At 25.3% G+C, this 115,343-nt stretch carries 102 protein-coding genes, 1 tRNA gene, 1 pseudogene and 1 riboswitch (1 of these 105 running past the window's edge); of the genes and pseudogenes, 5 read left to right on the forward strand and 99 right to left on the reverse strand.

Annotated elements, in window-relative coordinates; genetic code table 4:
• Positions 1–12: 12 nt before the first annotated feature.
• The 9 genes from typA to STURON_RS04910 all read right to left on the reverse strand — a co-directional run bounded on the left by typA (position 13) and on the right by STURON_RS04910 (position 9,241).
• A complete protein-coding gene (typA, locus tag STURON_RS04870) occupies positions 13–1,839 on the reverse strand; it encodes a translational GTPase TypA (protein ID WP_075048753.1) in 1,827 nt (608 codons plus the stop codon).
• A gap of 21 nt (positions 1,840–1,860) precedes the next feature.
• Positions 1,861–2,670, reverse strand: a complete 810-nt coding sequence (locus STURON_RS04875; RefSeq protein WP_075048754.1) for a hypothetical protein — start codon at positions 2,668–2,670, stop codon at positions 1,861–1,863.
• Positions 2,671–2,672: 2 nt separating this feature from the next.
• Entirely contained in the window at positions 2,673–3,374 is a 702-nt protein-coding gene (locus STURON_RS04880) for a hypothetical protein (RefSeq protein WP_075048755.1), read from the reverse strand.
• Between the two features lie 12 nt (positions 3,375–3,386).
• Positions 3,387–4,361: a DnaJ domain-containing protein gene (locus STURON_RS04885; protein WP_075048756.1), complete on the reverse strand. Its 975-nt coding sequence runs from the start codon at positions 4,359–4,361 to the stop codon at positions 3,387–3,389.
• 28 nt (positions 4,362–4,389) lie between these two features.
• A complete protein-coding gene (locus STURON_RS04890) occupies positions 4,390–5,079 on the reverse strand; it encodes a M48 family metallopeptidase (protein ID WP_082236203.1) in 690 nt (229 codons plus the stop codon).
• A complete protein-coding gene (locus STURON_RS04895; protein ID WP_075048757.1) occupies positions 5,033–5,911 on the reverse strand; it encodes a hypothetical protein in 879 nt (292 codons plus the stop codon). The genes STURON_RS04890 and STURON_RS04895 overlap by 47 nt, the downstream gene beginning before the upstream one ends.
• Before the next feature lie 68 nt (positions 5,912–5,979).
• Complete coding sequence (locus STURON_RS04900) at positions 5,980–6,843, reverse strand: hypothetical protein (protein ID WP_075048758.1); 864 nt, start codon at positions 6,841–6,843, stop codon at positions 5,980–5,982.
• 60 nt (positions 6,844–6,903) lie between these two features.
• On the reverse strand, positions 6,904–8,706 hold the full coding sequence (gene lepA, locus STURON_RS04905; protein WP_075048759.1) for a translation elongation factor 4: 1,803 nt from the start codon (positions 8,704–8,706) through the stop codon (positions 6,904–6,906).
• A 13-nt stretch (positions 8,707–8,719) separates the two neighbouring features.
• A complete protein-coding gene (locus tag STURON_RS04910; protein ID WP_082236204.1) occupies positions 8,720–9,241 on the reverse strand; it encodes a DUF402 domain-containing protein in 522 nt (173 codons plus the stop codon).
• A 113-nt stretch (positions 9,242–9,354) separates the two neighbouring features.
• On the opposite strand from STURON_RS04910, the gene STURON_RS04915 reads away from it, so the two are divergent.
• On the forward strand, positions 9,355–10,434 hold the full coding sequence (locus tag STURON_RS04915; RefSeq protein ID WP_075048761.1) for a Fic family protein: 1,080 nt from the start codon (positions 9,355–9,357) through the stop codon (positions 10,432–10,434).
• Here STURON_RS04915 and STURON_RS04920 read toward each other — a convergent pair whose 3' ends face one another.
• The 6 genes from STURON_RS04920 to tsaE all read right to left on the reverse strand — a co-directional run bounded on the left by STURON_RS04920 (position 10,435) and on the right by tsaE (position 14,485).
• On the reverse strand, positions 10,435–11,265 hold the full coding sequence (locus STURON_RS04920; RefSeq protein ID WP_075048927.1) for an SDR family NAD(P)-dependent oxidoreductase: 831 nt from the start codon (positions 11,263–11,265) through the stop codon (positions 10,435–10,437).
• Between the two features lies 1 nt (position 11,266).
• The gene (proS, locus tag STURON_RS04925) at positions 11,267–12,691 is read right to left on the reverse strand and encodes a proline--tRNA ligase (protein WP_075048762.1); all 1,425 of its coding nucleotides are present in this window, start codon (positions 12,689–12,691) and stop codon (positions 11,267–11,269) included.
• Positions 12,691–13,281 carry a hypothetical protein gene (locus STURON_RS04930; protein WP_075048763.1) on the reverse strand — a complete coding sequence of 197 codons (591 nt, stop codon included), beginning with the start codon at positions 13,279–13,281 and terminating at the stop codon, positions 12,691–12,693. The genes proS and STURON_RS04930 overlap by 1 nt, the downstream gene beginning before the upstream one ends.
• 77 nt (positions 13,282–13,358) lie before the next feature.
• Positions 13,359–13,449, reverse strand: a tRNA-Ser gene (locus tag STURON_RS04935).
• Between the two features lie 84 nt (positions 13,450–13,533).
• On the reverse strand, positions 13,534–14,100 hold the full coding sequence (gene tsaB, locus STURON_RS04940) for a tRNA (adenosine(37)-N6)-threonylcarbamoyltransferase complex dimerization subunit type 1 TsaB (RefSeq protein ID WP_075048764.1): 567 nt from the start codon (positions 14,098–14,100) through the stop codon (positions 13,534–13,536).
• A 1-nt stretch (position 14,101) separates the two neighbouring features.
• Entirely contained in the window at positions 14,102–14,485 is a 384-nt protein-coding gene (gene tsaE / locus STURON_RS04945; RefSeq protein WP_075048928.1) for a tRNA (adenosine(37)-N6)-threonylcarbamoyltransferase complex ATPase subunit type 1 TsaE, read from the reverse strand.
• A gap of 76 nt (positions 14,486–14,561) precedes the next feature.
• Between tsaE and STURON_RS04950 the strand changes: the two genes are divergently transcribed.
• Positions 14,562–15,536 (forward strand): NAD(P)/FAD-dependent oxidoreductase, encoded by a 975-nt coding sequence (locus STURON_RS04950; protein WP_075048765.1) that lies wholly within the window; start codon positions 14,562–14,564, stop codon positions 15,534–15,536.
• 60 nt (positions 15,537–15,596) lie between these two features.
• Here STURON_RS04950 and STURON_RS04955 read toward each other — a convergent pair whose 3' ends face one another.
• The 14 genes from STURON_RS04955 to STURON_RS05015 form a co-directional block, all read right to left on the reverse strand.
• Positions 15,597–16,088, reverse strand: a complete 492-nt coding sequence (locus tag STURON_RS04955; RefSeq protein WP_075048766.1) for a hypothetical protein — start codon at positions 16,086–16,088, stop codon at positions 15,597–15,599.
• 27 nt (positions 16,089–16,115) lie between these two features.
• Positions 16,116–16,184 carry a lipoprotein gene (locus tag STURON_RS06020; protein WP_158500528.1) on the reverse strand — a complete coding sequence of 23 codons (69 nt, stop codon included), beginning with the start codon at positions 16,182–16,184 and terminating at the stop codon, positions 16,116–16,118.
• A 1,397-nt stretch (positions 16,185–17,581) separates the two neighbouring features.
• The gene (locus STURON_RS04960; protein WP_075048767.1) at positions 17,582–18,481 is read right to left on the reverse strand and encodes a hypothetical protein; all 900 of its coding nucleotides are present in this window, start codon (positions 18,479–18,481) and stop codon (positions 17,582–17,584) included.
• 550 nt (positions 18,482–19,031) lie between these two features.
• The gene (locus STURON_RS04965) at positions 19,032–19,610 is read right to left on the reverse strand and encodes a hypothetical protein (RefSeq protein WP_075048768.1); all 579 of its coding nucleotides are present in this window, start codon (positions 19,608–19,610) and stop codon (positions 19,032–19,034) included.
• A gap of 225 nt (positions 19,611–19,835) precedes the next feature.
• A complete protein-coding gene (locus STURON_RS04970; RefSeq protein ID WP_075048769.1) occupies positions 19,836–20,306 on the reverse strand; it encodes a hypothetical protein in 471 nt (156 codons plus the stop codon).
• 224 nt (positions 20,307–20,530) lie between these two features.
• A complete protein-coding gene (locus STURON_RS04975) occupies positions 20,531–21,439 on the reverse strand; it encodes a hypothetical protein (protein ID WP_075048770.1) in 909 nt (302 codons plus the stop codon).
• Positions 21,440–22,891: 1,452 nt separating this feature from the next.
• Positions 22,892–23,590, reverse strand: a complete 699-nt coding sequence (locus tag STURON_RS04980) for a hypothetical protein (RefSeq protein ID WP_075048771.1) — start codon at positions 23,588–23,590, stop codon at positions 22,892–22,894.
• Between the two features lie 1,962 nt (positions 23,591–25,552).
• On the reverse strand, positions 25,553–26,455 hold the full coding sequence (locus tag STURON_RS04985; protein ID WP_075048772.1) for a lipoprotein: 903 nt from the start codon (positions 26,453–26,455) through the stop codon (positions 25,553–25,555).
• Positions 26,456–26,668: 213 nt separating this feature from the next.
• Positions 26,669–28,255, reverse strand: coding sequence for a 2,3-bisphosphoglycerate-independent phosphoglycerate mutase (gene gpmI, locus STURON_RS04990; RefSeq protein WP_075048773.1), 1,587 nt, complete (start codon positions 28,253–28,255; stop codon positions 26,669–26,671).
• 14 nt (positions 28,256–28,269) lie between these two features.
• Entirely contained in the window at positions 28,270–29,091 is an 822-nt protein-coding gene (locus STURON_RS04995; protein WP_075048774.1) for a Cof-type HAD-IIB family hydrolase, read from the reverse strand.
• Positions 29,092–29,100: 9 nt separating this feature from the next.
• Positions 29,101–29,841, reverse strand: coding sequence for a triose-phosphate isomerase (gene tpiA / locus STURON_RS05000; protein ID WP_075048775.1), 741 nt, complete (start codon positions 29,839–29,841; stop codon positions 29,101–29,103).
• Positions 29,842–29,996: 155 nt separating this feature from the next.
• Positions 29,997–30,719: a glucosamine-6-phosphate deaminase gene (nagB, locus tag STURON_RS05005; protein WP_075048776.1), complete on the reverse strand. Its 723-nt coding sequence runs from the start codon at positions 30,717–30,719 to the stop codon at positions 29,997–29,999.
• Positions 30,720–30,730: 11 nt separating this feature from the next.
• A complete protein-coding gene (locus tag STURON_RS05010) occupies positions 30,731–31,459 on the reverse strand; it encodes a hypothetical protein (RefSeq protein ID WP_075048777.1) in 729 nt (242 codons plus the stop codon).
• A gap of 29 nt (positions 31,460–31,488) precedes the next feature.
• A complete protein-coding gene (locus STURON_RS05015) occupies positions 31,489–33,051 on the reverse strand; it encodes a formate--tetrahydrofolate ligase (RefSeq protein ID WP_075048778.1) in 1,563 nt (520 codons plus the stop codon).
• Between the two features lie 39 nt (positions 33,052–33,090).
• On the opposite strand from STURON_RS05015, the gene STURON_RS05020 reads away from it, so the two are divergent.
• Positions 33,091–33,942 (forward strand): bifunctional 5,10-methylenetetrahydrofolate dehydrogenase/5,10-methenyltetrahydrofolate cyclohydrolase, encoded by an 852-nt coding sequence (locus tag STURON_RS05020; RefSeq protein WP_075048779.1) that lies wholly within the window; start codon positions 33,091–33,093, stop codon positions 33,940–33,942.
• On the opposite strand, the gene STURON_RS05025 is transcribed toward STURON_RS05020, so the two are convergent.
• The 59 genes and pseudogenes from STURON_RS05025 to pepF form a co-directional block, all read right to left on the reverse strand.
• Positions 33,943–34,587, reverse strand: coding sequence for a nitroreductase family protein (locus STURON_RS05025; protein WP_075048780.1), 645 nt, complete (start codon positions 34,585–34,587; stop codon positions 33,943–33,945).
• Positions 34,588–34,592: 5 nt separating this feature from the next.
• Positions 34,593–35,189, reverse strand: a complete 597-nt coding sequence (locus tag STURON_RS05030) for a 4Fe-4S single cluster domain-containing protein (RefSeq protein WP_236681159.1) — start codon at positions 35,187–35,189, stop codon at positions 34,593–34,595.
• The gene (locus STURON_RS05035; RefSeq protein ID WP_075048782.1) at positions 35,182–36,972 is read right to left on the reverse strand and encodes an AAA family ATPase; all 1,791 of its coding nucleotides are present in this window, start codon (positions 36,970–36,972) and stop codon (positions 35,182–35,184) included. Before STURON_RS05035 ends, STURON_RS05030 begins: the two co-directional genes overlap by 8 nt.
• Positions 36,973–36,980: 8 nt before the next feature.
• Positions 36,981–38,048: a hypothetical protein gene (locus tag STURON_RS05040; protein ID WP_158500526.1), complete on the reverse strand. Its 1,068-nt coding sequence runs from the start codon at positions 38,046–38,048 to the stop codon at positions 36,981–36,983.
• Positions 38,049–38,058: 10 nt separating this feature from the next.
• The gene (locus STURON_RS05045; RefSeq protein WP_075048784.1) at positions 38,059–40,311 is read right to left on the reverse strand and encodes a hypothetical protein; all 2,253 of its coding nucleotides are present in this window, start codon (positions 40,309–40,311) and stop codon (positions 38,059–38,061) included.
• 1 nt (position 40,312) lies between these two features.
• Positions 40,313–44,170, reverse strand: coding sequence for an AAA domain-containing protein (locus STURON_RS05050; protein ID WP_075048785.1), 3,858 nt, complete (start codon positions 44,168–44,170; stop codon positions 40,313–40,315).
• A gap of 89 nt (positions 44,171–44,259) precedes the next feature.
• A complete protein-coding gene (gene leuS, locus STURON_RS05055; RefSeq protein WP_075048786.1) occupies positions 44,260–46,674 on the reverse strand; it encodes a leucine--tRNA ligase in 2,415 nt (804 codons plus the stop codon).
• A gap of 699 nt (positions 46,675–47,373) precedes the next feature.
• The gene (locus STURON_RS05970) at positions 47,374–47,496 is read right to left on the reverse strand and encodes a hypothetical protein (protein ID WP_269078825.1); all 123 of its coding nucleotides are present in this window, start codon (positions 47,494–47,496) and stop codon (positions 47,374–47,376) included.
• A 797-nt stretch (positions 47,497–48,293) separates the two neighbouring features.
• Positions 48,294–50,897: a hypothetical protein gene (locus STURON_RS05060; RefSeq protein WP_075048787.1), complete on the reverse strand. Its 2,604-nt coding sequence runs from the start codon at positions 50,895–50,897 to the stop codon at positions 48,294–48,296.
• On the reverse strand, positions 50,881–52,503 hold the full coding sequence (locus STURON_RS05065) for an SIR2 family protein (protein ID WP_075048788.1): 1,623 nt from the start codon (positions 52,501–52,503) through the stop codon (positions 50,881–50,883). The genes STURON_RS05060 and STURON_RS05065 overlap by 17 nt, the downstream gene beginning before the upstream one ends.
• A 517-nt stretch (positions 52,504–53,020) precedes the next feature.
• A complete protein-coding gene (gene mgtA, locus STURON_RS05070) occupies positions 53,021–55,717 on the reverse strand; it encodes a magnesium-translocating P-type ATPase (RefSeq protein ID WP_075048789.1) in 2,697 nt (898 codons plus the stop codon).
• A gap of 245 nt (positions 55,718–55,962) precedes the next feature.
• Positions 55,963–57,666, reverse strand: coding sequence for a hypothetical protein (locus STURON_RS05075; protein ID WP_075048790.1), 1,704 nt, complete (start codon positions 57,664–57,666; stop codon positions 55,963–55,965).
• A 36-nt stretch (positions 57,667–57,702) separates the two neighbouring features.
• A complete protein-coding gene (purD, locus tag STURON_RS05080) occupies positions 57,703–58,971 on the reverse strand; it encodes a phosphoribosylamine--glycine ligase (protein ID WP_075048791.1) in 1,269 nt (422 codons plus the stop codon).
• Positions 58,971–60,512 (reverse strand): bifunctional phosphoribosylaminoimidazolecarboxamide formyltransferase/IMP cyclohydrolase, encoded by a 1,542-nt coding sequence (gene purH / locus STURON_RS05085; RefSeq protein WP_075048792.1) that lies wholly within the window; start codon positions 60,510–60,512, stop codon positions 58,971–58,973. The genes purD and purH overlap by 1 nt, the downstream gene beginning before the upstream one ends.
• On the reverse strand, positions 60,512–61,087 hold the full coding sequence (gene purN, locus STURON_RS05090) for a phosphoribosylglycinamide formyltransferase (protein ID WP_075048793.1): 576 nt from the start codon (positions 61,085–61,087) through the stop codon (positions 60,512–60,514). Before purN ends, purH begins: the two co-directional genes overlap by 1 nt.
• Positions 61,080–62,120, reverse strand: a complete 1,041-nt coding sequence (gene purM, locus STURON_RS05095) for a phosphoribosylformylglycinamidine cyclo-ligase (protein WP_075048794.1) — start codon at positions 62,118–62,120, stop codon at positions 61,080–61,082. The genes purN and purM overlap by 8 nt, the downstream gene beginning before the upstream one ends.
• 1 nt (position 62,121) lies before the next feature.
• Complete coding sequence (gene purF / locus STURON_RS05100) at positions 62,122–63,501, reverse strand: amidophosphoribosyltransferase (RefSeq protein ID WP_075048795.1); 1,380 nt, start codon at positions 63,499–63,501, stop codon at positions 62,122–62,124.
• Position 63,502: 1 nt separating this feature from the next.
• Positions 63,503–64,207, reverse strand: coding sequence for a phosphoribosylaminoimidazolesuccinocarboxamide synthase (gene purC / locus STURON_RS05105; RefSeq protein WP_082236209.1), 705 nt, complete (start codon positions 64,205–64,207; stop codon positions 63,503–63,505).
• A 1-nt stretch (position 64,208) separates the two neighbouring features.
• Positions 64,209–67,874: a phosphoribosylformylglycinamidine synthase gene (locus tag STURON_RS05110; protein WP_075048797.1), complete on the reverse strand. Its 3,666-nt coding sequence runs from the start codon at positions 67,872–67,874 to the stop codon at positions 64,209–64,211.
• Positions 67,867–68,949, reverse strand: a complete 1,083-nt coding sequence (locus STURON_RS05115; protein ID WP_075048798.1) for an ATP-grasp domain-containing protein — start codon at positions 68,947–68,949, stop codon at positions 67,867–67,869. The genes STURON_RS05110 and STURON_RS05115 overlap by 8 nt, the downstream gene beginning before the upstream one ends.
• Position 68,950: 1 nt before the next feature.
• The gene (gene purE / locus STURON_RS05120) at positions 68,951–69,430 is read right to left on the reverse strand and encodes a 5-(carboxyamino)imidazole ribonucleotide mutase (protein ID WP_075048929.1); all 480 of its coding nucleotides are present in this window, start codon (positions 69,428–69,430) and stop codon (positions 68,951–68,953) included.
• Between the two features lie 58 nt (positions 69,431–69,488).
• Positions 69,489–69,586: riboswitch (purine riboswitch) on the reverse strand.
• A 224-nt stretch (positions 69,587–69,810) separates the two neighbouring features.
• Complete coding sequence (gene truA / locus STURON_RS05125; RefSeq protein ID WP_075048799.1) at positions 69,811–70,557, reverse strand: tRNA pseudouridine(38-40) synthase TruA; 747 nt, start codon at positions 70,555–70,557, stop codon at positions 69,811–69,813.
• Position 70,558: 1 nt separating this feature from the next.
• The gene (locus tag STURON_RS05130; protein WP_075048800.1) at positions 70,559–71,455 is read right to left on the reverse strand and encodes an energy-coupling factor transporter transmembrane component T family protein; all 897 of its coding nucleotides are present in this window, start codon (positions 71,453–71,455) and stop codon (positions 70,559–70,561) included.
• Positions 71,456–71,458: 3 nt separating this feature from the next.
• Positions 71,459–72,364 (reverse strand): energy-coupling factor transporter ATPase, encoded by a 906-nt coding sequence (locus tag STURON_RS05135; RefSeq protein WP_075048930.1) that lies wholly within the window; start codon positions 72,362–72,364, stop codon positions 71,459–71,461.
• A 290-nt stretch (positions 72,365–72,654) separates the two neighbouring features.
• Positions 72,655–73,857 (reverse strand): energy-coupling factor transporter ATPase, encoded by a 1,203-nt coding sequence (locus STURON_RS05140; protein WP_082236211.1) that lies wholly within the window; start codon positions 73,855–73,857, stop codon positions 72,655–72,657.
• Positions 73,858–73,977: 120 nt separating this feature from the next.
• The gene (gene rplQ / locus STURON_RS05145) at positions 73,978–74,337 is read right to left on the reverse strand and encodes a 50S ribosomal protein L17 (protein WP_075048801.1); all 360 of its coding nucleotides are present in this window, start codon (positions 74,335–74,337) and stop codon (positions 73,978–73,980) included.
• 15 nt (positions 74,338–74,352) lie between these two features.
• On the reverse strand, positions 74,353–75,309 hold the full coding sequence (locus STURON_RS05150) for a DNA-directed RNA polymerase subunit alpha (protein WP_075048802.1): 957 nt from the start codon (positions 75,307–75,309) through the stop codon (positions 74,353–74,355).
• 3 nt (positions 75,310–75,312) lie between these two features.
• Positions 75,313–75,705, reverse strand: coding sequence for a 30S ribosomal protein S11 (rpsK, locus tag STURON_RS05155; RefSeq protein WP_075048803.1), 393 nt, complete (start codon positions 75,703–75,705; stop codon positions 75,313–75,315).
• A gap of 16 nt (positions 75,706–75,721) precedes the next feature.
• Positions 75,722–76,087, reverse strand: a complete 366-nt coding sequence (gene rpsM, locus STURON_RS05160; RefSeq protein WP_075048804.1) for a 30S ribosomal protein S13 — start codon at positions 76,085–76,087, stop codon at positions 75,722–75,724.
• Positions 76,088–76,122: 35 nt separating this feature from the next.
• Entirely contained in the window at positions 76,123–76,236 is a 114-nt protein-coding gene (gene rpmJ, locus STURON_RS05165) for a 50S ribosomal protein L36 (protein ID WP_075048805.1), read from the reverse strand.
• A gap of 39 nt (positions 76,237–76,275) precedes the next feature.
• A complete protein-coding gene (gene infA, locus STURON_RS05170; protein ID WP_075048806.1) occupies positions 76,276–76,503 on the reverse strand; it encodes a translation initiation factor IF-1 in 228 nt (75 codons plus the stop codon).
• Between the two features lie 15 nt (positions 76,504–76,518).
• Positions 76,519–77,274: a type I methionyl aminopeptidase gene (gene map / locus STURON_RS05175; protein WP_075048807.1), complete on the reverse strand. Its 756-nt coding sequence runs from the start codon at positions 77,272–77,274 to the stop codon at positions 76,519–76,521.
• Positions 77,275–77,910 carry an adenylate kinase gene (locus tag STURON_RS05180; RefSeq protein WP_075048808.1) on the reverse strand — a complete coding sequence of 212 codons (636 nt, stop codon included), beginning with the start codon at positions 77,908–77,910 and terminating at the stop codon, positions 77,275–77,277.
• Between the two features lie 17 nt (positions 77,911–77,927).
• Positions 77,928–79,370, reverse strand: coding sequence for a preprotein translocase subunit SecY (gene secY / locus STURON_RS05185; protein ID WP_082236212.1), 1,443 nt, complete (start codon positions 79,368–79,370; stop codon positions 77,928–77,930).
• Complete coding sequence (gene rplO / locus STURON_RS05190) at positions 79,371–79,808, reverse strand: 50S ribosomal protein L15 (protein WP_075048809.1); 438 nt, start codon at positions 79,806–79,808, stop codon at positions 79,371–79,373. It abuts the gene before it with no gap.
• Between the two features lie 16 nt (positions 79,809–79,824).
• Positions 79,825–80,487, reverse strand: coding sequence for a 30S ribosomal protein S5 (rpsE, locus tag STURON_RS05195; protein WP_075048810.1), 663 nt, complete (start codon positions 80,485–80,487; stop codon positions 79,825–79,827).
• 15 nt (positions 80,488–80,502) lie between these two features.
• Positions 80,503–80,853 carry a 50S ribosomal protein L18 gene (gene rplR / locus STURON_RS05200; RefSeq protein WP_075048811.1) on the reverse strand — a complete coding sequence of 117 codons (351 nt, stop codon included), beginning with the start codon at positions 80,851–80,853 and terminating at the stop codon, positions 80,503–80,505.
• A 22-nt stretch (positions 80,854–80,875) separates the two neighbouring features.
• Complete coding sequence (gene rplF, locus STURON_RS05205) at positions 80,876–81,418, reverse strand: 50S ribosomal protein L6 (RefSeq protein ID WP_075048812.1); 543 nt, start codon at positions 81,416–81,418, stop codon at positions 80,876–80,878.
• 15 nt (positions 81,419–81,433) lie between these two features.
• The gene (rpsH, locus tag STURON_RS05210) at positions 81,434–81,823 is read right to left on the reverse strand and encodes a 30S ribosomal protein S8 (RefSeq protein WP_075048813.1); all 390 of its coding nucleotides are present in this window, start codon (positions 81,821–81,823) and stop codon (positions 81,434–81,436) included.
• A 20-nt stretch (positions 81,824–81,843) separates the two neighbouring features.
• Positions 81,844–82,029, reverse strand: a complete 186-nt coding sequence (locus tag STURON_RS05215) for a type Z 30S ribosomal protein S14 (protein WP_075048814.1) — start codon at positions 82,027–82,029, stop codon at positions 81,844–81,846.
• A 15-nt stretch (positions 82,030–82,044) separates the two neighbouring features.
• Entirely contained in the window at positions 82,045–82,602 is a 558-nt protein-coding gene (gene rplE / locus STURON_RS05220; RefSeq protein ID WP_075048815.1) for a 50S ribosomal protein L5, read from the reverse strand.
• Between the two features lie 17 nt (positions 82,603–82,619).
• Positions 82,620–82,937, reverse strand: a complete 318-nt coding sequence (rplX, locus tag STURON_RS05225; RefSeq protein WP_075048816.1) for a 50S ribosomal protein L24 — start codon at positions 82,935–82,937, stop codon at positions 82,620–82,622.
• A gap of 11 nt (positions 82,938–82,948) precedes the next feature.
• The gene (gene rplN, locus STURON_RS05230; protein WP_075048817.1) at positions 82,949–83,317 is read right to left on the reverse strand and encodes a 50S ribosomal protein L14; all 369 of its coding nucleotides are present in this window, start codon (positions 83,315–83,317) and stop codon (positions 82,949–82,951) included.
• A 12-nt stretch (positions 83,318–83,329) separates the two neighbouring features.
• On the reverse strand, positions 83,330–83,587 hold the full coding sequence (gene rpsQ, locus STURON_RS05235) for a 30S ribosomal protein S17 (RefSeq protein ID WP_075048818.1): 258 nt from the start codon (positions 83,585–83,587) through the stop codon (positions 83,330–83,332).
• A gap of 512 nt (positions 83,588–84,099) precedes the next feature.
• A pseudogene (rpmC, locus tag STURON_RS06025) lies at positions 84,100–84,534 on the reverse strand (50S ribosomal protein L29); the annotation flags it as partial.
• The gene (gene rplP, locus STURON_RS05245) at positions 84,534–84,947 is read right to left on the reverse strand and encodes a 50S ribosomal protein L16 (RefSeq protein WP_075048820.1); all 414 of its coding nucleotides are present in this window, start codon (positions 84,945–84,947) and stop codon (positions 84,534–84,536) included. The pseudogene rpmC and the gene rplP, both read right to left, overlap by 1 nt.
• Before the next feature lie 6 nt (positions 84,948–84,953).
• Positions 84,954–85,664, reverse strand: a complete 711-nt coding sequence (rpsC, locus tag STURON_RS05250; protein ID WP_075048821.1) for a 30S ribosomal protein S3 — start codon at positions 85,662–85,664, stop codon at positions 84,954–84,956.
• 15 nt (positions 85,665–85,679) lie between these two features.
• Positions 85,680–86,015: a 50S ribosomal protein L22 gene (gene rplV / locus STURON_RS05255; RefSeq protein WP_075048822.1), complete on the reverse strand. Its 336-nt coding sequence runs from the start codon at positions 86,013–86,015 to the stop codon at positions 85,680–85,682.
• Between the two features lie 19 nt (positions 86,016–86,034).
• A complete protein-coding gene (gene rpsS, locus STURON_RS05260; RefSeq protein WP_075048823.1) occupies positions 86,035–86,304 on the reverse strand; it encodes a 30S ribosomal protein S19 in 270 nt (89 codons plus the stop codon).
• A gap of 13 nt (positions 86,305–86,317) precedes the next feature.
• Positions 86,318–87,160: a 50S ribosomal protein L2 gene (gene rplB, locus STURON_RS05265; RefSeq protein ID WP_075048824.1), complete on the reverse strand. Its 843-nt coding sequence runs from the start codon at positions 87,158–87,160 to the stop codon at positions 86,318–86,320.
• 47 nt (positions 87,161–87,207) lie between these two features.
• Entirely contained in the window at positions 87,208–87,492 is a 285-nt protein-coding gene (rplW, locus tag STURON_RS05270; protein ID WP_075048825.1) for a 50S ribosomal protein L23, read from the reverse strand.
• Positions 87,492–88,118 carry a 50S ribosomal protein L4 gene (gene rplD / locus STURON_RS05275; RefSeq protein WP_075048826.1) on the reverse strand — a complete coding sequence of 209 codons (627 nt, stop codon included), beginning with the start codon at positions 88,116–88,118 and terminating at the stop codon, positions 87,492–87,494. Before rplD ends, rplW begins: the two co-directional genes overlap by 1 nt.
• A gap of 17 nt (positions 88,119–88,135) precedes the next feature.
• Positions 88,136–88,828 carry a 50S ribosomal protein L3 gene (gene rplC / locus STURON_RS05280; RefSeq protein WP_075048827.1) on the reverse strand — a complete coding sequence of 231 codons (693 nt, stop codon included), beginning with the start codon at positions 88,826–88,828 and terminating at the stop codon, positions 88,136–88,138.
• A 45-nt stretch (positions 88,829–88,873) separates the two neighbouring features.
• A complete protein-coding gene (gene rpsJ / locus STURON_RS05285; protein ID WP_075048828.1) occupies positions 88,874–89,182 on the reverse strand; it encodes a 30S ribosomal protein S10 in 309 nt (102 codons plus the stop codon).
• Between the two features lie 158 nt (positions 89,183–89,340).
• On the reverse strand, positions 89,341–93,768 hold the full coding sequence (locus tag STURON_RS05290) for an ABC transporter permease (RefSeq protein ID WP_075048829.1): 4,428 nt from the start codon (positions 93,766–93,768) through the stop codon (positions 89,341–89,343).
• Positions 93,769–94,184: 416 nt separating this feature from the next.
• The gene (locus STURON_RS05300) at positions 94,185–94,925 is read right to left on the reverse strand and encodes a polysaccharide deacetylase family protein (RefSeq protein WP_082236213.1); all 741 of its coding nucleotides are present in this window, start codon (positions 94,923–94,925) and stop codon (positions 94,185–94,187) included.
• Positions 94,926–95,024: 99 nt separating this feature from the next.
• Positions 95,025–97,703 (reverse strand): alanine--tRNA ligase, encoded by a 2,679-nt coding sequence (gene alaS, locus STURON_RS05305; protein WP_075048831.1) that lies wholly within the window; start codon positions 97,701–97,703, stop codon positions 95,025–95,027.
• A 96-nt stretch (positions 97,704–97,799) separates the two neighbouring features.
• A complete protein-coding gene (locus STURON_RS05310) occupies positions 97,800–98,054 on the reverse strand; it encodes a hypothetical protein (RefSeq protein ID WP_075048832.1) in 255 nt (84 codons plus the stop codon).
• Positions 98,054–99,838 (reverse strand): oligoendopeptidase F, encoded by a 1,785-nt coding sequence (pepF, locus tag STURON_RS05315; RefSeq protein ID WP_075048833.1) that lies wholly within the window; start codon positions 99,836–99,838, stop codon positions 98,054–98,056. The genes STURON_RS05310 and pepF overlap by 1 nt, the downstream gene beginning before the upstream one ends.
• Positions 99,839–99,962: 124 nt before the next feature.
• Between pepF and STURON_RS05320 the strand changes: the two genes are divergently transcribed.
• A complete protein-coding gene (locus STURON_RS05320; RefSeq protein ID WP_075048834.1) occupies positions 99,963–100,520 on the forward strand; it encodes a hypothetical protein in 558 nt (185 codons plus the stop codon).
• 98 nt (positions 100,521–100,618) lie between these two features.
• Here STURON_RS05320 and STURON_RS05325 read toward each other — a convergent pair whose 3' ends face one another.
• The 8 genes from STURON_RS05325 to STURON_RS05360 form a co-directional block, all read right to left on the reverse strand.
• Positions 100,619–101,953, reverse strand: coding sequence for a M17 family metallopeptidase (locus STURON_RS05325; RefSeq protein WP_075048835.1), 1,335 nt, complete (start codon positions 101,951–101,953; stop codon positions 100,619–100,621).
• A 16-nt stretch (positions 101,954–101,969) separates the two neighbouring features.
• Positions 101,970–102,581 carry a GIY-YIG nuclease family protein gene (locus tag STURON_RS05330; protein ID WP_075048836.1) on the reverse strand — a complete coding sequence of 204 codons (612 nt, stop codon included), beginning with the start codon at positions 102,579–102,581 and terminating at the stop codon, positions 101,970–101,972.
• Positions 102,582–102,604: 23 nt separating this feature from the next.
• Positions 102,605–103,093 (reverse strand): hypothetical protein, encoded by a 489-nt coding sequence (locus STURON_RS05335; protein WP_075048837.1) that lies wholly within the window; start codon positions 103,091–103,093, stop codon positions 102,605–102,607.
• A gap of 97 nt (positions 103,094–103,190) precedes the next feature.
• Positions 103,191–104,378, reverse strand: a complete 1,188-nt coding sequence (gene tuf / locus STURON_RS05340) for an elongation factor Tu (protein WP_075048838.1) — start codon at positions 104,376–104,378, stop codon at positions 103,191–103,193.
• A gap of 96 nt (positions 104,379–104,474) precedes the next feature.
• Entirely contained in the window at positions 104,475–106,544 is a 2,070-nt protein-coding gene (fusA, locus tag STURON_RS05345; protein ID WP_075048839.1) for an elongation factor G, read from the reverse strand.
• 19 nt (positions 106,545–106,563) lie between these two features.
• Positions 106,564–107,031: a 30S ribosomal protein S7 gene (rpsG, locus tag STURON_RS05350; RefSeq protein WP_075048840.1), complete on the reverse strand. Its 468-nt coding sequence runs from the start codon at positions 107,029–107,031 to the stop codon at positions 106,564–106,566.
• A 19-nt stretch (positions 107,032–107,050) separates the two neighbouring features.
• Complete coding sequence (gene rpsL / locus STURON_RS05355; protein ID WP_075048841.1) at positions 107,051–107,470, reverse strand: 30S ribosomal protein S12; 420 nt, start codon at positions 107,468–107,470, stop codon at positions 107,051–107,053.
• A 116-nt stretch (positions 107,471–107,586) separates the two neighbouring features.
• A complete protein-coding gene (locus STURON_RS05360) occupies positions 107,587–108,348 on the reverse strand; it encodes a hypothetical protein (RefSeq protein ID WP_075048842.1) in 762 nt (253 codons plus the stop codon).
• 102 nt (positions 108,349–108,450) lie between these two features.
• Here STURON_RS05360 and STURON_RS05365 point away from each other — a divergent pair, with 102 nt between their 5' ends.
• A complete protein-coding gene (locus tag STURON_RS05365) occupies positions 108,451–109,578 on the forward strand; it encodes a hypothetical protein (protein ID WP_075048843.1) in 1,128 nt (375 codons plus the stop codon).
• A gap of 21 nt (positions 109,579–109,599) precedes the next feature.
• On the opposite strand, the gene STURON_RS05370 is transcribed toward STURON_RS05365, so the two are convergent.
• From STURON_RS05370 to STURON_RS05380, 3 genes are all read right to left on the reverse strand, one after another.
• A complete protein-coding gene (locus STURON_RS05370) occupies positions 109,600–109,785 on the reverse strand; it encodes a hypothetical protein (RefSeq protein ID WP_075048844.1) in 186 nt (61 codons plus the stop codon).
• 90 nt (positions 109,786–109,875) lie between these two features.
• On the reverse strand, positions 109,876–115,002 hold the full coding sequence (locus tag STURON_RS05375; protein ID WP_075048845.1) for a YybS family protein: 5,127 nt from the start codon (positions 115,000–115,002) through the stop codon (positions 109,876–109,878).
• A gap of 88 nt (positions 115,003–115,090) precedes the next feature.
• Positions 115,091–115,343, reverse strand: partial view of a hypothetical protein gene (locus STURON_RS05380; protein WP_075048846.1) — the end only. It continues 1,040 nt past the right edge of the window; 253 of the gene's 1,293 nt are visible here — the last part of the coding sequence; its start codon lies off the right edge, out of view; its stop codon occupies positions 115,091–115,093.

Raw genomic sequence — 115,343 nt, forward strand, 5'->3', positions numbered from 1 at the left:
AATTACTTATATTTAGTGAGGGTCGTTTCTATGTTGTTTTCTTTCATTTTCGCTTAATCATTTTTTTCTAATTCTAATATCAGTTGGAGTAACTTCAACAAGTTCGTCTCACTCAATAAACTCAATAGCTTCTTCTAATGTAAATTTTTTAGGTGGAGTTAATTTTACTGAATCATCACTACCACTAGCTCTTGTATTTGTAAGTTTTTTACCAGTAGTTGGGTTAACATTTAAATCATTAGCTCTTGAGTGTAAACCAACAATCATACCGTCATATACATCAACTTGAGGCCCTACAAATAAAATCCCTCTTTCTTCAAGATTATTAAGTGCATATGGTAATGTAACACCATTTGCCATTGAAACTAGAACACCATTTTGTCTACCATCAATTTTACCTTTATAATCTTCATAACCAATTATTGATTTAACAAACACTCCTTCTCCACGTGTATCATTTATAAATTCAGTTTTAAATCCAATTAATCCACGAGTTGGAACTTTATATACAACCTTATCTCTAACTCCATCAGAATGCATATCAAGCATTATACCTTTTCTAAGATTTAGCCTATTTATAACTGTTCCAGAATATTCAGTTGGAACATCAATTATAACTTTTTCTACAGGTTCTTGTTTATTACCTTTTTCGTCAACTTTAAAAATAACCTCAGGTCTTGAAATTCCAATTTCAAATCCTTCTCTTCTCATTGTTTCAATTAAAACTGATAAATGCAACTCTCCTCTTCCTAAAACTCTAAAACCATCGGCTGAAGAGTCACTTAATGGTTCTACTTTTAAACCAACATTAACTTCCAGTTCTTTATCAAGTCTTTCTTTTATATTTCTTGTTGTAAGAAATTTACCTACTTTACCAGCAAAAGGTGAAGTATTAACTAAAAAATTCATACTCATAGTTGGTTCTTCAATAATGATTGGTGGAAGTGGATTTATGTTTTCTGTATCACAAATTGTGTCCCCAATAGTTAAATCAGATATCCCTGAAACAACTACAATATCTCCTGCCTGAGCTTCTTTTACAGCAATTCTTTTAAGACCTTGGTATACAAATAAACCCGATATTTTTGCTTTAACAGTGTTTGAATTATTTTTTGACACTACTACTTGTTGATTTTCTTTTAAAGTACCTTTGAATAATCTACCAATACCTAGTCTACCAATAAATGAATCATATGCCAATGAAGAAACTTGTAATTGAGTTGGTTCATTAACTAATTCCAACGGATAGTTTCCAACTTGTTTTACAATTGTTTCAAACAGCGGTTCTAAGTTTGAACTTTTTTCTTCTAATGAATATTGTGCAATTCCTTCTCTAGCTATACCAAATAATGTTGGAAATTCTAGTTGATTATCGTTAGCATCTAATTCCATAAATAACTCAAGAACTTCGTCTACTACCTCTAATGCTCTTTGATCTTTTTTATCAATTTTATTGATTAATAATATAGGATTAATACCAAGTTCCAAAGCCTTTGATAAAACAAATCTTGTTTGAGGCATTGGGCCTTCTGATGAATCAACTAATAAAATAACTGTATCTACAGTTTTCATTATTCTTTCAACTTCACTTGAAAAATCTGCATGGCCTGGTGTATCAACAATATTTATTTTGTAATCTTTATATTCAATAGAACAATTTTTTGAATATATTGTAATACCACGTTCTCTTTCTTGATCATTACTATCCATAATTTGTTCTTTAACTTCTTCATTAGCTCTAAACACTCCCGCTTGACTTAAAAAAGCATCTACTAATGTTGACTTCCCTGCATCAACGTGGGCGATAACTGCAATATTGATAATTTTCTTATTCATAATTTCTCCTAAAATTCTAAAACTCTAATTTTTTAAGGCTCTATAAAATAAATCCTCGGGTAAATCAGAAACCAGTTTTGACTCTTTAAATCTCAATTCATCTTCAATTACTAGTGGTTTTTCAATCATTATAATTGTATTTGTTAATTTTTCTTCTTGTTGAATTATCAACTCTCTAAATAATAAACTAAAATAGAACTTAGTTGAATAATAAATAGCAAAATTATATAAAACTACCTCTTCTTTTGTTTCAAATTCACTTTTATCGTCTTCTGTTAATTCTAATATATCTAATAAATCACTAATTAAATCATTCAATTTATAAAACTCTTGAATTAAACAACTAAATCTTTCATTGTTTTTTATTTTTTCTAAGGAATCACCAATTTCTTTTATAACTAATATATATTTTGGTGAAACCATTAATTTATTAAACTCATCATCAAAATCTTTTAAAAATGAGAATGCAAACTCTTTAAATGCATAATCATACACTTCTAAATTATCAATTTTTTGTTTATTAGTTTCAATGAATAATGTTCTTGTTATATCATACATGTTTTGATAGTCAAAGAAACAATCACACATAGACATTAATCTTAACAAACAACTTAAACTATCTCTATTTACAATTTTATCTTTATCTACTTCTGTTTTATCAAAAGAATTTTCTATAAATTCTCTAAAAGAATCAAGGTCTTTTTTCCCAAATCACTCATATTCTACTTGTTTTAAATATTTGTTATCTTGACCAAACATAGAAAAAAGTACAATAATTTCTTTATTGATTATGTTGTAGGGTAAAAAGCTATAATAATCATAGTCTCTTAACACATTTAACTCCTTCAATTTAGATTTAAGTAATCTAAATAACATAAATTTATTGATAATAAAGCTCAAATATTTATAATCATATCCTCTTCAAATCCATCTTCATTAGACAATAATTCTTTAAAGTAGTTTGAACCATAATTATAAGTATCAAGAGAAGATTCTACCAGAGCTTTTATATCGTTTCAAAAATCTAATTTTACATACATTTCAAAAAAGTTATCTTCATTTAAATTTTGTTTTTTAAAAACTTTTTTTAGATTTTCAGAAAGTTTATCTTTTTTACTAAAGATTGCTTTTTCTTTTAAATAAACTAACTCTTTAATAATATCAATTTCTTCTCTATCAATCAAAGAAAAAACACAATTAATTAAATTTTTTTTCTTTAAACTATCTAAAGAGTGTAGTAAACTCTTAAAAACGTTAATTAATATTAAATAATCGTTAGAACCTTCGTTTAATTGCATTATTAATGAAGCAATATCAGCATTCATATAAATTTTTATTGCTTCTTCACTAAAAATTGTGTAATTTTCTTCTATGAATTCAAAAAAGTCTTTTCTGTTTTCTATATAAGATGATGATACCTTAACAATTTTTTTGCCAAAATTAGTTAATGATTTTATTATTTTTTTATTATTTTTAGAAAAATTATTCAGGACTTTATTGGCTGCTTCAATTAATTCATTTCAATCATTTTTAAACATTTTTATATCCTCTTAAGAAATAGCATATTTATCAAAATATTGTTCAATAATAGTTTTAAAAACATTAATTTTTTTCATTTCTACTGCTGCATATGGTTCTTGATTAACGTCTGGATGAAATTGTTTTGCAAACTTTCTATAAATTTTTTTAAATTCTTCAGGTTTAGAAAACTTAGTTAATCCAAAATAAGAAAACGCTTCATTTACTTCATCATGGAAAACAATTGTTTTTGTTTTTTCAAAAAAATCATCGAAGTTTTCATTATCGTCATCAAAAAAGTTAGAGCTAAATTTACTTGTACTAGAGCTTGTTCCATAGTTATTTTGAAACATATATGTTTCAATTACGATATCTACTGATTGATCTAGCATTTTTGATCAGTGATATGTATTTTCATCCCCTAAGTCTATTATTTCTTCTATTATTAAGTGGTTTTTATAGGCATCAAGTCTTCTATCATTAACAAGTCTAATAGATTTTTCAATGATTGCATCAATTGTGTCTAAAGCAGTTCTTTGCATTATTTCAAACATTTTTTTTAATGGTTCATCATCAATGTCTTTATTTGAAAATGTAAAGTTAAATACTTTTCAAAATTTTATTGTAGTGTAGTATGTAAACTTAGTTAAAGACATTATAATTACAGTTGCTGAATATGAGTCTAATCTTGTTGATAAATAATCATAAATAGAAGAAAAATAACTTACAGCTGGTAAAGAAACAAAATGTTCAGTTATATTATATCTACCAAACTTTCATTCATAAGAATTCATTGTTGTAGGTAACTTTTGAACTGATAATAACTCTTTAATTTTTTCATTATAAAATTCAATTTGTTCTAATAAATTGTCAATGTTTCAATAACTAGCATTCATCATTGATCTTTCTCAGGCTATTATACTTGATACACCATCAGAGTAGTCAAATACAGAGTTACTTTTATTAAATTCTTTTTTTAGTTTTTTAAATTCTTTTTTTCAACCCATAACATACTCCATTTAAAATTATTATACTTTATATTGACGAATCTTTTAATATTTCACTTATATTTTTATAATTTGGTAAGTAGTTTCTAACATGATTTCAAAAGCTTTTAGAGTGGTTTTTATGAACTAAGTGAGATAATTCATGAACAACCACATATTCAAGAGCTTGTATAGGATAATGTATTAATCTAATATTTAAGATAATTTTTGACTTATCTGGATAACATACTCCCCATTTATTTTTTATTTCTTTTATAGTTAAGTTCTTAAAGTCTAGGTTCATTATTTCTTTTCATCTATTAACAACCTTTATAAAATCATTTTGGTGAATTATAGCTAATTTTTTATACATTTTTTTTATTGTTTCTTGTTCTGTTTCATAAACTCTAAATGTATATTGTGGGTAATCAACAGTTGGTGTTGGAAGAAAATAGGCATGCTGTTCTTTTCCAAAAATTTTGACAAAACCGTTTTCAGATATATGAAATAAAGAACCTTGAGAGCTTATTATTTTAATAATTTTAGATATGTTTTTATAAATTAAACCTTCTATTTCTCAATCTTGTGCTTGAATTGGTGCAGAGATAATAATTTTTTTGTCAATAACTTTTAATCTAATATACTTTTGTGTTTTAAAAGTTAAATAATACTGTATTTCTTGGCCTTTGTAACTAAGTTTTTTTATTATGCTTAGATTTTTTTGCATTCTTTCGTTCATGTCTTTTTTTCTTTAACTCCATTATGTAATTTATTCTTAAATTTTCTTGATAATCTCTTTCTTCCTTATTCAGTCTTTTAAGTTCTTTACCAATTTCAGTACCTTCAACTTCTCCAAAATTCAGTTTTCCTTCTAAAACATGGTTATACATTGAATAATTATCTGGATTATTAATTCTTTCATCAAAGTAAAATATTTTATATCTTCTTGCTAAATCTGCTTCGAATATTGTAAATATTCCAAAACCAAAAATAATAACATATATGCTTTGTATAATAATCATTCAAAAACTAGTGTAACTGTAGTTATTTTTTAAAGCATTATAATATCAATCTACAACATTGTTCTCGTCGATTGAACTTGAACTTCCCACTTCTCCAAAACTACCAAAATAAGGAATAGTATAATTGATTATATAAATTATTGAGCCAAACAATATTGGTCAAAATAAAAGATTAAAAGCAAGTACTGCTCTTTGATTTCAAGAATTCTTAGAAATAAATGGAAATGCTAAACCTAAAATAAAACATATTATTAATATTAAAATTGCACAAGGTATAAAAACTCATCAAGCAATATTATTATATGATTGCTCATAAACATGTCCTTTTTGGTAAACAATTAATGATAAACAAAATAAAAACAAACTTCTAATTCCTTGATCATAAATTATTGCAAGTATAAACAAAGCCGGTGCTGCGAATGCAAAAACTAGCATTATTATCCTTGTTGTTGCTATGATGGTATTTAATATTATGTTGCTTGGACTATACTTTTTATACTTTAATTTTTCTAATACTTCCTTAGACTTTTTCATTTTTTGTTTTGCCATATCATCACCTAAATATAATTTTACATTAATAAAAAAGAAACTTCACTAAGTTATTTTTAGTAAAGTTTCTAATGTTTATTATCGTCATTTTCTACTCTTCTAGATATGTACTTAAAAGTACCTTTAGAAGTTTCTTTATCAGTGTTTCTAATGTTCCCATAACTGTCTAAATCACTAAAAGCTAATGGATCGTAAAAATCTATTGAAGATTCATCATCTTTGTGTTTCTCTTCTTTTTTTACTTCAATGGGAACTATTTTGTTTTCTACATTTTCATCATTTTTAAATATTTCATCAATTTTAATACCACTCAATTCACCAGTTTTTTCAATTTCTTTTATTGCATCCTCATATGGCTTACTTAAGCCATTTCTCATACTATTAATTTTGTTAACAATATCATTTGGATCAACTGATTCAATTGGGTTATAAACTGTATTTGTTGAATGGTCAAAGTTATCTTGCGGACTGTAATTTTGTAATGGTTGACTTGCAAAAGTCTGCTCACTTTTTGATAATGTAATATTAGAAGATATTTCTCCTAATGCAATATTAAATATATTTAAACATTGGGTAATTATTAGTAATGCTATTGTTGTATAAACTGAAAAGTTTCTAATTCATGTTAATGAATATGGGTCTCATATTGAATTAGCTGCAGTTAAAGCAATTGATACTACACCAATTATTACAGTTAATATTGAAAATACTTTTTTTGACTCTTTTTTTAATAAAATAGAGAGTAATGCGAATAACAAAAATAATCCTCCCATTACTGTATAAATGTATTTAAAATAACCTAATTTCATTGACGTATCAAAACTAAATTCTATATCTAATGTAGAATTCATTGTTAAAAAAGGTAATAAGAAAATCATAAATATACCAGTTGTAATAGATAATATAATGTTAAACACATTTAATTTTCTCATAATAATTCCCCTTTGTTTATATTATTTTACACTATTTTTAATTTATTTAAAAGTATTATATTAGTCATCAATCTTTAACACAGCAATGAAAGCTTCTTGGGGAACTTCAACTGAACCTATAGCTTTCATTCTTTTTTTACCTTCTTTTTGTTTTTCTAATAATTTTTTCTTACGTGATATATCTCCACCATAACATTTAGCAAGAACGTTTTTTCTCATTGCTTTAATAGTTTCACGTGCTATTACTTTGCTTCCAATTGCTGCTTGTATTGGAACTTCAAAATTCTGTCTTGGTATTATTTCTTTTAGTTTTTCAACTAAGTTTTTACCTCTATGGTATGCAAAATCTTTATGTACTATTGTTGATAAAGCGTCTACTAATTCTCCATTTAATAATACATCCATTTTAACTAGTTTAGATTGTTTATATCCAATTAAATCATAATCAAATGATGCATAACCTTTAGATATAGACTTAAGTTTATTAAAGAAATCAAAAACTATTTCATTTAAAGGCATCTCATAAATTAATGTTCTTCTATTATCATCAACATATTCAATATCTAAATAATTACCTCTTTTATCTTGGCATAATCCCATTAGATCTCCTAAATATTCGTCTGGAGTCATAATTGTAACTTTAACATATGGTTCTTCAATTATTTTTACTTTTTGAGGTTCTGGTAGTAAAGCTGGGTTATCAATTTCAATTATTTCATCATCAGTTTTAGTTATTTTATAAATAACAGAAGGAGCTGTTGCAATTAATGTTAAATCATATTCTCTTTCTAATCTTTCTTGTATAACATCCATATGGAGTAATCCCAAGAAACCACAACGAAATCCAAACCCTAAAGATTGTGAACTTTCTTGTTCATAAATTAAACTAGAGTCACTTAATGACACTTTTTCAAGAGCTTCTTTCAAGTCTTTATATTTAGCACTATCAACAGGATAAATACCACAATAAACCATTGGATTTAGTTTCTTATATCCAGGCAGTGGTTCAATGGCTGGGTTTTCCAATGAGGTAATAGTATCACCAACATGCACATCTTTAACAGTTTTAATTGATGCTGCAAGTCACCCTACTTCTCCAGCTTCTAAAAAGTCTTTTTTTACTTCATATGGATTTTTTATTACAAGTTCAGTTACTTCATATGTTGCATTTGACTGCATCATTTTAATAGATTGGCCTACTTTTACTTTTCCAGAAAATATTCTTATTGATACCATTACTCCACGGTACTTATCATAATATGAATCAAATATAAGTGCTCTTAAACTTTCTTCATCATTTGCTGTTTTTGGAGATGGTATATATTTAACAATCGCTTCTAAAACATCTTCAATATTCTTACCTGTTTTTGCACTAATTAATGGGGCTTCAGAACAATCAATTCCAATTACTTTTTCTATTTCCTCTTTAACTCTTTCAGGATCTGCTGCTGGTAAATCAATTTTATTAATAATCGGTATTATTTCTAGATTATTGTCAATTGCCAAATATACATTTGCTAATGTTTGTGCTTCGATTCCTTGACTTGCATCAACTACTAATAAAGCACCTTCACATGCAGCCAAACTTCTTGATACTTCATAAGTAAAATCTACATGGCCTGGTGTGTCAATTAAATGAAATATATATTCTTCATTGTCCTTAGCTTCATATTTTAATTGAACAGAGTTTAGTTTAATAGTTATACCTCGTTCTCTTTCAATATCCATAGAATCTAATAACTGCTCTTGCATATCTCTTTTTTGAACGCTGCCTGTCATTTCTAATATTCTATCAGCCAATGTTGATTTACCGTGATCAATATGGGCAATAATACTAAAGTTTCTAATTTTCTTTTTATCCATTTATTATTTCCTTTTATTTTTTACTATCTTCTCAGACTTTTTTAACATAGTCATGATTAAAAACTCCATCATTACTTTTAATAAGTTTTTTTAAATAATCAATACTCTCTCATACTTTCTCAACAATTTCTCTTGAATAACTTCAATTAATTCTATTTCTATTAAACTCTCTTAAATCTAATATTTTATAACTTAAATCATTAAAAACTTTTAAATCCAAATCATAATCAATATACTTAATAGTATTATCTTCTAATAAAAATGGTGAAGCAATATTACAATAATAATGTATAGCATCTTTTTTAAACATACATATAATATTAAATCATTGATTAGGATAAAAAAATCAAATTGCAGGTTCAGTTGTTTTTCACTTTCTACCATTAAATTCAGTTATCAAAACTTCTTCATTAATAACTATTAATGACTCATCATTTGATAACCTTGATATTCTAACATTCTCTCATGCTCTATATAAATTCCCATTGTGCTTATAAGCATGAACAGTTGACACTTTTTGCTTATTGGAATTCAAAATAATTACCTCGTTTTTCTTATCAACAATATTCTTACCATTTAATTATATAATACATTGCACACAACCATAATTTAAAATTAAAACTATAATGTTGTTGTATAATAATTTAAATGAAAGACTTAACGCTTTACAAAATAAGAGATATTGAATTTAACCCTGATGATTTTATAGAACAATCAAAAATTATTAAGGAAAAATTTGATATATATAATAAGCACATTGAGTTTTGCCCTTTTGATACTCATTTTTTAATTATGCAAATGTTAAAATACGAAGCAAGAAATTCAAATTTAATTGAAGGAATCTATACTAGTAATATCGATATTCTTGCAAGTGATGATCCAACAAGTAAAAAAATAACTAATTATTTAAGAAGTTTAAAGACTGCAATAAAAGACTTTCAAAAAGTAAATATTTTTACCAAAAAGAGTATTTTAGATATTCATAAAAATTTATTTGATAATATCATTTCAACAGATGCAATAAATGCTACCCCTGGTCAGTGAAGAATTAGAAATGCAAAAATTGCAAATCACACTCCACCTAATCCCCTTTATATTGATGAATATATTGATGATTATATAGAATGATTAAATGATGACTCAATTTGAGCTGATTTACCTTTGCAAGTAAAAGGACCAATAAAAGTCGCTATAGCTCATGCATACTTTGAAAAAATACATCCATTTTCTGATGGTAATGGAAGAGTTGGTAGAATCCTAATTAATTTAATTATAAATTCATTTGGTTTATCAAACAATTCTTGTTTCTTTTTATCAAAATCAATATTAGAAAATCAATTTGAATATTATGTGCAATTAGAAAAAATTGATAGCAACACAAATTATAAAGATTGAATAAAGTTTTTTTTAAATCTAATAATACAACAACTTGATATAAATATAGATGTTATAAAAAAATGTATAAATTTATTATTAGATTTTAAAAATGATTCATTATTAGAATCAAATTTAGAAAAGAGATTATTAAAAACTAAAATAATAAAATTTATTGCTAAATATCCTATATTCACTTATACAAAACTAGAAAAATCAATTTTAAATAATGAAGAAATAAGTATAGATTTAATTAAAACTTGTTTTGATGAATTGTCAAAAAAATTTAGTATCAAACAACTTAAAGGTACTTCATTTTTAGAATTTGTTGATTTTACAAATATTATTGTTTAATTAAATTAACTTACTTTTTTGAAATTTATAAACATTATTTAATATAGTTTTGTCCCCAAATATTTTAGTACATTTACGTAAAAGTTTATTTTTAGCACCTAATATAATATAATTTTTGTTTTTTGTTTTTAATGCTTTATAAAGACTTTTTCTTGAATATTTTTTTAAGTCCATTGTTTTAACTTTTATATCTTTTTTATTTTTTGAAACTTTTTTATCAATACTTGTTTTTCAAAACTCAGTTTTTAATGGCCCTGGACAAATTGTGACAACACGAACTTTTGATTTGTTTTTTTTAAGTTCAGTATTAACAGATTGTCCTAAACTTAATACGTATGCTTTTGTAGCATAGTATGTCGAATATAAAGGACCTCCTGGTGAAAAAGACGCCATGCTTGCAATATTTATTATTCTTCCATAATTATTAATGTTAAATATTTCGACAAACTTTTTAGTTAAAATATGTAAAGCTTTAATATTTAAATCAATCATGTTTAATTCTTTTTCTAAATTCACTTCACTAAATAATCCATATAAACCAAATCCAGCATTATTTATTATTGTAGAGATTTTATAATCTTTTATTTCGTGTAATAATTCAAAAACCTCTGATTCAACACTCAGATCATAACTAAATATTATTAAATTAGATTCTACAATATTATTATCTTTTTTAAATTTTTTTAGGCTTTCTGTAGAACGTGAAACACAAATTAATGGTATTCCTAATTGAGATAAAAAATTAACAAATTCAAATCCTAATCCTTTGCTTGCTCCTGTAATTAAAATGTAATCTTGTTTATTAATTCATTTTATTTTATTTATATTCATATTAATAAGACCTAGCAAAGTATGTATTCATTTTAGCGTTTGAATTACAATTAAAGCATTTTGTATTGGTTTGAACATTAAAGTCTTTTATACATCTTGAAACAGTAGATGTTTTTAGTTTAACTTCATCTTCACAACTAACCTCTCCACAAAAAGGAACCAATACAAATCCAGGAGTATTTTTAATTATAGAATCATACTCTTCAAGAGTAGTAGCTGAAAATAATTTAGTTTCTAAATTTTTAATAGCCCTATTTTTAAGTTGGATATCATAATCTTTAAAAAACTTATCAACTTCATTAACTAAATCAGTTAATTTTATTTTTATTTTATTGTTGCTTATTCTATCAGACAAAACAACATTACCGTCAGCAATATCTCTTGGTCCGACTTCTATACGTAATGGAATGCCTTGAATTTCTGATTCAGACATTTTATATCCAAAAGTTTTATCCGAAAAATCAATTTCTATTCTGTATTTATCATTAAGTTCATTAAATATACTTTCTGATTGTTGAATAATTGATTCAGAGTTGTTAACTGGTATTATTGAAATTTGTATTGGAGCTATTTTACTTGGAAGTATCATACCATTATCATCACCGTGAGTCATTATCAATGCACCAATTAATCTAGTAGATACACCTCAGCTCGATGAATATGCATATTCTTCTTTTTGTTCCTTATTTTGAAATTTAATGTTAAAGGCTTTTGCAAATTCATTATCAAAAAAATGACTTGTTCCACTTTGTAAAGCTTGACCATCATACATAATAGATTCTATTGTATATGTTTCTTTAGCTCCAGCAAACTTTTCATGATCTGTTTTCAAACCACTTAAAACTGGTACTAATAAAATATCTTCAACAAAAGATTTGTATACCTCTAATATATCAAGAGTCATATTTCGTGCTTCTTCACTTGATGAATGAAAAGTGTGACCTTCCTGCCATAAAAATTCACTACTTCTAAGGAATGGTCTAGTAGTTTTTTCTCATCTTAGAACATTTACTCATTGATTATATTTAATTGGTAAATCTCTGTAAGATTTGATTTCATTAGATAAAAAGTCTGCAATTAAAACTTCACTTGTTGGTCTAATGAAAAGTTTTTCTGATAACTCCTTATTTCCAACCATAGTAATAGTTGCAAGTTCAGGCGCAAAACCTTCAATATGTTTTTTTTCTTTCATGAATAGTGATTCTGGAATTAAAAGTGGGAAATAAACATTTTTAACTCCCTTATCTTTGAAGTTTTTGTCAAGTATTGATTGCATCATTTCTCATATTGCATATCCATTTGGTTTTAGTATCATTGTTCCTTTTACTTGACCATATTCCATAAGTTTTGCATTTTTTACAACATCCGTATATCATTTTGCAAAATCTGTATCTCTAGAAGTAATTTTTTCTAATTTTTGAGCCATTATTTTTTTTCCTTTTTATCTATATTGCCAGATTCACCATAAAATACATCAATATCAATATCATTTGCATCAACGAATGTTTGTATTCTTTTTAAGTTAGATTTATCTTTTATCATTATATATTCAATAGCTTCTACTGGTATTGTTTCATAAACATAAATTATTTTCTTAGTACTATCATACGCTCAATCATTTTTAGATAAATCTGCAAGTTTATAAGGATTAATTCCTATTACAGAGATTCTTTCAACATCAACATTAGAGTTAGTTGCTCATTTTCAAAAATGGGCTCTAGTTGATGTTTCAAATTCTAAACCAATAGATTCTTTATGTTCTAAATATGTTCAAACTATATACTCTTCATTATTGCCAACTATTTTTTCTTTAACTAATTGGATACCGTTTTCTAAAATAATTAAAAGATTATTTACATCTGTATAAAAGAATAAATTATCTATATTTTTGTTTTTAATTATTTGTAATATCTTTTTTTGTTCAGATTTAGAAGCAAAAATTTTTTTAAATAAACCTTTTTTTGGTTTACTTTCTGATAAATCCACTTTAGTTATTTTTTCTTTATTTTTAGCCATAATTACCACCTATTTATACAAAATATATTTTAACAAAAAAAAGCAAACTATAATAAGTTTGCCTAATATTTCTTAAATGGCGGATTGAGAGAGACTCGAACTCTCGCGCCGGTTGCCCGACCTAACACCTTAGCAGGGTGCCCTCTTCACCAACTTGAGTATCAATCCATACAAAGAGATTATAGCAAATATTAATTAGTTTTTTAAGACTTTTAAAAATATAAAGTATTTTATTATTTAGTAATAAATAGTCTAAATATAATGTTTTATATATAAAGGATTAACTTCATCTATTGAATTTGCTAATTTAAAAAAGGGTTTAAGGTTTATATAATTTTTAACATAATCAATATTTTCATAATCTTTTATTATGTCATAATCTTTAAATGATTTTTTAAATTCTTCTAGAACTTCACTTGTTAATAATTGATCTACTATTATATTTTTTGCTTTATCATAAACTCCAACGTAATATTTATTACCCTTTGCATCAATTATACTTAAGCTTTTTCCAAATCCAGCTTGAAATGCTAATGAAGATATCATATATACGTTTATGTTATTATTAAATGTTTTTATGGTTTTTGTAAATGTTACACCAAGTCTAACTCCAGTATAACTTCCTGGTCCTATAGTAATGTAGAAACTTTCAATTAAGCTAATATCTATTTTATTTTTTACTAAAAAACTATCAATAGTTTCAATTAATATGTCACTAATTCTATTTTGATTATCTAATACTAAATAATCTATAACATTATCATTATTTTCTAAAATTAATAATAGTTTATTATTTGTTGTATCAATAAATAAATTCATTTTAACCTTCTTCTATTATATACATTCTACTATCATTATCTATTATTAGTATATTGATTTTTATAACTTTAAAATATTCTTTAAAATCTATATTTAAGTTTTCTGGTCATTCCACTAAATTAAAACTATTTATCATTTCTTCTAAAAATGGTTCAGCATCATCGTTTGTAGTTAATCTATATGCATCTAAATGATTAATTTTAAACCCATTTAACTCATATTGATTCATAATTGTAAATGTTGGTGAAGTAACTAATTCTTTTACTCCTAACTCATATAAAAAGTTCTTTACGAATGTAGTTTTACCTGAACCCATTTCTCCACATAATAAAAAAACAATATTTTCTTTAAAATATTGTGTTAGGTCGTTAATAACACATTTCATATTATTTAAATTAGTAGTATATTTTTTTTCAAACATATATATATGATATAATGATTTTACTAAAATGTGAGGTAATATGGTTAAAGATTTATTAATTGTTGGTTGTGGTCCAACTGGTTTGTATGCGTGAAAAATAGCAAATAACTTTAACTTAACTGGTGATATTATTGACATTAATAATACTTATGGTGGTCAAGTTACTTTAATGTATCCTGATAAAGATATATATAATTTACCTGCTATTAAATCAATCAAAGGTAAAGATGCAGTAAAAGAAATGTATGATTCAATTGATCATACAATAGAATCTTTTAATGAACATTTTAATACATTTATCAAAGATATTATTGTATTAAATGATAATAATCAAAATATGTTTAAAGTTACATTTTCAAATGACCAAACTTTTACATATAAAACAATTTTATTTACTGATGGAATGGGAACATATACTCCAATAACTCTTTTAGAAAAAAACTATAAAAATATTTATTATAAAATTGAAAATTTAAATGATTTTAAAAACATTAATGTAGTTGTATTTGGTGGTGGTGATTCTGCAATTGATAATGCAAACATATTATCAGAAGTAGCTAACTCGGTTAAATTAATACATCGTAGAGATGAATTTAGAACTCTTCAAGGTGATATAAAAAACACAATCAATAAAAATATAGAAATTCTAACTCCTTTTATATTTGATGAAGTTATTAATGAAAATAACAATAATATAACTAAATTCAAAGTTAAAAATGTAAATGATGAAAAGATAAATAAAGAAATAGAAGTTGATAAACTAGTTGTTTACTTTGGTTCAAAAATTAAACATTTAGCTTATGATGGCTTAGAATTAATTAAAGGAAACTTGGACCGTATAATAGTAAATCAAAAAATGGAAGCATCCTTGCAAGGAATTTATGCAGCTGGTGATTGTTGTGATTATGATGGTAAAATCAGAAATCTAGTATCGTGTGTTTATGAAGCATTAACCGCAATTGTAAATATTGATAAAAAATTAAAAAATAAAAAGTTGCTTAATAAAGGATGATAAAAAAACAATTATGTTGAATTAAACATAATTGTTTTTTTTATATTTATATAATCTACTTTATTATGATAATTTAATTTCTTTAATATACTCATTTTTAACTACAGGTGTTTTAACATGTTTCTTTTCTTTATTATTAAAACTAAGATCAACAGATATAACTCTTAAATCAAAACTTGAACTATCTTTTGCACCTTTAACAGTAAAATAATAAGCAGTTATATTTAAAACATCACCTTCTTGTGAGTTTAGTTTTGGGTTTAAATCCTTTATTTCATTAAAGTACTTTCTTAATGAACCTAAATAATTTTCTGAATCATCATTACTTGGTTCAACTCATGAACTTGTTAATTTACCAACTTTAAATACTTCCTCCATATCAAACTTTTTTGTGTCTAAGTCATCGTAATCAACACTTATTTTATTTTCTGAAACTTCTAAAGGTTTTTCGTTTTTTAAACTTATATCACTATCATTTTTTAAAATTCGTGTTTTTTTTGCATCTGTTAAATAACCAACAACATCTGCATATGTTTTTCCATCAACTAGTGTCATATTCTTAACTTCTTCTTTATTGCCACATTAAATAACTAGTGACCCTGTTGATGCTAACAAACTTGTTGTTGCAAAAATGCTTAATAATTTTTTCATACATTCTCCTTATGTGTTTATAAACTTATAACATAATATTTATATACCAATACAAATATAACTTATATTAAAAAATAAATACTACTCCATGATTTAACTAAATTTTAATTTTTTAAATATAAAAGATATACGCAATTTGGCATCATAATGTGAAAATTTTTTTTAAAATTATTCTAATAAATTCTGTTAATAAAAGTTATTTTTAGTTTTTAATACTTAATTTAAAATAAATAAAATTTATTTATAATAATTATTATATCAAATAAAAGTATTGTCAAACATAACTATATAAATTATTTAATTAAATAGTGAATTATTTTGATTATACATAAGAAAATAAATGATTTGATTTGCTAAAATCTAAATAAGTTTTTTAAAATATTGTATTAGTTATGTATATCACCAAATTTAAATACATTAGATCTAAAAGGTTTTTCTTTTACTCATTTATCCAAACTTTTGATAACTGGATTATTTTTAAAGTTTATATTTAACATAAAGTTTATTAAATTCTTACTCTTATTAATATACATTTATTTTTTTAAAGATCTTTGGTAATATTTCCTTACTAATAAAAGCCAGTATTTTGATGAAGGTCTGCATAGTTTTATTTTTGCTATTAAATTTTTAAAAGTTTTATCAATTTTATTTATCAAATTGCAATTTTATTTAAAGAGTGGTTGATTTAAATTATTAGCAATTATCTTAAAATTTTCAACTGAGTTACATGAATTTATAGATTTATTAATATTTATTCCATTATCTTGTATCTTTATAATAAGATAGGATTTTAAAATGGCAGACTAGATTTAATATAGAATAAGTTTTTTTTATAAAAACTAAAATAATTAATATATTAGTTCCCAACCAGTATTTAGCATATAAAATAATAAACTTCTGAACACTAATATTTTAAATTTCTGTTGAAAATATTATTATCTTTTATTTTTGATCACTTTCGAAATTTTTTATATATTAATGTAGTGCAAGAATAAATAACCTTTATAATATTTATTTACCAGCTATTATTAAAACTTTTTTCATAGAAAATTATATTTTTTGAATTATTTTAGTAATAAAAGAATAACAAACTTATATTTATTTTATAAAATTTTTATTAATTGTGTATAGTTTCAATATTAAAATCTTTTATATACTTTCCCAAATTTTGCACTTTTTAAATCTTTCTTCTTAAAAATTTATTTTGTCATAATTATTTGTATTACAAAAAACCAGTATTTAAATACTGGCTTACTATGCTTGCTTTTAATGTTTTATTTACTATCTAATTTACAAAACATTCTAAATTTATTTAATTTATAAATCAACAAATACGTTATAAGTTTTTATATATGTATAATAAAATAACTTTTTTGAAGTTTATAAATATCTAGATTCTATTTATCATTTGGATAATTAAATCTAACTAAAACATCACCCATATATTTAGAGTTTAAATTATAAGTAGACTTTAAAATATGAATTGTTTTGTTATTACTATAATCATTATAAAGTTCCACATCATTTTCAGTTAAAAATACATCTGGATTTTTAATGTTTCATTGAACTAAAACTTTTGATAAAGTTTCTGGATTATTTTCCTCTGATTCTTCTCAAGTTGCATTTAAAGCACCTGCATATTCAACATTGCCTAGGTTTATTCTCATACAATTAATTTCTACATTCATTTCAGCATTTTTATATTTAACTAAAATATTTGAAATATAATTAAATTTCTCAGAGTCTTTATTTTTTGCCAAGTAACCGATGGCTTCATATCTTACTAAAAAAATATTATTATCATATTCCATTTTTTCAATAGAGTTTATTTTTATGGTCTTTTTGTCTCTTTCATCATTTATTTCACAATCAATAGAAGTTATGTCATCTCCATTCCCTACTTTTACTGCGAAAGAGCTTTTTTTTCCTACTTCTATTTCTTGTCTATGAACACTTTCTGTAAAGTATGGTTTTTTGACAGTGTAGTTATAGTTAAATGTTACAGTTCCATAGACTAAATTTGAATCATCAGAAGCCTCAATTGTAGCCTGAACTTTTGAAGGTTCTCCAACAAATTTTACATCTAATAATGAAAATAATGATTTATTAATATTTTCAAAATATTTTTTTATTATAGTTTTAATTGTTGGTAATTCTTCAACACCATAAATATCTCCAATATCGGTATATTCCAAGGTTGATAAATTTACTTTATTTGTACTATTGCAGGAAATAGCAAATCCAATAGTAGAACTTGATATTGGTAATGATAATAATGGTAATAAAAATTTTTTCATTTATCTCTCACATCCTATTCAAATATATATTCATTATAAACTTATTATAGTACTATTTTAAAAAAATAAAGTATTTATGAATATTTTAATTAAAGTAAAAGGTTGAAAGTATTTTTTAAATTGATTTTTAAATATATTTAGCGAATACATTAATTAATTTAAAGATTTTATTAAAAAAATATGCCTCTTATTTTTAGTTAACAGTTATTAATTTATGCATATAATATGAATTCATTTCTTAAATTCTGATTTATAATTGCAAAAGATAATAAATATTTCTTAAAACAGTTGAATATATGATACATAAATAAATATATTTTTGTCTTTTTTAAGAACTAAATTATTTTCAACTTATTTTTAGTAATTATTCTAAGCATCTCATGATTGTTGTACATTTTTTTATATATTTATTTTATTTAATTATTTATAAATTATTTTTGGCGTTTTTAAAATGATATCACCCCATTTATATTAAAATTAAACTTTTTCACTATATATGAAAAAAATGTTATTAAAGTAGAATAAACAACCTTAAAGAGACCTAAAAATTTTATATTATTTGGTTTCTTTTTTTGTTGTATATGTAAGTTTGTAAAGAGTTTCTTTTAATAATAAATTCATCAAATTTATTTAAAAATTCTTGGATACTAACAAAGGTATTTCCATATTCTGCAAAAAAACATTCCTTAAATCACCCATTTAATGCTTCTGTTGGAGCATTATGTTTAAAACCAGCTTCTGACATTGATAAAACAAAATTTGGGTAACATTCAATTATGTTTTTAACCATATTAGAAGTGTTTGCTGTACCTCTATCCATTTGGATAATTGAATAATCAACTTTATAATTACTTACTACATTAATAATATCCATAATTGTTTTACTTACTACTTGCGAATTCTCACTGAAATCAAAATTGTAAGCAATCATATCTCGATTGTATCAATTGTATGCAAATTCTCCTAATATTTTTGTTTTTTTCCCATTTATTATAAGATCTAAATAAGAACCATCTAAACCAATTTTATGAAAATTATATTGTGATTTAAAATCTTTTTTAATAAGGTCTGGGACAACATTGCCCCTTTGACTAGTATATTTTTTTGCAACTCTCTTAATTTTTGGCAATTTTACAAGATTATTATTTCTTAACTCGTTTACTATTTTATAACTAATGTTAACTGTATGATTGTCCGTAATTCAAGAACTTACATTGCGAGCGCCTGAAGCACCATTTAATTTAGTGAACTTATTAATTAATTCAATTGCACGTTTATTATACTTTCGCTTTAACTTAGTTGTTTTACCTCTTGATAAAATATCATGATATTTTATTTTTCACTTAGCATAATTTTAGTAATTCACAAAAAGTGCTTTACATTTATCCTTTAAACTTAGCTCAACTGAGTTATCATAAAAAATAATATTATAGGCATCATTTTTTCAAACCTTCTTACTTGTCTGTATCTTCATCTGTTCTTTCGATAAATTCATGCAAGAAGGCATGCGCTTTTCCAAAAATTCTATTTTAGCCCTATCTTTCAATCTTTCTTTTTTTAAGTTTTTAATCTCTTTTTCGAGTTTTTGATTTTCTTTTTTAAGTAATTTATTTTCTATATCTTTCTGCATATAAATATTAACCTCACAAGGCGAATAATCTAATTCGCTTTCTAATTCATTAATATTATATCTTTTTACTCATTGATATATCTGAGCAACGCCACTTTTTAAATTTAAATCTTCTTTTATTAACTTCGGTTTTTCACCACTTAAAAATTTTTTAATAGCTATTAATTTTATCTTTTTATCTATTATTTTTGGCATAAAAAACAACCTTTCTTTTGAATATATTAGTATTTAAAGTATCACTAATATGGTCTCTTTAAGGTTGTTTATTCTAATTTTTGTTAATGTTTAATGTTTTAATATTTATGATAAAAAATTGGTTTATGTTTGAGTATTATAGCTCTCTATAATCTATAATCATTGCTTTATGTATTTTTTTATTGAATTAAATTAAAAAGATGTTTTATTAATTATAGTTATACTTAACTACGTTTAATTGTGTAAGAACCAGTTAAAAATTTTGAACTTTCTAATGCAGATATTGTGATACTTTCTAATGAAAATTTAGCACCTTCAAAAGTTTCATATTCGAAGAATACATCGTAATCTTTTTTATATTTATAATAAATATTATTATTACTTATTTTATTATTAATAAATTTAATTATTTCAGTTTCATTTGTTGGAAACTTGCTAAAGTAATGTGCTAAGTCCTTATACTTTGGAAAATAATATCTTGTACCAATATCCTCTAATTTGGTACTAAATTTTGTTTTAATGCTTCCTTTTAAGTAAATTGGTTTGTCTTTTAAACTAACATCAAAAATAGTGTTAGCTATAACTCCACCATCTTCGATATTGTTTTCATCATATTTAATTGTAAGATCTGTTTCAAGAACATCTAAATAATTATTATATACGATTCTTATGGGTGCTAAAGAAAATGTTATTCCTTCTAAATAATATTCAATGTTACTTCCTGCATAAAAAAAATAATTATCTCCTAAATTTTGTGGTTTCAATTCATAATAATCAACATACATTTCATCACTTATTCCATAAAATGGTATATTATCTTTTATAATTTCGATTTTAAATGTAACTCCACCTTTAAGAAATCCATCTTTATTAACTAATGAATCAAAATTATCAATATATCAGTCTTCGTTAAATCTAGTTTTATAATCACTATAATTATGAAATGAATGATTTATTGAATCTTCTACATCTTTTCAACTATCTCCAGCAACTAAATAAATTGATTTGAAATTTATATCTGAAATGTCATAGGTATCATCTTTTTGATTTAAGTTATATCTACATCCATTCAAATATAAACAAGGATAAACTAAAATGTTAATAGAGTTTATTGTAATTAATAATTTTTTCATAAATACTCCTTTATATTTTAACTACTAAGATATTTATTAGTAATAAACTGTTAATAAACAAATTTATTAGTAGACCTTCGTTAGGCAGGTTTAGTAACATTATACAAACTTTTTTTTAATAAGCGAACAAATAAATTATTTTAAATATAATACACTTAAATAACATTATATTATTATACTAAATATAATCTTTATATTTATTAGTCTAATTTTTTAATTACTAACGTGTTTTGATTGTTTTCCTTTTAAACAACTAAAAATTTTTTAGCTTTCTTTTATTAACTGATGTGTCACCTTTTCTAATCATTAATACATAATATTTAATATTTTTACTAGATTATCTACTTTAAAAATTGAGTATTGTGTAATTTATTATGAATTAAATATAAAATAAACTTTTTAATTTTTTTAATACCTGTAAGTAAATTGAGTTTTATTCCTTTTCAAAAATAATAAAACTCACCTTTTTGGCTAATATCCGTTTGTAAATTGTAATTATATCCTTGACTAAGTCAAGGATATAAGATACAAAAAGTTATTATTATGAACTAACCTAATCAAGAAAATTAACCTTTTATTCTTAAGTTATGGTGTATATTTTTTAAATTACATTTCGGATATAAAACTTTATTTATAAAATAAAGTTTATTGGTTTTATGAATAATAATAAAAATTTTTTGTAATTTGTTACAAAACAATTGAGTGTATTAATAATATAAACATTTTTGTATTATTATATTTAAACCTTTTAAAAATTATTCATATATAAAGTTATTAGAGGCATCTATAAACGCATGATTAAATTTTTTTATTTAAACTTTTTAACGATTAATTATTTAACAAATAGTTTTTACTTTTAATTATTTGTATAAACAATTAATACTGTTTAAACAAAGTTGCGTTTTATATTTTGTATACAAATTCAGTAAATATTATTTTATCCTTTTATTAAATTAATTACTTATCGCTTTTGTTAAAACGTTAAATATTTAATATACTGAATGAAATTTTTAAAAAAATTTACTTTTTTTAAAAATAAGAATAATTAGAAAAGATAAATTTTAAGTAATGTTAATTTATATTTCCTCCTATACATATTTAAGCGTGTATAATTTATTTCAATAAATTTTAATTATAGAAATTTTTTTATCTCTTTGTTATTTAATAAACTTATTTTAAAAATACTTTAATATGAGTCTATTATAAATATCAACTTTTAAAAAAATTATTACACATCTAATTGTTTGTCCTTCTTCTTTCTTTAACTTAGTTTATTGAAGTATTTACTTTACATATTTCTTAACAAACTGAGTAATAATTAGAAATATATTTTAATTAACCATTTTTCTAATAGTTTCTGTACCATAAGTTCTTAATGCACATTTAAGTAAACATAAACAATTTATTTAAGAGACATTTATATTAAATCAAATTAATTATGTACCATTATAATTAATCAAAAACTTCATAAATAATATACCCAAAAATATTTGCGAACATATCAATAATATCAATTTCAGTAATAAGATTTATATTTTCGTATGTTATGCCATCATTTTTTATTGGTTGTGTAGCCAAAATAATACTATTTAACATAGTTATATTTTTTGAATTACTTGAATCTAAAAACTGAATTGCTTTTGACTTTTTTTCAATTTTCAAATTTAAAGGATGTTCAATAGCGTTTCTTAAAATCTTTAAACTTTCAAAAAAGTATAGTCGTTCTTTTGAGAATTCTCTTAATTTATCTATCTCTTTATAAAAGAAATAACTACTTCCGTTTTTATTAAAGTCATTAGATTTTAATACCTCAATTAAAGTGTTTGGATCTGTTTTAATACATTCTCTAAAAAATAAGCTTAGCTCTAATAAGATTGTTATATTTAAAGTCAATGAATAAAAAATTAGTGACTGATATTCTTCATAATTTGAAGAATCAACTTTATTAAAAATACTTTTAAAAACAATATAATGTCTTAAAATTTGATTTTCTGCAGAGTGAAACCTTTCAGCAATTAAAGAAAATTCTTCTTTATTTAATACATTTTCTGGCAAATTAGAAATAGTTTCCTTATTTTTATTAAAAAAATTATTTAACTTATTACGAAATTGATTAATTAAACTTTTTAGTTTTTCAAGCTGTATATCCAAATATTTAATGATTATTCACCCTTTTTTTTATAATATATTTATTTTGTAAGTTTATCAACTATTTTTGGTTTGTAAAATCAGTTTGATTCCTTCTACTAAATATTCTATTTTTAAAATAAAACTCTATTATACATAAACTTTGCAAAATATTTTTAACTTTGTTGAAGTTATAATTTATAGTAATAAAAATTTGTTTTACATCCTGTATGAACTATTTCATAAATAGAATAAAATTATATTTTGTAATCTCTTTATATAAAAAATATTTTATAATTTCATTATGACTATTTAATACATTATATATTATTTTGTATTAAATTTATAACATTAATATTCAAGTAATCATTCATTATGAAAATAAGTCTTGGAAATACTAATATTACTAAAATAAATAAATTGTTATTTAATAGATCAATTCTTTAAGATTTAAAATTAGTAATTTAAAACTATAATTATATTCTCTTTTTTATCTAATCTATCGTAATTTCTTTTCTTAAAAACTAAATTAGCGTAAACTCTATGTAACTTTTTCATTAATTAAAACCATTAATTTAGAGAATTATTTTTTATATTTTTAGACACTCAATTTTTTTAAATAGATGTCATAATGAAAATTTCTATAAGACTTCAAGAAATTCGTTTTAAGTTTTAAAACAATAAGATTATATTTTTCAAAATACTTTAATTTCAATAAACTATCAATTATAATCTTTTTAATTTATTTTATAATTTTGAATCTTAAAAGAACAGGTTTATTTTTATCAAATAATATTATAAATTTACTTATTATCACCACATGAACCATTAGATTATTGACCAAGATTTTTTTGAGCTTTATTAAACTTAACTGATAATGAACTAAATTATATTTAATCATTTTATTTCATATCGAACTATCTTTTTAATAAGGGTATAAATTCTACGTTTTTTGTTTATAGTTTTTTTGTCTGAAATTATTTTTTAAAATGATTGGATTGAAAGTTAATTACCCCCAATGACCTTTCAATATTCATTCTTATTTTTATTTAGACTTTACCCGTAATTTATTAAATAAATTGAATTTAAATATTAACTGAATTCTCTTGTTTCTACATTATTTTAAAACAGTTTATTATTTCTACAATAATAAACTTATTTAGTGACTAGTTTAAAAATCTCTTTTGGATAAATTTAAAACGTATTTTAATCATTAATGATAAATAATGAATATTTAAATATTTATTCAGTTTTTTGTTTTATAACTATAAAATAATAAACTATGTATTTTGTATAAAAATCTCAGTTTTTTATATAATTCGGAAGAACTTATAAGTTTAAGTTCTATTATTGTAACAATATTAAATTCCATTTTAAATATTTTTTATTACTTTATTAGGACTTATAAAAGAATAATATAAATCGATAGATATAATCTTTTGTTGTTTACGCTATTTTATATACAACCATTAATACTAATGCTATTCAAATAGGGAAATGCTATTCTGGTATCTTATTACTAAATAGTTGCAAGAGTTTTTTAAGCTAGTTTTTTAAGTTTTTTTCAAACTAATAAACTTATAATAAGTTTCTTAATCTTTTATTTATGGTTTTGAATTTTATGTATCTTTAGGTTCTATACAAATAAAGATTTAACTTATTTCTGAGAATATTCATAACTTTGACTTTTATCTGATGTCAATTACTTGTTAGATTTTTGAGTTTTATTAGTTGAATTTCTCTGATTATTAAATATTTGTTAATATGTTTTTTACTACATTGTTGTTTTTATTAAAAATAGAGTTAAAACATACTAATTTTTAATTTTTTTTTATTTTTAATGTAAAAAATCTACACCTAATTTCAGTGTAGATTTTTTTGTTTTTATATAAATAGTTATTAACTTTTAAATATTGAGTTAAATATTTAAAGAGTTTGTTTCATTTTAATTGGTTTTAATAATTTAATAATAATTTATAATTTTTATTAATCAAAACCTGATGCTGTTACAGTAAGTGTTAAATCTTCTGCATTTTTATAAGATATAGTTACAACAACACCTTGAGTAGTATTTTTTGATGCTGTTACAGTAAATGTATATGATGCTGCTCCATCATTTCCAGTTACTTCTCCAAGTACTATATCTGCTGATCCACTTTTAACTGTAATTTTTTGGTCAGAAGCTGGATTCGCAACTTTAACTGTAATTGTTTTACTAGATACACTTTTTGTTAGTTCCAATGTACTTTCTTGACCTTCATTAAATGATAAAGTTGGCTTTGCAGCTTCTTGTTTAGTAAATGTAACTGCTACTGTACCTACGTTATATTTAGTTGAATCTGATTTAGCTTTAATATTTGCACCTTCTGCTGTAATACCGTCTACTTCAACTTGTGTTTTGTCTAATTTGTTATTTTTAGCAACTGCTGCTGTCAAAATATCATCTGATAATGGTATTCCTTCACCTTTAAAATCTATTGCTCCTAATGCTTTTTCAGTAATAACTGTTGATAAATCAACTTTTGCTTCTGCTGCTTTAAAAGTCAATGTAAATGTAACATTTCCACTTACTAATTTACTTGATTCAACTGCAGTTACTTTAATTGAACCTGCTTTTTCTGCAGATTCTGCTGCTTTAAAATCACTAAAAGTAACATCTGTTTTTTCAACAACTGTAACACTTAATTTAGATTTAATTTTTGCTATAGCAGCAGTTTTTGCAGCTGCTTCATCATTTGCTGATGGTGCAAGAGTTAAATCAGTACCTTTAATATCTCCTAATGCTTTTACGCTTGATTCATCTGCTTTTTTATCTCCACAAGAAACAACTGTTGCTCCTGTTGTTGCTACAAGTCCTGTTGCAGCTAAGATTCCTAATAGTTTTTTCATATTTAAATTCCCTTCTGTGTTGGTTTTACCAACTAATAAAATTATAAACTTATTTATTATGTAATTCAATATTAAATACATTATTTTTTATATTTAATATAACTAGATAATTCTAAAAATACAAAAAGTTTTAAATTGAAAAACGCCAGCCAGAGCTAGCGCTATTATTTAAAAACTGTAGAATTTATTTTTCCCAGTTTATTATGAGTTTTTTTATCATTCAATTAATGAATTTTGAGTCATTTCTTTAGGTTTTTCAACTCCTAATATTTCACAAATAGTGGGTGCTACATCAGCTATTGCTGCATCTTTTTTTCTTAATTTTATTGATTTATCAGTTATTATAATTGGTACTGGTTGACTTGTGTGTTTTTTATTTGGTCCGCCTTCTTTGTCAATCATGATTTCTGCATTACCATGATCTGCAGTGATTATTAATGTGTAGTTATTAAGTTTAGCTGCATCATATAATCTTTTTAATTGTTCATCTAGTGTTTTTACACCTTTGATAGTTGCTTCTAAATCACCTGTATGACCAACCATATCACAATTAGCATAATTTAAAACAATTAAATCATATTTATTTTCCTTAATTCTTTCAACTAATTTATTAGTTATTTCTACAGCAGACATTTCTGGTTTTAAATCATAAGTTGCTACTTTTGGTGAAGGTATTAAATCAATGCTTGCATTTTTTAATTTTACTTCTTCAGGAGTAGCTAATCCATTTTTGAAGTAATCTTTTCCACCATCAAAAAAGAAAGTAACGTGAGCTATTTTTTCAGTTTCTGCGATTCTTAATTGTTGATAGCCTTTTGAACTTAATCATTCACCAAGTCCATTAATAACTTCAATTGGTTTAAATGCTACGTGTTTTGAACCGACACTTTCAGCATATTCCATCATTGATAAGAAGTATATTTTATCTCCTAAATATGTAAGATCTTTAAATGATGAATCACTTCAAGCCAAATAATCTTTATTAGTAAAAGTACTTGCCATTTGAATTGCTCTATCTGGTCTGAAATTAGTAAAAATTACAGCATCATTTTCTTTTACATAACCATCTGGACAACTACTATTATAAGCTGGTAAAATTCCTTCATCATCTTTTCCGGCTTCATATTGTTCATTTATATATGCATAAGGGTCTGTAAATGAAGCAGATAAACTTCTGTCTACTAGTGATTTATAACCCTCAGCAGTTCTTTCCATTCTTTTATCTCTGTCCATTGAATAATATCTACCTGATATTGAACCTACTTGACCAACTCCATATTTTTTAAATAAGCTATATAATTCATCTAAATAATTAATAGCCACTTTAGGTTTTGTATCTCTTCCATCAGTAAATAAATGAATATAAATCTCTTTTAAGCCAGCTTTTGCAGCTGCTTCAAATGCTGCAAACATGTGTTTCATATGTGAATGTACTCCACCATCTGAAAATAACCCCATAATATGTAAAGCACTATTATTTTTTTTAACAAATTCTATTGTATTTTGTATTTCTTGATTTTTTTCAAAATCATTATCTTTTATAGCCTTGTTAATCAATGATAAAGATTCATATTTTATTCTTCCTGCACCTAAATGAATATGACCAACTTCTGAGTTACCCATTTGTCCTTCTGGTAAACCTACTCATTCACCACTAGCATGAGCTTCTACTCATGGATAATCTTTCTTTAAACTTTCAACAAATTGCATATTAGCTTTAATAACTGCATTACCTGGATCGTTTGGTGCTAATCCTCAACCATCTAAAATAGCTAATACTACTGGTTTTTTTGTTATCATATTATATCCTCTTTCTAGTCTTCTTTTAAAATATAGTTGTTTAATTCAATACCAACAACACCGTCAGCATCTTTAAATTCTGATACAACTTTTGCATTGCTTTTAGCATTATCACATGCATTTTTTGGAGCAATACTTAATCCTGCATATTTTAACATTTCTACGTCATTTTCGCCATCGCCCATTGCTAAAATGTTTATTGGATCTACTTTGAACATATTTGATAGATACTCGACTGCAAGTTTCTTATTAACACCTTTTCGGGTAATTTCACCAGATAATGATTGTTTTGATCATGCAATTTCAAGACCAATATTAATAACTTCTTGTTTAAATTCTTCATTTGCATTAAATACAAGAATCTTATAACAATCAAACATTTCATAACTATCATCATAAATTGTTGCGGGTTTTTCAAAGAGTTTTGATTCGAATTCCAAGTCTTTTGATTCTTCGATTTTTTTTGTTACATAAGTTATGTCATCTTGAACTGTATATGCACATAAAATACATTCTTTAAACTCAGGTTTTTTTAATAAATTAAAAACTTTTGTAGCTTTTTCTTTTTCTAAAGGGAATGCTGCTATTTCTTTTTTGTTTAATAAGTCATATATAGTAGCACCGTTAAATCCAATACCAATTGAATGTAATTCAGAAAACTCAAATTTTTCAAGGTTATTAAACTTTGCTTTTATGGGTCTGCCTGTTGCAAAAACTACTCTAACCCCTTTTTTAATTACTTGCTTAATTGGTTCTATATTACTTTCTACAATGTTATCTAATGGTAAACATGTTGTACCATCAAGATCTAAAACAACCATCTTGTAATTACTCATTTTAGCTCCTTATTTCAATAATCCTAAAAATGATTCAACTTGTAATGAAGCTCCACCAACTAGTGCACCATCAATGTCATCTTGGTTTAAGATGTCTGAAATATTATCTGGTTTTACACTTCCACCATATTGAATTAAAATAGCTTGACTAACATTATCATTATAAATATCTTTTATTATACTTCTTATCTCTGAACAAACATTTTGTGCAATTTCAGGTGTAGCTACTTTTCCTGTTCCAATTGCTCATATTGGTTCATATGCTATAACTACTTTTTTAGCATCTTCTTCTGATATACCTTTGAAAGCTTTAACAATTTGATTTTTTACTCATTCAATAGTTTTTCCTGCTTCATAAGTTTCTAATGATTCACCACAACATAATATTGGTGTTAATCCAGATGCTAATAAAGCTTTATTTTTTTCATTTATCATTTCATCAGTTTCTTTAAATATATCTCTTCTTTCTGAGTGACCAATTACAACATAATCAACATTAATACTTTTTAACATTGGAATTGATATTTCACCTGTAAAAGCACCTTCTTTTTCAAAATAACAATTTTGTGCAGATATAACTAATTTTTTTGCTGCTTTTCTAGCATCACTTAACATAGTAAAAGGTACTGCTATCCCTGCCACAGTATCACTATTTAAATTTAATTTAGATTCTACTTCAGTAATAAATTCAACTGCTTCTTTGTTTGACTTAAACATTTTTCAGTTACCAATAATAATTTTTTTTCTCATATGATTCGCTCCTAACTGCTATACTTATTCATTTTATCACTATATATTTAAATAATATATAAAACATAAACTAGTTGGTTTATATATTATTAATAAAAAAACTACACTGATTAAAGTGTAGTTAACTTAATTTATTTTAATAAAAAATTGATTAATTATAATTTACTTGCTGCTTCTTCATCAATTATTATTGTTACATCATCATGTTTTTGTAGGATTGTACATGGCCATTCTGGTGAAACTTCACCATTAATTAAATGTTTAATTGCTTCTGCTTTTTGTGAACCAAATGCTAATAATACAATTTTTTTTGCATTCATAATTGATTTAAGACCCATTGAAATTGCTTTCTTAGGTACATCACTTATGTTATCAAAAAATCTTGAGTTAGCTTCAATGGTTTCTTTTGTTAAATCTACAATTGAAGTTATTGAATCAAAACTAGTGCCTGGTTCGTTAAAACCAATATGTCCATTAATTCCAATACCTAATAATTGTAAACCAATACCACCTTTAGAACTAATTAAATCATCATATTTTGATGCTTCATCTTGAGATTTAACTAATCCATCTGGAACAAATGTTTTATCTTTATCAATATTTATATGATCAAATAATTCTTCGTTCATAAAATATCTGTATGATTGTTCATGTTCAGGTGCTAATCCAATATATTCATCAAGATTAAATGTCATTACATTAGATCAATCTACGCTTTCTTCTTTTGTTTTATTAATTAAATACTTGTAGGTACTTATTGGTGTACTACCAGTTGCTAAGCCAAGTATAGGACTTGAATTTTCTTGAATGAAACTTAATAAAAGATCTCCTGCAATCTTTCCGCCTTCTTCTTGATTTTTTACTATAATTTTTTTCATAAAGCCTCCTTTTAATTAAACTTCTTATTCATTATATTATTAAAATCGAAGTAATCATACAAATTATCAATTTTTGTAATATCTAAATTTAAAGAAGGTATTAAACGTTGCAATATTACATATGTTAAAACTTTATTTTTACCTCTTATAAGATAATTTTCTTTTTTTGTAAATAATAATGTTCCATAGTATTTAATCTCTACTTTTTCAATATCATCATATAAAATAAATGATTGAATATTTTGTGAAGAATCAGTTAGATATATTTTAAAGTTTGAAAAGTAAAAATCAAACTCCCCTATAAATGAGAAGTTTCCATTAATAGAATTATCTTCATTTATTTTGTGTAATGTAATATTAGATTGTAGTAGCGATATTTTTTCTCTTTTATCTAATTCAAATTTAACTGGAAATTCTTTAATTGGTCTTCAAGAAGTAAAAATAAGTTCTTCAATATCACTAATGAACTTTTCTTCGTTTGCATTTAATTCTAGTGATAACTTTTTTATATTTCTTTTTAATGTACTAATAAACTTTTCAGATATTTTAAAATTTCTATTGATTCATCTTCATAAAACTCAATGTTTGAAATATAAAAAATCTTTTTTATCTTTTATCTTTTTTTCCACCATTTTTATATAAAACTTTGGTTTTCTAGATAAGTTGTATTCATCAAAATATTTTAATCAATTTGACCTTTTAAGATAAAAATTAACTTCAAAAGTAGATCTGAAAAACATATTGCTCCTTATTTAAATAAATTATAAAACTATTTTAAACCAACTACAACATTATTTATTAGGTCTATTTCTTTTGAGTTAGGTTCTTTGTTTAGACCTGGCATACTCATTACTTGATTAGTATATACAACAATAAATTTAGCTCCAGTATTTACTTCTAAATTCTTAATTTCCATTTTATAGTTAGATTGATTAGAATCATTACCATCAATTGATGCAAATGATTTAACCATACATATTGGATAATACTTATAGTCACTATTATTAATTTCATTTAATTTGTCTAATGCCTTATTTGAAAAACTAAATTCATTTAAATAATAAAAGTTTTTAATAACTTTTTCAATTTTTAATTCTAAACTATCATTATTATTTATAAGTTTTTTAAAGTCTGCTTTTTTATTTGATAATTTATCAACTAAAATTGCTAAATTCTTTGCACCTTCAGCACCTTTTGTATATGCTTCATTTATTTCAAAGTCATAATTATTATTAGTTAATCATTCTTTTAAACTATTTAGGTTATTTACATCATCACCTTTAATAAAGTTTATAGCCACAACTAGGTTAAGGTTATAAAGTTTAACATGTTTTAAATGTTGGTCTAAATGTTTGAAGTTGTTATTAAAATCGTCATGTAATAATAATGCTCTTATTGTTACAACCATAACAACACAACTTGGGATTAAATCATTAGAATAATTAATTACATTCATAAATTTTTCAAAACCTAGGTCGCTACCAAAACCAGATTCAACGATACAATATTCTCCTAATGATAGTCCTAGATTAGTTGAAATTATTGAGTTTGTACCTGTTGCAATATTTGCAAAGGGTCCACAATGAATTAGGGTTGGTGTTTTATATTTAGTTACTACTAAATTAGGTTTAATTGCATCTTTTAGGATTACCATTAAAGAACCAACAATATTCAAGTCTTTTATAAAAACTTCCTTATTATCGAATGTATATGCAACCAATGAGTTTTCTAGCCTTAATCTTAAATCCTCAACACTTGTTGATAAACTTAAAATAGTCATAATATTACTTGCAGCAGTAATAGTAAATTGTTCTTTTCTTGTAATAGTTTTAGATATTTTAATTTCAACATCTCTTAATGCTCTATCATTTAAATCAACACATCTTTTTCATATAACCTTAGTTGGATCAATGTTTAAACTTGATTTTCAATATAACTCAGAATCAATGGTTGCTGATATTAGATTGTTAGCAGATGTTATTGCATGTATATCACCTGTAAAATTTAAATTAATATCATCAACTGGAACTACTTCACTTTCACCACCACCTGTGGCAGTTCCTTTTCTTCCAAAAACTGGACCCATTGATGGTTCTCTTAGTGCTAGTATAGCTTTTTTATTAATTAAATTAAGTCCATCTGCTAAACCAATTGCAGTTGTTGTTTTACCTTCACCAGCAGGTGTAGGATTTATTGAAGTCATTAAAATTAACTTACCTTGTTTCTTATTATTAAAATTAGTTGTATTTACTTTAGCAACATTATTTCCATATAATGTTAAATCATTATCATTTAAATTTAAACTTCTAAAAATTTCTTTAAATTTTTCCATTATAATCACCTTTGTAATCTATAGAAAGGAAATTAATTTATGAGCGCTAAGATTATAAGTGGTAAAATTTTATCTCAAAAATTAAATTCGAATCTTAAAAATAGTATAGCCCAGATTCAGGATTTTAGACCACCAAAGTTAACAATAATACAAGTTGGAGATAATTCAGCTAGCAATAAGTACATTAAAAATAAATTAGCTTCTTGTAAAAAAGTTGGTATTGAAACAGATTTATTAAGATTTGATGAAAATATTACTGAATCACAACTAGAAAAAGAGCTTATTAAATTAAATAATGATAACCTTGTTGATGGTATATTAGTTCAATTACCTTTACCTAAACATATAAATGAAAAAATAATAAAAAACTTAATAAGTGTTAATAAAGACGCTGATGGTTTTAATCCACAAACACTAGGTAACGTTTTGCTTGATGATACAGATATTTATCCAGCCACTCCTTTGGGAATAATCAAATTATTAGAATCTGAAAATATTAATTTATTAGGTGCAAATGTTACTATAATTGGAAGAAGTAATATAGTTGGTAAGCCATTAGCAACTATATTAATAAATAAATCAGCTACAGTAACTATTTGTAATACAAAAACAAAAAATTTAGCCAAAGTTTGTAGACAAGCAGATATCTTAATTAGTGCTGCTGGTACTGCTAAACTTGTGACTAAAAAATTTGTTAATAAAAATATGACAGTAATTGATGTTGGTGCAAATTTTGTTAATGGTATTTATTGTGGAGATGTAGATTTTGAAAAGGTTTCTAAAATCGTAAAATATATTACTCCTGTTCCAGGAGGAGTTGGACCAATGACTATATCTTGTCTCCTAGAAAATGTTTATAAATTGTATATTAAACATTCTTATAATAAATAATTAAATAATTTTAAATAAGTCTTCTAATGGAAGTCTTTTTTTATTTTTAGAGAAGTGTTCATTTTGTTCTTCAATAGCTTTACCCAAAACACAAGCAAGTGCAATTGTTTCTTTTTTCATATCGATTACATTGTATTTTTCCAACACTTCATTTGTAACAGATGTTTTATATCCTTCAATTGGACATGTGTCAATACCTAATTCTTTAGCTACTGGCATTAAACAACCTAAAGTTATATAACATTGTCTTATTGCTCACTCTTCAAAAGAAATGTTACGATCTTTCATTATATAACTCATACCTTTGTTGATACCTTCTATTCTTGATGAATTTTCTTTAGGAACCATTTTTAATATTTGGTTCGGTAAATAAATTTCTTTTAGATAATCTTCTTTATAAACAGTTCAAACTAAAATCCCACTTGAGTTGATAACTGAGTCTTGTTTTCATCAATAAGAATGTAATTCATTAAGAATTTCTTTATTTTTAATATAATAAACTTTATAAGGTTGCATATTGAAGGATGTTGGTGACATTCTAATAGATTCAAATAGAATATCTAGTTCCTTATTTTCAATGTTATATTTGTTATTAAAATTTTTAATTGACCTTCTATTTCTTAAATATTCTAATACTTTGCTCATAATATTTACTTTAGTTTAAAATCAAACTTTCCTTTCTCATCGTCAAATACAGTTCCGTCTCCATTAATAGATACTCTGTTGTTATAAATTTGTATTTCGACTTCACTATAAGGTTTTTCAAAGTAATCAGACTCTTTATACTTGTCACTTAGTTTTATTACTCTTTGATTCTTGCTTCCAATTAGTCTTCTTTTTAAGTCTAGTTGTTTAAATATAAAGGGTCCATCAATTATTATATCAATATTATTAAGTATATTTTTAAACTCTGACAAAAGATTTTCAATTAAATAACCTGTGAAACATATAACAGTCAAACCTAATTCTTGACAACCCTTAGTTAATTCTAATAAACCATCTGGTTGCATAAAAGGTTCACCACCCAATAGTGTTATGCCTTCAATGTTATATTTGTCTTTTGAATAATTAATTCTCTCTAATATCAAACTTACAGGGAGAAACATTTTTTTATCAAAAGATAGTTGCTCTTGATTAGAGCAATTAAAGCACCTTAAATTACATCCCTGGAATCAAATAACAAACCTTTTACCTGGACCTTCAATTTCACTGCACATTAAAAATTTTGAGATGTTTAAATTAGCCAAGTAGATTAAACTCCAATTCATCGTTTTTTATTTGTGTAGTTATTTTTGTTCCTGGTTTTATAAGAGATAGATTTTCAAAAATAAACTGTGATAGTTTATCTACTAGATTAGTTTCTAGTGAGTTTAAAACATCTCTTCCACCTCTTCTGTCATCAGCGCTTTTTAAAAGAATGTTTATTATATTTATATTTGATAAATCAATATGAAATTCTGTTCCATACTTTTCATATAGCGCAATTTGTAAAGGTTTAATTTTTTGTTTAATAATTTTTGCTTTTAGATTAATGTCTTTGATAAAGTTAAATGGAATAATATTATTACCAAACCTTCCCAATAGTTCAGGACGATTAAGTTCATTTGTAAAGTGTTCATGTACTTTTTTTATAAATTGATTGTGTACTTCAGATTCTCCTATATTTGGTTGTACTTCTGATGCACCAATGTTTGATGTAAAGATAATAAACGTTTCACTAAAACTTACAGTTTGACCAGTGTTATCTGTTAATCTACCATCTTCTAGAATTTGAAGAAACTTATCAAATATTTTTGGATTAGCTTTTTCTATTTCGTCAAACAATAATACTGAGAATGGTTTTTCTTTTATAGCATTTGTTAACTGACCACCACCTTCAAAACCAACATACCCTGGAGGTGCACCAATTAATTTTTGATCTGCATTTTCTTGGCCATATTCTGACATGTCAAACCTGATTAAATTTGCCTCATCGTTAAATAAAAAAGTAGTTATTGCTTTTGCTAATTCTGTTTTACCTGTTCCAGTTGGTCCAACAAAAAATAATGTACCTTTTGGTTTACTTCTTTTAGAAGAATATGTTATACCACTTAAACCTGTATAGGCTTTGTAAATTACTTTTGAAACTTTCTCTACTGCTTCATCTTGTCCTATAACTTTGTTTTTAAGATATTCTTTAACTGTAAGCATTTTATCATAACTTAATTCTTCTCAAGGAGAACTTTTTTCACCATAGTTATATATGTTAAAAATCTTATTAAACTCAAGTGTTGTACTAAAGTTACAAGTAAACTTTACAAAATGAGATAACTCTCTTAAAGTTCAACCTTCTGTTGCGTCAACTATATTTTCAAATTCTTGTTTTAAGTCTGTTAGTCGTAATAAACTTTTTACACTTGTTAAAAATTTTTTTCTTTCATCCCTACTTGGTTTAGGTAATGTAATGATTATAATTTCTGGGTTGTCTAAATATAGGCTTGGAGGTAACTGATTTATTTTTTTAGTTAGAAAAACAACACAGCTACTTATATCATCAATTTTTGATAGCTTAAATTCCTTTTCTTTAAGAGATTTATTGAATTCAGTAAGTGCTTTTCTATCATCAATTTCTAATGATTGATCACTAAAGACAAAGTCTGAATAATCTGCAATGAATCCCATTTTTCTATCATCTTCTCTTGACAAATTTTTATATAAGATATTAAAGAAGTCATAAGGTTTTTTAAGTCTAAGTTCATTTTCATTATCACTTGATTCTTCACCAAATAAAGAGTTAAAATCATCAGCATTATTATTACTATCTTCATTTATTAATAAGTTATTTATTTGATTTCCCTTAATACCAATATTTTGATCATAAATAAATTTGTCTTTATAATTTTTTTCGTTAAAAATTGAAAATAATACTTCCTGGATACTTATATATTTATCATCATATTCAATTATGTCTTCTACGTTACCTTCAATGATTATTGCTTTTTTAATACCTATTAAGTTTTTCAATTGTATAATTTGTCTTAAAACACTCATCTGAATACCTAACTACCTTTCTTTTGTTTTTTTATTATTAGTTTAGTTCTCTCTACTTTATCAAAGTCTGGTTTTCGATAAACTTTTTTATATTCTTCACTATGTTTTATATTAAAGCCTCTAAGTTTTTCTAAGAATGCTTTTGCATCTTCATCATGTTCGTGATTTTCAAAGCCTTCTCAATTATAAATAATACTTCCATCAAACTTCACAGCGAAGTCTGCTGATTTACCATCTTCTTTTACAGCATGGATTAATACAATATTTTTTTCTTTTATTTTTCTGATATTATTTTCATCAACAAAATATCCTATACTTTTTATTGCTTCAACGATTTTGTTTATGTTATCACGTCTTATTGTCTCTTTTTCTGCTTTATATAAAAAATCTTTAAAAACTTTTTTTAAGTCTTGGACATTATTTGTTTGTAATTTATTTATTTCCTCTTTTAAAATGTCTAAGGATTCCTTATCATTTTTATATAGATCTATTGCATTTGAAACTAACTCTTTTCTTAATATATCTTCATTAGTTTCAGAAGTATTTAATTCTTGATTTACAAGTTCTATAATTTGTTCATGACTTTTATTTACTAAAATTTCTTTTTTGTTGGCAAAATAATTTTGTATTTTTACTTTTTTATAATCATCATTTTGGGAATTAATAAGAGTGTTTTCTAAATCTTTTAATCCATAGTCTTTATTAATGTTTAAGGATTTAAAAATTAATTCTTGTTCTTTTTGAACAATATCATTTTTTAATGCAAAAGCTTGAAACTTCAATTCTACTAAAAGATCTCTTTTACGCTCTGCTAATTTTTGTATTTCATTATATGTTTCTATTGCAATATGAGTATCCTTTTCCAATTTTCTATTTATTGTACTATTTTTAAAGTCTTCTTTTTCATATATTAGTTTCTTAATTAGTTCATCGATTTTATTTTCATAGAAATCTGAGTTGTTGATTTTTTTACAATTTTCTAATAACTTCTTTACATAATTAATTATTGAATCAATTTCGTTTGAAATAAAACTGAAGTGCTTTTCACAATTCAATAATATTTCTTCTGCAGTCATACTCATATAGTTAATCTCCTAACTTATCTTTTAACTTATTTAAATCTTCAGCGCTATAGTTATTTTTAACACCAAAGATTAATTTCAGCGCTAATTCAATTTTTTCTAAATTATTTGATATAGTGTTTTTTAATTCCATATTGTTAGTTATATTTTTTAAATAAAACATAAATAATTCAATAGGAAGTTTTTTATCATTTGAGTTATGAACTAATAATTTATTTTCAAGCTTTGATACATAATTAATAGCTAGATAAAAAACTTTATAATTAATTTCATTTGTATCCATATTACTAAATATGTTTGATTGGTATTCGTATAAAGTTTGATAAAACTCTTTTAAAACTTTTGAGTAAACTATTAAGTAATCATTATTAGTAGAATAAGTATTTAATAATTTAATAAAATTTGTGATAAATTTATTATAAAGCTCTTCTACAATTATAAAATTTTTTTTATATAAATAATTGTTCATTGTTGCAAGTTCATTTAATAATTTGGTGTGTTCTATATATGAACTTGAATTACTAAACAAACTAGTATCAAATAAGTTTTCACGTTGGTCTTTATAAAAATAATTTAATAATACGTTAATAGAATTTGCAATATTTATTAATCAACCATCAATATACTTTTTCTCTAAATATTTATTTAAACGTAAAATGGTTTGTATTTCTTCACTTCACTTTAGTGCATTAATCAACTTTAGTATTTCAGTTTTACTATTTATATTTAATTTTTCTATTATATTTAATTTGTTATCATCATCATAATCATTTAAAGAATCCATAATAGCTTCGTTGGATACATCTTTAAATAATTTTAGTAATGATTGTAAATTATTATTTTTTAAATATAATTTCAGTTCATTAAAGTAATTGGGTTCATTAATAGTTTCTTTTATATAAATTGTAAAGACATCTTTTATGAGATTAATTTGACCAAACCTTTCAAGTACTTTTAAATATAATTTAACAATAGAAAAGTTTTTTGAAAACAGATTTTTATTTAAAGCTAATTTTATTTCCTTTAAAAACATTTCAAAAATATTTATTACATTTAGTTCTCTTACCTTTGCTAAATACGTTACAGGGAATTTAATATTCATACCATCCAATAAAAAGTTTGATATTAAAAATGATTTTATTTTATTGTCACTACTTATATATGTAAATGTTGTTGAATTTAAAAAATCATTATTTAAATTATTAATATATATTATTATTTTGTTATCAATAAATGATACTTCGTTGCTATTTCTTTTGGAATTGTAAAAAATAACAAACTCAATGTTTCTAGTTAATTCCTTATTTTTAAAAAAGTCAGCTTGTGAATAAATGTGTTGATCATTTATTAATAGTAAATTTCAGTTTGAGTTAATATTAATGTTTGATATTAAATCAACTTCATAAAAGAAATTTTCACTACTAGGTAAATTATTTTCAACTGAAAAAATATTTTCTAAACTGGATTTATATTGTTTTAAAATATCTTTTACAAATTCTTTTTTTAGTTCTTGATTTTTTTCGATATATAGTTGTAAAGAATCATTTTCTATTAAAAGTTTATAATCTCCATCATTATTTATCTCTAAACATGTTTCAATTGCAATCTGATCTTTTTTTATCAACTTATTTAAAAGATTGAAATCTTTTATTTCTTGCTGTTCTGAAGTAACAATATCTAATATTTTTGGTTTTAACCCGATTATATCTGAGTTATTATTAAAAAATTGAAGTGTTTTTTCTATCATTAAATTTTTATTAAAATATTCTTTATTTAAAAAAGTATTTTTTATTTTATAACTTAGTTTAGCTTTAGGAATTTTTTTTAATCAATCAATGTCTTTAATTGCTTTACTATCATTTTGAATAGGATCATAAAAATATTTAATATCATAGAACTTATTATTATTTGAAATAATAAAATCATCATTATTAAATGTTTTTTTTACTTCCTCTTTTATAACAAAACTACCAATTGGTATATTAGTATTTGTTTCACCAATAGTTAATGTTAATTCCTTAAACTGTATTATTTGAAAGTTTATTAAATCTCTTAATGCTTTTTCAAACAAAACTTGATTTTTAATTTCAAACTCATTTTCTAAAATATTTTTTAAAGTTTCAGATGTATTTTTATAATCTAAAATAATTGACAAAACTAAAAATTCTATAAATGTTGGCTTTCTGCTTTCAGAGAACTTTATTTTTATAGGTAAAAAATATTTTTCATATAAAATTTCAATTTTGTCAAATAACATACTAATCTCCTAAAACATCATTTGTTTTTAAATAACAAGACTTTATATCTAACATATTAATTATATCCATATAAACTTCTTTACTATCATAAATATCAGGGTCATTTATTTTTGGTATCTTAACCATAACATCTCTTACAACTCTTTCTGCCCCAACGATTATTAATAATTCTCTTGCTCTAGAAAAAGCAACATTAATTCTTTCATACTTTTTTAAAAACTCTCTTCCATTATTTAATGAAAGTTTCTCTGGATTTCTTACAAGGTTTACAATTACATAATCAGCTTCTTTACCTTGAAAATCATCAACTGTATTAATTGTTAACTCAAAATTTTTAAAGCTTTTTGTTTTAATTAATCTTTTTAGCTTATTAACTTGTAAAGCATAGAAACTAATTATAGCAACTTTTGGTTTTTTAAGTTTGTTTTGTTTATTTAAACTTTCTTCTAATCTATTTAGAACTTCTTTAGTTAGTTGAATTTCTAATTCATTAAATAAACTTGTTGAGTATTCTTCAGACTGTTCAAAAAATATATTATTGTTTTGATCATTAGTTGAATCTATTCAATAAACAGAGTTATTCGGATTTATAATAGTTTCATTATTTTTATTATAAATAATTAAATCATGTTTTTTTAATTCACTCACATCTTCATCAACTATTAATGAGTTTTCATAAAAATTATTAACAACATCCATAATTTGTCTTGTACTTCTGTACTGTTTTTTAAGCATAGTTGTTATTGAATTGTTTTTTGCAGAGATTAATTTTTTAAAAATCGATTCATTTAGTAACTCACTCATATCATAATAACTATAATCTTTATTAAAATAATTATTAACTTCATCAACATCACTAGATTGTAGTTTTAATAATGGAGGTAGTTGTCTATAATCTCCAACCAATATAAGAGTTTTACCATATATTAATGGCATTAATATTTCTAGTAGTGTTGCTTTCGATGCTTCATCTATAATAACAAAATCAACATCTAATGTTTTTAAGTTTATTTCTTCTAACCCTATTTTTTTTGCTACTAAATCTTTCTTATATCTAAATATATTTGCAGATGTTAATGTCATGGCATAAATATTTACTAAAGTATTTAAAATAGTTTGTGTATACTTTTTTCCTTCAGCAAACATTTGTTGTGTAAAGTTTAAAGTTGGTAAGTCATAAGAAAAATCATCATCAATTAAATAATTTGTTTTTAGATATTTTACAATACTTTTATATAAGTTAGAATTATTTTCGCTTCTTGTAATTTTATCTTTTATTTTTTGTTGAACTTTATTTAGTTCAGATTCTATATTACTTTCTAAATCTACATCAGTTAATACCAAGTTTGTATCATATTTTTCATTAAAAAATTTAATTGTATCTCTTAAATACTTTGTATTTGAATTTAAACTATCATTTATTTTATTAAGTGTTACTAACAATTTATTTCTATCAACTTCTAATTTATTTTTTTCAACTTGTATTTCCTTATTTACAGTTGAACTCTTTAAATTGTTTAAAAGATTTTCTTTTTCTATTTTTAAACTTTCAATTATTAAAGTATATAAATCTAATAACGTTTTAAGTTTTTGATCACTCTGTATAATTTGATAAAGTCCATTTAATCTACTTTCTTCTTGTATAGCCAGTTCTAAATCATAACTTCTTTTATAACTTTCAATAAGTGCTTTTGATTCTTGAATGCTACTAAATATGTCGTTGTTTAAAACAACTTCATGATTTGTCATAGATAATATTTTATAAAAGTTATTCATATTATCAAAGTCTATATTTATAGAAGTATGTAAAATAATAAAATTTGTAATTTCTTTTTTCAAACTTTTATTAAAAAATTCAATTAAATATTCTGAAAAGTTAACTACTGCATCAAATGAATAGTTTTCTAACGAGTCTATAATTATGTCAATGTTTAAAATATCTTCTTTTATATTTCTTAAATCACTTTTGTTTGTAATATAAGTAGAACTAATTTCTTGAAGTTTTTTATCAATATTATTAATTTCATTTTTTATATTTCTTATATCATTATTATCTTTGTGAAATCTTTTTTCTGTTAACAAAAGCTTTTCTAACTTTATTTTTAATTCAGTAAACTCATTTAGAGTTTCTTCATTCTGATTTGTTTCATCAAAAATTTTTTTTGCAATAGATCTGTAATAATTATAAACAACTCTTTCTGGTGAAAAGTTATTTGCAGCACTTGACTTAATATTTAATTGGTTAATAAGTCTAACTTTATTGATGTTAGGGTCAATAGGTAATCTATCAACTACATTTTTTATAGCTTCATGGTTTTGACTAGATAATAATATTTTTTTATTATTTTTTGCAAGTTGATAAACTATTTCACTAATAACTTGTGTTTTACCGGTTCCTGGCGGTCCTTGAAGTATAAATACATCTTTACAAGCAAGCGCTTTACTAACAGCCTCTTTTTGCTCATCATTTAATGCAAAATAAAAATCTTTATCATTAATAATTAAATCATCATTGGTTTCAGATAACTCAATTAGCTTTGTATTAAATAAATAATTAATTAAATACGGATTTTTAGTATTACCTTCTGAAATTCTTTTTAAAACTTGTCTTGATCTTTCTATCAAGACATCATCTCCTACACCCAAATAAGAAATATAACCTGAGTTTAAATAATCTATATTATTTCTTATATTAAAATACTCTAAATCAGTATCATATGGAACTTCAAAATTTATACAATGAACTTTTCAATCTGTTAATTCTTTTTGATACTTTTCAGAATAATTTTCAAGTACTTTTATACTTCCAAATACTATACTTTTTTTTGCTTTTCAATATGATTCTAATGAAACATATTCTTCACTAACTCCAAGCATTAATTGTAAAGGTATTATTTTTTGTTGGTCACTGTTTTCGATCAGTTCAAAGTCAAAAAGTAGTTCAATATTTTCGTAAATAATATGAATGTTTTGAATGTTATTGTTAAAAGATAGAGGTAAAACATACAAATCTTGAACTTTTTTTATTTTTTTTAATACGTTATAATCTTTTACTAAAATATCAAAACTAACTACCTTAACAAGGTCATAGTTAACATTTAAATTTTCTACTAAACTTAGTGCTTCTAATTTACAATATATGAAGCTTTTGGATTGAATTGTATTTAATTTATAGTTATTTAGCACGCTTTGAAAGTTGCTTTTATCTATTTTTATAACCTCAATTGTATCAGCACCTAGATATGGTAGCGAGTTTTTTCTTTGCAATTTTAATAAATCTTCGCAGAAATTAAGATACTCTAACCATTTAGTTTTTTCCTCTTCAAATTTTGAAACTAATTTACCTACTTGTAGAATTGTTGATGAGTTTAAGATATTTCTTCTTAAAATTTCATCAGTGCTTATTTGATTTTTATGCTTTAATACTATTAACTTTGTTTCACCAATTTTAGTTTCAAAATCTTGAGCAATGGGTTTTAATCTTGTGATAAATATAGATGAAATTGTAAGGCTAGCATCAAGTGGATCTATGTTGACAAAAAAACCTAAATAATTTCCCTTTTCAAATAAAGACTGATTATAACTATCAAATTCAATTCTTATTATACCGTCATAAGTTTTCTTATTACTATTAGATAAAGATCTTGCTTTATCATCAATCATACAAATAAATGATTGTTTAACAATAGATGATTTTAATAATTTAATAAAATCATTATAATTCTTAATTCCGCTAATTTCTAAATGCTCGATGATGCTGTCTAAACCAGCAATGTTATCTTTAAATTTAACATTTTGCATAAATGAAAAATCTAAAACTAATTCTTTATTTTCTGTATTTTCAATGAAACTAGACATATTTTCACCCATCTTGCAATAATAATCTAATTATAACAAATTATAATAAAAGGGATAAATATAGAAAAAACCCATAATAAATTACGGGCTTATTTAACTACAAAATTTACTATTTTATCTTGTACTGCAATTTCTTTAATAATATTTTTTCCTTGAAGTTGTTTTTCAATAGTTTTTTTTGCTAAACTTATTAGAACTTCTTTTTCAGTTCCTATTTTAACTTCAACAGTGGATTTAAGTTTACCATTTATTTGAATAGCAACAACCGCTTTATTAATAACTAATTTGTTTTCGTCAAAAATTGGTCAAGATTGTGCATATATACTTGGTTTATTTCCTATTTTTTCTCAAAGTTCTTCAGCTATATGAGGGCAAAAAGCAGAAAACATTACAAGAAATTTTTCAATATAGTTTTTATAAATAGGTGTTTTTTCTTTGTAAACAGCATTTACAAATACCATTAATTGAGAAATCGCTGTATTAAACTTACAATCTTCTAACATATTGGTTACTTTTTTCACAACATCGTTATATATGAAATCTAAATTACCATTATTTGAACTTGTTAGTTCAAAAGTTTCAATCATTCTATAAACTCTATCTATTCATTTTCTTGAACCATCAAGACCTTTGTAACTTCAAGGAAGAGAAGCCTCTAATGGTCCCATAAATAATTCATAAAGTCTTAATGTATCAGCACCGTGTGATTCAATAATTTCATCAGGATTTATTACGTTACCTTTTGATTTACTCATTTTTTCACCGTTATCAGCTAATATCATACCTTGATTTATTAATCTTTGAAAAGGTTCTGCAACTGGAACTATACCAATATCAAATAATACTTGATGTCAAAATCTTGCATATAATAAGTGCAATACCGCATGTTCTTGACCTCCGATATATAAATCAACAGGTAATCATTTTTTAAATAACTCCATTGCTTCTTCTGATTTGATATCTATTAAGTTATTTGGAGATTTTGTTAAAATATAAGCAAGATAGTATCAACAAGAACCTGCTCATTGGGGCATTGTATTTGTTTCTCTTCTAACTTTTTTTCCTTTATAAGTTGTATTAACTCAATCACTAATATTTGCAAGTGGTGATTCTCCAGTATTTGATGGTTTAATATAATCTGTTTTAGGAAGTTCTAGTGGTAAGTCCTCTTCGTCTATTAATGCAATGTTATTATCTTCAGTGAATAGTATTGGGAAGGGTTCACCATAAAATCTTTGTCTTGAAAATAATCAATCTCTTAGTTTGTAATTAGTTTTTTTATAACCTTTATTTAGGTTTTCTAACTCTTTTAATATGATATTAAAAGCTTCTTTTTTATTACTAACATTATTTAATAGAGGTGAATTTATATAAGAGCTCTCTCCGACAAATGCCTTAGACATATCATCTGTTTTTAATACAAATTTAATTTTTAAACCTAAACTATTTGCAAATTTTCAATCTCTTGTATCATGAGCAGGCACTGCCATAACTGCACCAGTTGCATAGTCATTTAATACATAATCTGCAATATAAATTGGTGTTTTTTCATTTGTTATAGGGTTTATTGCATAAGTACCTAAAAAAACACCTGTTTTATCTTTTGAATCATCTTGTCTTTCAACATCAGTTTTTTTTGCAGATTCAGATATATAATTTAATACTTCCTTTTTTTGTTCCTCAGATACTAACTTTAAAACTAAATCGTTCTCTGGGGCTAAAACAATATAAGTAACTCCATAAATTGTGTCAGGTCTAGTTGTAAAGACAGGTATACTAATATTATTTTTTTCATTGACAAAATCTATTACAATTCCTTCAGATTTACCTATCCAGTTTTTTTGTAACTCTTTTACAGACTTTGGTCAATCAAGGTCCTCAAGACCTTCTAATAATCTATCTGCGTAATGAGTTATTTTTAAAACTCATTGTTTCATTGGTTTTTTAACTACTTCAAATCCACCAATATCAGAAACCATTTTACCATTTATATTTAAAACCTCTTCATTTGCAAGAACTGTTCCTAAACCTTCACATCAATTGACATTTGCTTCTCTGATTTCAGCTAACCCTTTTTTATAAAGTTGTTGGAATATAAATTGCGTAATTTTATAATAATTAGGATTACTAGTATTAACTTCTTTTTCATAATCATAACTAAAACCAAGTTTTTTTAATTGTTCTCTAAATATTATGATGTTTTTATCTGTAAATTCTCTTGGATCATTACCAGTTTTAAGAGCATACTGTTCAGCTGGTAAACCAAACGCATCTCATCCTATTGGATGTAATACATCATAACCTTGTGATCTTCTCATTCTTGAAAAAACATCTGTTGCAGTATATCCTTTTGGATGTCCTACGTGTAATCCAGCTCCACTTGGATATGGAAACATGTCAAGAATATAAGCTTTTTTTTCTTTACCTTCAGTAGTTTTATAAGTTTTATTTTCTTCTCAAAATTTTTGTCATTTTTTTTCTATCGATTTATGTGAATATTCCATTATTACCTCTTAAATGTCTATTTACAAATATTATACTATATTGACATAATTGTTTTTGTCAAACAATTTTTCATAAATAAAAAAATATGAATAATAAGCTAAAATGTCCCTGCTAATTATTAAGTAATTATATCCTTATTTATAATAAATTTATATCACTTAGATTTCTAAATTTATATTCGATAAATATACTAGATAAACTTTTTTTAACAACAATAATGCGATTAATTTGGTTTTTACATTCAAAATTATACTTCTAATATTATTTAATATAATTAATTTAATAAAATTTTTAAAGTATGGGTAAATTAAAAGAGTTATTGATAAAAATAATGAAAAATAATATAAAAGCGCTAATTATCTAATATATTTAATATTTATTAACAGAATTGAGTAAAGTTAAAAAAACTAGATATAGTTTTAAGTAATATTTGCTATCCAAGTAAAAGCTTTAAAGATACTGATAATTGATTGATTCTATAGTTTAAACTCAAGAATATAAAAAAAAATTAGTATTTAAAAAATAATATTCTGATTTATATAATTTATAATTGTCGCAACAATATTAATAAACAATTTGTGAAAGTTAAGTTTATCTTGATTCTTATCTAAAATAATTAAACAAAGATTGCAAATTTTTATAATAGTTTTACCAACGCTATCTACTAACTAAAACTTCAGGAGATCTTATTAAAAATTTTAAACTTCATTATTTACTATAATATCAGTAGCAATTTCTTTACTTATATAAGTCATGTGATATTTAAAAGCTGTCTTTATTTTTTGCTTCTGCTCATTTTTCTTTAATTGTAACTTCTCCATTCAGTAGTTTTTTTTATAATCTTTTTAAAACTCTTGTATTAAAAAAGTTTCAGTAAAAATTCTTATAATTTAAAATTTGCTATCTTCTAAAAAGATTTTGCTAAATTAGGGCATTGTAAAGAATCTAACTAATTTTATAACATTTGTTTAATAATATAATAAATAAAATTACAAACTCTTCAAACGTTTTAGATACATCTTAATATAAAGTTTTTAATGTTAATGATGTCTCTTCTTTGCTTCTCCAATCCAACTAGTTATTTTTAGCCGTTATTTTTAAAAAAGTACTTTTTTAATTTATAAATGATAAACGTAATTGTAAACTCTTCAACATGAAATTTACCACACTCACTTGAGTCAGGTGTGAAATAAACTTTCATCTTTTTTATTTTCTTATTTTTCCTTTTTTATACTTTATTAATCCAATATCTGATAATCAATAAAATAAAAAAAGATGAGAATAATATATTGTAGTTTAAAAATTTTTAAGAAAAGAGACCATTCAATTATATTTAGAAAACCATAAATGTCAAGTAAATATTTTTTTATGCATAAAGTCTTCCAATATCATGAAAAAAAACCACAATAGATTTATATTAATGATTGGTTGACCTACTAATTATATAAGGTTTAATTGAATATTAATTATTATGGTATAACTATTTTCTAAAATAATCTGCAAGATTATATAAAATCAATTATGTAATGTATTTTAAATTTTTAAAAGAAAATATCTATATCTATATTTTTCCATATAAAATTTACAAATAAGTTATTATTAAAACTTTTTTTAAAAGTTATTTTAATAAAAGCATTCTTTCTTTTAATTTATTAATTTTTTTAGATCAAATATCTAGATTTTTAAAAAAATAAAATCTCTCCTTGTTTTTAAGATAATCCATTATATTAACTGCTTCTTTATAGTTACTTTTATAATGCTCAAAAAGTCTGTTTTCCTTATTAAATATTATTGAACAATTTAAATATATCAGTTTTGCCTCAGCTTTCTTTAATGCATCTCAATTATATAAGTAATATTTTTCTTCTTGTATATAAAATTTATTTATTTCATCTTTTTCAAGAGCGTTAATAAAATAAGATTTTTCATCATCAATGTTTTTTTCATAAACTAGCATTTTTACAAATTTTAGATATGTCTGTGAAATTTTGCTTCAATTTTCATACAAATTATTTGCATTTTTAATTTCATAATTCAAGAATGTGTTTATATCAAAATTGATGTTATTAATTAATATCAATGAGTGTTTATAATTTCTATTTAAATTATAAAATTCGTTTTCAAAAAAGCTATAACTTTCTTTTTGGTCTTGAAAAAACATAAAGTAATTTATAAATGTATCTGTTAAATATACTGAATCAATTTCATCTACAACACCGATTTTTAATTCGCTTGATTCGAACTTATTTAAGGAGTCTCTTTTGATGGTAACAACTTCTTTATAATTGGTTTTAATATAATTAAAAAGTTCTTTTATGTTAAAAACATTTTTTATATGTTCAAAATTATATAAAATGTATCTATAATTAAAGAGAAGCGCGGTTTTAATAAAATATAAAATATAAAAAATTTTTTTATCTTCATTAATGTGATTTTTAAAATAATTTTGAATAAAATTCTTTTTTTGATCGAATAATAAACTATGATTTAGTACATACACATTATTAGGTATAATTACATTTGAAAGAATTGAAAATAATTTTAAATTTTGATTAATAATATCAAGTTTGTTAAGCTCATCGTTATTTTCTAATAAAGATTTTATATTACTAATTAAATCGTTATATTGTTTATTCAAACAAAAGTTTCATTTTTTAAAATCAGAGTATTTAATAATTTTTATAGTGTCCTCAATAACTTCAAAACCAATTTGTTCAAGAATGAATATTTTAAATTCCTTTTTAATATTTATTAAATTGAAACAATTATTAAATTCCTTCCAAAAAGTTTCTATATCTTTTATTTCGAGTTTATTATTTAAATCTCTGTATTTTTTATTGAACTCAATTAAATTATTTTTGCAATTTTCAGCAGACTCTAAACTTTTAAAAAAAGCTATAAATAAATTATTAAAGTTTTCTAAGTCCTTTAAGTAATTTTTATTGAAATTAAAAAATTTTAAAAGTTGATCAATATCCTCTTCAAAAATATTTATATTAATAATATTCGAGAAATTTCATGCCGTTTTTTTTAAATTCAAGACTAATTTTATAAAATCCTGAAAAGAATAAAAATCTTTTTTTAAAATTCGGACAAAATCTTCAAATAAAAACAAGTACTTTTCAATATTATTGTAGGTTTTTAAATAATTTAGTTTTGTTTGTTGATATGTTTCTTCAGACTTTAAAAAAGTAACTTGATTTGTAAATAAAAATGGATTTGGCGATTCATATTCGTTATTATAAATTTTTGATACACTACAATATTTATTTTTATTTTTTTTATTTGTTAAAAACTTATCAACCCATTGCGATTTAAATGCTTTTATTTCACCATTATATTTCTCATAAATAGTTATAAATATACTTATTCAATTAGTTATAAGATTTTCATTTATTTTATTATTCAGATCATATTCATTTTTTATAAAACTTTCAAGTTCTTTAATATCAAATTTACTTAGAATTATATTTAGATAAATCAAATCATACTTTATTGTTTGCCTATCAGTGTTATTATTAAAAATGTTATTAAAAATGTTTTTGTTTTCATCTGTACTATCAATGGCTAAAATAATATAAAAAAATCTCTTACTATAAAATGCATCTTTTTTTAATATTAATAACTCTTTTAATTTTTTACTTTTTTTATATGAATGGTAAAATAAAATTTCGAATAAATCATTTAAATTGCTAGGACAATTACTATAATTATAATCCTCTTTGCAAAAAGTTACTAATTTTTTATATTGTTTTAAATTAATAAAACATTCAATTAATTTAGTACAAATTTCTTCGTTATAATTAAATTTTTTTAAGTTATCTATATTTAGATACAAAAAATTGTTATCAATAATCATATCTTCATTTTGGCCCATGTTTAGTATCAAATTCAACGTAACTTCTTTTCTTGAAAATTGATCAATGCTTTTTTGTGTCAATCATATAAATTTGGTTTTAAGTTCCAAGATAAGATTATCACTTAAAAATTCACTTTGTTTATTTTTATTACAATACCTTAAAAATGTGTATAGCAACAAAAATGTGGTTTGGTTATCTTCATTTTCAAAAGAACCCACAGTATTATCAATAAAATTAAAATTATTGTTTCATTCTTTTATAAAGTTAATTTGTTTATATATTTTTTCAATATCGTTAACATCAATGTCATATTGAAATTGCAAAACAAGATTAATAATTTTTTTATTAAATGTTCTGATCATCTTTTTTTTGTCCTCACTCTTTTATTTTAATGCTTACACCGGAATAATTATCTACTATAAATTTTTTAAATTTAATAAATTTAATTGCATAATTATTAAGCTCTTTTAAACAATCTATATAGTCTATATGATTAAAGAATTCTTCTATAACTTCATTTTTTTCGTTTAATTCCATTTTATAAACTTCTATTATTGAATATAAAAATAATGCATAATTTTTTTTATCTATTTCATCTTTTTTAATTGAGTATTTGAAAAATAACTCAAGATAATCATAATCGCAGATTTCGTAAATGCAAGTATCTTTATATATTTTTTTATAAAAATTATCAATTATATTTTTATTAATATATTGGTATAATTGTTTAATTTTTTCTTTGTACATATTTTTATCAATAATACAAAATATATCTTCTATTATATTATTATAAAAAAGTTTTTTTAAATCATCAAATTCTTTTAAATTGTCTAAAAAGTTAGATAAAAATTTATTTTTATCTACTATATCATATGATTCTATTTTTTTTTCAAAACTTAAAAGTTTACCATTTATAGATTTTTTTAGAGTTAGCTTATCATTAAAGAGATTTATACTTTCTGAATCAAATATTGCATTTTTTAATTCTATAATGTCGCTGAAAAATACATAACCAATGTAATCTCTCTCTAAAAGAGATACACTTCTATCAGAACCTAAACTTTTATTTAAATAAGTATTTTTTAAATAATGGTCAATATCGTCCTGAAAAATAGTGAATTTTTTTTCAAAGGGTTTATTTTTATAAGTATACATATCCACTTCTTCAATAAGCTTTTTACCTAATAAATAATCATTAAAACTATATCCAAAAAAAATTAGATTTTCTTCTTTTTTAAATAATCGCTTTATTAACTTTTTTAAAAATATGTTTACTTTTGATTCTTCAACCATATAACAATTAACAAAGGATGTTAAAGAGTCAATGATTGAGAAAGTATTTCCTTCTGCTTCTCAAATATTCGATTTATTATTTTCCTTAAAATATTCCTCAACTATGCTCCCGTGCAATGATATGTAAAACTGCTCACTTTCTAAAAAATTTGTATCATTACTTCAAAAACTGGTTATAAAGTTTTTTTCTTGTTCGCTTTTATTAATTAGAAGAATATCGTCATAGTTTGTGGTTATAACTTTTTCACTAAGTTTTTGAACCAAATTCAATATATTAAGGTTATTTAGTTTTTGTGTATTATTTTGAAACTTAAAATATTTCAGATAGGATTTTTTGACTATTTTGTAATATTTTATATTATCTAATCCATCCTTATTAATTTTTAAAAAATAATATAGTCAATCTAGAGCATAAATTATGTCAATTTGTTTATTATTAAGACGTGTTTTTAAACTTTTTAAGTCATTTAATAGAGAAATGCTTTCATCTGAAATTTCTTCATTACTAATAAAACATTCTAAATCCTTTAATAATTTATTTATAAAACCACGCCAATCAATAACATTAAAATTTAGAGAAAGGCCCGAACCATAAAACATTATGTTTTTTTTCGAATAATGTTCGTAACATAGATTTAATAAGATAAGAAGTGTGTTTCTTTCATTTTCTTTCATAATTAAAGTTTACATTAATTAATTTGCAATTATCACACGTGAGTAATAAATCTTAATTCTTTAATTAATCATAGATGCAAAAAACCAATAAAATGCATTAAAAAAACGGTGGCTAAGTTTAATTGAAAAATCAAAAGGTGTTAGATTTTTTAAAGTTGGATATAGTGACTTTTGTATTAATTATTATTAATTGTTTGCTTAAAGTAATTAAGATTAATTAATGTAAATTAAAATGACTTATTTTGTATTAAATTATAAATAATTTTATATTAAATAAAGTATGATAAATAATTGTAAGTAAATTACTATAAAACAAATAATAAATTATGTGTAAGAGTTTTAGTTAGACTTCTATACTATAAGATTTTTTTTAATGAGAATGCTTAGTTTTCATTAAACATATTCCGTCAATTATAGAGTGTGTTTTTTATTCTAAACTGTCTTTCATGCTTTTTATTGAGTTGATTCATTTTAATCATAATTCTATTATAAAATAAAAAAAAGGTATTAAACCTTTTTATAATCATTCTTTAAATAATTTTATGTATCCTAATTTTACTGTTTGTGCTAAACAAATATATGCAAGAACAAAACCAATACCAATAGGCATAAATTCTAATGGTGGTGTAGCCATTTTAACAGTTTCATTAATTGGTGTATATGGAACTATTATAGCCATTGAACAAACAAATACTGTTGATACATTAACTTGTCAAGAAGCTCTTGATTGTATGAATGGTATTTTTTCAGTTCTGTACATTTGCATAACTGCTGTTTGAGTCATTAACCCGACTAGGAACCAACTTGCATTAAACATCTCTTTTGAATTATTGTAAAGTAGATTATCATCAACATTAATTCCAGGAATTACACCGACCTTATTAGTAAATCCATACAATAATACTAAGAATGTAGATATATCAAATATTGAACTAACAGGACCGTTTATTAAAGCAAACCAAATCATATTCTTAGTTGTAAATGGTCTAGGTTTAGCAAGAAACTTTTGATCTACTTTATCAAATATGAAAGCAAACATTACTATATCATATAATAAATTTTGTAATAATAGATGTAATGGTTGCATAGGTTCAACTGTTGTTAAAAATAACGCAACTAAAACACTTAGAACGTTACCAAAGTTTGAAGCAATAGTCACTTTAATATATTTTAATATATTTGCAAGACTATATCTTCCTTCTGTAACTGCTGAATCAATTGCCATTAAAGATTCACCCATTAATATCATATCTGCTGCTTCTTGAGCAATGTTTGATGCATCAGCAAATGAAATTGCAATATCTGATTCTCTTAACACAGGTGCGTCATTTATACCATCACCCATAAAACCAACAACATGACCTAATTTTTTTAAAGTTTCAATTATTATTGTTTTATGTATTGGACTAAGTTTTACAAAAACATTTGCTTCTCTTACAGCTTTTTCAAGTTGTTCTTGGTCCATTTCTTCTATTTGTTTTCCTGTATATAATTTTGTTATCTTAAAATCAACATTTTTACAAATTGATCTTGTTATAATTTCACTATCCCCTGTTAGAACTTTTGTTGTTATTCCTTTTATTTCTAACTTTTTAATGATTTCTTTAGATGTTTTTTTTGGTTCATCATAGAATGTAGCATAACCATAAAATACTAAATCATCTTCAATATCTTCATCTTCAAGAACGTTGTGAGCAATTCCAATTACTCTAAAACCTTCTTGATTTAACTCATGACTCTTATCAATTATTTTAGTTTTATGCTCATCTGTAATTTCAACAATTTCACCATTGATGTTAATACGGTTACATACTTTTAAGATTTCATCAACAGCACCCTTTGTAAAAATTTCTTTTTGATCATTTTTTGTTAAAATAACAGATAAAATTTTTCTTTGGAAGTCGAATGGAACTTCTCATTCTTTTTCATACCCATCTAAATTAGGTACTTTAATTTTTTTGCTTAATAAAACAGCTTGATCAATAGGGTTTTGAAAACCAGATTGATAATAACTATTTAAATATAAAATTTTCTCGATTGTTTCTTCAGACTTTTGATTTGTAAATGTTAATGTTTTATCAAGTGATATCTCACCACTTGTAATTGTTCCAGTTTTATCAGTACATAATATATCAATTGCTCCTATATTTTGTACAGCATTTAAATTTTTAACTACTACATTATTTTTTTTAATTTTTGAATAACCTCTTGAAAGGTTAGAAGTTACAATAATTGGTAACATTTCTGGTGTTAAACCAACTGCAACAGCAATCGCAAACAATGTTGCATTAAATCATTTATTATCTACATCACCTGGTCTTACTCCATAAACTATAAAAACTATTGGAGTAACAGCTAACATAAATGCTATAAGGAAGAAAATGACTTTTTTGATTCCTTTTTCAAAAGAGCTTTTAGGTCTCTTTTCTTTTACCTTTTTATCAATAAGTGAAAAATATGTATTCTCACCTGTTGCAACAACAATTCCTAAACCACTACCAGATACAACTTCAGTACCTGTATAACAAATATTTTCATATTCTAGATACTCATTTTTATCAGAATTGTGTGTGTCCTTTTTTTGAATAGGAAATGATTCACCAGTAAGTGAAGATTGATTTAAGTATAGGTTATTTGATCATATAATTCTAGTGTCAGCAGGTACTAGATCACCATTTGAAAAGTATACTAAATCTCCAAAAACAATTTCATCATTATCAATATGTTCTGCTTCTTTAATTAGCTTAATTGAATTTGCATTATCAACTGATTTGAAATTAAAATCAACATCTCTAATAATTTTAGATTGTTGTCTACTTTCAGTAAGCATTTTTTTTATAACTAAATGAGAACGTATTTCTTGAACGAAATAAATAGTACCACTTAATACAATCATGAATAATACTAGCAAAGCTCCTATTAAGTCGAACTTATCTCCATCTTCACTTGCATATGAGTAAAAACTAAAAGCATCAATAATTATTAATATAATATTAAAAGGACTTAAAAAAGATTTTATGAATGTTAAAAAAACATTTAGTTTTTTTTGTTTTAATTTATTTTCACCATATTTTAATCTATTCTCTTCAACTTGTTTTTCACTTAATCCAAATTGATTTGAATCTATTTTCTTCAATAATTCTTTATGATCTAATTTTACATAGTTTGTGAGAGTTACTTCTTTTTTGACTTTAGTCTTAATTATTTTTTTCATAATCTCTCCAATCTAATATTTAATAAAACATTAAATTGTTACTGATTTATCTAAGTAAGGTTAGATAATCAATAACATTTCATCGGGAATGTACGTCTGAATTTTCGAGCGGAATGTTCATTGATTATCACCTCTTTCACCAAGTTAGATTATATAATATTTATAGGTTTATATAACTATTTTTTAAAAATTAATTTGCAAAAAACTACACATTATGTGTAGCATTTTATTTTATAATGAACAAACTATTTTTTAAATGCAGTTTTATCTTTATTTTTTGCTTTTTTAATAAAATGAGCTATTAAGAAACTAGAAATGATGACAATTATTATTAAGCAAATAAATGTTATAAATAAATAAATTGCTAATAGAATACTTCTAGTTAAACTCTCTGCTGCCTCTCCAGAAGATTTATTTCATCCTAAAATACTTCCTTTATAGAGAGTTGAATTATTCATTTTAAAAGAAGACTCTTCAAATGAGCTTCTTAAATAATTTGCGCCATCTTCTGTTCTACCAAGATAAAATCCTAAAACTCTTCCAAAACCATCAAAAAAGCTTGAAAAAATATTAGAACCACTATATATACCATTTTTAAAATCATGATTATTTATGTCATCTGAGTATCTATTTAAACTGTCACCAGATATTATTAAATAACTATAACCAACTGATTCATAAATACTATTAAATCTACTTTTTATATATGAAACACCAGTATAACTTTCAGAATATTCATTATTCATATAATTAGACTGTATATTTAGGGGATTATCCTGGGAAAATATAATGCCTAATATTGCATATTCAAAAGAATCATTACAATTTTCAATATTAGTTATTTTAAAAATACAATTGAAGCAATTTAAAATAGAGGTTTTAAAATAATCTATTTTTTCTTCAGTTCAATTATAAAGTTTGCTAAGTTCAGAGATGGAAATGCTCAATGTTATATTAGAACCAGGATATTTTCTCTTGTTGTTTGTATGATTTTTATAAAAAGTATCTAATTCATCAAATGATTCAAACTTTTTATTTTCAGTTAATAAACTTTTAAAACTTAAAACTGACTTATTACTTGCTTTCTTATAATAATAATTATTAAACTTTTTAAATGAATCATAGTTAATGCAACTATCATTATTTTTACAGAAAACATGATTTAAATTATATTCTGCTGTGCTTTTAGAATTTATATAAGATCTAGATAAACCTAATTCATTATTATTAGAAGAAAAACTTGCTGCTGATAAAAGAGCATTTTGTAAATAAGGATAATCATTATCATTAAAATTTATCATGCCAAAAAGATCATCACTATATAACAAATCTTGATATGTTAGACTATTACTTAGTTTTTCTGATTTTAAATCATAAATCAAATTTGCTGAATGTTGTTTAAAATCATCATTTATAATTGATTGTATTTTTTTAAAATCAAAAAAACCACTAGCCTTAGATTTTAGTGAATCATATATATTTATAAAAAAATAATTTAATAATTCTCAAGAAAAGTTTTTTTGACTATCTAAATCAGTTAACCATTTTATAAAAGACTCAGAAAAAAAATTATTATAAGATGTCATTCCTTCTAATGAAACAACAACTGTACTTGCTACAATATTCATTCTAAAGACTAATCCTTTGTCTTGATCATATCCTAAGTTATTAACTAATTTATTAATGTATTCAAGATCATTAATATTAGAATGTTTATACAAGAAATATTGCAAAGCTTTTCCAGCTCAGACTAAGTTTTTTGGGTTATTACTATAATATTCTTTATCTATATATTTATAGTTTTTTTCATTAGTTTTGGAGTTTATATAGTTAATACTTTCATTAACTGGGTTTTCATTATATAAGTTATTTGAAGTAGCACCAAAAACGGTAACAAATAAATTTACCATTATTGATGTAAATATTACTACTATAAAACTTTTTTTCATAAAAAACTCCACTACAATTTGATTTTACTCTTTTTTTTATTTTCCTATATCTTTTCTATAATAAAATTTATTAAAATTAAAGTCTTCTATCTTTTTATATAGATTATTAATGCAACTTGATTTATTAATATCTTTATTCACTATAAATAGTACTCGTCCACCATTACTTTCAAAAAAGTCATTTTTTTCATTGTATTTGGTTCCCATATGATAAATAAATTCGTCATTAATCAATTTATTCTTATTTGCAATTTTTATATTTGTTTTATAATCTCCAGGATAACCTTCACTAGCTATTGTTACACCAACAAAGTTTTCATTATGTCAATTAACTTCTAATATATTCTCATCTAAAATGTTTAATATTACCTCTACTAAATCACTTTTCATAGCTGGCATTAATACCTCAGTTTCAGGATCACCAAATCTACTATTAAACTCGATTACTTTAACTTCATTATTATTTGTAAGCATTAATCCAGCATAAAGTACTCCTTTATAATTAATACCTTCATTTTTAAGGGCTTTTATAGTTTTTTCGATTATCTCTTTATTACAAAAATTTATAATGTCTTTAGTTACATAATCTACAGGAGTATAACAACCCATCCCACCAGTATTACTTCCTAAATCGTTATCAAATATTTTTTTATAATCTTTTGCTGGTTGTAATGTTAAATATGAATTATTATTTACAATTGCTAATAAACTAAATTCTTTTCCTTCTAAAAACTCCTCTATTACAACTCCACAATTATCATTGTTAAAGATATTTTCATCAAAAATACTATTAATTACATTCTTTGCCTCAATCAATGAATTAATTATAAATACACCTTTTCCACTAGCTAAACCATCATTTTTAATTACAATTGGATATTTTTTATTTTGATTTAAAAAGTTTAAAGCTACTTCTTTATCATCAGTTGCAATAAAGTCTGCAGTTGGAATATTATATTTTTCAAAAATATTTTTAGCAAAGATTTTTGAGGATTCTATTTTAGCGGCTTCTTTTGTAGGACCAAAAATCTTAAGTTGGTTTTTATCAAAAAGATCAACAACACCTTTTTCAAGAAACATCTCATCTCCAACAATTGTTAAAGTTACTTTATTTTGGATAGCAAAGTTTAAAATACTCAAAGGGTTTTCATAATCAATATCTTTTACTACTGTTGCACAATTTTTCATTCCATCATTTCCGGGGATAACATAAACTTGTTTACATAGTGGAGATTTACTGCACTTTCTTGCAAGAGCATGTTCTCTACCACCTTTACCAAGTATTAAAACTATTTGTTTTTCCATTAATGTTTAAAATGCCTTACAGAAGTAAATATCATAGCTATACCTTTTTCATTTGCCATATCTATTGATTCTTGGTCTTTTAATGAACCCCCTGGTTGTATTATAGCTTTAATTTTAAATTTAGACGCGAGTTCTACAACATCACTAAATGGTAAAAATGCATCACTAGATAGAAAAGCATCTTCTGCTTTTTTTCCAGCTTGTTCAAGAGCAATTTTAGCAGAACCTATTCTATTCATTTGACCAGGACCAACACCAATTGTCTGGAATTGTTTTGTTATTGCAATGGCATTAGATTTAACATGTTTTACTACAACATAAGCAAAGTATGCTTCTAGCATTTCGTTTTCATCTAACTTTTTATTGGTTACTATTTTTCAATCTTTTATATTATGTTTATATAAATCTTTTTCTTGAACTAATAAACCTTGGTTAATTGTAGTGTATTGGTATTTATTTATTTTAATATTATTATTTTTAAAATCTAATTTAAGTAATCTTAAGTTCTTTTTCTTACTTAAAATCTCTAATGCCTCTTTATCAAAATCTTGAGCTATTATAATTTCTAAAAATATTTTCGACATTTTTTCTGCCACATTTTTATTAATAACTTGATTAGTGGCAACAATTCCACCAAAGATTGAAATAGAATCACTATCTAAAACTTTATCTCACAACTCTTCAACATTACCTTTAATAGAAACACCACAAGGATTCAAGTGTTTAATACCAACCATACATGTAAAATCATTTAAATCTTTTACAATATTAATGGCGCTATTTGCATCTAATAAATTATTATATGACAATTGCTTTCCATTAAGTTGTTCTGCATTTGTTAATGATATCTCTTCAAAATAATCATCTTTATATAAAGTCGCTTTTTGATGAGGGTTTTCACCATACCTTAAAGTTTCAACTTTTGAGTAAGATAATGTTAAAATATCAGGAAGTGAATCTTTATTTAATTTCTTAAACAAGTAATTATTTATTAAAGAATCATACGATGAAGTATGTGAGAAGGCTTTTTGTGCTAGTTCTAATTTAAAACTATCGTCAACAGAGTTATTATTTAATTTAGAAATTATTAAACCATAATCATTAATATCAGATATGGTTATTACATCTTTATAATTTTTAGCCCCTGCACGCAATAAGCTAACTCCACCAATGTCAATGTTTTCAATAATGTCTTCATGAGAGCTATTTTTATTCTTTACAGTTTTTAAAAAAGGATAAAGATCAACAACGATAATATCTATGTAGTTAATTTTATGTTTAAGAACTTGCTCTTTATGAATATTATTATTTCTTATTGATAAGATACCACCATATAAATTTGGGTGCAATGTTTTTACTCTACCATCAAGTATTTCAGGAAAGCCAGTAAGCTCTTCTACTTTTAATGATTCAATTTTATTTTCTAACAAATAGTTATAAGTACCTCCGGTACTAATAATTTTGTAATTTAATTTTATTAATTCATTAGCGAATTCTATTAAATTATTTTTATTAAATACAGATATTAATGCATACTTCATTAAACTTCTTCTCCTTTAATTATTTTATTTATAATTTTCCAATAATAAATATGTTCTTGTTCTTGAATTCTTAATCTTAAAGTGTCAATATTATCATTTTTATATACTTTTACTTCTTTTTGAAAAATGATTTGTCCAGAATCCATTTCTTCATTTACATAATGAATTGTAAAACCTGTTAAGTATACTTTATAATTTAATGCATCTCTCACAGCGTCTTTACCTTTAAAACTAGGTAACAATGATGGGTGAATATTTATAATTTTATTTTTAAATTTATTAATTAAAATATCAGTAATCATTGTCATATAACCAGCTAAGAATATGTAACTTATGTTTTCCTTTTGTAAAACTTTCAAAATACTTTCTTCATATTCTCTTTTATCTTTATAGTTACTTAATAAAAAATTATAATTTTTAATATTGTTATCAATTGCTCTTTGCGAAGCATAACAGTTTTTACGATTTGTTATTAATATAATTTTATTTACAAATAATTTATTTTGTTTATAAGAGTCAACTATAGATTGAAAGTTGCTACCATTACCTGAAGCAAAAATTGCGATATTAACCATTTATTAACCTAATACTTTCATTACTTTGTGTTACTTCTCCAATTAAATAAGAATTATATTCATCTGTTTTATTGATTAGTTTTACAACGTCTAAATGAGTATCTTCATCTACTATTAACACAAAACCTACTCCCATATTAAAAATGTTAAACATCTCATCTTCATCAATATTACCAATTCTTTGCATTAAATTAAAAATAGGATTAATTCTTAATTTACTTTTAAAAATATTAGCACACAATCCTTTAGGTAAAGCTCTTGGTATATTTTCAATTAATCCTCCACCTGTAATATTGGCCATAGCATTGATTTTAATATTAGAGTGCATTAGGTTTTTAACTAGTTTTGAATAAATTTTTGTTGGCTTCATAAGTTCTGTTATTAAACTACAATCTAACTCTTCAAACTTATGGTCAAACTTAAAGTTATTGTCTTTAAAAAATATTTTTCTTACTAATGAATAACCATTAGAATGAATACCAGATGAACTAATAGCGATGATTTTATTTCCGGGTTTAACATTTTTAAAGTCTATAATTTTTTCTTTTTCCACGGCTCCTGTTATAAAACCTGCAAGATCATAATGATTTTTAATATACATATCTTGCATTTCTGCAGTTTCTCCCCCAATTAATGAACATTCACTTTGTAAACAACCATCAACGATACCTGTTATTATAGACTCTATAATTTCAACATTTATTTTATCAACAGCAATATAATCTAGAAAGTATAGAGGTGTTGCACCTAAAGTTATAATGTCATTTACACACATTGCAACTAAATCAACACCAATAGTATTGTGAATGTTTGATTCGATAGCAAGTAGTAGTTTTGTACCAACTCCATCTGTTCCAGAAACTAATAAAGGATTCTTTAAGTTTAGTTTAGAAAGATCAAATACACAACCAAAGTTACCTATATTACTTGAAAGATTAGCATCAAATTTATTTGTTACTATTTTTTTTATTCTATTTACAACTTCATAACCTTTGTGTATGTCTACACCAGACTTTTTATAATTTTCGCTCATTTTAAACTCCTTTATTTAAATCATATATATCAACTGGATACACACCTGTAAAAATATCAAAACATCCTTGATTTGGTTTAAATAATTTTTTTAAATTATCTAATGTTAAAAACGATAAACTATCAGAACCAATATAACTATTCATTTCAGCCAAGGACATGTTAGCAGCTAATAATTCTTTATATGTTGAAATATCTATTCCATAGTAACTTGGATATTTTATTGGTGGTGAAGCTACTCTTAGATGAACCTCTTTTGCTCCATTGTCTTTTAATAATTTAACAATGTACTTAGATGTTGTTCCTCTAACAATTGAATCATCAATTAAGATAACTCTTTTATTATTAATAACATCTTTAATGACAGATAACTTGTTTCTCACACCAATTTCACGAAGTTCTGTTGTTGGTTGTATAAAAGTTCTTCCTGAATACTTATTTTTAATTAAACCTATATCAAATGGTAAGTTAGACTTTTTAGCATAACCCAATGCTGCAGAAGTTGATGAATCTGGAACTCCAATAACTACATCACCTAGATAAATATTTTCTTGTTCAGCCAATAATTCTCCTGACTTAACTCTGAAATTATGAACATTAATATCGTTTATCGTACTACTAGGATGAGAAAAATAAATATATTCCATTGAACAAACAGTATTAAAATTATTTTTTGAAAAGTAATAACTTTCTAAACCATTCTTTGTTATTTTTATAATCTCTCCAGGATTTACATCTCTTATAAACTCTGCACCTGTTACATCAAAAGCATAAGTCTCAGATGATACTACATATCCATTATTAAGTTTTGCAATTGATAATGGCCTTAAACCATTTCTGTCTCTTATTGCATACATTTCATCTTCAAAAAGTAATAAAAAAGCAAATGCACCATTTATGACATTAAGAGAGTTTTTAATTTTGTTTATTCTTGTTTCCTCTTTGCTTTTTGTGATTAAATGCGCAAGAATTTCAGAATCACTTGTTGCTTGAAAAATGCTACCTTCTTCTTCAAACTTACTTTTTATTATATGAGCATTTGTAAGGTTTCCATTATGAGCTAATCCAAAGCTATCTTTACTTAGGTTAAAAAAGAAAGGTTGTACATTGCAATCCACCGAACCTCCGGTTGTAGAATATAGAACATGACCTATTGAATTAATTGTATTTCAATTTTTGAAATCATTAATTCTAAACTTTTCAGAAACTAATCCTAAGCCTTTTTTTAAAATAAATTTATTTTTTTCATCATAGCCTAAAATCCCGCAACCTTCTTGTCCTCTATGTTGCAATGCATGTAAACCATAATAATTAACTAAGGATGAATTATCAATATTAAAACATCCAAATACCCCACACTTTTCTTTTAACATCTCACTCATATTAAATGTTTAAACTTTCTAACTTTTGTAAAATAATTTGATAAATTGAAGTTACATCATCTAAATCTTCTCTAAAACAATCTTTGTCTAACTTACGATTATCTTCATCTCAAAACCTACAAGTGTCTGGACTTATTTCATCTCCTAAAATAATATGATTAGATTCATCCAATCCAAGTTCAATTTTAAAATCTACTACTTTTATATTTAGTTTATTAAATAGATTTTGTAATAATGAGTTAATTTTTAATGTTATGTTTTTAATTTCGACTAATTGCTCTTCTGTTGTTAAATTTAATATAATTGCATGATCATCATTAATTAAAGGATCTCCAAACTCATCATTTTTATAACAAAGTTCAAAAATAGGTCTTTCAAATCTTGTACCTTCTTTTATTCCTAATCTTTTTGTTATACTACCAGCTGCAATATTTCTTATAATTATTTCAACTTGAAACATTTTTAACTTCTTAACTAGAATGTTCTGATCATCAATAACTTTTATTAAATGTGTTTTAACACCATTTAACTGAAGATATTTAAATATAAGATTTGATATTTTGGCTGTTAGCAATCCCTTGGAAGCATATGTAGCTTTTTTTAAACTATTAAATGCTGTTACATCATTTTTAAAATAGACCTTTAATTCATTTTGATTTTCAGTAGAAAAACATATTTTAGATTTTCCTTCATACAACTTTGCCATATTATAATTCTCCTTTTTTATTTTTTAAAAAATAATTTATTGCACTACTAAATATATCTTGGTTCTTATCTCCATAAATATTTTTACAAATATAGTCACCCTTTCTTTCGCTGTGACCCATTTTTCCTAAAATTAGTCCACATTTAGAAACGATTCCTTCAATATTGTAATAAGAGCCATTAGGGTTGTTATGATTATCTAAATATTCAAAAACTATTTGATCATTTTTTACTAACTCATTGTATCCTTCTTCATCAATAACAAATCTTCCTTCACCATGTGAGATTGGTATATTATTTAACTGATTTAATTTCAAATCTTGTGTTCAAGGATTGTTTACACTTACTGTTTTACAAGTAACATATTTTGAGACATGTCTATTAACGTTATTTTTTATTAACGATGGATCGGTTTGCAATAAGTCTTGAGGTTCGCTGTTTGTTAATAAACCCGATTTAATTAATGCTTGGAAACCATTACAGATACCTAAAATTAATTTTTTATCATTTAAGAATTTTTTTATAGCATTTTTAACAGTTTCATTTTTTAATACATTTGCTATATACTTACCGCTTCCATCAGGTTCATCTCCTAAACTGAACCCCCCTGGTATTACAAAGATATGAGACTCAATTATTTTTTTTGCCAATAGTTCAATTGATTCATTAATTAATTTGTTATTTAAATTATTGAATATAAACTCTTCACAAATAACATTTGTATGTTTAAAAGCTTTTCTTATATCGTACTCACAGTTTGTTCCTGGAAATATTACAACAAGTACTTTTATTAAATTTAAGTCTAATGGATAATACTTCTTTTCTTTTTGATTATTATTAATAGTTGTTATATTTTTTTCAGGATAAGCATCATTTGAATCATAATATATTTTCTTTATAGGACTTAAATAATTATTTTTAATTATTTCTTTATCAAAAACTTTTTCATTATAAATATAGCTTTTATGTACTTTTCCTAACCTAATTAAATTTTTATTCTCTAAATCAAATGGACTTTCGATAACAATTGACCCATATGATTTTTCAAATATATTAATGTCTGTTTGGATATTAAATCCTAAATCATTACCTAAACTCATTTTTATAAGAGCTTCGTATAGACCACCTTGCTGAATAGCGAAAGCTGATACAACTTTCTTTTCTTTAATTAATATTTCAACATCATTAAATATTTGTTTTATTTGTTCAAAATCTGGTAAACCATTTAATAAGTTATGTTTAAAATAATAAATATTGTTGTTCTCTTTTTTAAAATCTGTGGAAATTATATTTTGAACTTTGGAAGTAGATAGGGCAAATGATACTAGAGTTGGTGGTACATTTAATGTTTTGTATGTTCCACTCATGCTATCTTTTCCACCTATTGCAGGTATGTTAAGTTCTTTTTGAACAAGTAATGCACCTAGTAATACCAAAATAGGTTTACCTCATTTACATTTATTTTTTTCTAACTTTTCAAAATATTCTTGTAAGGTAAGTTTTGAACTATTAAAACTTCCTCCGGCTGCAACAACTTTTGCTAAGCTTTCAATAATTGCAAGCATTGAACCTAAATATACATTTCTTTCAAATAAATATGGATCATATCCATAACTCATTATTGTACAAATATTTTTATTTTCTTTTATTGGAATGATTTGACAGCTTACTTGTGTTTCTGATAACTGATATAAACCACCATAGGGAGCAAGTACAGTTGTTGAACCTATTGAAAAATCAAACATTTCTATCATTGGTTTTTGTGACATAATATTTAATTCTGAGACTTTATTATAGAACTTTTCATTACTAAAAATCTCATTCTCATTTAAAATATTTTTTTCTATTAAATATTCATTTGAAACTTCTGCATCAATTATATTTTTAATGCCTCCTGAGTTTATGAAGTCTCTATTTAGATCGACGCTTATTTCATCTTTATATCATACAGTAAATTTGTTTTTATTTGTTATTTCTCCAATTTTAACTGCAATAAGATTCTCTTTTAATGCTTCATTGATAAATGTGTCCATATCTTTTGGACTTATTACTGCAACCATTCTTTCTTGAGATTCAGATAATAATATTTCTTTACCTGATAATCCTTTATATTTTAGATGGACATTATCTAATCAAAGTTCAACTCCATCAGATAATTCACCAGCACCAACACCAATACCACCAGCACCTAAGTCGTTTGCTTTTTTTATAAGTATAGAAACATTTGGTTTTGAAAATAATCTTTGTAGTTTTCTTTCTTCAACAGGATTTCCTTTTTGAACCTCACTATAAGAATTTTTTAATGATTCTTCATTTTGATTTTTAGAAGAGCCGGTTGCTCCACCAATACCATCTTTACCAGTTGCTCCACCAACTAAAATTATTATGTCTTTATTTTTTGGTGTTTCTCTTCTTATATTCTCGATTTTAGTTACACCAACTACCGCTCCAATTTCTAATCTCTTTGCTTTATAACCTTCATGATATATTTCTTTTACTAAAGTTGTGGGTACACCAATTTGATTTCCATAACTTGAAAAGCCCTCTGCAGATACTTTTGATATTTTTTGTTGAGGTAATTTATTTGCTAAGGTATTTTTTATATCCTCAAGAATATTCCCAGAGCCAGTAACTCTTAAACCTTGATAAACATAAGCACGTCCTGAAAGAGGATCTCTTATTGCTCCACCAAGACAAGTTGCCGCCCCACCATAAGGTTCTATTTCTGTTGGATGATTGTGAGTTTCATTTTTAAATTGGACTATGCATTTTGTTTTTTCTAAATCTACATAAATTGATGATGCATTTATTTCTTCTGACAATTCTAAATCTTCAATTTTATTTTCACTAATTAATTTTTTTATATAACAAGTAGCTATATTCATTAATGTTAGTTGTTTTTTAATATTATTTTTATAGTAATAATCTAAAATGCCTTTTATGCTTTCTAAGTAAATATTACCTTTAATGTTTTGCAAATTAATATTATTAATTAATGTTTCAAATGTTTTATGCCTACAGTGATCACTTCAATATGTATCAAGCAAATGTAGTTCGACGTCATTAATAACTTTGTTATTTTTAATAGATCATTCAACAATAAAGTTAAAATCTTCTATACTCATTGCTAAATTATTTTTGTTATATATAGTTTCTAAATTAGTATTTTGCAATTCATTAAAATTATAAAAAGTGGTTTCACTTTTTGTTAAATTAAATTCTTTATGCTTAGAAAACAAATCATATTCATAACATTCGATTGGATTAATAATATAATTTTTTATTTGAACTAATGTATCGTAATCAAGATTGTTCTCAAAAACATAAAGCTTAAAATGTTTAAGTAAAACTTTTCTAGATAATAGTAAGTTAGAACAATCCATTGCACTTTCTTCTCTTGGATTATATTGGCTATCTAAAACTTTAACAGCAAAGAATTTTTTACTCTCGAGATTTACATTATATAAAACTTGATCTGTGTTTGGTTCAGATAAAATGTTTTTTACAATTGTAGTTAGCTCAGTTTCAGACACATCAAATAAATCATAACAATTATAAACTTTTATACTTTTTAAATTTAATAATAAATTTTTATTAATTTCTTCTTTCAAATTGTTGGACTCAACGTCATAGTCTTTTATTTTTTTAGTGTAAACTCTTTTAATCATTTAATTCCTCCAGGTGTTTTGTTACATTGCTGCATATATCAAATAAATTTTTTTTACTTTTACAAACTATATTTATGTGTCCCATCTTGCGATTCTTTTCCGCTTTATCTTTTATGTAGTTATAGATTTTTATTTTTTCATTTTTATAAGACAAATTTATTTCATCGCCTAGTAAGTTAATCATTATAGTGTTATATAAAAGTTTTGGTTTAATTATTTTATTTGATGTAATTGCGAGAATATGATTTCTAAATTGACTTACATTGCAACCATCAATTGTGTAATGACCTGTGTTGTGTACTCTTGGTGCCATTTCATTGAAATACAATTTTTTATTTTTGACAAAAAACTCAAACGCTACTGTTCCAATAATATTTTCATTAATCATTATCTTTTTAATTTTTCTTTTTACACTTCTTAATAGCTTATTATTTTTTTTAACTACAGTTGACTTCCTTAACAATCCATTTTGGTGGACATTAATTGGCATCGGATAAAAATACACTTGATTAAATTTACTTCTTGTTACAATTACACTCGTTTCAAAATCAAAGTTCAAAATTTCTTCTATCAAATATCCAACATTACTATTAGGTATGTTATTTATATCTTCTATATTATTAATTCTAAATTGACCTTTACCATCATATCCTCCTTCATTTAGTTTCACTAAAAAAGGAAGTGGTATAATTTTATTTTCTGCAATGTTCTTAATTTCCTTAATTGATTTTGTAAAAACATAGTTAACTGTTTTTAAATTGTAATTATTTGCAAATTTTTTTTCTTTAATTCTATTTTTAGAGATTTTTAAAAAGTTTATTGGTGGGTATATTTTATTTTTAAAGTCATTTAAAACATTTTCATCAATATTTTCAAACTCGTAAGTTATAAACTCACATTCATTATAAATTTTGTTTATTGAACTTAAATCATTGTAATTGCAATTAATTATTTCACAATCAAGGTCTATGCAACTATTTTTAACTTTAGGTTCTAAAACTATATAATTGAAGTCTGGACTAGACTCTATTAATAATCTTGCTAATTGCCCCCCGCCAATAATACCAACTTTCATTTTAATAAACCTCAGTTTCTATTACAGTTTGGGTTTGTTTATTTATATAAGTTTTTAATTTTTCTTTTAAGTTATTATTATTTAAAGATAAGATTCTAATAGCAAATAATGCTGCATTCTTAGCTCCACTTTCTCCAATTGCCATTGTCGCAACTGGTACACCACCAGGCATTTGAACAATTGACAACAATGAATCAACTCCATTTAAATTAGATGATTTTACAGGGACACCAATTACAGGTAAAGTAGTTAAACTTGCAACCATTCCAGGAAGATGTGCACTGCCACCAGCAGCGGCAATTATAATATCATATTTATCAACTGCAGTTTTTGCAAAGTCAAATAATAATTCAGGAGTTCTGTGTGCTGATACAATATTTAATGTAAAGTCTAGTTCAAATTGTTCTAATATATCTAAACAACCTTCAATGGTTTTCTTATCACTTATTGAACCAATTATAATAGCAATTTTATTTTTCATTTTCACCTTTCTTAAAAAAAAGACTCCTTTACAAAAGGAGTCTATAACAAAAAAATCATAGTTATATGACTCATTTTATAGACAATAATTTTCGGTTATTTGTAGAAACGCTCGACCATATTACAAGCATATATAAAATGATTACAAATTTATTATAACATAACATATTTTATACTAATATAAATATCTTAATCAATTTAAAACAGTAAATAAAAAACTTCCTTATAGGGAAGTTTTTCACGTACTAGCATTTTAATCAACTGATATAAATTAACTTTCCCTTATGAATATCCAAAAAAGTTATTAAATATCAAATAATTATAGTGTACTTAATTACTAGTACTTATTTTATTTTAACTAAATTTTTAATAAAAATATTTTTATTTGTTATTTTTAATTTTTAATAACATTAAACCACATGCTTCAGCCTTATATGGTAGTTTGTTTTTTTTCATATTTAATGTATCAATAATATCTTTTAATGATACTTTATTAAGTGCATGTGCAATTGATGCGCCCATTATCATTCTAATTTGATATCGAATGAAACCTTTAGCTTTAAAAAAAACTTCGATTAAGTTATCATTCATTAATACATTTATATCATCGACTTTTCTAATTGGATTTATTGTTTGTGATTCTAAGTATGTTAAACCTGAAAAATTAATAAAGTTATGTTGGCCAATAAAAATGTTAAGTGCTTCTTTCAATTTATTAAAATCAAAATGATTCTTTTGAATATAACAACTAAATCTATTTGTTAGGATGTCTAAATTATTAAAAGATATTGAATACTTATAAATTTTATATTTACAATTTCGAACTCTATATGATTTTGGGATTGATTCCATTGCTAATATTTTTATACCTATTGGTAAAGTTTTATTTATTGCTTTCAAAAATCCTTCAATATTAGGGTTAAAATTTAATTCAACTCAGACCTTTTGATCTAAGGCATGTACACCAGAATCAGTTTTAGATGCACCTACTAATTTAAAAAGAGAGTTTGGAGCAACCTTGCTTATAGCTGACTCTAACTCCCCTTGAATTGTTTTTTTGTTTTTTTGTTTAACTCATCCACAGAAATCAGTACCATCATATGAAATTGTCATTAAAAAATAAAACATACTAACTTCTTAAGCCTAATATTTGATCAATTCTTGGTAACTGAATTGAATGAAGTGTTGGAATATATGGATAGCAGAATAATGTTATTGCAGCACCCATAACAATCGTAAATATAATTAAATCAATAAATCTAAATTTAACTTGTCTATATCTTGTTCTTTTTGCATGAGGGTCATATCCCCTTGAGTCCATAGCATATGCTAAATCCTCAGCTTTTTGGAAAGCAGATACAAGCAAAGGTATTATAAGTGATGTCATTGCTTTTGCTTTATCTTTAAGTTTACCATTTTTAAAGTCAATTCCTCTTGAAGACTGTGCCTTCATAATTCTACCAGCTTCATCTATTAAAGTTGGTATCATTCTTAATGCAATAGAGATTATTATTGAAAATATATATACTGGAACTTTTATTAGTTTTAAAGGAGATAGTAAATCTTCTATGGCAAGTGTTAATTCTAATGGTTGAGTAGTACCAGTAAGTATTGTAGTTAAAGTAATCATTAAAAATATTCTAACTGTCATATAAATTGCAGAGTATATTGCTTTTTCTGAAAAGTAAAATATCTTTCATTTATATAAATATCCATAATCTTTAAAAGCATATAAACCATCATCACTGTTATTTAAACTTTCTGGTCTAAGCATAAAGATATTAATTAATAAGAGGACTATAAAAATGAACATTATTGGTAAAAATAGTTTTAATAACATTTTAAAATTTAACTTACTAATAAAATACATTAAAAATATTATGCTTCCAGCAAGTACAAATCCTGTAAAACCAATAGGGAAAAATACAACAACAATTAAAGATATAATCATTAACAATTTAAGTCTTGGGTCCATTTTATGTATGACCGAGTTGTAGGACATGTACCTACCAAATACCATTCTCATATTTTACCTCCTGTTTTTACTTTCTTTTATATACATTGCTAACTCTTCAATTGTTCTGAATTTTTTACCAGTAACATCTATTCCTTTATCTTTAAGTTTATGCGCTAATTTATAAAGCTTTGGTGGCTCTATTTCTATTGTTTTTAAGAGTTCAGAGTTTGAAAATACCTCGAATGGGGTACCAACAGATATAACTTTACCTTTATGCATAACTATAACTTCATCTGCAATTTGTAATACGTGATCCATATTGTGAGTTACAATAATGATTCTTTTATTTTTTTCTTTATTTAAATTATAGAAAAGTTTCATAAAGTCTTCTTCACCTTGGGGGTCTAATCCACCTGTTGGTTCATCAAGGACAAGTGTGTTTCCATCCATTGCAATAATTCCAGCTATTGCAACTCTTCGCTTTTGACCACCACTTAAATCAAAAGGACTTCTTTTTGCATAATCTTCTGGTAAATCAACAGTTTTTAATAACTCTGGAACTTTCTTAAAGGATTCTGTCTTATCTGCACCCAAGTTGATAGGTCCAAAAGCAATATCTTTTTCTATAGTGTCTTGAAATAGTTGATATTCTGGAAATTGGAATACAAGTCCAATTTCTCTTCGTAATTCTTTTACCATTTTAATTTTTTTTGTTTTTGCTATTATTGGGAAATTACCAACAACAGTTTTTCCTGTTTCTGTAATTATAAGCCCATTAGTTAACTGAATTAAAGTCGATTTACCACTACCAGTCATACCAATAACAGCAGTAATTTTTCCTTCTTTTATTGTCAGATTAGCGTTATCCAAGGCTTTAAACTCAAAAGGTGTTCCTCAACCATATGTATATGAAACATTTGTAAATTCTATTGGGGCTTTAAAATCATATAAAGTTTGTTTAGCCTTTAAAAGCTTAATTTTGTATTGCTTTTTAGTAATATTTTCTTTGCTTTTATTATCTAAATATCATTTTTTAACTTCAGCAACTCTTTCTTTGACATTTTTTTTGTCTTGTTTAATGAAAGCATTATTTTCTTTGTTATATTCTACAATATTTTTTTTATCTTTTTTAGTAGACAAGATTGTTGCTTTATGAAGTAACTTTCTATTCTTAGTATCTTCTTTTAATTTAAGGTTTAGATTTTTCAAGTGTTCTTTATGTTCAGCTTTTGTTGATTTTTTATTGTTATTTGATTTAACATTTTTATCTATATTTGACATATCTTATCCACCAATTCATCTAAGTTCTCACTTCCTGAAATATCTAAACCTAAATTTTGTAAAGCTTCTTCTACTTGAGCAACAAAAGGAATATCCAAGTGTATAGATCTTAAAAAGTTTTTATCTGAAAGTATTTCCTTAGGCGTACCAAAGCTAACTAATTTCCCTTTATTCATAACCATAACTTTATCAGCATTAAGTATTTCATCCATATCATGTGTAATTGAAAAAATTGTTTTTTCACGTGTTTTTTTTAATTCAACCATAATTTGTTTTACTTCACTTTTACCTTTTGGATCTAGCATACTTGTAGCTTCATCAAATATTAAAATATTTGGTGATAAAGCCAGTGCTGATGCTATTGCAACTCTTTGTTTTTGACCACCACTCAACATTAAAGGTTCATGATCTAAAAAGTTCTCCATATTTACTTTTTTAGCTGCATTAACAATAATGTCATTCATTTTTGATGGTTCAATTCTTCTATTTTCTAAACCAAAAGCAATATCGTCTCTAACAGTCGAACCAATAAATTGGTTGTCTGGGTTTTGAAAAACAATTCCTAAAAATTTTCTAATTATGTTAATATTGCTTTTAGTTACTTTGTTACCATATACTTCAATACTTCCTTGAGTAGGTTCTAAAACACCAATAATAATTTTAGAAAGTGTTGATTTTCCACTTCCATTGTGCCCAATAATTGCAATGTAGTTTCCATGCTCAATTTCAATTGATACATCATCAACTGCAAATGGGTGGTTTTCTCTATACTTAAACTTTATATTTTGTAACTTTAATGCAACATTATTCAATGCTGATAATTCTCCACCAAATCCTCTTTCTTTGACTGCTTCTTTATATCCTTTATAAAGTTTCTTTGCAACTTTGTAATTATTTAATATTTCCTTAAAGTTGCTATCATTTTTATTTACAGAATTATAAAGTTTTTTAGCCTCGTATAAGTTTTGTTGGAATAAATCATTTTTGCAACCTTCGTTAAATTGTTTTTTTGCTTCTTTGTAGTAATTTTCATATTCTTTTACAAAGTCTTTATTTACTTCCCTCTTTGCAAATTTACTTTTTGCAATTATTAATTTTTTACCTGATCTTGTAAGATTATCATTTAAATCATTTAACTTTAGCTTAAAATCATTTAAATCAGACTCTGTTAAAAATTTATATTCAGACATAATAATCTCCTTGTACTTTAAACATTATAACAAATATTTATTTATAAAAAATATAAATTATATATAATCATCTCAAATAATTATATAATAAAAAAAACCACTTTTAAGTGCGGTTTTTTATTATACTAATTCTATGATACACATTGGTGCATTGTCACCACGTCTATTATCTAATTTTAATATTCTGGTGTAACCACCATTTCTTGTTTTAAACTTTTTAGCAAGTTTAGTAAATAACTTTTGAAGTGCATTTTCTTTTTCAGAAACATCAATATGTCTTAATCAAGCAGCTGCTTGTCTTCTAGAATGGACATCACCTTTTTTTGCTAATGTTACCATGTGGTCAAAGTGCCTTCTTAGTTCTTTGGCTCTTGCTTCAGTAATTTCAAGTTTTTCATGAATAATAAGTTCAGTTGTTAGGTTTCTTAATAAAGCTATTTTTCAAGCAGTATTTTTACCTTGTTTTTGAATATATGACATAAAACTTACTCCCTTCTAATCTTGTCTAAATGTTAGTCCTAATTGAACAACTTTATCTTTAATTTCTTTTAATGATTTTCTACCTAAATTTCTAATTTCTTGGATATCATCTTCACTTTTTGAAACTAGGTCACGCAATGTATTGATATTTGCACGTTTTAAACAATTTAAACTTCTTTGAGTAAAGTCTAAGTCTTCAACTATTTTATCAAGTTCTTTTTCGTCTTCTTCACTTGTTGCTCCAATAACTTTGATATCACTTATTTCTTCATTTAAATTAACAAAGAATTCTAAGTGCTCCACTAAGATTTTAGCAGCAGTTGCAACTGCATCACCAACTGAAAGTGTTCCATTGGTTTCAACTTTCATAACAAGTTTTTCAAGATCTACTGACTTACCAATTTTTGTTGTTTCTACATCATATGCAACATTTAAAATTGGTGAATAATTTGAATCTATTGTTATAGCATCTGCAAGTAGCATTTTTTCTTTTTTATTATCTTTAAAGGTTCTGTAACCTCTTGAGTTTTTTGCAAACATGATTAAATTAATGCTTCCACCATCAGCAATAGTACATAATTTTAAATCTTTATTTACAACTTCTACACCTGTTGGTACTTCTATATCACCAGCAGTTAATTCTCCAACAGTTGAAGATTTAAGTTTTAATTCTACAACTTCATCGTCTTCAAATATTTTTGTATCGATTTTTATAGCTAGCTTTTTAATGTTAAGTATTATTCTACTTACATTTTCAACTATACCTTCTATTGATGTAAATTCATGGGCTGCTTTGTCAAGTTTAATTGCATATACAGCAGCACCTGGAGTAGAAGATATCAATGTTCTTCTTAAAGCATTACCTAAAGTAATACCAAAACCTCTTTCTAAAGGTTCTACCTGAAATTCCCCATAGTTTTTACTTTTTTCTTCTTTTAATAATTTAAATTCTGGTCTTGAAAATTGTTTCATTTATTATCCTCTTGGTCTCTTTGGGGGACGTACACCATTATGGGGGATTGGTGTTGTATCTTTAATTGAAGTTATTTCTAATCCTATTCCTTGTAAGCTTCTAACAGCAGCATCTCTACCTGGTCCTGGTCCTTTTACTTCTACTGAAATTGTTTTTACCCCATTTTCAATAGCTCCTTTACCAGCAGCTTCTGCTATAAGTTGTGCAGCATAAGGAGTTGATTTTTTACTTCCTTTAAACCCTATTGCACCAGCACTTGATCAAGCAATAACATTACCTTTTTCATCTGAGATTGTAACGATTGTATTATTGAATGTTGAATGGATGTGGGCAATACCTTTAGCAATATTCTTTTTAACTTTTTTCTTTGCGGTATTTTGTTTTTGTTTTGCCATAGCCTATACTCCTTTTCTATTTTTTCTTATTAGCCACAGTTTTACGTGGGCCTTTTCTTGTACGGGCATTTTGCTTAGTAGATTGACCTCTAACAGGTAATCCTTTTCTATGTCTCATCCCTCTATAACATCCAATTTCCATTAATCTTTTTATGTTTAAAGCAACTTCTCTACGTAAATCTCCTTCTGTTTTAAATTTAGAGATTTCTTGTGAGATTGTTTTAATATTTTGTTCAGATAAATCTTTAACTCTTACATCTTCATTGATTTTTGAGTTTTCTAATACTTTTTGAGATGTTGATAAACCAATTCCATAAATATATGTAAGTGCAATAACAACTCTCTTTTCGTTTGGAATTTCTACACCATTTATACGAGCCATTACTTATTTCCTTTCTAATTTAAAATGTCTTAGGTTTAACCTTGACGTTGCTTATGTTTTGGTTGCTCACAAATAACCATTACACGACTTTTACGTTTTATTACACGACATTTATCGCATATCTTCTTTACAGATGATCTTACTTTCATCTATTTGGACCTCCCATTTCAAAAAATAAGGATTACTTATTATTTAGCATTTTTAAATCTATATGTAATCCTTCCACGTGTGTGATCATAAGGTGAAATTGCTACAGTTACTTTGTCACCTGGTAAAATGCGTATGTAGTTCATACGGATTTTACCAGACACGTGGGCATCAATAACTATTTCATTATCTAACTTCACCTTGAAAGTAGCATTTGGTAATACCTCTAAAACGACTCCATCTACTTCTAAATAATCTTCTTTTGCCATTTAAATTATCTCCTTTTATTTAAATAAAGTTAATACTTCAGGATCGTCTTCTGTTACTAATACAGTATGCTCAAAATGAGCTGTCATACTACCATCTTTAGACAACACTGTTCATTTGTCATCATCTACAATTGTTTTATTCGTACCAACTTGGACCATAGGTTCTATACAGATTGTCATTCCAGGTACTAATCTCATACCTGTATTTTTTATACCAACATTTGGTATAAAAGGATCTTCGTGCATTTCTAATCCAATTCCATGGCCTGAATAACTTGTTGGCAAATGAAAACCATTATCTTCTATAAAATTCTGAACAGTAGCAGAAATGGTTCCGATGCGCACACCGGCTCTTACATGTTCAATTGCCAAGTATAAAGACCTTTCAGTTAGGTCTACTAATTTACTAATTTTTTCATTTGAAGAATCACCACAAATAACAGTAAAAGCACTGTCGCTATGGTATCCTTCATATATGCACCCTGCATCTATTGAAACAATGTCTCCGTTTTTCAGAATTCTATCTTTTGGAATTCCATGAATTAACTGTTCGTTGATTGAGACACATATATGTGCGGGGTAATCATAATAACCTTTAAAGTTGCTAGTGCATCCCTTACTTGTAATAAAATCTATAAATGATTTATCTAACTCTAGACAATTAATACCAGGTTTTATCATTTTTTTTAAATTATGCAGTGCTTCACTTAGTACCTTGCCAGCGTATCTCATTTTTTCAATTTGTTCTTTGTTCTTTATTGTAATTGCCATTTAAATACCTAACGAATCTAAAATATTTTTAAATATTTCATTTGGACTTTTATTATTAGAATCTATTTTTTTTAATCTATTTTTATAAAAATCTATTAGAGGTTTAGTTTGTTCATTATATGTTTGGAGTCTCTGATTTACTTTTTCAAGTACATCATCATCTCTAACCTCTAATGGTGTTTCATCAAAATCACAAATATTTTCAACTTTTGGTTTTCTATTCAATTTATGATAGCTTCTTTTACAAGTTGGACATACCAGTCTATTAATAATTCTTTCAACCAATATTGAATCATCAATATCGAGATAAATTACATAGTCTAATTTTTTGCTATTATTAGCTAGCATTTTATCAAGTTCAACTGCTTGTTCAATGTTTCGTGGATATCCATCAAATATTAGGTTATCAGAATCATTTTCTAAAAATTCTTCAACCATTTTGTTTGTAACTTCATCTGGAACTAATAATCCTTTTATAATAAAATCCTTAGCTCATAAGCCAACCTTTGTTTCTTCACTTATATTTTTTCTAAAAAGGTCACCTGTTGATAGATGTTTAAACCCTTTTTTACTACAAAGAAACTCAGATTGAGTTCCTTTACCACTTCCGGGTGCTCCTAACATTAATATATTCATTTAGCAATACCTCTTAATTATCAAATATGTGAGTTATGTTCTTCAACAGTTTTAGTAAATTTATCATCTTTTTTATCTAAGAATGATTGTTGTATTAATCTACCTTTTAGTTGTTGAACTGTTTGAATTGCGACAGAAATTACTATTATTAGACCTGTTCCACCAATAGCTAAACTACTAGGTAAGCTTGTAAGTTTAGAAATAATATATGGAAGAACAGCAATTCCTGCTAAAAATATTGAACCCAATATACTTAATCTATTTACAGTTCCTTGAATAAATTTCTCTGTATCTTTTCCAGGTTTTATACCTGGGATAAACGTTCCTGATTTTTTAAAATTCTCTGCAATTTTTTCTGGATTTATTTGAACTTGTGCATATAAGAACGTGAATAAAATAGTCAATACACCATATATCCCTATTCCTCATCATGTCCCAAATGATAAATATGATTGTGTAAATAACACAAATCCATTTTGCGGATTATTAGCTCCAATAATTTGAGCTACGGTCATCGGCGTAGAAATAATAGCAGATGCAAATATAACAGGTATAACTCCTGCGTTATTAATTTTTAAAGGTAAGTGTGGCGTATGGTCTTTTGTATCTACTAAACCCGAACCTGTTTGTTGAATAGGAATCTTTCTCTCAGCTTCATTCATTAAAACAACAACAAATATAACTAACAAGAATGAAACAACATAGATTAAGAATTTTAAAATTCCATCGAACAATATTGTTGCATCTTCATTTCCTTTAACTCAAAATTGAAAAGTTGATTTAAAGTTATTAGGCATTTGTGCAACTATTCCAGCAAAAATAATTATTGAAATACCATTACCAATACCTTTAATTGTTATTTGATCAGCTATTCACAGCATTAGAAATGTACCAGCCAACATAACTAATGGTATAAGGATGTAATAGAATCAAGAAGGTCCTGATCCTAGTTCACTTGTTCCTCATTTTGCACTAATTAAACCTTGACTTGATAAAGTAAATATAGTTGCAGTTGACTGCATTAAAGCAAATGGTATTGTAAGCACTTTTGTTAATCTATCTAATTTTCTTCTTCCTCTTTCACCTGATTTATTTCATCTTGTTAAAACTGGAATAACATCAGTTGATAATAACTGCACAATAATTGAAGCAGTAATATATGGTGAAACCCCTAAGGCAATTATTGAAAATTGCCCAATTGATCCACCACCTAAAGTTGATAGTAATTGGAAGAATTCTTGGTTTCCAATACTACTTTGAAAATTAGAACTTATACTTACACCTGGAACAGTTAATAAAGTTCCTGCTCTAATAAGTACTAAAACCAATAAAGTAAAAACGATTCGTTTAATTAGGTCTTTGTTACGAATAAAGAAATTACCCTTAGCGAATTCGTTTTTATTTTTTAATGATTTGGTTTTTTTTACTTTTGCTTTAGTTTTGTTAGCTTTTAATGCCACCTAAATCACCTCTATTGTGCCCCCGGCACTTTTTATTGCCTCTTCGGCACTTTTTGATACTTTGTTTACTTTTAAAACAATACCTTTAGATATTTTACCATTACCTAGAACTTTAACTAGGGTTTTTTCATTTTTTATTACTTTTTTTTCTAATAATGTCTTATGATTTACTTCTTTTAAATCAAGATTTTCAATCATATCAAGATTAATAATTTTATATTCTTTTCTATTTAAACTAGTAAAACCAACTTTAGGAATTCTTCTGAATAAAGGAGTTTGTCCCCCTTCAAAACCTGGTCTTACTCCTCCACCTGAACGTGAATTTTGCCCTTTGTGACCTCTTGTTGATGTTTTACCTTTACCAGAAGCATTACCTCTACCAACACGTGTTGCTTTTTTCTTGCTTCCTTCAGTATATTTTAATTCGTGTAATTTCATAAAATATCTCCTTTAATTAATTAGCCTTACTTGCTAATTGTTTTTTATCATCAACTTGTTTTCCACGCAATCTTGCAATTTGTTCAGGGGTTTGCATAACTTTTAAACCTTCTAATGTAGCACGTATCATGTTAATTGGTGAGTTTGATCCTAATGATTTAGTATAAATGTCTGAAATTCCTGCTAATTCAACAACTGCACGAACAGGTCCACCAGCAATAACACCAGTACCTTTTCTAGCAGGTTTAATCATAATTCTACCTGCTCCAAAGTGACCGATTGTATCATGAGGAACTGTTGTGTCTTGCAATGGTACTCTTATTAAAGCTTTTTTAGCTTCTTTAATTGCCTTTTTAATTGCATCAGGCACTTCATTTGCCTTACCAGTTCCTAAACCAACTCTACCTTTTTTATCACCAATAACGACAACTGCAGCAAATCTAAATCTTCTACCACCTTTTGTAACTTTAGTTACACGGTTAATTGCAACAACTCTTTCTTCAAAAGGATTATCTTCTTTTCTGAATCTGTTATTATCTCTTTTAAATCTGTCTCCGCCTTGTCTTGGGTTTCTTTTAAAATCTCCACCTTGTTGTTGGTTTCTAGAATTAGAGTCTTTTTTTACTTCTTGGTTAGGTGCAGTTTTATTTTCAACTTCGACTTTTTTTTCTTCTGCCATTTTCACAATCTCCTTTTAGAATTTCATACCATTTTCTTTTGCAGATTCTGCAAAAGCTTTTACTTTACCATGGAATAAGTACCCACCACGATCAAACACTACATTAACGATTTTTTTAGCTTTAGCTTTTTCAGCAATATCTTTACCAACTGCTTTTGCAGCTTCTATATTGCTACCATTTTTTAAACCTAACTTCATAGAAGAAGAGGCTACAATTGTAATACCTTTTGAGTCATCAATAAGTTGAGCATAGAAGAATGAGTTTGATTTGAAAACATTTAATCTTGGTTTTTCGCTTGTTCCAGTTATTTTTTTTCTAACTCTGAAGTGTCTTCTTTTTCTTGCTTCTTGTTTTGTATATTTCATAATATCTCCTTATAACCGGTTATTATTTACCAGCAGCTTTACCTTGTTTTCTAATAATTTTTTCATCCTTGTATTTAACACCTTTACCTTTGTAAGGTTCTGGTTTTCTATATGCTCTTATATCAGCGGCCACTTGTCCCACTAACTGCTTGTTGATACCCATTATTTTTATTTCAGTTGGTTTTGGAATTTCAACTGTAATACCTTGAGGTATTTCATACTCAACAGGGTGTGAAAATCCTAATGATAAGTTAATTTTGTTACCAGCTAGAGCAGCACGATAACCTACTCCAACTATGCTAAGTTCTTTAACAAAACCAGTATGTGTACCAGTTAACATACCCTCTAATATAGAATTTGTAGTACCATGTAATTGTTTTGTATGTTTAATTTCATTTTCTCTTATAGTTTTGATTTGTTGATCTTCAACTATAATTTTGATTAAAGGACTAAAAGTTTGTTTCAATTCTCCTTTTTGACCTTTTATAGTTACAACATTGTTACCTTCAACTTTAACTTCAACTCCATTTGGTATTGGTAATATTCTATTTCCTATACGTGACATAAAATATCTCCTTTTCTATCAGATAAATGCAAGCACTTCTCCACCAATATTTTGTTGGCGTGCTTCTTTATCAGTCATTATACCTTTTGAAGTTGAAACAACAGCAATACCAAGTCCGTTTAAAACGTGAGGAATTTTATGTGCATTTGAGTATACTCTTAATCCTGGTTTTGAGATTCTTTTTAATCCTTTGATAACTCTAACTTTCCCTTTGTATTTTAATGTTATTGTAATACCTTTTTTGAAATCATCAGCAACTGTATAGTCTTCGATGAATCCTTCTTGTTTTAAGATATTCGCAATTTCTAACTTAACTCTGCTTCCTGGAATAAAAACTTCTTTATGAAAACGTTGGTTTGCATTTCTTATTCTAGTAAGCATATCTGCTATTACATCTGTAGTCATATCTTATTATTTTCCTTTCACTATCATGATGCTTTTTTAACACCAGGGATTTGTCCTTCATATGCAAAGTTTCTAAAACATACTCTACATAGATTAAATTTTCTCAAAACAGCATGTGGTCTACCACAGTGGCCACAACGTGTATACTCTCTTACTTTAAATTTTTGAACCTTAGCTTGTTTAGCTTTTAATGATTTTTTTGCCATATTATAACTCCCTCACTACTTAGTGAATGGCATTCCCAATTTTTGAATTAATGAAAATGCATCTTCCTTATTTTTTGCTGTTGTAACTAATGTTATATCCATACCACGAACTTTGCTAATTTTATCATAATCTATTTCTGGAAAGATTATTTGTTCTTTAACACCAAATGTATAATTACCTTGTTTGTCAAAACTATTTTTTGGTACACCTCTAAAGTCTCTAACACGAGGTAATGCCACATTTATAACTTTTTGTAAGAATTCATACATTCTTTTTCCTCTTAAAGTAACTTTTGCTCCAATTGGCATACCTTCACGAAGTTTAAACGCAGCTAATGATTTTTTAGCCTTTGTAACAAGAGGTTTTTGTCCAGTTATTAATGATAACTCATGAACTGCTGCATCAAGTCTTTTTGAATCTTGTACAGCATCTCCAACTCCCATGTTAACTACTATTTTAGTGATTTTAGGAACTTCCATAATTGATTTATATTGTTTTTCCTTAAATAGTTCAGGAACAATCTTATCTTTATATAAAGCTTCTAAACTATTTTTAGTATCATTTTTTGCCATTTTTGATTATCCCCTTCCTATTTAATTTCTGCTCCTGATCTTTTGGCAATTCTTACTTTTTTGCCATCAGTAATTTTATAACCAACCCTTGTTGTGTTACCTTTACTTTTTGGATCTATAAGAGCAACATTAGAAATGTTAACTGGAACTGCAACTTCTTTAATTCCACCTTCTTGATCTGTTTCAGATGGTTTTACGTGTTTAACTCCATTAACACCTTCTACATAAACTTTAGATTTATCTTTTGATAATTTTTTAACTGGTCCAGTTTTACCTTTGTGACTTCCTGAGATAACTTTTACAACGTCACCTTTTAAAATTTTTGATTTATTCATAAAAGAACCTCCTATAAAACTTCTGGAGCAAGTGATGCGATTTTATTAAAACCTGCATCTTTAACTTCTCTTGCTATTGGACCAAAAATACGTGTACCCCTTGGGTTTTTATCATCTCTTATTATAACTGCGGCATTCTCTGAGAATTTGATGTATGTTCCATCATTTCTTCTTAAACCTCTAACAGTTCTAACTATAACAGCTTTAACTACTTGACCTTTTTTAACAGCACCACCTGGTGATGCTGCTTTAACAGTTGCTACAACAATGTCCCCTATATTTGTGAACTTTCTAACACTACCACCTAAATTACGTATTACTAATATTTCTTTTGCTCCAGAGTTATCTGCAACTTTTAATCTTGATTCATTTTGTATCATACTTAACCTCTATTAAATAATTGCTTTCTCTACAACTCTAACAAGTCTAAAGTTTTTAGATTTACTTAATGGTCTTGTTTCCATAATTTCTACTCTATCACCTAAATGAGCTTGTTGAGTTTCGTCATGAGCTTTGTATTTTTTTGAATATTTAACACGTTTCTTATAAATAGGATGGTTTTTATAAGTTTCAACTAGTACAGTAATAGTTTTATCCATTTTATCTGAAACTACTTTACCAACATAGGTTTTTCTAAGATTTCTTTCCATAACTAGTTATCTCCTTTTTTTGTTGTAGTTTTTTTTGGTTTATCGTCACTTGTAGTTTTTGTAGTTGTTTTTTTAGAAGCTAACTTTTTATTTGCTTCAGCTATTTGTTTTTTTGCTTCTTCAGCATTTGAACCAAATGTGTATGTTTTAGCATCTTTTGGCTTTGAAGAAAGCTTTAAATCAATTGCTTCAACATTTTCAGCTTTAACAGTTCCAACTTTAACTGTTTTTGGTTTCACTTCTTTAAAAGCAGCTTTTCCTTTACCAGTACCTTTTGCTTCTGAAGTATCTATTTGATGTAATTCTAAATCTTCTGAAGCTGTTTTAGTTTTAGAAGATGCTTTACCTGTTTTTTTAGCTGCTTCTTTTGTTAAAACAGGTTCAATAACTGCTTCTTCTTTTTTAGTTGCAGATGGTTTTGAACTTGTCTTTTTAACATCAGTAGCAGATGTTTTACTTACATCTTTTTTTGTTGTTGCTTTTTTTTCAGTTGCTTTTTTAACTTCTTTTTCTGATGTTGCTTTTTTAACTTCTTTTTCTTCTGATTCATCTACAGCAGCATTCATAGCTGCTAATATTGCATCTTCAGATAACTGACTTTGTTCTGAACCTGCATTTTGTTCTTGTTGCATTTTTTCTAATAATTCACGTTGTTTTTTACGAACTTCTTTTCCAGCTTTTTCAGCATTCTCAACAGCTTTTGTGTAATCTGGTTTAACAACTATTTTTTCAACCTGTTCTCCAGATTTTTTTCTTTCCCCTAATAACAATTGAATTCTTGCAATATCTTTTTTTAAATCTTTAATTTTGTGAGTTTGTTCTAAGCTACCAATTGCAGCTTGAAACTTAAGTGCAAATAATTCAGCACGACGATCTTCACTTAATTTAATTAAATCTTCAACTTTTTTTGTTTTTAATTCCATTAGGAAATCTGCGCTTTTTGACATTATTCATCACCTCTTTTTACAATTTTGCAAGTAACAGGTAATTTATGCATAGCCAATCTTAATGCTTCACGAGCAACTTCCTCAGAAACTCCTGCTATTTCAAACATAAATTGACCTGTTTTAACTATTGCCACTCATTCTTCTGGTGAACCTTTACCTGAACCCATACGTACTTCTAAAGGTTTTTTAGTTTTTGCCATATGTGGGAATATTCTAATTCAAACTTTACCAAAACGTTTCATATAACGAGTCATAGCAATACGTGCTGATTCTATTTGTCTTGAAGTAATTCATGCCCCTTCAAGTGACATTAAACCATACTCTCCAAAAACTATTGTTTTTCCACCTTTTGCTTTACCTTCATAGCTTACTCTGTGAGGTCTACGATATTTAACTCTTTTAGGCATTAACATAAGTTCTTACCCTCCCTTTGAAACTTTCTTAAACGTTTTTTTCTCTTCGATAACTTTTGAATCTCTATTGTGCATTCCTTTGCCAAGAATTTCTCCATGGTTTATTCAAACTTTTACACCAATTTGTCCGTATGTTGTTCTTGCTTCATACAATGCATAATCAATATCACTTCTAAGAGTTGATAGTGGTACAGAACCTTCTAAATAACCTTCAGTTCTTGCCATATCAACTCCACCAAGTCTTCCTGATACTGCTGTTTTGATACCTTTTGCTCCAGCTTTTAGAGCTTTTCTTATAGCTAATTTTTGAACTGTTCTAAAACTAGCACGGTTTGTTATTTGTTCACCAATAAATTGAGCAACTAATCTTGCATCAACATCAGGATTTTTAATTTCAATTACTTTTACTTTTACAACTGCTTTTTTATCATGAATTGCTTTTTTTACTATTAATACAATATTTTCAACATTTTTTCCTTCTTGACCTAGAACTATAGCTGGACGAGCTGAACGAATAACTAAAGTAATTTCTTTTTTGGTTCTTTCAATTTCGATTTTTGAAACTGCTGCATTTCTAAGTTTTTTAAGAACTGCTTGTCTTATTTTAATATCTTGGTGCAATCATTTTACATACTCTTGTTTTTCTGCATATCAACGATTGTCTCAACTTCTGATAATCCCAATTCTTAAAACATTAGGTGATACTTTTTGTCCCATACTTACAATTCCCTTCTAGTTTTCATCACTAACTACAATAGTTATATGACTAGTTCTTTTTAAAATTTCATAAGCTCTTCCATGTGCTCTTGGTCTAAATCTTTTTAATGTTGGTCCTTCATTTACAAATATTGTTTTTACAAACAATCTATCTGCTTCCATACCATTATTGTTAACAGCATTTGCAACTGCAGAGTTTAATAATTTTAAAACTGGTTCTGATGATCTTTTATCTTGGTTTTGAAGAACTGCGATTGCATTTGCAATCTTTTTATTTCTGATAGAGTCTGCTACTAATCTAACTTTTCTTGGTGATATTCTAATCATTTTTAATTTTGCTATTGCTTCCATATTGAACTCCTCTTAATGATTATTTTTTCTTTTTCTTGTCATCACCATGTCCACCAAACTTACGTGTTGGTGCAAATTCTCCTAGTTTGTGACCTACCATGTCTTCTGTTACATAAACTGAAATGAATTCTTTACCATTGTGTACACTGAATGTATGACCTACAAAACTTGGGAATATTGTTGAACGACGTGATCAAGTTTTAATAGTTTCTTTTTTACCAGTCATTGCATCAACTTTTTTTAATAAATAGTCATCAGCGAATGGACCTTTTTTTAATGATCTTGACATATTATATTCCCTCCTATTTGCTTTCTTTACGTCTTCTTATAATTAATTTTGAAGAAGCTTTTTTATTATCACGTGTTTTCACACCCAAAGCTTTTTTACCTCAAGGTGTTAATGGGGCTTTTCTACCAATTGGAGCTTTTCCTTCCCCTCCACCATGTGGGTGATCATTTGGGTTCATAACAGAACCACGTACTGTTGGTCTTATTCCTCTTCAACGGTTTCTTCCAGCTTTTCCTCAGTTTATTAAGTTATATTCTTCATTTCCAACTTCACCGATTGTTGCAAAACATTCTGCTAATACTTTTCTAACTTCACCTGAACCTAGTTTTAATGTTACGTATTTACCATTTTCATCTTTACCTAAAATTTGTACTTTGCTTCCGGCACTTCTTGCTATTTGTCCACCTTTACCAGGTTTTAATTCAACATTGTGAACCAAAGTTCCCTCAGGTATATTTTTTAGTGGTGCTGCATTACCAAGTTTTATATCTGCATTTAATGATGAGACAACTTCTTGTCCTACTTTCATTCCTTTTGCAAATAAAATGTATCTCTTTTCACCATCTAAGTAACTAACAAGACAAATAAAAGTATTTCTATTTGGGTCGTACTCGATTGTCTTAATCTTTCCTACTACATCTAGTTTATTTCTTTTAAAATCAATTATACGATACTTTCTTTTGTGCCCTCCACCTTTATGGCGAGTTGTAATTTGACCGTGATTATTTCTTCCTGCCTTTTCATTAATTTTTGAAAGCAATGAGCTTTCAGGCTTTGAAGTTGTAAGGATACTATAATCTAAGCTTGTCATATTTCTACGACCGTTAGTCGTTGGCTTATACTTTTTGATTGGCATAATTATCCTCCTTTTATCGCCTAATCTTTATCTAAAAAATAAATTAACTATTCTTCGTTTAAGATATCTAGTTTTTCTCCATCTTTTAAAACGATTATTGCTTTTTTATATGAAGCTGTTTTACCAGCGTATTTTCCCATTCTTTTGTCTTTTCCATCATAATTTAAAGTTCTTACTGACTTAACTTTAACATTAAAAATTTCTTCGAATGTTTTTTTGATTTGTGTTTTGTTTGATCTTTTATCTACAATGAATGTGTATGAATTATTTGAGTGCCCAATGTATGTTTTTTCAGTTAACAAAGGTTTTTTAATTACTTCTGTTATGTGCATTATGCATACACCTCCTCAATTTTGCTAACTGCATCTACTGTTACTAATAATTTAGTTGCATTTAACAAATCAAATAGATTCATTTTTTGGAAATCAAGAGTTTTTACACCTTGAATATTACCAGCAGATCTTACAACAAAATCTTCATGTTCTTTAGTTACAATTAAAGTTTTTTCACTATCAGTTTTTAAATTTTTCATAACCTCTATCATTTCTTTTGTAGATGGTTTTTCAAAACTAAATTTATCTAAAATAATTAAGTTATTTTCTTTTGCTTTTATACTTAAAGCACTTCTTATAGCAAGTCTTCTAATTTTTTTATTAACTGCTTTTTTATAATTAATATTTGGTGTTGGTCCAAAAGCTATTCCCCCACCTCTTCATTGTGGAGCTCTTATTGAACCTTGACGGGCACGACCTGTACCTTTTTGTCTTCAAGGTTTTCTTCCCCCACCGCTAACTTCAGCTCTTGTTTTAGTTTTTCTTGTACCTTGTCTTAAAGCTGCTTGTTGTGAGATAAGTGTGTCATATAAAGCTTGGTTATGAGGTTCAATAGATCAAACATTATCATTTAATGTAATGTCTTTTACTGAAGTTCCTTTAATATCTAATACTTTTGCTTTCATAATTACTTACTCCTTAACTAAGCAGTTTTAGTTTCAACTTCTTTGTTATTATTAGAATTTCTATTTAATAATACAGAAGCTTCAACTGCTTTTTTACCTTTTGCATTTTCTTTAATCACAACAAAACTTTTTCTTGGTCCTGGTACTGAACCTTTAACTAAAACAACATTTTTTTCTACATCTATTTTTATTATTTCTAAATTTTGGATTGTTACTTGTTCATGTCCTAAATGTCCAGCCATTTTTTTAGATTTAAAAATTCTATTTATAATAGCTCCCATTGAACCAATACCACGGTGATAACCTGACCCATGACCCATTGGTCCTCTTGCATAATTATGTCTTTTAATAGCACCCGCAAATCCTTTACCTTTAGATATACCTGTTACATCCACAAATTGACCTGCAGCAAATAATTCTTCAAATTTAACTTGTGAACCGATTTCATATCCGTCCATATCTCGAATTTCCTTAACGAAGCGCTTAGGTTCTGAGTTAATTTTTTTGAATTGACCCATGTCTGGTTTGTTTAATAAGTTAGCTCTTTTATTAACACAAGCAAGTTTAAGTGCTTTGTACCCATCTTTTTCAACTGATTTAGCTTGTAAAACTACATTTGGTTCTACTTCAATAACAGTAACAGGGATAAGCTTACCACTTTCGCTAAAAATTTGTGTCATTTCTAACTTACGTCCTAAGATTCCTTTCATGTTGATATTTCCTCCTGAATTTAAATCATGTATACCTTGCTATAACTATAGTTTTATTTCTATATTTACACCAGTAGGTAATTGAACTCTAGTTAATGAATCCATTGTTTTAGGTGTTGGTTCTACAATTTCAAGTATTCTTTTATGTGTTCTCATTTCGAATTGTTCTCTACTATCTTTATACTTATGAGTAGCTCTTAAAATTGTAATAATTTGCTTTTCTGTTGGTAAAGGTATGGGTCCACGTACTTGTGCTCCAGTTGATTCAGCAACTTCAATAATTTTTGCAATTGACTGGTCAATTATAGCGTGATCATAGCCTTTTATTTTGATTTTTATTTTTTGTTGAGCCATTTTTCCTCCTTTTTATATGACAACTTTTTCTAGTGTGTTGTAATAATGAACACAAAATATACATGCTTTAAGATTATTACATAATAAATAAAGCAATTCAAGTAATTTATACATTCTTTTATAATTTATTTATAAAAATAAAAAAACCCATAAGGGTTTTAGTTTGCCACTCCAGTTAGTGATGCTAATTTTACTCTAAATAATGATCTTATTATTATTACATATGCTGTTGAAAATATTAATACAGATACTATAAAAACAATTATATATACATATCAGCTAATCATTAATGGTATTGCTATTTCAATTGATAGTAACATTTTAGGAACTAAACCTAACATTAATCCCATTGTTGTACTAATTGCAAGAACTGAAAATAATATCGTTAACGGTAAAAAAATTCATAATATTATTGAGTTGATTTCCCTTAATGAATAACCTTGTACTCTCATATAGTTCATGAAGCTTTTATATCTACCAACAAATAAGTCAGTAATTACATATATTATAATAATTCCTACTATCATTGATATAGTAATAAATACGATTGAAATGCTAGAAACAGATGTAATTAAATTAGAAGTCGCTGCTTTTTTAAGATTTATATAGTCTGTAAAACCGATTGCATCAGTCATGTATTTAGAAGCTTTTGTAGTGGTGTTATTTCAATTCTTGAATTTAACAATGGCTCTATTGAATACGTCTACTGGTTCAACATTTTTACTCATTTTAGCATTACTTCAAATATTTATCTTTGAATCATTTTTAAATAATTTATTAGAGTCAAAGTTTTTAAATCCAATTACTTTATTCAATCTCACTTGATCCATATAAATTTTCGGACTATCATAAACTTTTTCTACATTTAGCACTTTAATATTTATTTCTCTAGTCTCTAATTTATTTTTAATCAATCCATTTTCAAGTGCAATATTTCATCAACTATTTGTACCATTAATTAAATCTTCAAGTCCAATATCCTGAGCTACACCATTTTCATAGACTCTTATATCAAAAGGATTAAATTCTTTTTTAGTAGCAATATCTAAATCATTTCCAGAAATATCTTTATATTCACCATTTACTTTTTTAAATACTTCTTGATTAAGAACTGAAGTATCTTTAATTTGAAGAGATAATTTAGATAGGTCTTTATATTCTTTATACTCACCATTTTCTTCATAATATAATTTATCAACACTATTGTTGCTACTTGAATTATAAGCGAAATGACCTAAGTCCAAATTGTTAACATCGATCTCTTCATTATTATATTTTCATATAAAATTATCTGTTGCTACTTGAATTGAATTTTCATTATTTAAATAGCCTAGTTCTTCTACATCAAATTTAAGATTAATTTTTGAACCTACATCATAACCTTTAAGTTTTAATGTTTCATTGATAGATGCATTGATAATGTTTTCATCATCTGACTCATAATATAAACTATCTCTATTTTTTAAATTAATATTCTTAATTTTTGAATCTTTATTTAGACCATATAACTTAATGTTATTATATTTTGAATCAATTGCTTTTATATTTGTATATACTTCATCTTCAGACTCATTATATGGAATTACATTAAAATTAAAACTAAAACTTAAAAATGCATTGTTATCATCAGTTCATTTTTGTTTAATTGTTGAAGGAATTACATTATTTGTCATAGATTTAATACATTCATCATACTCTGCATTATCAATTGCTGGTTGATCAAATAAAGAAGGCATAATACTACATGCTATTTGATTAACTGTTCTTTTTGGACCATTGCTTGTATTTGAACCTTTATATACCTCTGTTGAAGTATCTACAATTTGTTTCATGTTCCCTGTTGATAATAAATAACCATTTAAACCAAGCGCTTTGTGTTTGATTATACTTTCAAAGAAGTTTCCATAATCTTCAGATGACCATCCTTTTGAATCAAATAAGCTAAGATATCGACCATCCTTTTTCATATATGAAGAAAATAGAGAATTCTGGTCATTAAATTCTTTATCATTTCCATTAGAACTTCTTCAGTTATATTTAGTAAATGGATTATTTGCAATTATTTCTGTATATGTATAATCATTATTATAATTAATTGCACTATAGTATTCATTTGACATTGTAGAAAGAGCATTTGGAATAGATGCAGAAACAGTTAGAATTGTCGTACTGATAAATATTACAAATGAAAATACAAATAAATCTTTAAATGACATAGCAATTAAAGAACCACGTATTTTATTAGTAAACTTAATAAATGAAAATCTATTAAATAATTTAGTTAGAGCAATATTAGGTTTGCTGCCTTTATTAGGTTGCATTAAAATAAGTGGATTCTTTTTAACTGTCATAAATGAAATAAATCAAATCAAACTAATTGCAAGTACTGCGAAAATAAATCATTCTACAAGTAAGAATTTTCAATCAAATATTGCATTTACAGGTATATTAAAGTAAATACTAAAGATATTTATTAAAGGTTTTTGAATTGCAATGCTTATACCTCAACCAATTGGTACCATGAGTATAATTGGTAAACTTAAATAAAGTATAAAATTAATAATTATTTTGGTTTTTCTAACTCCCAAAGCTTTTAAATTTCCTATTTGCCCTCTTTGTGAATTTAAAAATTTCTTAGTTAAGTTATAAGTAATAAATAAAATAACTGATAATAATATTAAACAAAATATAAATGATATTAATAAAAATACTTTTGAAGCCTGACCAAAAAAACCACTTCTCATGTTGAATACTTTTGTATCGTTAAATGATTTTGGATTTAACCTAGATAATGAAGAATAATCAAATTCATTTTCTAAAGTTGAAGTTTCATAATAATTGTTTATTTGGTTTGTAATATCACCTAAATTAATTAGATTATCTGCTGCAAATAATTTAAATAAATTAATATCTTTTTCTAAATCATCTGGGTTAGAAGTGTGTTTTAAGTAAGCCTTAGAGACATCCTGAAATTTACTATTAATAACGGTACTAGTTGCACCAGCATCTTTCTCATTGAAAAGTTCTGAAAATAAGCTTGAATTAACATAAAAAATCGCATCATTAACTTGATTAGTTAGAATATCTTCATCATAAATAGTAGGATAAGTGTTTAGAGCGTCAACTCCAATGGCATCTAGTCTTAATTTATTGCTCATCGTAGCAGGTATGGCATCTTTTGGTATAATACCGTATTCTGAACCTAATTGTAAATTATTATTTTTATAATAACCATATGTTGTTATAAAAGATCTTTTTGATAAAAAGTCATCTTTTTTGTTTGGGTTTTCTTCATAAATTGTATATAAATCTTCATTATTAAATTTTACATTTCTCTTAGTATTATCTTCACTTTGATAATCTGTAAATGCAGAAACAAATCTATATTTACCTTTTGTATCTCACATTACAACTTCATTAGTATAAGTTATATCAAAGTTGGTAAGGTCAGATAATAAATCATAATAAGAATTAAATAAATCTTTTGCTTTTAAAGTTGCAACTTTATCTATGAAGTAATTACCTTCATTTGTATTTGCAGATTTAAATAACTTTTCTGTATCATAATTTTTTAAATAGTAACTTCCGTAATTCTTTATTGTACTAAAATCTCATAATTTAGTAGATTTATTGTTTATTTTACCAGCATCTTCATCAACAATAAAATATTTTTGTGTATCTTCACTTGTAAATAAATTACCTATTCTACCATTATAACCTTTAGTTTTAAAGTCATCTTCTGATTCATAGTTAATATCTTTACCACTATAATTAACAAAGTTATTTACAATTGTGGTTCAATTGCTTTGATCATTTAGATTTTTATTTATCGTATTATTTAAAATAAAGTTTTTTATTGATGATGTAAATGAAGAGTTATTTACATAAAACATATAGTTAAAAATGTCTAGTGCAGTTTTCTTTTGTTTATCATTCAAATTACCTTCAAAGTTATTATTTTTTTCATATAATTGACCAATTAAAGATGATTTAAATGCTTTTGAGTTTTCATTAAATACATAAAAGCGACCAAATTCTTTTTCTTTTACAAACCTTTTGATTTTTTCTTCATCAGATAATTTTAGAATTGATTCACTATCATTAGGTAAATAACTAAAATTACCTTGTGTCTCTGTTTTTTGATATCCTTCAACATCTCCAAAACCAAAGTTTAATAAATACTCATTTTTACTTGCATCAGCATATTTGTATATAGAAGAATTATATGTAGATTTTGAACCTTGCATTTCATTTTTAAATTCGAATTTTTTTAAAACAGAATCATCACTTCCAATTGTAATAGTTGGGAAGAAGTTTTTAGAATATCCCACATTATCATTACTAAATGCAAAAAATGGAGACAAGGTTTGGGTATCATTAGATTCATAAGAACTTGAAGTAAATTTATAACTATAATCATAGCCCTTAAAGTTTTGAGATATTGAATTATTAGTTCTAACTAAGTTAGAAGATACAATTCCAAATGCTGAAGTAAATATTACTCCAATACTAATCAAAGTAACATAAATTAAAAATTGTAACCAATCTTTAAAAAGTTGTTTAATTCCATTTTTAAACAAAAGCATAAACACTTTCCTTTTCTAAAAATACAATCATTGTAAATGATTACATAATTATAATTATATAACTATTAATGATTTTATCAAATTAATTTAAAAATAACTTTATGTTTTATGATATCGTTTTGTTATTGAAATAAATAAAGATCATGAAAAATGTATTGTTAAAAAAACAAAAGATAAGATAATTATTATTTTAATAATTTTAAAACTATTAAAATAAAAAAAATAAAAAGATATATAATTTAGAATAAAAAATAAACAACATAATAATAGTATAAGTTGAATAGAAAAGAAGTATTTGTACTTTTTTTTGTTGATTATGAAACATTTTATTGAGTTAATAAACTCAAATAATGAGTAAAAAAGGAACAAAAATGTTGTAATTGTTGCAATTAAAACTAACTGATCAAATACATTCATTATATATTTAACTCCCCATAATTTTTATAATAATTTTTAGAATTAGGGTTAAAAGTCGCAAAAGCGTAGCCCTCACTTTTTAGTCTTAATATTAGGTCTGGTAAAAAGTTTATAACTTTAGGAAAACTATGAATTATTAAAATATTTTTTTCAGAGACGTTTTTAATATACCTTTTAATTAACTTTTCTTTACCAAAAGTATTATATTTTCAATCTCCACTCAAATAACCTTCAACAAAGTAGTTTTGGTTAAGTTTTTCTAAAACTCATTCTAAACCGGCAAAATATTGTAAGTAAGGTAGTCTAATAGGTATAAAATAATTGTCTGGGTTTTCTATGTTATTTAATATTAGTTCGTTTGTTTTATAAATTTCTTCAAGTAATAAACCTTCATTAAATTGGTATTTACTATGACTATATGTGTGATTACCAATATATGAACCACTATCTAATATTCTTTTAAACAAAGTTTTAACATTTTGAGAGTTTTCTTCAATATTTCTTCCTATATAAAAGAATGTACCTTCAACATTATTTTGTTCTAATATGTCCATTATTTTATTATCTACATCTAGTGATGGTCCATCATCGAAAGTTAACATACAAACTTTTGAGTTTGAATGAATGTTGTTAACTACAAGCTTTTTTTTGTCAAAAATTGAAAAAGATATTATGAAAAAGAAAAATGAAATTAATAATAGTCCCATAATTATAAGTACTGTTTTTTTGACTAAATTCATTTGCTACCCCATATCTTTATTATAATAAATTAGAAACAAATTAATAAATTAAATAAATTAGTTAACTATTTGAATTATATAAATCATTAAAATTTAATTTTATTTAATGATTTTTCCTTGAGCAAGCAGTTGGTTTCCTCCGCCTTTAAGACAGTGTGAAGTAACATTTTTAAAAATATTTATTGCACTAAATTCATTGGTTAAGTCTTTAGCTACAGAGACATAATAAGTTGATTTATTTATGTTTATGATATGTAAAATTAAATTTTCATGTTTGTTTTGTAAGGTGTCTATTAAGACTTTTGTTTCATAATCGTCTAAATCATTTACTTCTAAAACAATTTCATTGTAATTTTCTTTTTTTATAAAGTTAGTATTTTTGTATTTTTTAATATTATTTTCAACTGACAAATCTCTAAACTCTTTTTGTAGTTTTCTATTTTCTTCTTTAATTTCTTCAACTAATACTTTTACTTCATCTATGTTATCTTTTTTAAGTTTTATTTTATTAAAACTTTCTAATTTATTTAATATTTTTTCACAGCTAACTACATTCTTATAAGAAATTACTTTTTCACGTATTTTTTCAACTTCTTCTTTAAATAAGTTTTGCAAATTATTTAAATAATTATTGATTGCTGAGTAGCTTGTTAATGCACTATATCTGTATAAACCACTACCTTTTGATTCAATATTGGTTATTAATAAATCTTCTATTTCTTTTGTTGATTTTACATGAGTACCCCCACATAATTCACAAGAAAATGATCCAAATTTAATAACTCTTACTGTTGAATCGTATTTTTCAGTAAATAACGCCAATGCATTATAATCATCTAACGCTTCTTTTAAACTACAATAAATTACTTCACACTTTAAATCATTTTTTATTTCTCGTTCGATAACATTGTGTATTCTTTTAACCTCAGAAATTGAAGGTGGTCTTTTATAAGATATATCTATTCTGAATCCATTTTCATCATTATAGCTACCATTTTGTAATGCTTCTTTACCCAAGACTTCTTGAATTGCAGCCTGTAAAATATGAGTTCCTGAGTGATTTTTCATTGTGTAGTGTCGCTTATCTTTATCAATAATTAATTTAAATTTTTGATTTAAATTAATTTCACCATCAACAATAATAGTGTGTATGTTTTGTTTATTAGGTCCTTGTTGAACATCTATAACCTTATAATAATTATTATTTTCATCAATTATGAATCCATTATCTGCTGCTTGACCACCTTTTTCAGCGTAAAAAGGAGTTTTATCAAATATTGCATAAACAGTTTGGTTTGTTGCTTTTTGTAATGCTTTGTCATCTCAAAATAGAAAGTTCACGTATGATTCACACTCATCAAGTTCATAACCTACAAATTCTGACTCAACGCTTAATGATGTTAGTATTGGTGATTGTTTATTTCATGCTTTATCAGACTTTCTTGCTTTTCTAGATAACTCTTTTACATTTTCAAGTAGATTATAATAATTTTCTAGATCAATCTTAACGTTTTTTTCAGATGATAATTCCGAAGTTAATTCTATTGGAAATCCATAAGATTCAAATAATAATAAAGCATCTTGTGCGCTTACAAATTTTTTATTTTCAATTATTGATTCAAGTAAATCATAACCTTTGTTAAGAGTTTTTAAAAATTTATTTTCTTCTTCAAGTATAACTTCTTTAACCAACTCTTTTTTTTCATTTATATATGGATAAAAATAACTCATACTTTCTACAACGATTTCAACTAATTTATACAAAAATGCTTCGTTAATTAATAATTTTCTACCATAAACTGAGCTTCTTCTAATCAATCTTCTAATTATATATCCTCTATCTTTATTACTTGGAAATACTCCATCACTTATCGCAAAAACTACTGCTCTAATATGATCTGCAATTACTTTAAAAGCTGTATTTATTTTTTGTTGGTTTGTATCAATATTTTGATAATTATTATATATGTACTTGAATTCATTATTTGCTAATTTTTCAACTTTTCTAATAGTTGATAAAAATAAGTCAGTTTCAAAGTTTGTTGGAGTATTTTGAAATATTGAAGCTAACCTTTCCAGTCCTGCTCCAGTATCAATATTTTTTCTTGGAAGTTCTGTATAATTATTTGATCCATCATTATTAAATTGTGAAAATACAATGTTTCATATTTCAATATATCTATCATTTTCAATGTCATCTTTTAAAAGTTTTGTTCCTAAGTTATTTTTGTCTCATTCATTACCACGGTCAAAAAAAATTTCAGTATTGGGCCCACAAGGACCTTGTCCAACATCTCAAAAATTTGTATCTTTACCACCTTTAAATATATGGTCTTCTTTTATTTTTATTTCCTTAGTTCAAATTTCATAAGCTTCAATATCTTCTTCATATACAGTTATGTATAATAAATCTTTATCGATGCCAAACCATTGATCACTAGTTAATAACTCTCAGGCCATTGATATAGCTTCTTTTTTGAAATAATCTCCAATTGAAAAATTACCTAGCATTTCAAACATTGTTTGGTGTCGTGCTGTAATACCAACATTTTCAATATCATTAGTTCTAATAGATTTTTGAGAATTTGTTAATCTTGGTGAAGGAGGTACTAATCTGCCATCAAAATAAGGTTTTAAGGTAGCTACTCCTGAGTTTATTCATAATAAACTTGGATCATTTACAGGAACTAAACTTACTGGTTCTAAAAAATGATGGTTTTTTTCTTTAAAATATTTTATTCACATATCCCTTATTTGGTTTGTTGATAAATTTTTCATTATTTCCCCCTAATAAAATTTACATTTAGATTATAATACATAATACTAGATTATATTTTTAAATATCTACTTATAAAACTTAAGATATTGCACTATTTAATGACATTTTTTATGTACAGATAATGTAATTCCACTAAACTTATTATCATTAAAATTTTCATTGTTATAGAACATAATATCTCACTCTAAACCTGAAGAGTCAACTGAATAATGCTTATTATAATGCATAGGTTTTAAGCAAATTAAACACAACCTATGAATATCATTAGTATCTTCTTGACCTCCACACTTGCATTCTAATGCATTACTTCATGCGTTTTCTGCAATATCATCTAACTTTATTTTTTTCATTAATACTCCTTTAATAAACTTTTTAATTGTTCAAGCAATTTCTTAATTTCCATCACTAAAGGTAAATAAACATTTTCATCATTGAAATCAACACCAACATCTTTCAATGCTTCTAAAGGATCTTTTGAACCACCTAGTTTAAGAAAGTTTATGATATTTTCTTTTTTGCCGGCTTTAAAATCTTCATAAAGTTTAAAACTTGCAACTATATCAATAGCATATTTATAAACATAATATGGAGAATAAAAAAAATGTGATATATCAGCTCATGAAAATACTTCTCTATCTTTATCATCAAATATTTCATAACCATACTCATCTTCAATTGATTTAAACAATTTTTCTAATCTTGAAGAACTTAAAGACTCATTGTTTGCAATCATTTTATGAGCGCTATGCTCGAATTTTGCAAATTGTATTTGTCTAAAGAATGTAGATATAATATCAAATATTCTTTGTTGGATTAATAATATTTTCTCATCCTTGGTTTTTGCAATATCTAACATGTAGTCAAATAAAATGTGTTCATTAAAAGTAGAAGCAACTTCAGCTAGTATAATTGGGTATTCGTCCAATGGTGAAGGTTGATGCTTAGTAGAAAATAAAGAATGAACTGAATGACCAATCTCATGAGCTAATGTGTTTAAAGAAGAGAATTGATTATCTCAATTCATAAGAATTATGGGGTCTAAATGATGGTTTGATGATGAATATGCACCACTAACTTTATTTTTATCCTCATAATAATCGATCATATTATCTTTAAATGCTATATCGAGGTTAACAACGTACTCTTCTCCTAGAACGTTTAAAGCTTTTTTAACAATACTTATACCTTCTTCTACACTATAAGTAGTTGGTTCTGAATAGCTTAGTTTTAAATCTCTATCTGTTGTAAAAAATTTATCTAGTTTAAGATTATTTTTAATTAACTTGAAGTAATCTTTATAAACATCAATGTGTTTTTTTCCAGCATCTAACAATTTATCATAAATGTTTTCATCAACTTTATCAGAATATAAATACATACTTATTGTAGAACTAAAATTTCTAATACTAAAATCTTCTTTGTCTTTTTGAAGTATACTTTCATAAACTTTTGCATATGTATGTTTATTATTAATATACTTAGCATAATATTTTCTAGTAACTTCTTTTCTTTTATCTTGATCTTTAATCGGGTCAGAATTTTGTATTATATCCATAAAAGTATTTAAATCAACAACAATATCTTTGCCATTATAATTAATTATTTCTTCGCTAATATCAGCATATGTTAATGATTCATAAATATCAATATAATTTGATCTACTTAATTCAACTTTTGCAAGTAGTTTTTCTTTCTCTTTTGATAATATATGATTTTTACTATCAAATAAATCTATATATGATTTTACATATCTATCTAAATTATTTGCTTTTAAAAATTTTAATATATCGTTTAAATCTAAATTCAAAATTTCAGGTGTAATGAAACTCAATTTAACATCAATTTCTTGTGAAGTACTATTATAAATTGAATCTATTTCTTTTAATTCCTCACTTGTTTTATCTAAATCATATAAATGTAAATACCTAGTTAACTTAGATTCTATTTTATCAGCTTCTTCTTCTAAATTTATTAACTTGATAAAACTGTCTTCTTTATTTAGAGTGCCTTTTAAACTATAAATCTTGTCAACTAAACTTAACAAAGTATTTAGATCTGATTTTCATTCAGTAATATTTTTATAAATGTTATTGAAGTCTCATTTATATTTATTTAATGCTTCTTTTCTTTTCATAATATAATTATAAGTTATTAAATACTAAATTATTTACAATAACTAGAAAATTTTTATTAGTTTTAAAGGTTTATTAATAATAATTCTATTTATGGTATAATAACACACATAGGAGAAGAAGAAAATGAAAAAATTATTAGGTTTATTTAGTGCTTTTGGTGTTATTGCATCAACAGCAGCAATTTCAGCAAATGTTGTATCTTGTGGGAATAAAGATGACGCAAAAAGTCTTACATATAATGAAGGTAAAAGCGATAAAGATGTAGTTGAAATGTTAACAAATGAATCAGCAAAAATTGGTATGGAAGATTCAAAACCTTTACAAGTAAAAGACGGAAAGTTAGATGCAGATTATAAAGACACCGAAAATACAAATGAAGATGGTCAAAAAGTTACAATTGAAGGAGCTTTTGTTATATCAGCTTCAAGTAGTTCAAAGGATAAGTCTTTTACAGATGAAGTGAATAAAATATTTAAAGAAACTGGTGACTTAATACCAAGTCATAATGATGATGATACAGGTTTTGATTACCTTATGACCATTAAGGGTTCAAAGGGTTCAAAAAATTTTGATTTAAATATTGTTAAATTTACAGTTGCTAAAAATGGTGATAAATACAGTTATGAAACAAAAACAGACTATAGAATAACTGTTACAATACCTTCTGAAAGCACAAAATAATTTAAGTTTAAAAAAATGCCTTTGTTGGCATTTTTTTTATTTTATTTTTTATTTTTTTAAAAATAGTATGTAAAACTAAATTAATAAATATAATAAGTTTATTTTAATAATTCAAACATTGATTTTAACATTGGCGCTTTACCTCTATGTTCAGAATCGGCAGTTGCTGCTATATCTAAATGTAAATATTCTTTACCTTCTGCGAATGAATCCAAAAATGCAGCAGCTGTTGAAGAACCTGCTTCTCTACCTGGTTCAGAGTTTGTTAAATCAGCAATTTTTGAGCATTTCATAGCTTCTAAATGATCACAAATTAGTGGTTGTCTTCAAACTGGTTCAAGAGCTTTTTTTGCTGCTTTTTCAAACTCTGTAAAGAATTCATCTGATTTAGTGAATACACCTGTAAATCACTTACCTAAAGCAACTACAATTGCACCAGTTAATGTTGCTACAGTAATAACTTTTTCAGCTTTTTGATTTCTTACTGCATAAGTTATTCCATCAGCTAAAACTAATCTACCTTCAGCATCAGTGTTATTTATTTCAACAGTCATTCCATTCATTGAAGTTATAACAGATTCTGTAAGTGTAGCGTGGCCACCAATTCTATTATCTGTAAACATTCCAACTGCTACAACATTACATTTTGCTTTTGCTTTTGCTAATGCCATTACAGTTGATAATGTAATTGCTGCACCAGACATATCAAATTTCATATCATCAAGATAATTAGAAGGTTTTAAGTTGTAACCTCCTGAGTCAAATGTTATTCCTTTACCAACAAGAGCTACTTTTTTTTGATTTGAGTCTCCAGTATATTCTAAAACAACTACTCTTGGTTCAACATATGAACCTGCATTTACACTTAATAATAAACCCATTTTCATTTCTTCAATTTGTTTTTTGTCATAAACTGTAACTTTTAAGTTTTCAATACCTTTTGCTTTTTCTTTAATTCTTTCTGCTAACTCAACAGAAGTACCTATATTTGGGGGAAGGTCTTGTAAGTCTCTTGCAAAATTTTGGAATTCCATTTTGTTTGAAGACTCGTTAAATAAATCATTATATTTTTCATTAAACATAAAGTTATAATTTTTACATTTACAATCTTCTTTTTTCATTGTATATTGTTTGTGTGTTTCAAAATACAAAGTTTCAACAACAGCTTTAAAAGCCATTTCTTTTTCACTGAATAGGTTTAAGAAAGAATCAACATCAATATTTAAGTCATACTTGTTGGTTTTAAAGAATGGTATTAGCACTTTGACTAAACCTTTTACACAACATTTATCTTTAATAAAAAAGTATATTGTTTTTTCACTTTCAATTAAAGTTGTTGAACCATGTTCTTTTATTACTAATTCATTTAATTTATCTTCTGGTCCAACAGCTTTTAGTGTTAAACCTAAACTTTTATCATTTATTGTTATCATAATATTTCTCCTTTATTTATATTCTATTATATAGTAAGCCATTAAAATCATAAAGATTTATTATTTGTTTACATAATTTATTTCTACACTTAACAAAAACATTAAGTTTTATTGATAATTTATTAACATTCAACAATTTTGATGTCATATTACCGTGATTTTGATCACACTTTGCTTTTTTAGACAAAAGTTTTGTATTTAAGTTATATATTTTTGAACGCAAGATATATATATAATAAGTTTCTAATAATAGTCTTTTATTTTGATCACTTTCGAAAGTTAAGATTAGAAACTTTATATTTTTTTCAGAAGCTCCTAAACTTCTCATTTTTTTATATTTCTTTTTTGTTGTATTTAGATTTGCAACATGTTGTCTGAATCTCTTGAATAAATCAATTGATTCTCCAACATAAGTAAATATTATTTCATTATCAATTTCACAATACATCAAATAAACACCAGAAAAAACTGTTTTTTCTTTTTTTATTAAATTATAATCAATACATATTTTTAAACCTTTTAGATAATTTATAATTTTATAATAATAAGCTTCATGTAATCTAATTAACTCCTGTTTTAACTTAGTTTTAACATCTTTAATAATGTTGAATTTTTCTTGAGCATTCACTTTTAGGGTACTTTTTATTTAAATTAAGATAAGCTATATCCGTTATTTAAAGCAAAATGTATAGTTACAATGAAATAAATTCAACAAAACAAATAATTTATTATTGGAGTTAAAAACATTAGTATCACAATGAAGTATTGTCCTACACATCTAGAACTAGAGAATGATTTAAAAACTCGTAAACAAGATATTGACAATATAACTGATTTCAAATAAAGAGATATAACAAACACAATTGCAAATACATACAAAGTTGTTACAACTTCTGTTAATGTTTTAGTCTCGATTACAATTGAACCTTTTTTTATTAATAGGTAAACCACTAACATTGCTATTGAAAATAATAATTCAAATAAACCTATTAATAAAAATCAAATTATTTTGGACTTTTTTATTTCTCTATTATCAATATTTTTATTAGTAATTATGAATAAAAACAAAAAAACAAAATATATTAAGACAAATTCACCAATTGTGCTTCTATTACGATTTCTGTTAGAATATTTTGACATTTTAACCTCTTATTTTTTATAAGATTATTATAAACTTTTAAAACAAAAAAAACATTTTATAGTAAACAAATGTTATCTATAAAATGTTTTAAAGTTATTAAACTTCTATTGAAGTAACTGTTCCAGCTCCAATAGTTCTTCCACCTTCTCTAATTGAGAATTTAGTTCCTTGTTCAACAGCAATTGGTTTTATCAATTCAATTGTTAATTCAACATTATCTCCAGGCATAACCATGTCTGTACCTTGTGGTAAATGAACTTCTCCAGTAACATCTGTTGTACGGAAGTAAAATTGAGGTCTATATTTATTAAAGAATGGTTTGTGACGTCCACCTTCTTCTTGAGTTAAAGCATAAACAGATGCTAAAAGTTTAGTATGAGGTTTAATAGTTCCTGGTTTTGCAAGAACTTGTCCACGTTCGATATTGTTTCTATCAACACCTCTTAATAATGCCCCAACATTATCTCCAGCTTCTGCATAATCAAGTAATTTTCTGAACATTTCTAAACCAGTAACAACTACTTTTTTGCTTTCTTCAACTAAACCAACAATTTCAACTTCATCGTTAGTTTTAATAACTCCTCTTTCAACTCTTCCAGTTGCAACAGTTCCACGTCCTGTTATTGTAAATACGTCTTCAACAGGCATTAAGAATGTTTTTTCTTTATCACGAACTGGTGTTGGGATATATTCATCAACTGAGTTCATTAGTTCTTCAACTTTTGCAACTCATTTTTCATCACCATTTAATGCTCCTAGAGCAGAACCATGAATAACTGGTGCTCCATCTCCATCAAATTCATACTGACTTAATAATTCTCTAACTTCCATTTCAACTAATTCAATTAGTTCTTGGTCATCAACCATATCACATTTGTTTAAGAAAACAACGATAGCTGGTACACCAACTTGTCTTGAAAGTAGAATGTGTTCTCTAGTTTGAGGCATTGGTCCATCAGTTGCAGCTACAACTAATATTGCTCCATCCATTTGTGCAGCTCCTGTAATCATGTTTTTAACATAATCGGCATGACCTGGACAGTCCACGTGAGCGTAGTGTCTTTTATCTGTTTTATATTCAACGTGAGATGTATTAATTGTAATACCACGTTCTCTTTCTTCAGGTGCGTTATCAATATTTGCGTAATCTTTAAATTCTGCACCACCTTTTGCTGCTAAAACTTTTGTAATTGCAGCTGTTAAAGTAGTTTTACCATGGTCAACGTGTCCAATTGTTCCAATATTAACGTGAGGTAAACTACGGTCGAATGCTTCTTTTGCCATAATTTTCAATTCCTTTCATAATAATTTTTTAAAATGTCATAAATAATTTTAATTGATTTTATATAAAATACAATAGTTTTTATTTTAAGATAAATTTTATTTTTGAGATTTTTTGATTATCTCTTCTGCAACGTTTCTTGGGGCTTCATTATAGTGACTAAAAATCATTGTATAGTTTCCACGCCCTTGTGTAAATGATCTTAATTCAGTTGCATAACCAAACATTTCTGCTAAAGGAACTTTTGCCTTAACAGTTTGAGCATTTCCTCTTTGTTCTGAACCCTCAATTAATCCACGTTTTGATGATATGTTACCCATAACATCACCATAATATTCATCAGGGACAGTTACTTCAACTGACATAATTGGTTCCAATAAAACTGGATTAACTTTTTTAGCAGCCTCTTTTAATGCAAGTGAAGCTGCAATTTTATATGCCATCTCACTTGAGTCAACATCATGGTATGAACCATCAACAATTGTTGCTTTTACATCAATCATTGGGAATCCTGCAATAACACCGTTTTGTAATGCATTTTCTAAACCAACTCTTGCTGCATTAATGTATTCTTTTGAGATTTTACCACCAACAATTTTGTCAACTCATTCGAATCCTTTATCATGGTTTGGTTCGAACTCAATCACAACGTGTCCATATTGTCCACGTCCACCTGATTGTTTAACATACTTACCTTCAACTTTTGCAGAACCTTTAATTGTTTCTCTATAAGAAACCTGTGGTGCACCAACGTTTGTTTCAACTTTGAATTCTCTTTTTAACCTGTCAACAATAATGTCAAGGTGTAATTCACCCATACCAGCAATAATTGTTTGACCTGTTTCTTCGTCTGTGAAAGTTCTAAAAGTTGGGTCTTCTTCAGATAATTTATTTAGTGATATACCTAGTTTTTCTTGATCAGCTTTTGTTTTTGGTTCAAGAGCTAAATGAATAACTGGTTCAGGGAATACCATTGATTCTAATATAATAGGATTTTTTTCATCTGATAATGTATCACCTGTTGTTGTATCTTTCAAACCAACAGCTGCTGCAATATCTCCTGCATATACTTCTTCAATTTCTTCTCTATTGTTGGCATGCATTCTTAATAAACGACCAACACGTTCTTTTTTATCTTTTGTAGCATTTAATACATAACTACCTTTATTCAATACACCTGAGTAAACTCTAAAAAATGTTAACTTACCAACAAATGGGTCAGTCATTATTTTAAATGCAAGTGCTGAGAAAGGTTCATCATCAGTAGAATGTCTTTCTGATTCTGAACCATCAGGCAATTCACCTTTAATTGATGGAACATCTAATGGTGAAGGTAAATAATCAACAACTGCATCTAATAAAAGCTTAACTCCTTTATTTTTAAATGCAGAACCTGCAAGAACAGGAAAGAATTCAGCTGAAATAACACCCTTACGTATTGCACTTTTTAATTCTGGTATTGTAATTTCTCCACCATCTAAAAATTTCATCATTAGTTCTTCATCATATTCCACAGCCGCTTCAACTAATTGAGCTCTTAATTCTTCAGCTTGTGCTTTTAGTTCAGTTGGTATTTCTATTTCCTTAGCTATTTCTTCAGCTGCACCATCAAAGTGTCATGCTTTCATTTCAACTAAGTCAATAATCCCTGAGAACTGATCTTCAGCACCAATTGGTAATTGAATTGGAGATGCTTTTGCACCCAATCTATCCCCAATTGTTTTCACTGAATATATGAAGTCTGCTCCAGTTTTATCCATTTTATTTACAAAAACGACTCTTGGAACTTTATAAGTAGTTGCTTGTCTTCATACTGTTTCAGTTTGTGGTTCAACACCACTTTGTCCATCAAGAACTGCTACAGCTCCGTCTAATACTCTTAATGATCTTTCTACTTCAACTGTAAAGTCAACGTGACCTGGAGTATCAATAATGTTAAATCTATGGTCTGCTCAAAATGCAGTAGTTGCAGCAGAAGTAATTGTTATACCACGTTCTTGTTCTTGTGCCATTCAGTCCATTTGTGATTCTCCTTCATGAGTTTCACCAATTTTGTGAATTTTACCAGTGTGGAATAAAATACGTTCTGTTGTTGTAGTTTTACCCGCATCAATATGAGCCATAATACCAAAGTTTCTTGTTTTATCTAAACTATATTCTCTTGGCATAATTGCACCTCCTTAAAAATTATCAGCGATAATGAGCAAAAGCTTTGTTAGCTTCAGCCATCTTATGTGTGTCTTCACGTTTTTTAACTGAACCACCAACTCCATTTGATGCATCAATTATTTCGTTAGCTAATCTATCTATCATTTCTTTTTCGTTTCTTAATCTTGCATAATTAATTAATCATCTTAATGCAAGAGTAACTTTTCGTTCATTTGAAACTTCAATAGGAACTTGATAATTGGCCCCACCAATACGTCTAACTTTTAATTCTAAATGAGGTTTAATATTTTCAATAGCCTTATTAAAAACTTCTATAGGACTTACCTGAGTTTTTTCCTTTATAATATCAAATGCTTTATATAGAATATGTTGGGCTGTTCCTCTTTTACCATCTAACATAATTTTATTAACTGCTTTAGTAACTAGTTTTGAATTATATATTGGATCTGGTAGTACATCCCTTTTTTCAGCTTGATGTTTACGCATTGTTTTATCTCCTTTCTAATTATTTTTTATCTTTAGGTCTTTTAGCACCATAAAGAGAACGACTTTGCATTCTTTTATTTACACCTGTAGTATCAAGTGTACCTCTTATTATATGGTAACGAACCCCGGGTAAATCTTTAACTCTACCACCACGTATTAGAACAACACTATGTTCTTGTAAATTATGTCCTTCACCAGGTATATAAGCAGTAACTTCCATACCGTTTGTTAGTCTAACCCTTGCATATTTTCTTAAAGCAGAGTTAGGTTTTTTAGGTGTCATAGTTGCAACCCTTGTACAAACACCTCTTTTTTGAGGAGAAGATACTTTAGTCACTTTTTTTAGTAAAGTATTAACACCTCTATTAAGAGCTGGAGCTTTAGTTTTAAAAGTTTTAGCTTTTCTTGGTTTTCTAACTAATTGATTAATTGTAGCCATTAGGTTTCCTCCTTTCCACAATACCGAGTGTTTAATATTACACAAAAGTAATTATACATTATTATTTTAAAAAATAAAAAAAATTATTTAAATTTTGTTATAAAAATAAGCTATAACTAATTATATAAATTTATATTTGGTAACATTTTATCAAATGCTTGTTTGTTCATAAGACCCTCATTAAGTGGATATGTTAAAACTAATTCAAGTAATAATACTATAAGATAATAAGTTTCTAAATATTGCATAAATAAGTCAAATCTTTTAACACTTAATTCATCTTCTTTAGTTTTTGCTAGTTTGTTTTGAAGCTGATTATAATTATCAATAAAAGTCATCATATTTTCTAATAACATTGATACTGCTAACATTGAATCTAATTCTGTTACTTTAATAATTCAAATGTTAAAATTTTTAAAAACTTCTTGATTATCTTGGTCTAGTCCTAACTCATTATATTTAAAATTGAGTTCACTAAATTTAACTCCTATTGCCTGGACTGATGTAGTAATTAGAGTATCTATGCCTTCTTTAGTAGAAATAGATTTAGTTTCTAGTTCACTAGATTTTAAATTAGTATCAAGTGATAACATTACTACAATTGCATTTTTTATAATCGATAATAAGTGATTAATAATTATTAATTCATCTTTATTATTATTTAATGGTTGTCAATCTTTAAATGATTTATGTATAGTTTCACCTAAATTTTCTAAATTACTCATTGATTTCAAATCAATATTATCTTCTAAAAATTCTAATACATTCTTTGGTATTGCAAAATGATCTCTTATATTATTTTTCATGTTTTGATAAACTTTATCTACTCTTGCAATCATTATTTTTTCATAATTTAAATTATTTGTTAATTTTTGCATTTAAAATTACTCCTTTTATTGTATGTTTAATATTATCTCATAGTTTTTAATACAATTAAAATAGATAAGATTGATATAATATACTTAATATAAGAGGTTGTTATGTGAGGCGAAAGTAATACAAGGAATTTTATAGATTGAGCAGATATTTGTCAATCAAGTTCATTAAGAAGTAGATCAATTAAAAGCTTAAGTAGTTTTGATTATAAAGCAAACTTAAATTCAGAAACAACAAGAAATGCAATGCATGAAGTTTTAGAATTCATTAAACAAAATAAAACAATGAGTATTCAACATTTTTATAATACAGCACCTGCTATTTATGCTTCAAATCCAACAACTAAATATATATTATTACAATTATACTTTGAAGATTGTATCAAGTTAAAGGGTGAAATTGATAATACTAATTATAAAGAAAAAAATTATTCTATGGCATTTTCTAAAAATTTAGAAAAAAAACAACAAGTATTAAAAAATAATAATGTTAAACAAAAATCTAATATAGAACAAATGATTGATAATAATTGATTTGCAACAGGTAGAAAGCTTGTTTTTGAAAAGAAAGATAAGAATGTCAGTCGTGAATATAATATAAGTTTAAAAAATAATAATGTTAAAACAACTAATATGGAAGCTGTTAAGCCAATAATTGATGTTAGAAATACAATCAAAAAAGAAGAAAGAATTAATAATACAGTAATTGCAAATAATGTAAATAAACCTGAAATAACAGAAGAATCTAAACCATCATTAAAATATATAAGTATTCCTAAACCTACTGTTGAAGATATAAAACCCAATATAAACTCTAGTCTAAACTTAACAAAAAAACCAGAGACTGTTAAAAATAATTTTGAAGAAGAAAGTAAAATATTTGCAGGTCTAAATTCTTATGAACTATATTTTTTATACTTCTTTTATAAAGATTTAATTAATAGAAATATAGACAAGTCAAAAGAAACATTAAGTCTTGTTGAAATTATTCAAATTAGAGCTGACATTCAATATACAAAAGAAGGAAGAGATAAAAATGCATTGTTAAAGTTCACTACAATAACCTTGTGTTTTTTAATAATAGGTTTTATTTTTATACCATTAGTTTTTCACAACAAGCAAAAAAAACTTGCATATAAAGATTATTATAATCAAGTTAAAATCAGCTCGTTTTCTGATGTTAATAAATCATTAAATATTAAGTACCCGAACATTGTGAAAAAAATATATTAAAAAAATACGCATTGCGTATTTTTAACTATTTTTTGAAATTTTCAACATTTTCATTTCACTTTTTATTTTTTTTCTTTGGTTAAGATTATTTTTATAATGAATTTTTGCTTGTTTTATATTTTCTTTTGATTCTTTTATTTTTGTTTCAATATCTTGTCTTTTATCTTGTATTTGTTGTTTACGTTCTTTATATTCTTCTTTAGTCATAATTGCTCCTAACTGTTATTATAAAAAAAATAAAAGTTGAACTTTTAATTTTTATATTACTATTTAATTTTATCATAAATATATATTTAATTAATGATTTCTTTTTTTGTTGTACTCATATTTTTTAAGCAATACGTTGTGTTCTCTTTTAGAGTTTTTTGATACTTCCATTTCTTTATATAATAAATCTAACTTATTCATTATAATATCTAACTCTTGTTTATAGTCATTTGATTTTTTTTCTTGATTTAAATTATTTAATGCTTTTTCAATACTACTTATTCTTGATTCAATAGAATCAATTTTCTTTAATGTTTTATTACTTTCATTAATAACATTGTTATCATCTATTTCTAAATCAAGAATATTTTTAAGATCTGCTTCTAAAGCAATGTTTTGTGCATCTTTTTTTAAATCTAATATTACATTGTCATCATTGTATTCAATCACACTATCGTTACTATGATTAAATTTATTTTCTTTGTTAAGTTTGAAAAGTTTAAAATCATCAAACAATTCATTAATATTTGATTCATTGTCATTTGTAGTGCTTGATAAATTATTTATACTTTCATCAATTGCACGAGCCATTTTTTCTTTAATGAATTGTTCACCAAGTGCATTTGTACTTGGTGCAGAAGAATCAATTCTAGTTTCAGGTCTTTTAAAAACATTTTGATTTGTTATTTCTAAATCATTAAAAATGTTTGGAGTTGAAATTGTTTGATCAATTCTTGTTTCAGGTCTTTTAAAAGTTGTTGGCTCTGGCTTTTGTATAAGTTTTTCTTCTTGATTATATTTATCATATGCATTAGAAGTTTTAATTTTGAAATTATCAAACAATTCATTAATATTTGATTCATTGTCTTTTGTAGTGCTTGATAAATTATTTATACTTTCATCAATTGCACGAGCCATTTTTTCTTTAATAAATTGTTCACCAAGTGCATTTGTACTTGGTGCAGAAGAATCAATTCTTGTTTCAGGTCTTTTAAAAACATTTTGATTTGTTATTTCTAAATCATTAAAAATGTTTGGAGTTGAAATTGTTTGATCAATTCTTGTTTCAGGTCTTTTAAAAGTTGTTGGTTCTGGCTTTTGTATAAGTTTTTCTTCTTGATTATATTTATCATATGCATTAGAACCATATACTTCATAATCTTTAAAGATATTATTTAATTCTGTTTCTTTTTCATCTCTTGATTCAATTAAAACATCTAAATCCATATTAATCGCACGAGCCATTTTTTCTTTAATGAATTGTTCACCAAGTGCATTTGTACTTGGTGCAGAAGAATCAATTCTTGTTTCAGGTCTTTTAAAAACATTTTGATTTGTTATTTCTAAATCATTAAAAATGTTTGGAGTTGAAATTGTTTGATCAATTCTTGTTTCAGGTCTTTTAAAAGTTGTTGGCTCTGGCTTTTGTATAAGTTTTTCTTCTTGGTTATATTTATCATATGCATTAGAATCATATACTTCATAATCTTTAAAGATATTATTTAATTCTGTTTCTTTTTCATCTCTTGATTCAATTAAAACATCTAAATCCATATTAATTGCACGAGCCATTTTTTCTTTAATGAATTGTTCACCAAGTGCATTTGTACTTGGTGCAGAAGAATCAATTCTAGTTTCAGGTCTTTTAAAAACATTTTGATTTGTTATTTCTAAATCATTAAAAATGTTTGGAGTTGAAATTGTTTGATCAATTCTTGTTTCAGGTCTTTTAAAAGTTGTTGGCTCTGGCTTTTGTATAAGTTTTTCTTCTTGGTTATATTTATCATATGCATTAGAATCATATACTTCATAATCTTTAAAGATATTATTTAATTCAGTTTCTTTTTCATCTCTTGATTCAATTAAAACATCTAAATCCATATTAATTGCACGAGTCATTTTTTCTTTAATGAATTGTTCACCAAGTGCATTTGTACTTGGTGCAGAAGAATCAATTCTTGTTTCAGGTCTTTTAAAAACATTTTCATCAACAGGTCTTAAATAATTATTAGAGTCTTCATTTTGTTCGCTAACTAATGTATCTAAAATACCATGTTGGTCATAACTTGAAGTACTTAAAATATCGTTTTTATGAAGTTTATCTTCTGTTAATTTTAAATCAGATAAATCCATATTTATAGCTCTAGATAATTTTTCTTTTAAAAACTCTTCACCAAGACTGTTTTGATTACCATACCCATATTCAGGGTATGCACTTTCAAAATCGTCCATTTCTTCTGTAGTAAAAGTCTCAATATTTAAATTTTCTTTAGCTTGCTCATTATTAAAGTTATCATCTTTGTAATCATCCTCCAAAGTTGTTTCAACTTCAATGTCTTCAATTAATTCAAATATAGAGTTTTCGTCATTTATTGTTGAACTCATCATACTATCTTGATAAATATATTCAACAAAAAAACTGTTAGGTATTTCAAGTTGTGATGCTAAATCATTAATTTTTTTTGCTTTATAATTGAAACTATTAATTAATTTATCAATTACATTTTGTTTAGTATTTTCTTTAGAAGAGATTATCTGATTTCGAAGTTCTATTAAAGAGTTTCTTTGTTTTTTTCATCTTTGATGTTTTTTTCTATATTTAATATCCAATTTGTGTTCATCACTTGGCAACGCATCTTTATCAATGTTTTTTATCAGACCATTTCTGTTTTTTTCTTGGTTTGATTCTATTTTTTTTAAAGTCACGTTGCCATTTTGCTTTCCCTCTTTAGCAACCTCTCTTTCAAACTTTTTCTCTTCTCGATTGATTGATATCAAGTTTCTTTCTTCTGCATAGTTGTTCAAAGCATCATTATCAAATAAAACAAACTCTAATATTACAAGTCCAAATACTAATGATCCAGCAACTATTAATAAAATAGTTTGACTAATTAACATAAAAGCTACTACTAAAAGCAATAAATAAGCTTTTACAAATGGTTTTGATATCTTTTGTTTTTTTCTTAATCTAGATAGTTCAATGCTAGCAACTATTATTAATGTTAATGCTATAAAAATTAATACTCCAAGCATTATAAATGCTCCTAATTCTTTATTAGCCATATTTGTAGCATTAACTAAAAAACTACTATCATTACCTGCAACACTTGAATAAGGGTGTCCAGACAATAAATTATAAATCTTCATTAAAATTGCAACTTTTGCAATCATTGTCAAAAGCAACGACAATGTTAAATAAGCAATTAATACAACTGATGAAGTTATAACTATTGATCAAGCACTTATTATTAAAAATGCAAACATACTTACCTCCTTTTTATTTAAATTCTCTCAATTACTACCTTGGATAGTAAAGAGATTATTTCCTTCTTGTTCTTGTTTTTTCGAATATAAGTTTTCACTTATACTTATTTGTTGGTTACCAACTTCCATGCTTCGATCAAATAAATTATAATTTTTATCATTATTTTTACTTATTGATGAGTCGGCCAATATTTCTGTTCTGAAGATTGGTCCTTCAGTTTTTTGTTTTGATTCCCATTCTTCTTTTTTATTAATTTTATCAAGTTCAATTTGTTGTTTTTCTAATACTCTACCAACATCAATTCTCATCTTACTATTTAGAATGCTAGATACTTTGTTTGATGCATCTGAATTAGCACTTAACAATGATGTTTTGTTGTTAAAGCTGTTAGGTGGCTCATTTTGATTTGGAAAATTAAATGAGTTTAAATTAGTATTTTGGTTACCCATAAAACTTGGTTGTTGAGTTACCAAACTTTGATTGGGTAGACTTATATCTTTATTTAAATTGAGTTCGGTTGCGTTTGTAGTGGAGCTACTTGGGGGTAGACTTGATAAAGTGTTTATAACAGATTTTAAAGAGGAGTCATTATCTAAAAAGTCATTGTTTAGTCTTGTAAAATTTAATACTTCTTCATTAACTTCTTTAAAACTTTTTTCTTGGCTTAAAACATTATTGTCCAATTTTTTATTTAGATTATTTTTTTCAACCATTTTTATAATTATATCTACATATTCAAAAATATATTCTTTTGAAAATTCTTTATAAAAATCAGAGTCAGTCATAAAGGTTAGATTTAGGTTAGGTATTTTTACAACTATCTTATTAAAAAACTCAATAAATGATTTTTTAAGATTTATATCTATTGGTATGAAGTTATCAACAAATACTGAAATTCTATTTGTAAAATTATATGATTCAAATAAATTTTTAAACTCAGAAACAATTAAATCTACTGGATCATCAACCACAAAGACCTCATCCATAATATCTTCAAAATCATCAACTAATTCAATTTGTCCTCAACTAGTACCTTTTAACATTAAATCAACTCGTTCTCATAATTCTCTTCTATCTTCAAGATCTATTTGAATAGGTAATTTAGATATTAATTGTTTTAAAAAGAATCTGTACGGTCTTCTGTACTTTGATATCTCAGAAACATCAATGAAGATACTATATAAATTAGATATATTTGTTTTTATATATTTTAAAACTCTTCTATTATTTTTTTTATCAACAGGGATCATTAATAATTTATTATCAAGATTTTCATTATTAAAATACTCTTTATATTCATCTAATTTTAAGAACGTGCAGTCTTCTTCGATTTCATTTAAATAATTATCTTTAGTTGAATGTTCAAAACTTGTATAAATAGGTTCTTTTATTGATTCTTTTATATCTTCAATAGGTAATATACTTTCATTAATAGTTGATAGAGGACTTTTTAAATTTTTAAAAATATCATTTTCTACTACTAAATCTTTTTCATTATTAATACTAATATTGTTATTTATATTGTATGTTTCTTTAAATTTAGAAGTAGTATCTTTGTTATCTAAGCTATTATTTTGAAAATTATTAGCATCTTTTATTTCATCATTAACTAATTGATTCTCAAAAGGAAAATTATAACTATTATTCATGATTTGCTGTGTATTAGTAGATTGCAAATCATTGAATTTGTTATATGAGTTTGAATTAGAATCAGATCATGATGGTTGTTGACTTGAATAATTATCACTCAAACCTGGGAAAGGTGGAACAGAAACCTTGTTATTATCATCTAACATTGTTTTGATGAAAGAAGGTATTACATCTTTGTTATCTACAAAACCCATCTGAGCTCCTAAACGTATATATTTTTCTTTTTCTTTTTGTTTTTCTGCTTCTTTTTTTACTTCATCTTCTTTTTGTTTTTTCATTCTTTCAAATGGATTAATATACATAGAAACACCTCCTTATTACATTGATAATTATACCATAAAATTAATAAAAAAGTTATAAATCTATTGTAATTGTTAATCTACTTTGCTATTATATATTGTCAATTTTGGTTGAAACAAAACTTATTTTGTAGTTTTTTATAAGTTTTGTACCAATAATTACATAAGATGTTATAAATAAACTAAAAGTTATTATTGCATGAGAAACATACTTAATTCCATATAAAAAGAAATCTTTTATTGTTCCATCAGAGTTTATGAATGAACTTCCAAGTTTCTTATAAAGATACTCATTTGTGTTTATGAAATGACTTAAATTGTTTTCATTTCAATAATTATAAATT

The sequence above is a fragment of the Spiroplasma turonicum genome, assembly GCF_001262715.1.
Taxonomy (GTDB): domain Bacteria; phylum Bacillota_I; class Bacilli_A; order Mycoplasmatales; family Mycoplasmataceae; genus Spiroplasma_A; species Spiroplasma_A turonicum.